The organism is Cryobacterium sp. M15 (assembly GCF_002929675.1).
Taxonomy (GTDB): Bacteria; Actinomycetota; Actinomycetes; order Actinomycetales; family Microbacteriaceae; genus Cryobacterium; species Cryobacterium lyxosi.
The window spans coordinates 115,343-197,506 of record NZ_PJJW01000035.1; the positions used below are offsets into that span (position 1 = coordinate 115,343).

78 protein-coding genes and 2 tRNA genes (1 of these 80 running past the window's edge) are annotated in these 82,164 nt (G+C 64.2%); 50 read left to right on the top strand and 30 right to left on the bottom strand.

The window, feature by feature from the left end; translation table 11 throughout:
- The 5 genes from CXY83_RS07115 to CXY83_RS07135 all read left to right on the top strand — a co-directional run.
- Positions 1-50: the 3' end of a molybdopterin oxidoreductase family protein gene (locus CXY83_RS07115; protein WP_104196749.1), read on the top strand. The gene continues 2,071 nt to the left of window position 1, outside the view; 50 of the gene's 2,121 nt are visible here — the last part of the coding sequence; its start codon lies off the left edge, out of view; it ends in the stop codon at positions 48-50.
- Entirely contained in the window at positions 43-1,683 is a 1,641-nt protein-coding gene (locus CXY83_RS07120; protein ID WP_104196681.1) for an FAD-dependent oxidoreductase, read from the top strand. The genes CXY83_RS07115 and CXY83_RS07120 overlap by 8 nt, the downstream gene beginning before the upstream one ends.
- A gap of 129 nt (positions 1,684-1,812) precedes the next feature.
- Positions 1,813-2,094: a Sec-independent protein translocase subunit TatA gene (tatA, locus tag CXY83_RS07125; protein ID WP_104196682.1), complete on the top strand. Its 282-nt coding sequence runs from the start codon at positions 1,813-1,815 to the stop codon at positions 2,092-2,094.
- A gap of 48 nt (positions 2,095-2,142) precedes the next feature.
- On the top strand, positions 2,143-2,898 hold the full coding sequence (gene tatC, locus CXY83_RS07130) for a twin-arginine translocase subunit TatC (protein ID WP_104196750.1): 756 nt from the start codon (positions 2,143-2,145) through the stop codon (positions 2,896-2,898).
- A 215-nt stretch (positions 2,899-3,113) separates the two neighbouring features.
- Positions 3,114-4,067 carry a ferritin-like domain-containing protein gene (locus CXY83_RS07135; protein WP_104196683.1) on the top strand — a complete coding sequence of 318 codons (954 nt, stop codon included), beginning with the start codon at positions 3,114-3,116 and terminating at the stop codon, positions 4,065-4,067.
- Between the two features lie 299 nt (positions 4,068-4,366).
- On the opposite strand, the gene CXY83_RS07140 is transcribed toward CXY83_RS07135, so the two are convergent.
- Positions 4,367-5,983, bottom strand: a complete 1,617-nt coding sequence (locus CXY83_RS07140) for a molybdopterin-dependent oxidoreductase (RefSeq protein WP_104196684.1) — start codon at positions 5,981-5,983, stop codon at positions 4,367-4,369.
- A gap of 347 nt (positions 5,984-6,330) precedes the next feature.
- Between CXY83_RS07140 and CXY83_RS07145 the strand changes: the two genes are divergently transcribed.
- Positions 6,331-8,829 carry an RNA helicase gene (locus CXY83_RS07145; protein ID WP_104196685.1) on the top strand — a complete coding sequence of 833 codons (2,499 nt, stop codon included), beginning with the start codon at positions 6,331-6,333 and terminating at the stop codon, positions 8,827-8,829.
- A 27-nt stretch (positions 8,830-8,856) separates the two neighbouring features.
- Here the strand turns inward: CXY83_RS07145 and CXY83_RS17375 are convergent, their stop codons facing one another.
- From CXY83_RS17375 to CXY83_RS07190, 9 genes are all read right to left on the bottom strand, one after another.
- On the bottom strand, positions 8,857-9,753 hold the full coding sequence (locus CXY83_RS17375; protein ID WP_134571613.1) for a sulfurtransferase: 897 nt from the start codon (positions 9,751-9,753) through the stop codon (positions 8,857-8,859).
- Positions 9,754-9,846: 93 nt separating this feature from the next.
- Complete coding sequence (locus tag CXY83_RS07155; RefSeq protein ID WP_104196686.1) at positions 9,847-10,239, bottom strand: LysM domain-containing protein; 393 nt, start codon at positions 10,237-10,239, stop codon at positions 9,847-9,849.
- A 213-nt stretch (positions 10,240-10,452) separates the two neighbouring features.
- Positions 10,453-11,838 carry an L-serine ammonia-lyase gene (locus CXY83_RS07160; protein WP_104196752.1) on the bottom strand — a complete coding sequence of 462 codons (1,386 nt, stop codon included), beginning with the start codon at positions 11,836-11,838 and terminating at the stop codon, positions 10,453-10,455.
- A gap of 142 nt (positions 11,839-11,980) precedes the next feature.
- Positions 11,981-12,562 carry a WxL domain-containing protein gene (locus CXY83_RS07165; RefSeq protein ID WP_104196687.1) on the bottom strand — a complete coding sequence of 194 codons (582 nt, stop codon included), beginning with the start codon at positions 12,560-12,562 and terminating at the stop codon, positions 11,981-11,983.
- 248 nt (positions 12,563-12,810) lie between these two features.
- Complete coding sequence (locus CXY83_RS07170) at positions 12,811-15,243, bottom strand: ice-binding family protein (protein WP_104196688.1); 2,433 nt, start codon at positions 15,241-15,243, stop codon at positions 12,811-12,813.
- The gene (locus CXY83_RS07175; protein WP_104196689.1) at positions 15,240-16,385 is read right to left on the bottom strand and encodes a WxL protein peptidoglycan domain-containing protein; all 1,146 of its coding nucleotides are present in this window, start codon (positions 16,383-16,385) and stop codon (positions 15,240-15,242) included. Before CXY83_RS07175 ends, CXY83_RS07170 begins: the two co-directional genes overlap by 4 nt.
- Positions 16,386-16,511: 126 nt before the next feature.
- The gene (locus CXY83_RS07180; RefSeq protein WP_146069880.1) at positions 16,512-17,117 is read right to left on the bottom strand and encodes a hypothetical protein; all 606 of its coding nucleotides are present in this window, start codon (positions 17,115-17,117) and stop codon (positions 16,512-16,514) included.
- Between the two features lie 184 nt (positions 17,118-17,301).
- Positions 17,302-18,402, bottom strand: coding sequence for an acyl-CoA desaturase (locus CXY83_RS07185; RefSeq protein ID WP_104196691.1), 1,101 nt, complete (start codon positions 18,400-18,402; stop codon positions 17,302-17,304).
- Positions 18,403-18,574: 172 nt separating this feature from the next.
- On the bottom strand, positions 18,575-20,194 hold the full coding sequence (locus CXY83_RS07190; RefSeq protein WP_233200663.1) for a dolichyl-phosphate-mannose--protein mannosyltransferase: 1,620 nt from the start codon (positions 20,192-20,194) through the stop codon (positions 18,575-18,577).
- Between CXY83_RS07190 and rsmI the strand changes: the two genes are divergently transcribed.
- From rsmI to CXY83_RS07235, 9 genes are all read left to right on the top strand, one after another.
- Complete coding sequence (gene rsmI / locus CXY83_RS07195) at positions 20,193-21,056, top strand: 16S rRNA (cytidine(1402)-2'-O)-methyltransferase (RefSeq protein ID WP_104196753.1); 864 nt, start codon at positions 20,193-20,195, stop codon at positions 21,054-21,056. The genes CXY83_RS07190 and rsmI overlap by 2 nt on opposite strands.
- Positions 21,057-21,116: 60 nt before the next feature.
- Positions 21,117-22,688, top strand: a complete 1,572-nt coding sequence (metG, locus tag CXY83_RS07200; protein ID WP_104196693.1) for a methionine--tRNA ligase — start codon at positions 21,117-21,119, stop codon at positions 22,686-22,688.
- Complete coding sequence (locus CXY83_RS07205; RefSeq protein ID WP_104196694.1) at positions 22,681-23,664, top strand: TatD family hydrolase; 984 nt, start codon at positions 22,681-22,683, stop codon at positions 23,662-23,664. The genes metG and CXY83_RS07205 overlap by 8 nt, the downstream gene beginning before the upstream one ends.
- Positions 23,661-24,536: a 16S rRNA (adenine(1518)-N(6)/adenine(1519)-N(6))-dimethyltransferase RsmA gene (rsmA, locus tag CXY83_RS07210; RefSeq protein ID WP_104196695.1), complete on the top strand. Its 876-nt coding sequence runs from the start codon at positions 23,661-23,663 to the stop codon at positions 24,534-24,536. The genes CXY83_RS07205 and rsmA overlap by 4 nt, the downstream gene beginning before the upstream one ends.
- Positions 24,537-24,716: 180 nt before the next feature.
- The gene (locus tag CXY83_RS07215) at positions 24,717-25,652 is read left to right on the top strand and encodes a 4-(cytidine 5'-diphospho)-2-C-methyl-D-erythritol kinase (protein ID WP_104196696.1); all 936 of its coding nucleotides are present in this window, start codon (positions 24,717-24,719) and stop codon (positions 25,650-25,652) included.
- A 145-nt stretch (positions 25,653-25,797) separates the two neighbouring features.
- A complete protein-coding gene (locus CXY83_RS07220) occupies positions 25,798-27,591 on the top strand; it encodes an ABC-F family ATP-binding cassette domain-containing protein (RefSeq protein ID WP_104196697.1) in 1,794 nt (597 codons plus the stop codon).
- Between the two features lie 184 nt (positions 27,592-27,775).
- Positions 27,776-28,669, top strand: coding sequence for a MetQ/NlpA family ABC transporter substrate-binding protein (locus CXY83_RS07225; protein WP_233200664.1), 894 nt, complete (start codon positions 27,776-27,778; stop codon positions 28,667-28,669).
- A gap of 111 nt (positions 28,670-28,780) precedes the next feature.
- Positions 28,781-29,809: a methionine ABC transporter ATP-binding protein gene (locus tag CXY83_RS07230; protein WP_104196699.1), complete on the top strand. Its 1,029-nt coding sequence runs from the start codon at positions 28,781-28,783 to the stop codon at positions 29,807-29,809.
- A gap of 1 nt (position 29,810) precedes the next feature.
- Positions 29,811-30,470 (top strand): methionine ABC transporter permease, encoded by a 660-nt coding sequence (locus tag CXY83_RS07235; protein ID WP_104196700.1) that lies wholly within the window; start codon positions 29,811-29,813, stop codon positions 30,468-30,470.
- 18 nt (positions 30,471-30,488) lie between these two features.
- Here CXY83_RS07235 and CXY83_RS07240 read toward each other — a convergent pair whose 3' ends face one another.
- Entirely contained in the window at positions 30,489-30,980 is a 492-nt protein-coding gene (locus tag CXY83_RS07240) for a MarR family winged helix-turn-helix transcriptional regulator (RefSeq protein ID WP_104126994.1), read from the bottom strand.
- Between the two features lie 121 nt (positions 30,981-31,101).
- Here CXY83_RS07240 and CXY83_RS07245 point away from each other — a divergent pair.
- The 3 genes from CXY83_RS07245 to CXY83_RS07255 all read left to right on the top strand — a co-directional run bounded on the left by CXY83_RS07245 (position 31,102) and on the right by CXY83_RS07255 (position 33,638).
- Positions 31,102-31,173: transfer RNA gene (locus tag CXY83_RS07245), tRNA-Gln, on the top strand.
- A 35-nt stretch (positions 31,174-31,208) separates the two neighbouring features.
- Entirely contained in the window at positions 31,209-32,660 is a 1,452-nt protein-coding gene (gene glmU / locus CXY83_RS07250; protein ID WP_104196701.1) for a bifunctional UDP-N-acetylglucosamine diphosphorylase/glucosamine-1-phosphate N-acetyltransferase GlmU, read from the top strand.
- Positions 32,661-33,638: a ribose-phosphate diphosphokinase gene (locus tag CXY83_RS07255; protein WP_104126992.1), complete on the top strand. Its 978-nt coding sequence runs from the start codon at positions 32,661-32,663 to the stop codon at positions 33,636-33,638.
- Positions 33,639-33,799: 161 nt separating this feature from the next.
- Here CXY83_RS07255 and CXY83_RS07260 read toward each other — a convergent pair whose 3' ends face one another.
- The gene (locus CXY83_RS07260; protein WP_104196702.1) at positions 33,800-34,165 is read right to left on the bottom strand and encodes a hypothetical protein; all 366 of its coding nucleotides are present in this window, start codon (positions 34,163-34,165) and stop codon (positions 33,800-33,802) included.
- Positions 34,166-34,282: 117 nt separating this feature from the next.
- Positions 34,283-35,740 (bottom strand): NADP-dependent phosphogluconate dehydrogenase, encoded by a 1,458-nt coding sequence (gene gndA, locus CXY83_RS07265; protein ID WP_104196703.1) that lies wholly within the window; start codon positions 35,738-35,740, stop codon positions 34,283-34,285.
- 196 nt (positions 35,741-35,936) lie between these two features.
- Here gndA and CXY83_RS07270 point away from each other — a divergent pair, with 196 nt between their 5' ends.
- Together CXY83_RS07270 and CXY83_RS07275 are read left to right on the top strand one after the other, a co-directional pair.
- Complete coding sequence (locus CXY83_RS07270) at positions 35,937-36,449, top strand: gluconokinase (RefSeq protein ID WP_233200666.1); 513 nt, start codon at positions 35,937-35,939, stop codon at positions 36,447-36,449.
- Positions 36,449-37,849, top strand: a complete 1,401-nt coding sequence (locus CXY83_RS07275; RefSeq protein ID WP_174722176.1) for a GntP family permease — start codon at positions 36,449-36,451, stop codon at positions 37,847-37,849. The genes CXY83_RS07270 and CXY83_RS07275 overlap by 1 nt, the downstream gene beginning before the upstream one ends.
- 25 nt (positions 37,850-37,874) lie before the next feature.
- On the opposite strand, the gene CXY83_RS07280 is transcribed toward CXY83_RS07275, so the two are convergent.
- Positions 37,875-38,588: a FadR/GntR family transcriptional regulator gene (locus tag CXY83_RS07280; RefSeq protein WP_104196705.1), complete on the bottom strand. Its 714-nt coding sequence runs from the start codon at positions 38,586-38,588 to the stop codon at positions 37,875-37,877.
- Between the two features lie 280 nt (positions 38,589-38,868).
- Here CXY83_RS07280 and CXY83_RS07285 point away from each other — a divergent pair, with 280 nt between their 5' ends.
- The 3 genes from CXY83_RS07285 to mfd are packed head-to-tail and all read left to right on the top strand — an operon-like array spanning position 38,869 to position 43,796.
- Positions 38,869-39,480, top strand: coding sequence for a 50S ribosomal protein L25/general stress protein Ctc (locus tag CXY83_RS07285; RefSeq protein WP_104196706.1), 612 nt, complete (start codon positions 38,869-38,871; stop codon positions 39,478-39,480).
- 59 nt (positions 39,481-39,539) lie between these two features.
- Positions 39,540-40,124, top strand: coding sequence for an aminoacyl-tRNA hydrolase (gene pth / locus CXY83_RS07290; protein WP_104196707.1), 585 nt, complete (start codon positions 39,540-39,542; stop codon positions 40,122-40,124).
- A gap of 42 nt (positions 40,125-40,166) precedes the next feature.
- The gene (mfd, locus tag CXY83_RS07295; RefSeq protein WP_104196708.1) at positions 40,167-43,796 is read left to right on the top strand and encodes a transcription-repair coupling factor; all 3,630 of its coding nucleotides are present in this window, start codon (positions 40,167-40,169) and stop codon (positions 43,794-43,796) included.
- Between the two features lie 92 nt (positions 43,797-43,888).
- Here mfd and nhaA read toward each other — a convergent pair whose 3' ends face one another.
- Positions 43,889-45,259 (bottom strand): Na+/H+ antiporter NhaA, encoded by a 1,371-nt coding sequence (gene nhaA / locus CXY83_RS07300; RefSeq protein WP_104196709.1) that lies wholly within the window; start codon positions 45,257-45,259, stop codon positions 43,889-43,891.
- Between the two features lie 138 nt (positions 45,260-45,397).
- On the opposite strand from nhaA, the gene CXY83_RS07305 reads away from it, so the two are divergent.
- Complete coding sequence (locus tag CXY83_RS07305; protein ID WP_104196755.1) at positions 45,398-46,219, top strand: MazG family protein; 822 nt, start codon at positions 45,398-45,400, stop codon at positions 46,217-46,219.
- A gap of 11 nt (positions 46,220-46,230) precedes the next feature.
- On the opposite strand, the gene CXY83_RS07310 is transcribed toward CXY83_RS07305, so the two are convergent.
- On the bottom strand, positions 46,231-47,322 hold the full coding sequence (locus CXY83_RS07310; protein WP_199184914.1) for an ABC transporter permease: 1,092 nt from the start codon (positions 47,320-47,322) through the stop codon (positions 46,231-46,233).
- A complete protein-coding gene (locus tag CXY83_RS07315) occupies positions 47,319-48,353 on the bottom strand; it encodes an ABC transporter ATP-binding protein (protein WP_233200668.1) in 1,035 nt (344 codons plus the stop codon). The genes CXY83_RS07310 and CXY83_RS07315 overlap by 4 nt, the downstream gene beginning before the upstream one ends.
- Before the next feature lie 95 nt (positions 48,354-48,448).
- On the opposite strand from CXY83_RS07315, the gene hisS reads away from it, so the two are divergent.
- The 11 genes from hisS (at position 48,449) to CXY83_RS07370 (ending at position 57,121) form a co-directional block, all read left to right on the top strand.
- On the top strand, positions 48,449-49,702 hold the full coding sequence (gene hisS / locus CXY83_RS07320) for a histidine--tRNA ligase (protein ID WP_104196710.1): 1,254 nt from the start codon (positions 48,449-48,451) through the stop codon (positions 49,700-49,702).
- 148 nt (positions 49,703-49,850) lie between these two features.
- Complete coding sequence (gene eno, locus CXY83_RS07325; RefSeq protein WP_104196711.1) at positions 49,851-51,131, top strand: phosphopyruvate hydratase; 1,281 nt, start codon at positions 49,851-49,853, stop codon at positions 51,129-51,131.
- A gap of 116 nt (positions 51,132-51,247) precedes the next feature.
- On the top strand, positions 51,248-51,766 hold the full coding sequence (locus CXY83_RS07330) for a septum formation initiator family protein (RefSeq protein WP_104196712.1): 519 nt from the start codon (positions 51,248-51,250) through the stop codon (positions 51,764-51,766).
- Positions 51,763-52,305, top strand: a complete 543-nt coding sequence (locus CXY83_RS07335; protein WP_104196713.1) for a DUF501 domain-containing protein — start codon at positions 51,763-51,765, stop codon at positions 52,303-52,305. Before CXY83_RS07330 ends, CXY83_RS07335 begins: the two co-directional genes overlap by 4 nt.
- Positions 52,302-53,675, top strand: a complete 1,374-nt coding sequence (locus CXY83_RS07340; protein WP_104196714.1) for a S8 family serine peptidase — start codon at positions 52,302-52,304, stop codon at positions 53,673-53,675. Before CXY83_RS07335 ends, CXY83_RS07340 begins: the two co-directional genes overlap by 4 nt.
- Positions 53,676-53,700: 25 nt before the next feature.
- A complete protein-coding gene (locus tag CXY83_RS07345) occupies positions 53,701-55,185 on the top strand; it encodes an NAD(P)/FAD-dependent oxidoreductase (protein ID WP_104196715.1) in 1,485 nt (494 codons plus the stop codon).
- A 74-nt stretch (positions 55,186-55,259) separates the two neighbouring features.
- Positions 55,260-55,336, top strand: a tRNA-Leu gene (locus CXY83_RS07350).
- Entirely contained in the window at positions 55,309-55,629 is a 321-nt protein-coding gene (locus CXY83_RS17835; RefSeq protein ID WP_199184919.1) for a GNAT family N-acetyltransferase, read from the top strand. The genes CXY83_RS07350 and CXY83_RS17835 overlap by 28 nt, the downstream gene beginning before the upstream one ends.
- A complete protein-coding gene (locus CXY83_RS17840) occupies positions 55,598-55,915 on the top strand; it encodes a putative quinol monooxygenase (protein WP_199184915.1) in 318 nt (105 codons plus the stop codon). The genes CXY83_RS17835 and CXY83_RS17840 overlap by 32 nt, the downstream gene beginning before the upstream one ends.
- Before the next feature lie 361 nt (positions 55,916-56,276).
- Complete coding sequence (locus tag CXY83_RS07365; protein WP_104196717.1) at positions 56,277-56,603, top strand: transcriptional regulator; 327 nt, start codon at positions 56,277-56,279, stop codon at positions 56,601-56,603.
- Between the two features lie 203 nt (positions 56,604-56,806).
- Positions 56,807-57,121, top strand: coding sequence for a tetratricopeptide repeat protein (locus CXY83_RS07370; protein ID WP_233200672.1), 315 nt, complete (start codon positions 56,807-56,809; stop codon positions 57,119-57,121).
- Between the two features lie 63 nt (positions 57,122-57,184).
- Here CXY83_RS07370 and CXY83_RS07375 read toward each other — a convergent pair whose 3' ends face one another.
- From CXY83_RS07375 to CXY83_RS07385, 3 genes are all read right to left on the bottom strand, one after another.
- The gene (locus tag CXY83_RS07375; protein WP_104196718.1) at positions 57,185-57,991 is read right to left on the bottom strand and encodes a hypothetical protein; all 807 of its coding nucleotides are present in this window, start codon (positions 57,989-57,991) and stop codon (positions 57,185-57,187) included.
- 3 nt (positions 57,992-57,994) lie between these two features.
- Complete coding sequence (locus tag CXY83_RS17380) at positions 57,995-58,528, bottom strand: hypothetical protein (RefSeq protein WP_146069881.1); 534 nt, start codon at positions 58,526-58,528, stop codon at positions 57,995-57,997.
- A 139-nt stretch (positions 58,529-58,667) separates the two neighbouring features.
- A complete protein-coding gene (locus CXY83_RS07385) occupies positions 58,668-58,940 on the bottom strand; it encodes a hypothetical protein (RefSeq protein ID WP_104196720.1) in 273 nt (90 codons plus the stop codon).
- A 171-nt stretch (positions 58,941-59,111) separates the two neighbouring features.
- Between CXY83_RS07385 and CXY83_RS07390 the strand changes: the two genes are divergently transcribed.
- Entirely contained in the window at positions 59,112-59,417 is a 306-nt protein-coding gene (locus CXY83_RS07390; RefSeq protein ID WP_104196721.1) for an N-acetyltransferase, read from the top strand.
- 233 nt (positions 59,418-59,650) lie between these two features.
- Positions 59,651-59,992 carry a DUF3140 domain-containing protein gene (locus tag CXY83_RS07395; protein ID WP_104196722.1) on the top strand — a complete coding sequence of 114 codons (342 nt, stop codon included), beginning with the start codon at positions 59,651-59,653 and terminating at the stop codon, positions 59,990-59,992.
- Positions 59,993-60,081: 89 nt separating this feature from the next.
- On the opposite strand, the gene CXY83_RS07400 is transcribed toward CXY83_RS07395, so the two are convergent.
- The 3 genes from CXY83_RS07400 to CXY83_RS07410 are packed head-to-tail and all read right to left on the bottom strand — an operon-like array spanning position 60,082 to position 63,900.
- The gene (locus CXY83_RS07400; protein ID WP_104196723.1) at positions 60,082-60,633 is read right to left on the bottom strand and encodes a dihydrofolate reductase family protein; all 552 of its coding nucleotides are present in this window, start codon (positions 60,631-60,633) and stop codon (positions 60,082-60,084) included.
- 37 nt (positions 60,634-60,670) lie between these two features.
- Positions 60,671-61,597 carry a Ppx/GppA phosphatase family protein gene (locus CXY83_RS07405; protein WP_104196724.1) on the bottom strand — a complete coding sequence of 309 codons (927 nt, stop codon included), beginning with the start codon at positions 61,595-61,597 and terminating at the stop codon, positions 60,671-60,673.
- A 26-nt stretch (positions 61,598-61,623) separates the two neighbouring features.
- Positions 61,624-63,900 (bottom strand): hypothetical protein, encoded by a 2,277-nt coding sequence (locus CXY83_RS07410; RefSeq protein ID WP_104196725.1) that lies wholly within the window; start codon positions 63,898-63,900, stop codon positions 61,624-61,626.
- A 175-nt stretch (positions 63,901-64,075) separates the two neighbouring features.
- On the opposite strand from CXY83_RS07410, the gene CXY83_RS07415 reads away from it, so the two are divergent.
- From CXY83_RS07415 to CXY83_RS07440, 6 genes are all read left to right on the top strand, one after another.
- Positions 64,076-65,524, top strand: coding sequence for a glycoside hydrolase family 1 protein (locus CXY83_RS07415; protein WP_104196726.1), 1,449 nt, complete (start codon positions 64,076-64,078; stop codon positions 65,522-65,524).
- A 417-nt stretch (positions 65,525-65,941) separates the two neighbouring features.
- On the top strand, positions 65,942-66,433 hold the full coding sequence (locus tag CXY83_RS07420; RefSeq protein WP_199184916.1) for a GNAT family N-acetyltransferase: 492 nt from the start codon (positions 65,942-65,944) through the stop codon (positions 66,431-66,433).
- 40 nt (positions 66,434-66,473) lie between these two features.
- A complete protein-coding gene (locus tag CXY83_RS07425) occupies positions 66,474-66,869 on the top strand; it encodes a VOC family protein (protein ID WP_199184917.1) in 396 nt (131 codons plus the stop codon).
- Between the two features lie 74 nt (positions 66,870-66,943).
- A complete protein-coding gene (locus CXY83_RS07430; protein ID WP_104196728.1) occupies positions 66,944-67,528 on the top strand; it encodes a heme-binding protein in 585 nt (194 codons plus the stop codon).
- A gap of 184 nt (positions 67,529-67,712) precedes the next feature.
- Positions 67,713-68,279 carry a LemA family protein gene (locus CXY83_RS07435; RefSeq protein WP_092108227.1) on the top strand — a complete coding sequence of 189 codons (567 nt, stop codon included), beginning with the start codon at positions 67,713-67,715 and terminating at the stop codon, positions 68,277-68,279.
- An 11-nt stretch (positions 68,280-68,290) separates the two neighbouring features.
- Positions 68,291-69,172 (top strand): M48 family metalloprotease, encoded by an 882-nt coding sequence (locus CXY83_RS07440; protein ID WP_104196729.1) that lies wholly within the window; start codon positions 68,291-68,293, stop codon positions 69,170-69,172.
- 49 nt (positions 69,173-69,221) lie between these two features.
- On the opposite strand, the gene CXY83_RS07445 is transcribed toward CXY83_RS07440, so the two are convergent.
- The 4 genes from CXY83_RS07445 to CXY83_RS07460 all read right to left on the bottom strand — a co-directional run bounded on the left by CXY83_RS07445 (position 69,222) and on the right by CXY83_RS07460 (position 72,167).
- Positions 69,222-69,479, bottom strand: a complete 258-nt coding sequence (locus CXY83_RS07445; protein ID WP_104196730.1) for a DUF6510 family protein — start codon at positions 69,477-69,479, stop codon at positions 69,222-69,224.
- Positions 69,479-70,228 (bottom strand): ferredoxin reductase, encoded by a 750-nt coding sequence (locus CXY83_RS07450; RefSeq protein WP_233200674.1) that lies wholly within the window; start codon positions 70,226-70,228, stop codon positions 69,479-69,481. Before CXY83_RS07450 ends, CXY83_RS07445 begins: the two co-directional genes overlap by 1 nt.
- Positions 70,225-70,818, bottom strand: a complete 594-nt coding sequence (locus CXY83_RS07455) for a sulfite oxidase-like oxidoreductase (protein WP_104196731.1) — start codon at positions 70,816-70,818, stop codon at positions 70,225-70,227. Before CXY83_RS07455 ends, CXY83_RS07450 begins: the two co-directional genes overlap by 4 nt.
- Positions 70,819-70,961: 143 nt before the next feature.
- Positions 70,962-72,167, bottom strand: coding sequence for a winged helix-turn-helix domain-containing protein (locus tag CXY83_RS07460; RefSeq protein WP_104196732.1), 1,206 nt, complete (start codon positions 72,165-72,167; stop codon positions 70,962-70,964).
- Positions 72,168-72,433: 266 nt separating this feature from the next.
- Between CXY83_RS07460 and CXY83_RS07465 the strand changes: the two genes are divergently transcribed.
- On the top strand, positions 72,434-73,843 hold the full coding sequence (locus tag CXY83_RS07465; protein ID WP_233200676.1) for an AI-2E family transporter: 1,410 nt from the start codon (positions 72,434-72,436) through the stop codon (positions 73,841-73,843).
- Positions 73,844-73,846: 3 nt separating this feature from the next.
- Positions 73,847-75,082 (top strand): threonine ammonia-lyase, encoded by a 1,236-nt coding sequence (gene ilvA, locus CXY83_RS07470; protein WP_104196733.1) that lies wholly within the window; start codon positions 73,847-73,849, stop codon positions 75,080-75,082.
- Between the two features lie 185 nt (positions 75,083-75,267).
- On the opposite strand, the gene greA is transcribed toward ilvA, so the two are convergent.
- Both greA and CXY83_RS07480 read right to left on the bottom strand, forming a co-directional pair.
- A complete protein-coding gene (gene greA, locus CXY83_RS07475; protein WP_104126126.1) occupies positions 75,268-75,759 on the bottom strand; it encodes a transcription elongation factor GreA in 492 nt (163 codons plus the stop codon).
- A 96-nt stretch (positions 75,760-75,855) separates the two neighbouring features.
- Positions 75,856-76,365 (bottom strand): DUF4307 domain-containing protein, encoded by a 510-nt coding sequence (locus tag CXY83_RS07480; RefSeq protein ID WP_158251857.1) that lies wholly within the window; start codon positions 76,363-76,365, stop codon positions 75,856-75,858.
- A gap of 80 nt (positions 76,366-76,445) precedes the next feature.
- Here CXY83_RS07480 and mca point away from each other — a divergent pair, with 80 nt between their 5' ends.
- Both mca and CXY83_RS07490 read left to right on the top strand, forming a co-directional pair.
- Positions 76,446-77,294 (top strand): mycothiol conjugate amidase Mca, encoded by an 849-nt coding sequence (gene mca / locus CXY83_RS07485; RefSeq protein ID WP_104196762.1) that lies wholly within the window; start codon positions 76,446-76,448, stop codon positions 77,292-77,294.
- Positions 77,291-77,557: a hypothetical protein gene (locus tag CXY83_RS07490; RefSeq protein WP_104196735.1), complete on the top strand. Its 267-nt coding sequence runs from the start codon at positions 77,291-77,293 to the stop codon at positions 77,555-77,557. Before mca ends, CXY83_RS07490 begins: the two co-directional genes overlap by 4 nt.
- Before the next feature lie 7 nt (positions 77,558-77,564).
- On the opposite strand, the gene CXY83_RS07495 is transcribed toward CXY83_RS07490, so the two are convergent.
- Positions 77,565-78,266: a hemolysin III family protein gene (locus tag CXY83_RS07495; RefSeq protein ID WP_104196736.1), complete on the bottom strand. Its 702-nt coding sequence runs from the start codon at positions 78,264-78,266 to the stop codon at positions 77,565-77,567.
- 69 nt (positions 78,267-78,335) lie between these two features.
- Between CXY83_RS07495 and CXY83_RS07500 the strand changes: the two genes are divergently transcribed.
- The 3 genes from CXY83_RS07500 to CXY83_RS07510 all read left to right on the top strand — a co-directional run bounded on the left by CXY83_RS07500 (position 78,336) and on the right by CXY83_RS07510 (position 81,866).
- Positions 78,336-79,121, top strand: coding sequence for an isoprenyl transferase (locus CXY83_RS07500; protein WP_104196737.1), 786 nt, complete (start codon positions 78,336-78,338; stop codon positions 79,119-79,121).
- Between the two features lie 57 nt (positions 79,122-79,178).
- Positions 79,179-80,300: an aminotransferase class V-fold PLP-dependent enzyme gene (locus tag CXY83_RS07505; protein WP_104196738.1), complete on the top strand. Its 1,122-nt coding sequence runs from the start codon at positions 79,179-79,181 to the stop codon at positions 80,298-80,300.
- Positions 80,301-80,516: 216 nt separating this feature from the next.
- Positions 80,517-81,866, top strand: a complete 1,350-nt coding sequence (locus CXY83_RS07510; RefSeq protein WP_369831136.1) for a PhoH family protein — start codon at positions 80,517-80,519, stop codon at positions 81,864-81,866.
- The last annotated feature ends 298 nt before the right edge of the window (positions 81,867-82,164 follow it).

An 82,164-nucleotide genomic window follows, 5' to 3' on the forward strand; every position in this document is an offset into this window, starting at 1 on the left:
AGACAACCGTTCGGGTGCGTGCACTCGTGAAAGCAGGCGCTAATGTCTGAACGAAGCACCTCACAAACGCCCAACCCTGAGCGCATCGTGCTCGTCGGTTACGGTCCGGTCGGGGCCCGCTTCGTCGAAGAACTCCTGCCGCTCGTGCGCCGGGGCGCTGCCACGTTGACCGTGGTCGGAGCCGAAAACACCGACGCCTACAACCGAGTGCTGATCGCCGAACACGCGGTCGGCAACGCCGACCGTGACAGCCTCGAGATCACCGACACCTTCGCCGCCCGCGAGGCCGGTGTCCACCTGCACCTCGGCGTGAGCGTCACCGCGATTTTGCGCAGCCGCTCTGCTGTATCGCTCAGCGACGGCACCTTGCTGACCTATGACCGGCTCGTGCTCGCCACCGGCGCCCGCGCCAACATTCCCACCCTGGATGGGATCATCCGGGTGCATCGTGACCGGCAGATGCCGGCAGCGGATGCCGCTGCCCTCGATACCGGCGGCGCCACACTTCCACGCGGGGTTACCGTGCTGCGTGACCTCGATGATGCCCAGCGGGTACTCGCGGCCGTGACCGCAGGCAAGCGCATCGTCGTGCTCGGCGCTGGCGTGCTCGGCATGGAGATCGCGCTCGCCGCGGCTTCGGCCGGGGCGCAAGCCTGCGTTGTCTACCACGGGGAAATTCCCATGAACCGTAACCTCGACCGCGGTGGCGGCAGCGTACTGGCGCAGAGCGCCCGACGGGCGGGCGTGACCATGGTCAACCATTCCCGCGCTGAGAGCCTGCTCTTTCACCAGGATGACGACGGCGTAGACCGGTTCGACGCTCTTATCTGCGCTGACGGCAAGCAGATCCACGGCGACCTGCTGCTGCTTTCGTGCGGAGTCGGCGCTCGAACCGAGCTGGCACAGCTGGCCGGGCTGCCGGTTTCGACCGGAATCCTGGTCGATTCGAACCTGCAGAGCTGGGGCGATCCGCGCGTCTACGCGATCGGCGACTGCGCCCACGTTGCACCTGCCCGCCGTGCCGGTGAGTCGACAACGCTGCCGACCGGCGGCCCGAGCGGTCTGATCGGGCCGGGCTGGCGCCAGGCCGACTGGCTCGCCCGGCGGTTCAGCAACGAGGTGCTGGGCACGGGGGAGGTCCACGCCCTGATCGGTGCGGCGTCGGCCGTGGTGATGCTCAAAGCCGAGGGCATTGAGGTTGTGTCGGTCGGCAACACCGCAGCCGACCCGTGGGATCGTGGGGTCGATGGTCATGCCGCCGCGTGTGACGCAGCGTCGTTGTACGTGTCGCAGTGGGCTGATCCCGAGCACGGCCGCTATGTGAAGATGGTCACCCGTGAGGGGATTCTCGAGGGCTTCATCTGCGTCGGTATGCCGCGCACCGCCGCCGAACTGACACTACTGTTCGAGCGCGGCAGCGAACTACCGGCTGACCGCTCAGTGCTGCTGCGCTACGACGGGCCGGACTACGAGCCCTCGGTCGGCGGCGCCTTCAACCCGGGCGCGACGGTGTGCTGGTGCAACGGCGTCACCGTGGGTGCCATTGCCGAATCAGCCGAGGTCGGCAACACGAGTGTCGCCTGTATCGGAGCAGCGACCCGAGCCGGCACCGGATGCGGCGGGTGCAAAATGCGTATCGGCGAGGTTCTCGAACGCTTCGCAACGTCCCGGGCGACGTCCTGACAGCGTGGATTCTGTGTGCAGGAGTGCGGAAATACCCGATACGGGAAGAATAAATGAGGTTTACCCGGTTTTATCTCCGCTGAGACCGTTACACTGCTGGTCGACCGACTCACTAGAGGGAGAATTCGCATGCTCAGCAACCTGACCGGATGGCATTTCCTAATAATTCTCGTCGTGATCCTGCTGTTGTTCGGAGCACCGAAACTGCCGGGGCTCGCCCGCAGTCTCGGTCAGTCCATGAAGATTTTCAAGAGTGAGATCACCCCGGAACGCACCGACGACGGCACGCCCGATAGTTCGGCCGACAGTGCTCGCGCCGACAGTGCTCGCGCCGATGGTACTCGCGCCGACAGTGCTCGCGCCGATGGTACTCGCGCCGACCCGAGCAGCACGCCGAACTCGAAAGCCTAGGCAATCGTGGTGGTGGAGGGCGTGCGCACCGCGCCCGCCAAGAAAAAGATGTCGCTTGGGCAGCACCTGCTCGAGCTGCGCAAGCGACTCTTTCTCGCCGCTGCGGGCATCCTCGTCGGTGCTATCGCCGGCTGGTTTCTTTCGGGCTTCGTCTGGGATGGTCTGCGGGAGCCGATCTACGCGATTGTGCGCGCCCAGAACCGCAACGCCCAGATCAATTACCCGGATATCACGAGTGCCTTCGACCTCAAACTGCGCATCTCTTTCTACGTCGGACTGATCGTATCGAGCCCGATGTGGCTGTATCAGGTCTTTGCTTTTCTGATGCCCGGCCTGACGCGCAAAGAGAAGCAATACACTTTCGGGTTCTTTTTTTCCGCCGTGCCGCTATTTCTGATCGGGTGCGCGTCGGGCTGGTATGTGCTGCCGCACGTGGTTGAACTCATGACGAGTTTCGCGCCGCAACAGGACGCCGCACTGATCAATGCAGGAAACTACTTTGACTTTGTGCTCAAACTGATGATCGCAATCGGGATCGCATTCGTGCTGCCGGTATTTATTGTGCTGCTGAACTTTGCCGGGGTGATCAGCGCCAGCTCTATTATCAAATCCTGGCGTCTGGCCATTCTGGTGATCATCCTGTTCACGGCCATTGCGACACCGGCAGCCGATGTCGTGTCCATGTTCCTGCTCGCCGTGCCGATGGTGGTGCTGTACTTCACCGCCTACGGAATTGCACTGCTTCACGACCGCCGGGTCGCCCGCCGAGTGCCGCGAATCGGCGCAGACGGCCTGCTGCTCTAATCTCTGATCGCTCCGACTCGGTGATTTCACCGGGACTGCGCGCTCGATGGCGCGCCTGAAAAGCTCCGAAAACCTCACATGCACAAAAGTGCAAATGATTCTTATCGTTTGCTTACGACTTTTGTCCACCCTTACATGGAAGTGATTTGCGAGGGTACGTTACCGGTGTTACTGAGGCACACCCGGAACGTTCACTTACCGTCAGGAGAACTGGAATGTTTGATCAGGGGTTTATCACTAATGCCATCAATCGCAGCGCGGAGAATTCGTCGGATCGCCGAAACTTTCTGCGAGCGGCGGGTGTGGCCGGCTTCGGTGTAGGAGCAGCGGTGCTCGCTACCGGCAGCCCGGCACTGGCTGCCGAATCCACCGGCCCGGCAGAGGCGCCGAGCGATGCGGCCATTTTGAATTTCGCCCTCAACCTCGAATACCTCGAGGCCGAGTTCTACCTGCGGGCAACAACCGGCCAAGGGCTGCCCGACAGCATGACGACGGGAACCGGAACGCGCGGCGGTGTGACCGGCGGTCGTATGGTGCACTTCAAGACCGCAATCATCAAGAAGTACGCCGATGAAATCGCCGCCGACGAGAAGGCCCACGTGGCCTTCCTGCGGTCCGCCCTGGGCAGCGCAAAGGTGTCTCGCCCCAAGATCAACCTCGACGCGAGCTTCACGGCTGCTGCCCAGGCGGCCGGTCTGGTCAAGCCCGGTCAGAAGTTCGACGTGTACGCCAATGAAGCGAACTTTCTCTTCGGGGCGTTCATCTTCGAGGATGTCGGAGTCACCGCGTACAAGGGCGCCGCGCCGCTGATCACAAACAAGACATTCCTCGAAGCGGCCGCCGGGCTGCTCGCGGTCGAGGCCTATCACGCCGGCGTCATCCGCAGCACGCTGTACGCACTCGGTATCGCGCTTCCCTCGGTGTACACGACCGCGCAGAAGATCTCCGATCTGCGCGACGCCGTCGACGGCCCGACCGACCTTGACCAGGGTATTGGTAACGCGTCGAAGGCCAACCTGGTACCGACCGACGCCAACGGCCTGGTCTACAGCCGCAGCGCAGCGCAGGTGCTCAACATCACGTACCTCAATGCGGCGCCCGTGAAGTCGGGCGGGTTCTTCCCGGCCGGTGTGAACGGTGTCATCAACACCAGCGGGGCCAACGGCTAGGCAACACCGTTCCCTGGCGCGGGAGTATCGTCACTGACCGAGAGGTACGACTCTCGCTCAGTGGCGGTACTCCCGCACACGTTTGACGGGGAGGTTCTGGCCACGCCCAAACCTCCCCGCCGTGGCGAGGCCCCCGTGCATCGAGGCCTCGGCTGGTTCTGCACGGGAGCGGGCACCGCCTCTGCCCGGCGGGATCGGCGGGGCTGCGTGAGCGCTCCGCATCCGCTCAACGGTGTTCTATCGACGCGATCATCACTGGTTTGGCGGCCGGGCACACGTTCTCGCCTGCGCCCAGCACGTCACGCCGAGACGGACACCGAGATTTCATGCAGTCCGGTGGCGCCGTCCGGGGCGACGTCGGCGGTGGCCGACGTCTGCACGAGGCCCGCGGCATCCGTTGCCCGCACCGTGATGGTGTGGTCGCCCGCGCCCGCGTTGTCCCAGGTGTAGGCCCACTGACGCCAGGTATCGACCGAGATCGCGTCCGCGAGGGTGGCGTCCTGCCAGGGCCCGTCGTCGATCTGCACGGCGACCGCGCTGATCCCCACCTGCTGCGACCAGGCCACACCGGCAATGACGACCGACCCGGCGGGTACCGAGGTCCCCTGGCGGGGCACGTCGATGCGGGAGGAGAGCTTGACCGGTCCTTGTGCTGACCAACCGCGCGGCGTCCAATAGCCCTGCTCCTGGTCGAACCGGGTGAGTTTGAGTTCGACGACCCATTTCGTCGCCGACACATAGCCGTACAAGCCGGGCACGACCATGCGCACCGGATACCCATGTTCGAGGGGGAGCGGTTCGCCGTTCATGCCGACGGCGAGAATGGCGTTGCGGCCGTCGGTAAGCGCCTCGATCGGGGTGCCGGCGGTGAAGCCGTCCTGGCTGGTCGAGAGCACCATATCGGCACCATCCGTGGGCTTGGCCCGAGCCAGCAGCGCGCGAATCGGGTAGCCGAGCCAGGTAGCGGTGCCGATCAGGTCGCCGCCGACGTAGTTCGACACGCAGGCCAACGTGGTCGTGCTCTCTTCAAGCGGCAGGGCGAGCAACTCGGCGAAATCGATCTCGACCTCGTTCTCGACCATGCCGGTGACCTTCAGCCGCCAAGTGGTCGGGTCGATGCGCGGCACGCTCAAGGCGGTGTCGATGCGGTAGAAGTCGGCGTTCGGGGTGATCAGCGGGGTGATCCCTGCTACGTCGAGGCTCGCCCCGGCCGGAATGGCGGCGGCGCGAACGGATGGCGTGGGCAGCGTGAAGAGCGCGCGCGCGGCATCCGCTGCCCGGGTGGCTGCGGCACTGAACTGTGCGCCGGCCAGGGCCAGCAGGCCGATGCCTGCGGTGATTGCGGTGTAGACGAGGAAGCGGCGACGGCCTGGGCCGCTGCCGTCGAGGCGTGCCGGCACCAGGTCCGGCGCCGATGCCGTGGCGGCGTGCCCGGTGCGGTGATCGACGGGCAGTCTGGTCGTGAGAAAGGTCAGCGCGATGGCTGCGACGCCCATGGCCACGACGGCTGGGACCGCGTCGAGGGTAGAGGCGCTCGAACGGGAGAGCGCCGCGAACAGGGCGATCGCGCCGATGAGCACCACCAGCAGGCGGCCGAATGGCGGGCGCCGACTCTCGAGAATGCCGGCCAGAGCCGCGACCAAGAGGAGCACGAGCACGATGGTCACGATCAGCACGATCTTGTCGGCCGTGCCGAACAAGCCGATGACGAGGTCCTTGACGACGGCCGGAACGATGTCGATGACAAGGATACCGACCGTCAGCACCGGGCTCGCGCCGGGGGCGATCCAGGCCGCGGTCAACTCGGCGACACCGAGACCGGCAAGGGCGGCGGCCAGACCGGCGGCCGCCGGGCGCCAAAGTGCCTGAGCACGGTGTGGCGGAGCAACCGCAGTGTCAGGAGTGACGTAGACCATGTCACCAGCCTAGAACGGGCGACTGTGAGTGCCACCCGGCCAGGGGCCTCGGCGGGTTTCGTCAGACATCCGCAATATTCTTGCGGTTCGGCTGGGTGGCCAATTCGACAAATTGCACCGGCCATCCAAATGGGCACCAGACTGGCCATTGACTGCGCATAACTCCTGCAATTTGGGGGCGAGGCTCCGGACCTGCCCGACTTTTCGCGCCGAGTGTTCAGGCGGCTCGCGAATTGCAGGAGTTATGCGCGATGGCCGAGCCGGCGTGCGGCGAACTGTGACAGTGGAAAAGACGAGAAGCGGCGGAGTCGAAGACACGGTGCGAAGTAGTGCAGTCTTGAGGGACTATGTCTCTGCTTGCGCGCCTCGAAAACGAAACCGACCCCGACGTTCTCTTCGAGGCGTTTGAAACCTGGGCGACCGAACAGGGCCTCACCCTGTACCCGGCGCAGGAGGAAGCGGTCATCGAGATCGTCTCGGGGGCCAACCTCATCCTGAGCACACCGACGGGAACCGGCAAATCGCTCGTGGCCGTCGGAGCTCATTTCGCGGCACTCTCCGCCGGTAAACGCAGCTTCTACACCGCGCCGATCAAGGCTCTCGTGAGTGAGAAGTTCTTCTCCCTGGTCGAAACTTTCGGGGCTGAGAACGTCGGCATGATGACCGGGGACTCGAGCGTCAACGCCGACGCCCCAATCATCTGCTGCACCGCCGAGATTCTCGCCAATCTCGCGCTGAGGAACGGCGAAGACACCGAGGTCGACCTCGTCGTTATGGATGAATTCCATTTCTACGGGGACCCGGAGCGCGGCTGGGCTTGGCAGGTTCCCCTGCTGCTGTTGCCACGGGTACAGTTCATCCTCATGTCGGCCACACTCGGCGACGTGAAATTCATCAGCGATGACCTGACCCGGCGAACCGGGCGGCCCACCGCGGTCGTCACCGGAGTGGAGCGCCCGGTTCCGCTCAGCTATTACTACGAGCAGACCCCGGTGCACGAAACGGTTGAAGAGCTGCTGCACACCGACAAAGCGCCGGTCTACATCGTGCACTTCTCTCAGGCGGCTGCACTGGAACGTGCTCAAGCTCTCGCGAGCGCAAAGGTGGCCTCCCGGGAGCAGCGTGACGTCATTGCCGAGCTAATCGGCGAGTTTCGGTTCACCACCAGTTTCGGCAAGACCCTGTCCCGGCTGATCCGCATGGGAATCGGTGTGCACCATGCCGGCATGCTGCCGAAATACCGCCGCCTGGTGGAGCAGCTCGCGCAGCGCGGCTACCTGCGCGTGATCTGCGGCACAGACACCCTCGGCGTCGGCATCAATGTGCCCATTCGCACCGTGCTGTTCACCGCCCTCACCAAATATGATGGTGTGAAAATGCGCCAGGTGAACGTGCGCGAGTTTCACCAGATCGCGGGCCGGGCTGGGCGGGCCGGCTATGACACCGCAGGAACGGTGGTCATTCAGGCGCCCGAGCACGAGAGTGACAATCTCAAGGCCATCGAGAAAGCCGGCGATGACCCGAAGAAGAAGCGCAAAATCGTGCGCAAGAAGGCGCCGGACGGTTTTGTGTCCTGGGGCGAACCGAGCTTCCGCCGGCTGGTCGACGCTGAACCCGAAACCCTCTCGTCGAGCATGCAGATGACCGCCGCGATGCTCATCAATGTGATCGGCCGCGGCGGCGATGCCTTCGCCCATGTGCATTCCCTCGTCTTTGACAACCACGAGCCCTGGAAGCGTCAACTGGTTTTGGCCCGGCGCGCCCTGGGTATCTACAAGACCCTGCGCGAAGCCGGAATCGTGGAGCAGGGCGCGAGCGGCAGCATCCGTTTGACCGTCGACCTGCAGGCGAACTTTGCGCTCAACCAGCCGCTGTCGCCGTTTGCGCTGGCCGCGTTCGAACTGCTCGACCCGGAAGCGCCCACCTACTCGCTCGACATGATTTCGATTCTGGAGTCAACCCTCGACGACCCGCGGCCGGTGCTCATGGGGCAGCAATTCGCCGCCCGCGGCGAGGCCGTGAACGCGATGAAGCGTGAGGGCATCGAATACGACGAGCGGATGGCGCTGCTCGAGGAGATCACGCACCCCAAGCCGCTCGAAGAATTGCTGAATTACACCTTCGACACCTATAAGGCTTCCCAGCCGTGGATCGCCGACTTTGAACTCAAGCCCAAGTCCGTCGTGCGCGATATGTATGAGAGGGCCATGTCATTTGGCGAGTTCATCGCGTTCTACAAGCTCGCCCGCAGCGAGGGCGTCGTGTTGCGCTACCTGTCGGACGCGTATCGGGCCGCCCGGCAGACCATTCCCGACGAGGCAAAGAACGAAGACCTGCTCGACCTGATCGAATGGCTCGGTGAGCTCGTTCGTCAGGTGGACTCGAGCCTGCTCGACGAGTGGGAAGAACTGCTGCACCCCGATCTTGCTGCGCACGAGGCAGAAGCGCACACGATTCTGCCTCCGCCGCCGCGTCGACTCACCACCAACGTGCGAGCTTTTCGTATCCTGGTGCGCAACGAACTGTTCCGCCGGGTGCAGCTCGCCGCCTTGGAACACTACGACGAGCTCGGCGAGCTCGACCGGGAGCACGGCTACTCGGATGATGTCTGGGCTGAAGCGATGGATGGCTACTTCGCGGAGCATGACGAGATACTCACCGGCGGTAACGCCCGCAGTTCTGACCTGCTCATCATCGAGGAGGGGGCCGAGGAATGGACCGTGCGCCAGATCATCGACGACCCGGCCGGTGACCATGACTGGGGGATCAGCGCGCGCGTGAACCTCGCCGACTCCGATGAACTCGGCGCGGCTGTCGTGCGCGTGACCGGTGTCAACCGGTTGTAGCGCTTACCGCCCCCAGAGATCGCGGCGCTACACGCCGGGCGCGCGGAGCGGAGCGGATGCATCTGCGGCCCACTCATTGAGGGAACCGTCGTAGATGGAGACGTGCTCGTTGCCGGCACGGATGAGAGCGAGGGCGCTCGCGGCTGCGGCGATTCCGCCACCGCAGTAAGTCACCAGGTGGCCCGACGCCGCAGATGCCGACGCCGCCACGGATGGGGCGACCGCTGCCTGGAGCTGGTCGCCGCGCAGGAACGTATTCGTGGCGGGGTCGACGAGCCTGCCGGCCGGTAGGTTGACGCTGCCGGGTATGTGTCCGACACGCGGGCGTGACCCGGCCGTGCCGGCGAATTCCGCCGGCGGAACGGCGCAGACCAGGGCGGCATCCGCTTTGCCGGCGACGATCGACTCGACGAAGCTCTTGTCGACCCACAGCTCGGGACGCGGGGTGGCCGTGAAGCCGCTGACGACCCGTGGTCGCGTTCCGCCGGTGGCGAACGGGCGGGTCTCGGCGTGCCACTTGGTGAGACCGCCGTCGAGCACGGCGACATCGTCGTAGCCGAAGGCGCGAAACAGCCACCAGATGCGGGCAGCCCACTGTCCCACCACGGCATCGTAAACGACGACGGTCGTGGTGTTGTCGATTCCGACGGATGCCGCGGCCGCCTCAAACAGAGCGGCGCTCGGCCGGGAGAAATCGAATTCGCCCGCTGGGTCCGAGAAGACATCGAACAGGTCAGCGAACACCGCTCCGGGAATGTGCCCCTTGGTGAGGTAGTCGTCACGCCCGCTGAGGTAGCGCGGCCCGGAATCTGAAGGTGCGAGCGCGAGCACGGTGGCGTCGAGAATGACGAGGTGGTCAGAACCGAGATGATCGGCCAGCCATTGCGTGGAGACGACGGGCGACGAGGAAACGGGAGAATTCATGACACAAGGCTAGCGCCGGCCGCCGACACGGGGCAGAACCGGTGCCCGGGCGAGTCATCCGGCGACATCCGGCGTCATCGGGCGACATAGCGGCTACCGGGTGGTGGTCCAGTCCAGGTTGATGATCTGCTTGATATAGATGTTCTCGCCGAGCCCGGGAACCGAGGGGTTCATGGTGAGCATGAGTTGAACCGGAACGTTGAATCGTTGGGCGATGTCGAAGAACGCGTCGCCCTCGACGACCGTATAGGTGAGCAGGGCCCCCGCGCCGTCAGCGGTCGTTGTGCCGCGGGCACCCGGTGTGCTGCCCTGGTCGGCGGCGGGTCCCTGCGGCAGGGGCACGGGCTCCGCGTTGGGAACGAGGTCGGGAACCGTCGGGTTGGGAATAAGTGCCGGCTCTTCGGTGGGAACCGGCGTTGGTGTCGGCGTCGGCGTGGGGCTTGGGGTGGGCTTGGGGGGCACGGTCGGGGTGATCGTCACAGTCACGGCCGGAGCAGGTTCACCGGCACAGCCAGCCACCGCCACGAGTAGGACAGCGGTAACGATGATGCCCCACGGGCGACGTACGAGTGAGCTGCGAATGGTTCAACCCTGCTTTCTAAGACACGCTGTGACCGCGTCTATGCGCGCACTCAGTCAGCTTAGGCTGAACGCGTGGTGGCTCGACCGAGTCGGTTACCCCCGTTCGGGGTGTTGCGCTCAACATTCGATGACGTTGACCGCGAGCCCGCCCTCGCTGGTTTCCTTATACTTCGTCATCATGTCGAGTCCGGTCTGCCGCATTGTCTCGATTACGGTGTCGAGTGAAACCAGGTGTGTTCCGTCGCCGTGCAGCGCCAGCCGTGCCGCCGACACCGCCGTCGACGAGGCGATCGCGTTGCGCTCGATGCAGGGAACCTGCACGAGCCCGCCGACCGGGTCGCAGGTGAGCCCGAGGTGATGTTCCATGGCGATCTCTGCCGCATTCTCGACCTGACGCGGCGTTCCGCCGAGCACGGCGCAGAGTGCGCCAGAAGCCATTGCGCACGCGGCTCCGACCTCAGCCTGGCAACCGCCCTCCGCCCCTGAGATCGAGGCGTTGGCCTTCACCAGGGAGCCGATGGCGACGGCTGTGAGCAGGTACTGACGAATACCGGCAGCATCCGCCCCCGGAACGAAACGCAGGTAGTAATGGCCGACGGCGGGAATGATGCCGGCCGCCCCGTTCGTCGGCGCGGTGACGACTCTCCCGCCTGCCGCGTTCTCCTCATTGACGGCGAGCGCGAAGGCGTGCAGCCATTCTGTTGACGTGTCATGGTCGCACAGGGCCAACCCGTCATATTCTTCCAAGCGGATACGTACCGCGGATGCCCGGCGTTTGACGTTGAGGCCGCCCGGCAGCACGCCGGTGGTGCTGAGTCCGGCCTCCACGCAGGTATGCATGGCCTTCCAGATGGCGTCGAGTCCCTCGTCGAGCACTGCGGCGCCGTGAATCGCTTCCTCGTTACAGCGGGCGACCTCGCAGATCGACAAGTTATGGGCTTCGCACAGGGCGAGCAGCTGTGCGCTGGAATCGTAGGGGAGCGGCTGGGTGACGCGGGTCTGGGCGCTCGAGCGTTCGGTGCCCCGGCGGATGAACCCGCCACCGATCGAATAGAAGGTTTCCTCGAGGAGAGGAAGGGAATCTGCCCTGCTGTCGGTCGCATAGGCGGACAGCGTGAGCGCGTTCGGGTGCCCAGGTAGGCGTGTGCGAGGCTCAAAGTGCACGTCGTCGGAATGGATAGGAATGCTGCGCCCACCGAGCAGGGTCAGGTTGGCACCGTCTTGGATACCAGACCAGGCGGCGCGCACCTGATTGGGGTCGCAGGTTTCCGGGCGCAGGCCGGTCAATCCGGCGAGCACGGCATCGGGCGTACCGTGGCCGAGACCGGTTGACCCCAGAGACCCAAACAGTGAGCAGCGGATGCGCCCCACCGCATTGAGGCGCCCGGTCGCCACGAGGTCTTCGGCGAATAGGCGCGCAGCACGCATCGGGCCCACCGTGTGGGAACTGGAAGGGCCGATTCCAATGGAAAACAGGTCCAGGGCTGAGACGTACGCTGTCACGGTCTTCATCGTACGGTACCCGGACGTGGTGGGCAGGGAACGAGACCGGGATTCACCACGGCGCTCAACCCCAAACGCCCCGCACCGTAAAGTGCGAGGCGCTACCCGAGAGGTCCAGCCGGGGACCCGGCGAGAACGGTCGCTAGGCGATGGTGAACGTGATGGTCGACACGTAGGGGTTGACGGCGGTGACGCCGACCGCGCCCGAGAAGTTGGAGCGGAAGGTGTTGGCCGGGACGCTCAGGTCGAAGGTCGGGGCGAGGGTGAAGGTGCCCTTGCCGAGGGTCGTGGTGTAGACCAGAGACTGGGCGACATTGCTGACGGTGACGGCCCCGACTGTCGGCGCCGCGTCGGAACCGGTGCCGGCGGTGATGGTGCCCGGCGTGATGACAAGGTTGGAGGCCGGCAGGGTGCGGGCGGTCGTGTCGACGGTACCTGCTGCGCTGACGAAGTCGGTAGCGCTGGCCGACAAAGACCAGGCGCTGTTCGTGCCGCGAGCGTTGGTGATGGTCCACAGGGGCGCGGTTCCGGTGGATGCCTGCGCGTTGACTCCGTCGAGAACGACAGCGCTCATCGCGTTGGGCGCGGTCGGGTCGGCGGTAAGGCTGCCGCCGCTGATGGTCGCGTTTACGGTGTCAGTGTCGGCCTGGGCCGGGGAGAGAGCCACACTGAACAGGATGCCGGTGGCGACGATGATTCCGGCGGTCTTGGTGAGAGTGCGCATGGTGTGTCCTCTGGGTTGCTACTGGTGGCGCGAGCACGCCAAATAGCGTGTCCACGAAAGTGTGGGAGAAACGGATATCGCAGGCGGTGAACCGAACTCGTTATCCGTTGTAAACGAGTTCCGGTGGCGATGAATCAATCCTCACACGGGGGCCGCGCAAATTGGTGGTTCGTCGCGCAGGGTTGAATCAGCGTTAGCTCAAGGTTGGCGCAATGCCCAGGATGGGGCTTAGCACAGGCCGCGAGGCTCTACGAAATGGTGAAAGTGAGAACCGTCACGTAGGGGTTCATCGGAGAGTTTTCGATGGCGCCCGAGTAGTTCGACCGGTACGCGTTGGAGGGAATAATCAGGCTGTACGTCGGCGTCAGCAGGTAGGTGCCCCGGTGTGGGCCGGTTGTAGCAACCAGGGTCTGCGGGCTGGTCGACAGCGCAAGCGTCGGTGCCGTGATATCGGTCGCGGCATCGGTATTGGGGCCGGTACTGATGGTGCCAGGGGCTATGCTCAGGTTGTTCACGGGAAGGACTCGGTCTTGGGTTTCGACCGTGCCGGCGGCGCTGGTCGGCGTGGTGGCGCTCACCGAGAGGGTCCACGCAGCTCCGGTGCCGCGCGCATCGATGATGGTCCACAGGCTCGAGACACCCGTGGCGAGCTGCGGTTGGGTGCCGAGAAGGGTCACCGCTGAAAGCGTCGCGCCCGCGGTGGTCGCGGTGAGGTCACCGACGGTTGGCGCGGGACTGGTGAAACTCGCCGTGCCCACGCTGACGGCGCCGTTGGCGGTTAGCGCGCGTCCGAGGTAGCTGACGCCGGGTCCGATCGAGATCGCCGCCATGCCGATGATCGTTCCGGTAAACGCGGATGCCGCCCCCAGCGACACAGCCCCGGCCACCTGCCAATAGACCCGCGACGCTTGTGCCCCGTTGGTCAGTACGACGCTGCTGCCGGCACCCGTGTTGAAGGCGGCATTCACTTGGATGATGAAGATGGCGTTCGGGTTGCCCTGTCCATCGAGGGTGAGCGTGGTACTGATGGCGAGGGCGGCAGCAGCCTTATAGACCCCGGAGGTGAGTGTGCGGCCAGCCAGATCGCCGATAATGGTGCCGCTCGCTGGCCTCGCCGCGGCATCCTTGTACGCTGCAGCGAGGTCGACCTGTGCAGCGGCCGCGGCAGCATCGCCGCCGTGGATGGTGCCGGTGACTACGTCGGGCGGAAACCCGGTGACCGACGTTCCCGGGCTTACGCCGATGTCCCCCTCGAACGACGAGTCTCCGGTGTTGGCGACCGAGGTGGTCGCGAGGATCGCGTAGGTGCTCGCGCGTCCGAGATCGACCTCCGGATCCGTCGTGAATGTGTTGCTGCCAAGCGTGACGGACCCGTTGCGGGTGAGGGCTCGGCCGGTAAAACTCGAATTGGTGCCCACGTTGATGGCGTCCTGGCCGAGAATAATGCCGGAGATCGACGACGATGAACCGATCTGCACCACGCCATCGACCTGCCAGAACACCCGGGACGGCTGCGCGCCATTGATCAGGCGTACGCTGCTACCAGCGCTCGTGGTGAGGGTGCTGTCGAGCTGGAAGATGAAGACGGCGTTCGGGTTGCCCTGCCCGTTCAGGGTCACCGACGAGCTGAGAGTCAGAGCGCCAGGTGCGGCGTAGACGCCGGCTTTGTAGGTTTGACCACCCAGATTGCCGCTCAGCGCGGTGGTGGGCTGGCGGGCGCTGGCCTCGTCGATGGCGGACTGCAGATCGAGCTGGGCTTGGGCGCTCTCGGCCGTTCCTCGTTGAGTGCTACCGGTGACCAGGCCGGGCGGGAAGCCGGTCACGCCCGTGCCCGGGCTCACTCCGAGGTTACCGCTGAGGGTCGTTCCTCCGGAATTCAGAACGGATATCCCGGCCAGTACCGAATAACTGCCGGCAGTGCGCAGGTTGAGCGGTGGTTCGGTCATGAAGATGTTTCTGGCCATCGTGATGGCACCGCTTGTGGTCAATGCTCGGCCGATGAACGTCGTGCCAGCCCCGATGGATATAGCGCCGAATCCGAGTACGTTTCCGCTGAACGAGGAGGCCGTGCCGAGTGTTACCGCGCCGACAACCTGCCAAAACACGTTCGAAGCCTGGGCGCCGTTGGCGAGCACGATGCTGCTGGCCGCCGCAGTGTCGAACGCCGCGTCGATTTGAAAGATGAACACTGCGGTGGGGTCATTCTGGGCGTCGAGGGTGAGGGTAGTACTCACGGTGAGGGCGGCGTTGGATTTATAGACGCCAGCGGTGAGAGTGCGGCCGGCGAGATCTCCGGAGAGGGTGCCGGTTGGCCCGCGGCCCGCAGCATCAGAGTAGGCCTGGGCGAGGTCGACCTGGGCTGCCATCGCGTGGCCGTCGCCCGCGTGGATGTTGCCGGCTAAGATTCCGGGCGGAAACCCGGTGATCGCTGTACCAGGGCTGGTTCCGGCATTGCCGCTCAGTGCGGTGTTGCCGGTGCTCGCAATGGCGTCGGTGGCGAGCACGGAGTAGCTGCCAGCCGTTTTGAGGTCAACCGATGCTGTGGCGGCCTGCGCCGGAGGCTGTGACTCGAGCAAGCCGGAGAGCAGCAGCAGAATCGTGAGCGCCGGGAGGGCGATGAGGTGTGTTCGGCGACCTCCGGCGCGTAGTGAGCGTCGACGGAGTGAAGGGGCGGCGGTCATCGCCGTGGTCGACGCAGGGGTGCGTCGGTGTCTGAATCTGCGGGATCGGCAGTGTTTTTCCCTGCGTGGTCTCCCAGGTCGTTCGAAGCGGCGGGCACGGCCCTTGCAACCTGGGCGAGCGCGCGACGCGCGCGTCCTACGAACAGGGTCACGCGCCAGACGGCGAACGTGATCGCCAGCACGAGCAGCAGAATGATGCCGATGATCCACCACGGCACGTAGTTGAAGGAGGCGCTGATCTGCTGGGTACCGGCGTCGGAAACCAGCTGGGCGTCGGCACTGCCGAGTTGGATGAACGCAGCCTGGGGCAGCGTCGCCTCGAGGTTGAGGGTGGAACCGGGGAGGATGCTCTCTGGCGCCCCGAATTGCAGCTCGGTCGTGGCGCCGATCACGCTGTTCAGGCTCAGTCCGGCGGTGGGATAAAGGATGGTGTTGCCGGTGTTCTGGATGGGGAGGGTGAACGTTACCGCGTCGCCGGAGCGCTCCCAGCTCAGGGCGCCGTGGTTGAGCTGGGTCGTCGCGGTACCGGCCACGGTGAGGTAAATCCGCACGCCTTGACGCTGGATCACATCCAGTCGCAGTGCCGCATCGCCGTCGGACGTAGTCGTATCACCCTGGATGGGCGGGCTCTGGATGATGATCCCGCCGGCATAGTCACCGGGCGTGGCGGTCAGGGGAACGCTTAGCCGAAACGGCACGGTGAGGTCGGAGTCCGCCGGGATGGTGATCGAATCGGCACCGAGGGTGACCCAACTGCCCACCGCCGTCTGCGCGTCGGCCTGCGCGGCAAGGGCGAAGGCGCCTTGCTCAGTGCTCTGCCCGTCGACCGCGTAGTTCAGAAGCGTGACTGGGGCATCCGTGTGGTTGCTGACGATCGCGTTGGCCTCGGTTGCGGCACCGGGTGCGAGATTGATGTGAAAGAAGTCTGATTCTAGTTCTGGGCGGATGCCGAGGGTTCCGTCGTCGATAGCGACCGCCGGCGCAGCAACGACGAGGGTTGTCAGAACCGGGGCCAGCACTGCGACGGTCACGAGGAGCGCGAGGCGGAGCAGCAGCCGGGTGCGCGCAGTCCAGAGGTTCGACGAAGATGCGGCCGGAGCGGCGTTCGTTGGGCGACGTTCTGTGGTGGAGCGGGGTGGCATGGGGTGGACCTTTTTTGGTTTCGGGCTTGACCCCTGAAAGAGGTGATACCGCCATCCTCACACGGGGACTGGCGCTAGTGGCGAGCGAGTGAGTCAGTATTGCCTCAAGATTGGCGCAGGACCGCGTCAGGCGATCGTGAAGGTCAGAATCGAGACGAAGGGATTCACCACGGATCCGTCGATCACGCCCGAAAAATTCGATCGGTAAGCGTTGGGCGGAACGCTCAGGCTGAACTCGGGCGTCAGGGTAAACGTGCCTTTGCCGAGGGTGCTGGTCCAGACCAGGGCCTGCGGCCGGCCGGAGACAGCGACGGGCTCGGTCGTGGGAGCAGCATCGGCACCCTCCCTGGAGAGGGCGGTGACGATTCCGGGCGTGATGGTCAGGTTCTCCACGGCAACGGTGCGCTCGATGGTGTCGAGCGTGCCCGGCGCGCTCGTGAAGTCAGTGGCACTCACCGACAGGCTCCACGCTGCGCTGGAGCCGCGACCGTTCGTGATGGTCCATTGGGCGGGGCTGCCGACCGAGGTGTGGCCCGAGCGCCCATCCAGAACGACGGGGGTCATCTGGGATGGTGCAGAGACGACGGCCGAGAGTGCTCCGCCGAGAATCGCCGAGCTGATCGTGTCGGAGGAGGTGTCGGCGCTCGCTGATGGCGAGAGAACGACAACCAGCCCGACGGCCAGAACGATACCCGTCAATCCGATCAGACCAAGCTCGGTGCGACCTGCCACAAAAATCCCCTTAGAGATGCCGACGGTTTCGGCACTGACTGACACCTATCGGTACCGACGACCCGAGTCGCAGGACCTTCATACTAACAACTTCACCCCGGCATGGATACCAATACCCGAATACCCACAAAATAAAAAAGGCCGCCTCTCCGAAGAGAGACGGCCCGACGATGATTGCGGCGGCCTAGTGCGTGCGGAAGCGCTGAACGATCGGGCAATCGAACGGGTCTCGAGCGGCGAGACCGACCCTGTTGAGGTAGGCGATGACGATGCCGTAGCTCTCGAAGACGCCTGTCTCGGTGTATTTCACGTCGTGGGAGAGACAGTACTCCTTGGCGATCTCCTGGGCCTTACGCAGGTGGGGACGGGCCATGTTCGGAAACAGGTGGTGCTCGATCTGGTAATTGAGACCGCCCATGTAGTGGTCGATGAAGGTGCCTCCGCGAATGTTACGGCTGGTCAGCACCTGGCGGCGCAGAAAGTCGACCTTGCTTTCGGCCGGTAGCTGCGGCATGCCCTTGTGGTTCGGAGCGAAAGACGCCCCCATGTAGACGCCGAATACCGCCATCTGCACCCCGACGAAGGCGAACGCCATGCCGAGCGGTAGGAAGTAGAAGATGACGGCGAAGTAGGCGATGATGCGCGTCACGAGCATCGTGATCTCAACCCAGCGCTCGCTGACCTTGTTCTTGCCGAAGACGGTTTTGAAGCCCTGGATGTGCAGATTGATGCCTTCGAACATCAATAGCGGGAAGAAGAAGTAGCCCTGCTTGCGAGTGATGATGGCACCGAGCCGGCTGACTTTCTTGGCGTCTTCTTCCCGGAAGACGATGAAGTCTGGTTCGATGTCGGGGTCTTTGCCAATGACGTTCGGCTGGGCGTGGTGACGGCTGTGCTTGGTCATCCACCAGGCGTAGCTGATGCCGACGAAGAGGTTGGCGAGAACGCGGCCCGCTCGGTCGTTGGCTTTGCCGGAGGTGAAGACTGCGCGGTGTGAGGCTTCGTGGGCGAGGAAAGCGAACTGGGTGAAGATGAGGCCCAGCGCGGCGGCGATGATCAACTGGTACCAGGTGTCTCCCAGCAGCACGAATCCGACGGCAGCGCCGAGGGTGGCGGCCACGAGAATAGAGAAAACCAGCCAGTAGAAACCGGTGCGGCGGCCGAGAAGGCCGAGATTGCGCACGGTGTGCAGGAGCGCTGAATATTCTGTGGTGGGGTTTTTCGTGTCTCCACCCGGCCGGGTCCTAATGATGCGGACCGAGGGTGCGGCTAGTGCTTCCGACATGAGGCCTTCCTGAGCTTAGAATTCTCAGCGTTCGGGACTTCTCAGCCGGGAAGTGAGCAATTACTCGTGGAGCAGATAGCGGCCAGTCTACGGTCGCGAACTCCCCGTTCGCTCACAATTCACACGTTTTTCTCAGTCATTATATGCCAAAAATGGAATGTATCTGACCGATCTATCGCCAACCCGGCATCCAAATGTGGAGTTGCCAAAACGCGAAGGAAGTCTGCATTCCGGTCCAAACCGGGAAGAAAAATGCCGTAACCAGCAGCGCAACGCCCAGCCCCACGGCCACCGCGGTGACGGCGCCCGCCTGCGGTTGGGGGTCATATTCCGGCACCTGCGTATGTGCTGAATGCCTGCGTCGTGACCGCGCCTGGTCGGGAATTCGCTTGAGGAGCAGCCCGATGACGAAGGTGAGGCCAAGCAGAAGGTATGGCTCGAAGGCGATCGTGTAGAACTGGAAGACCGTGCGGTTCAAATACATCAGCCACGGCAGATAACCGGCGATCATGCCCATCAGGATGAAGCCGACCCGCCACTCGCGATACCGGGCGAGTCGGTAGACGAGGTAGAACACGGCCACCGTGGCGGCCCACCAGATCAGCGGGTTGCCGACGGAGGTGATGGCCTCAGAGCAGGTCTGAAACTGACAGCCGAATTCCCCCGAGTCCACGCCTCGGTAATACATGCTGGTTGGCCGAATCATGAACAGCCAGGTGAGTGGGTTCGCCTGATACGGATGCGGTGTGGCCAGCCCCACGTGATAGGTGTAGGCAGCGGCCTGGTAGTGCCAGAAGCTTTGGAGCGTGTGCGGCACCCACGCCAGTGGTCCGGTCCAGGCGGCGCCCACCCCGTCAGCCCAATCGCGGTAGTAACCGCCCCGGGTGACAAACCAGCCGGTCCAGGAGATTAAGAACGTGGCGCCGGCGATGGGAACGAGAGTCAGAAACGTGGCGGGGGCCTGTTTGAGGATGGCAGCACTGAGCCAGAATGAGACGCCGTTGCGACGCCGGGCCAGGGCGTCGACGACGACGAGATAGATGCCGAACGCGGCGAGAAAATACAGGCCTGACCACTTCACCGAACTGGTCAGTCCAAAAGCGAGGCCGGCAGAGAGCAACCACGGCCGCCACCACAGTGCGGGACCCCAGCCGGGGTTGTTTCGACCCGCGAGCCGGGTCGCGAGACGCGTCGCGTGCCAGTCACGGTCCATCAACACGGCGCCGAAACCGAGAAGGGCGAAGAACATCACGAAATTATCGAGTAACGCCACGCGGCTCATGACGATGGCATGCCCGTCGATGGCGAGTAGAAAACCGGCGACCAATGCGAGTAATCGCGACTGGAACAGTTTCTGCGCCACGAGCATGATGAGCACAACCGCGAGTACCCCAACCACGACCGTCGCCAGTCGCCAGCCCCAGGGATTGCCCGGGCCGAGCAGATTCATGCCGAGCGCGATCAGCCACTTGCCGAGCGGCGGATGCACTACAAAAGAGGGATCCGACGTGTAGATGTCGGTCTGCCCGGCTTCAAACAGCGGGTTGGCGTCAATCGGCCACGTCGATTCGTAGCCGTTGTTGAACAGGCTCCAGGCGTCCTTCACATAGAAGGTTTCGTCGAACACGAGCGCGTGTGGCAGGCCGAGGTTCCACAAACGCAACGCAGCGGCCAGCAGTACTACGGCGAGGTGGCTGCCCCAGCGAACCCATCGACTAGTAGCGAGCACGTCACCATCGTACAGAGCGAGCGAAGAACGAATGTTCGGCTGGTGCTGCGAGAATTGCAGCATGATCATCCTTGCTGCCACCCCGATCGGAAACCTCGGCGACGCTTCCCGGCGCCTCATCGAGACCCTGAGTACGATCACCATCGTGGCGGCCGAGGACACTCGCGTCACCGTGCACCTGCTCAAGGCCCTCGGAATCGAAAATCGGCCAAGACTCATTGCCTTGCACGACCACAACGAACGCGGCAAGGCAGCCGAACTCGTCGAACTGGCCCGCGATGTCGACATTCTGGTGCTCAGCGACGCCGGCATGCCCACCGTTTCTGACCCGGGTTTTCACTTAGTGGATGCCGCGGCCGCGGCTGGCGTGCAGGTCACGGCCCTGCCGGGACCCTCGGCTGTACTGACCGCCCTTGCCGTCTCGGGGCTTCCGACGGACCGGTTCACCTTCGAGGGGTTTCTGCCGCGCAAGCACGGCGAGCGGGTCAAACTGCTGCGCGAGCTCGCTGCTGAACGTCGCACCATGGTGTTCTTTGAATCGCCCAACCGGCTCGCCGACTCACTGACCGATCTGGCCGCAACGCTCGGCGCTGACCGCCGAGTCGTGGTGTGCCGGGAATTGACCAAGTTCTTCGAAGAGGTCAAACGGGGCTCGGCGAGCGAACTGGCCGAGTGGGCGGCTGAGGGGGTGCGCGGCGAAATCTGTATCGTCGTTGCGGGCGCCGAAGTGCGGGTTTTGGACCTAGCCACGGGGGTAGCGGAGGTGCTGCAGCTGGTGGCCGGCGGCATCCGTTTGAAAGACGCTGCGGCTGACGTGTCGGCCGCCAGCGGGCTCGGCAAGCGTGAACTCTACGAGCACGCCCTGCAGGCCAGGACGGGCGCGCCGCTGCCGAAACCCGACCGTTCGGCCTTTCCGCTCGGCTGATCCGACACCCCCGGGCGTAACCGGGCCAGACCATAAGCGCTCGCCGCATAAGATGAACGCATGTCCGCAGGTTCTTTCTACATCACCACGCCCATTTTCTACGTGAATGATGTGCCGCACATCGGGCACGCCTACACGGAGGTTGCGGCCGACGTTCTCGCGCGCTGGCACCGGCAGTCGGGTGATGACGCCTGGCTGCTCACCGGCACCGACGAACACGGCCAGAAGATTCTGCGCACGGCGATCGCCAACGGCGTCACGCCCAAGGAATGGGCCGACCGTTTGGTTGAAACGGCCTGGAAGCCGCTGCTGGAGACCGTCAATATCAATAACGACGACTTCATCCGCACGACTGACGAACGCCACGAGGTGAACGCGCAGAAGTTTCTCCAGCACCTGCACGATGAGGGTCACATCTACACCGGCGAGTATGAGGGGTACTACTGCGTCGGTTGCGAAGAGTACAAGCAGGCCACCGACCTCGTCGACGGCACCGGTGAGTACGTCGGCCAGCCGGTCTGCGCGATCCACTCGAAGCCGGTCGAGCTGCTGCACGAGAAGAACTACTTCTTCAAGATGAGCGCCTTCGCTGACCGGTTGCTTGCTTTGTACGAAGAGAACCCCAATTTCGTGCAGCCGGAGGCGGCGCGAAATGAGGTCATGTCCTTTGTCAAGCGCGGCCTTTCCGACCTGTCGATCTCCCGCTCGAGCTTTGACTGGGGCATCAAGGTGCCCTGGGACCAATCACACGTCGTCTACGTCTGGTTCGACGCTCTGCTGAACTACATCACCGCGGCCGGTTACGGTCAAAACGATGAGGAGTTCGCGAGCCGCTGGCCAGCCACGCACATCGTCGGCAAGGACATTCTGCGCTTTCATGCCGTCATCTGGCCGGCCATGCTCATGGCCGCCGGCATCGAGGTGCCCAAGCAGGTCTTCGGCCACGGCTGGCTACTGGTCGGCGGCGAGAAGATGAGCAAGTCCAAGCTCACCGGAATCGCCCCGAGCCAAATCACCGACACGTTCGGCTCCGACGCCTTTCGTTATTACTTCATGCGCGCCATCAGCTTCGGCCAGGACGGCTCGTTCAGCTGGGAAGACCTCTCGGCCCGGTACCAGTCCGAGCTCGCCAACGGCTTCGGTAACCTCGCCTCCCGCGTGATCGCCATGGTGGTGCGCTACTGCGACGGCATCGTGCCCGTCGGCGGCGAGCTTTTGGCCGCCGACCTCGCGATCGCGGCCACCGAAAAGCGGGTGACGGATGCCGCTGGTGCCTTCATCGAGACCCTCGCCATCCACGACGCCCTGGCCAGCGTGTGGGAACTCGTCGATGAGCTCAACGGCTACATCACCCTGCAGGAGCCGTGGGCGCTTGCCAAGAGCTCCGAAACGCGAGCGCGACTGGAAACAGTGCTGCACACCGCCGTACGCGGCCTCGGTACCCTCACCGTGCTGCTCTCGCCGGTCATTCCCATCGCCACCGCCAAACTGTGGACCGCTCTCGGCGGCGACGGCGCCCTCGCAGACCAGCGCGTCGATCGGGCCTGGGAGTGGGCAGGCGGCACTGTGGTGAGCCCGCTCGAACCACTGTTCCCGCGCATTGAATCGATCGTGGAGCCAACCGATGGCTAACGACTCGCTGGTCGGGCTCGACGGAGGCGTCGATGGCTACGGCAGCGCTATTCGTCGCCGCGAGAACACCGCGGGCCGCGACCTGAGCTACCCGCCGCTGCCGGAGCCGCTCACGATACCCGTCTACGACAACCACACCCATCTCGAGATCGCCGACGGCGAGTATCCGCTCAGCTACCGGGAACAACTCGACCGGGCCTCGAGCGTTGGCGTTCGCGGTGTCATCCAGGTCGGCGGCGACGTCGAAACCTCACGCTGGTCGGCCGCCGCTGCACTGAACGAACCGCGCATGCTCGCCGCCGTCGCGATCCACCCCAACGAGGCGCCTGCTCTTGAAGAAGCCGGCGCCCTCGACGACGCCATCGCCGCGATCGACGAACTCGCCGGACAGCCGCGCGTGGTCGCCGTCGGCGAGACCGGGCTCGACTTCTTTCGGACTCCCGAAGCGGGTCGCGCCGCCCAGTTTCGCTCCTTTGAGGCGCATATTCGCATCGCCAAGAAGAACAACCTCGCGCTGCAGATCCACGACCGCGATGCCCACGAGGCTGTGATCGAAACGCTGCTGCGGGTCGGCGCTCCCGAACGAACCGTCTTTCACTGCTTCTCTGGCGACGCCGACATGGCCCGAATCTGTGCCGCGCGAGGCTGGTACATGTCCTTTGCCGGTAATGTCACGTTCAAAAACGCCGACAACTTGCGAGCCGCCCTGTCCGCCGCCCCGCGCAACCTGCTGCTGGTCGAAACGGATGCTCCGTTCCTCACCCCGCTGCCCTACCGCGGCCGCCCCAATGCGCCGTACCTGCTGCCCAACACGCTGCGCGGCATGGCCGCTCACCTTGAAACGGATGTCTCCCTGCTCTCCGCTCAAATCACCGCCAACACGGAGCTGGTCTACGGTCGCTGGGATGCGGAGCCGGTCACCGCGGCCCACGATGTTCCGCGCCCAGACCAGGCCCCCCCTGGACGTCTCGCATGACCGACGGAACCGCTGAGGAGGCGAAACCCGTCAAGACCCTTCTCGGACCCGCCGAGATTCGCGACCTCGCCGAGATGCTCGGCGTCAATCCGACCAAGAAGCTCGGCCAGAACTTCGTCATCGACGGCAATACTGTGCGGCGCATCGTGAAGGTCGCCGCCGTCGCACCCGGTGACACCGTCATCGAGGTCGGCCCCGGCCTCGGCTCGCTCACGCTCGGCATGCTCGAGATCGGTGCGAGCGTCGTCGCCGTCGAAATCGACGACCGCCTGGCCGAGCAGTTGCCACTGACCGTCGAACTCATGCAGCCGGACGCCCAGCTCACCGTCATTCGCGCCGACGCCCTGAAGATCACCGAGCTGCCCGGCGACCCCACCCGGCTCGTCGCCAACCTGCCCTATAACGTCTCGGTACCGGTGCTGCTCTACCTGCTCGAACACTTCTCGTCGATCCGAGCCGGTGTCGTCATGGTGCAGGCCGAGGTCGGCGAACGTCTCGCCGCCCCGCCCGGCAACAAGATCTATGGAAGCCCGAGCGTCAAAGCCGCCTGGTACGGCGACTTCCGCACCGCCGGCAAGGTGAGCCGTCAGGTATTCTGGCCGGTTCCGAACGTTGATTCGATCCTGATCGCCTTCGAACGCCGCGCGGCACCGCTGGAATCCGAAGAACTGCGCCTCAAGACCTTCGCGCTCGTCGACGCGGCTTTTCAGCAGCGACGCAAGATGCTGCGGCAATCCCTGTCGGTCGTTCTCGGGGACTCGGCGGCGGCGGCCGCCGTGATGAGCGCGGCGGGTATCGACCCGACGACGCGGGGAGAGCAGCTCACCGTTCATGACTTTCTCGCTATCGCCCGGGTCTGGCCCGAGAACTAGAAAACAGTTCTATCTTCGGCTGCCGTGTTTTCTGCGGGAAAGTCGCGCGGCGAACACCCGTTTCACTGGTGCGTCAGCGTCTGGCCTGGCCGCCGACATAGCGCGGGCTCAGGCGGCAGCACCGGCGTAGCTGGTACTGCCGCGTCGCTAGCGCCTGAGCGGCTGGGCTAAGTTAAAAGCATGACCACGTCCGCCGGTACCACCGTTGTGCACGCGCGGGCCCCCGGCAAAGTCAACGTCTTCCTCAAGGTCGGCGCCGTAATGGAAGACGGTTACCACGACCTCGCGACCGCCTACCAGGCCGTTTCGCTGTTCGAAGAGGTCAGGGCCAGCCCGGCCTCCGACTTCTCCGTCGAGTTCAGCGGCAGCATCGATACTTCCGGCCTCGCCGTCGGCGGCACCAACCTGGTTATCAAGGCAGCTCGGGCCCTCGCCCGCAAGGCCGGCTACCGCGGCGGCGTGCACCTCGAGGTTGAAAAGAACGTTCCGATCGCCGGAGGAATGGGCGGCGGCTCGGCCGATGCCGCAGCTACCCTGCTCGCCTGCGACGCCCTCTGGGGCACCAACGCCAGCAAAGACGAACTCCTCGCCATTGCCACCACGCTCGGCGCCGACGTACCGTTCTCGTTCACCGGCGGCACCGCCATCGGTACCGGCCGGGGCGACCAGCTCAGTCCGGCGCTGGCCAAGGGCAAGTTTCAGTGGGTACTCGCCCTCGCCGACTTTGGAATGTCGACTCCCGGGGTGTACCACGAGCTCGACCGGCACCGCGACCGCCACGCCCAGGACATCTTTCCGGCGGAGCACCAGCCCAGTGTCGACGCGAACGTGCTGCAGGCGTTGCGAGCAGGCGACCCGCATATGCTCGCCGACGTGCTGCACAACGATCTGCAGGCCCCCGCGCTGCACCTCGTCCCGGGCCTCGGCAAGGTGCTACAGCTTGGCGAAGAAAACGGCGCCCTCGCCGGTATCCTCTCGGGTTCAGGCCCGACCGTGGCTTTTTTGGTAGCGGATGCTGACAGCGCGCTCGAATTGCAGGTCGCGCTCTCGGCCAGCCGCTTGCGCGTCGTGCGCGCCACCGGCCCGGTGCACGGCGCCCGCCTCATCAACGACTAGCCTTCTCCGGGCATAACTCCTGCAATCTGCCGGACAGGGGCGAAACGTCCGCGTCATTCCGGGGGAGCTACGAAGCACGGTGGCAAATTGCAGGAGTTGTGCTCGCTGATCCGGGGGCTGCGGCCGTGCCGTAAACTTGGAGGCTATGGCACATCTTCTCGGGGCTGAGTCCCTGCACCTCGAATTTCCCACCCGCGTCATCTTCGACAGCGTCACTGCCGGCCTCAACGAGGGCGACCGCATCGGCGTCGTCGGCAAGAACGGCGACGGCAAGTCAACCCTCATGCGCCTGCTGGCCGGCCGTATGGAACCCGATGAGGGACGGGTCACCCGGCGTCGCGGTGTCACGATCGGCATGCTGGACCAGTCCGATGACCTCGCCTCGGGCCAGACCGTCGGCCACACCATCGTCGGCGGCATCGAGGAACACGTCTGGGCGGGCGACGCCAAGGTGCGCGACGTCATCGGCGGCCTGGTGCGCGACATTCCGTGGGACGCCCTCGTCGACGACCTCTCCGGTGGCCAGCGCCGCCGGGTGGCCTTGGCTGCCGTACTCATCGGCGACTACGACGTGATCTTTCTGGACGAGCCCACCAACCACCTCGACGTAGAGGGCATTTCCTGGCTCGCCGGCCACCTCAAGACCCGTTGGGCCGCGCAGAGCGGCGGGCTCGTGGTCGTCACCCACGACCGGTGGTTCCTCGACGAGGTCTGCAACATCACCTGGGAGGTGCACGACCGCCTCATCGAGCCCTTCGAGGGTGGCTACGCCGCCTACATCCTGCAGCGTGTGGAGCGTGACCGCATGAGTTCCGTCGTCGAATCCAAGCGCCAGAACCTCATGAAGAAGGAACTGGCCTGGCTGCGCCGCGGCGCCCCGGCCCGCACCGCGAAGCCGAAGTTCCGCATCGATGCCGCGAACGTACTGATCGAAAACGAGCCGCCGCCCCGCGACACCGTCTCGATGCAGTCCATGGCCATGCAGCGCCTCGGCAAGGACGTCGTCGACCTCATCGACATCGGCGTGAAGTTCGGTGAGAAGACCGTTCTCAATGACATCACCTGGCGCATCGCGCCAGGGGAGCGCACCGGCATCATGGGCGTCAACGGTGCCGGCAAGTCCACCCTGCTCAACCTGGTCGCCGGCACCCTGCAGCCTACGACCGGCCACGTGAAGCGCGGCAAGACCATCAAGGTCGCCGTGCTCACGCAGCAATTGTTCGAACTCGATGAGATTCGCAATGACCGCGTCAGCGACGTCATCGGCCGGCAGAAGACGAGCTACATGGCCGGTGGCAAGGAGATCACGCCGGGGCAGATGCTCGAACGTATGGGCTTTCTCAGCGCCCAGCTGACCACCCAGGTCAAGGACCTCTCGGGTGGTCAGAAGCGTCGCCTGCAGCTGCTGCTGATCGTGCTCGACGAACCCAACGTGCTCATTCTCGACGAGCCCACCAACGATCTCGACACCGACATGCTCGCCGCGATGGAAGACCTGCTCGATTCCTTTCCCGGCACCCTGCTGGTTGTCTCGCACGACCGGTATCTCATCGAGCGCGTCACCGACAACCAGTACGCGGTCATGGACGGCGGTTTTCGCCACCTGCCCGGCGGCGTCGACCAATATCTCGAGGTGCGCCGCAAGGCCGTCTCCGGCCCGGCCTCCGGAACCCCCGCGGATGCCGCCGGCGCGAACAAGAAGATCCCCACCCTCGGCGGCGCTGAACTGCGCAACGCCCAGAAGGAGCTCGGATCGATCGACCGCAAGGTGGTCAAGCTGCAGGAGCGCATCGCCCAGAAGCATGAGAAGCTCGCCGCCCAAGACCAGTCTGATTTTGCCGGTCTCAGCGAGCTCGGCGTGAAGCTGACCGAACTCGAAGAGACCATCGCCACGCTCGAAACGCGCTGGGTCGAACTTACTGAGCTGATCGAGGGCTAGCGTCGCAGAAGCTGTGACGCAGTGTGTCGGAGTCGGCCACGCGTCGCAGCTTCGGCACGTATCGTTGGGAGGGTAGCCGCGCAGCCGCGGTACCCAGCTCATGGAGAGCGCAGCCCCCTGGTTATACCGGTCGTTGTTGTGTGCCCGGGAGCGACCACACCCCAGATCGTCCGAAGGAATCATTGTGAAGAAGAAACTGCTCGCCGCCCTCGCCGTCGTACCTCTCGTGGCTTTGTTGGCCGGCTGCGCCGGAGCCGCCTCTGAGGGTCCCGCCACCGGCACCGACGGTGACGCTATCAAGATCGGCGTCGTCGGCGCCAGTGACCCGTACTGGGCCGTGTACACCGAGGCCGCCGCAGCCGAGGGCATCGAGGTCGAGATCGTTGACTTCGCGGCGTACCCGCAGGTGAACCCGGCCCTCGCCGCCGGGGAAGTCGACCTCAACCAGTTCCAGCACATCGTCTACCTGGCCGAGTACAACGAGGCAAGCGCTGAGAACCTCGCTCCGATTGGCGCCACGGCCATCTACCCAATTGCGCTGTACTCCTCCGAATACGGCAACGTCGACGACATCGTGGCGGGCGACACCGTTGCCGTGCCCGACGACGACAGCAACCAGGCCCGCGCGCTCGTGCTGCTGCAGTCCAATGGACTCATCGAGTTGACCGACGGTGGCACCATCTACTCCAGCATCGCTGACGTCGACGAGAAGGCCTCCAAGGTCACGGTCACGGCTCTCGAGGCCTCGCTGACCGCGAGCTCGCTGCCGGACGTCGCCGCCGCGGTCATCAACAACGACTTCGCCGAGAAGGCCGGACTCAAGTTCGAGGATGCCATCGCCACCGATGATGCGGCCGACCCCAAGGCCCTGCCCTACGCGAACATCTTTGCCGCACGCGACGCGGACAAGAACAACAAGACCCTTTTGAAGCTGATCGAGATTTACCAGACCACTCAGAAAGTACAGGACGGCGTCATGGCCGTCTCCGGCGACACCGCCGTCATGTTGACGACCCCGGTAGCCGACCTCGTTGAATCCCTCGCCAAAATTCAGGCCGAGATCCAGGCCGCAGAGTAAGCATCCACTGTAGAAAGATACGGAGTACGAACAGCGCAGTCCGGGGAGTACGAGCTCCGGACTGCGCTGTTGTGTCCGGCGGTACCCGAACGAAATGAGCGAGGCAAACGGATGGCTGTAGTCAGTCTGCGAAATGTGGGCAAGGTATACCCGCCCACGACCAAAGGTGGTGCGGGCGTCACGGCCATTGACGACGTCAGTCTCGACGTGGAGGCCGGAGACATCTACGGGATCATCGGATATTCCGGTGCCGGTAAGAGCACTTTGGTGCGACTCGTGAATGCTCTCGAACATTCAACGAGCGGCGAGATCATCGTGAACGGGCAGAACATCGCCGTGCTGTCGGAGCGCGCCCTGCGCAAGGTACGCCTCGGCATCGGCATGATTTTTCAGCAGTTCAACCTGCTCGGCTCTCGCACCGTGGCCCGCAACGTGGCCTACCCGCTCGAAGTAGCCGGGTATCCCAAAGAGCAGCGCGCCGCCCGGGTGGCCGAACTGCTCGACTTCGTGGGCCTCTCCGATAAGGCCGGGTCGTTTCCCGACCAGCTCTCCGGCGGCCAGAAGCAGCGAGTGGGCATCGCCCGTGCCCTCGCGACCCAGCCGAGCATCCTGCTCGCTGACGAAGCCACGAGCGCCCTCGATCCGGAAACCACGCACGAGGTCCTCGCGCTGCTGAAACGGGTGAATGCGGAATTCGGGGTCACCATCATCGTGATCACCCACGAAATGGACGTCATCCAGACCATCGCGACCAAGGTCGCCGTGATGGACCAGGGCCGCGTCATCGAGCGCGGACCGGTCTTTGACGTGTTCTCGAATCCGCAAGCCGCGGCATCCGCTCGATTCGTCGCGACCGTGGTCAAGGGGGTGCCGTCTGCGGCCGAGCTCGCCGTGCTGCGCGCACGGCATTCCGGTCGCATCGTCACGCTCGCCTTTCGCGACAGCGCCGTCGACCAGGGTGCCGTCTTCGGCGAACTGGCTCGGGCAGGCATCGCTTTCGAGGTCGTCTACGGGGGAATCAACGAGATCCAGGGGAGACCGTTCGGGCATCTCACCCTCGCCCTCACAGCCGCCGATCGGGTGATCGACACCGTACTTGCCCACATTCGAACGCTCACGACCGTCACGGAGGTGCGCTGACATGGATGCACTCATCGACCTGCTGCCCGAACTGTGGACGGCGACGTACGAGACCCTGTATATCGTCGCGATGACCCTGTTCTTCGGTGGCCTCGGCGGACTACTGGTCGGTCTCGGGCTCTACCTGACCCGAGCCGGCAGCATCCTGGAGAACAAGCCGTTGTTCTTCGTGCTCAATCTGCTGGTCAATTTCATTCGCCCGATTCCGTTCATCATCTTTCTGGCCGCGGCGCAACCGCTGGCCCGGGCCGTCACCGGCAGCGGCATCGGCAACAACGCGATCATCTTCACGATCGCTCTGGCAGCATCCTTTGCCATGGCTCGCATCGTGGAACAGAACCTGCTCACCGTGACGCCCGGCGTGATCGATGCCTCGCGCAGTGTCGGTGCAGGGCCGATTCGGATCATCTTCACGGTATTGCTGCCCGAGGCGCTCGGGCCGCTGATTCTCGGCTACACGTTCATCTTTGTCGCGCTGGTGGATATGTCGGCCGTTGCCGGTTATGTCGGTGGCGGGGGCCTCGGTAACTTCGCGCTGCTCTACGGCTACCGTCAGTTCAACCCCATCGTGACCTGGGCGGCCGTGCTGCTGATCATCGTGCTGGTGCAGTTCGTGCAGTTCTTCGGCAACTACCTCGCGCGTAAGGCTCTTCGCCGGTAGCGGTAGCGGTGGCAGTAACTAGTCGAAGTCGAGGCTGAGCTTTCGCAGCAGGCCGGCCAGCCGGTCCTGATCGGTCACCGAGAGGGTGTCGAGCAGCTCGGCTTCGGCGTCGACGAGCCGGGTGATGGCGGCATCCACGCGGGTCAGACCGGCCGGGGTCATGCCCACGAGGATGCCGCGGCCGTCGTTGGGCGCAGAGCGGCGCTTGACCAGATCGCGGTCGACGAGACGGTCGATGCGGTTCGTCATGGTGCCGCTGGAAACAAGTGTCTGCTGCAGAAGGGCTTTCGGGCTGAGCTCGTAAGGGGTGCCCGCGCGGCGCAGCGCCGAGAGCACATCGAACTCCCATGACGCGAGCTCGGAGCGGGAGAAGGCCGTGCGGCGGGCCCGGTCGAGATGCTTCGACAATCGAGCGACGCGGCTGAGGACCTGCAGCGGCGCAAAATCAAGATCGGGCCGTTCACGCAACCACGAATCGACGATTCGGTCGACTTCATCATGGCCAGGCATTGCTCCATTATCTCGCTTTTTCGGGGGTTTCTTCGCGCAGAAGCCCCGAGGGGGCGCCAGCGGCGCCGCGGACCGCCAGAATCTGGCAGACTTGACTGGTTGCTGGCTTCGGCTGGCATGGTCCGCCATAGTGTAACGGCAGCACGGCAACCTTTGGAGTTGTTCGGTCCAGGTTCGAATCCTGGTGGCGGAGCCCTCACTTTCTCTCCCGAATGCGTTAGGAAACCTGTGACAGACGCCCGCCTCGCCATCATCGTGTTGGCCGCCGGCCAGGGGACCCGCATGAAGTCCAGCCTGCCGAAGCTGCTGCATCCGCTCGCCGGAGTGCCCATCGTCAGCCACGTGCTGGCCACCGCGCGCGCCCTCGACGCCGCGCATGTCGTGACCGTTGTGCGGCACGAACGTGACCTGCTCGCCGCCGTCGTGGCCGAAGACCTGCCGGAAAGTACCATCGTCGACCAGGATGAGATCCCCGGCACCGGCCGCGCCGTCGAACAGGCCGTCGCCGCGCTTCCGGCTGATTTCGACGGTGACGTGCTCGTCATCAACGGCGACGTGCCGCTGCTGAACGCTGCGACCCTCGTTTCGTTCATCGCCTCCCACCGCAAGGGCGCAGCGGCGGGAACCGTGCTGTCCGCCTACCCGGACGACGCGACCGGCTATGGGCGCATCATCCGCTCGGTCGAGGGTGCGTTCGACCGCATCGTCGAGCAAAAAGATGCGACGGATGCCGAACTGGCCGTCACCGAGATCAACGCGGGCGTCTACCTGTTCGGCCTGGCCGCGCTGCGCGTGCAGTTGGCGCAGCTGACCACCGCGAACGCGCAGGGTGAGAAATACCTCACCGATGTGATCGAACTGCTGCGCCGGGCCGGCTCCGAAGTGAGCGCCGTTCCCGTCGCCGACGCCTGGATCGTGGCCGGCATCAACGACCGTGCCCAGCTGGGCGACACCGCCCAGAAACTCAACGCCCTGATCGTGCGCGGCTGGCAGCTCGCCGGCGTGACCGTGCAAGACCCGGCCACCACCTGGATCGACCTGAAGGCCGTTCTCGCGACCGACGTCACGGTGCTGCCCGGCACCCAGATCATCGGGGCCACAGTGGTGGCCACTGGCGCCATCATCGGACCCGACACCACCCTGCGCGACTGCGAGATCGGCGAGGGCGCCCGCGTGAATCGCACTGACGCGACCCTCGCGGTGATCGAGGCGCGGGCGTCTGTCGGGCCATTCTCGTACCTGCGCCCGAACACCATACTCGGCGCCGACGGTAAAATCGGGGCTTTCGTCGAGACCAAGAACGCGCAGATCGGCGCCGGCAGCAAGGTGCCCCATCTGAGCTACGTGGGCGATGCCACGGTTGGCGTGGGGTCGAACATTGGTGCCGGAACAATCTTCGCCAACTATGACGGCGTGGCTAAACATCACTCGGAGATCGGGTCGCACGTGCGCACCGGGTCGCACAACGTGTTCGTCGCGCCGATTACAATTGGGGACGGGGCGTACACGGGGGCTGGCACTGTCGTTCGCAAGAGCGTTCCGGCCGGCGCACTGGCCATCAACGTGGCCCCGCAACGCAACATGGACGGCTGGGTTCACGTCAACCGTCCGGGCACAGCCGCGGATACAGCGGCGGCAGCGAGCCTGCGCCCCACAAGCAGCGAAAAGACTGGAGAATAAGTGTCGGAAATTAAGTCCAGCGGCGACAAACGACTCGTACTGGTTTCGGGGCGAGCGCATCCGCAGCTCGCTCTCGACATTGCCACGGAGCTTGGTTCAGAGCTGCTCCACACCGATGCACGCACCTTCGCCAATGGCGAACTGTATGCCCGGTTCGACGAGAGCGTGCGCGGCTCGGATGCGTTCGTCATCCAGTCCCACACCGCGCCGATCAACGAGTGGCTGATGGAACAGCTCATCATGGTCGACGCGCTCAAGCGGGCTTCCGCCAAGCGCATCACCGTCGTCGCACCGTTCTACCCCTACGCCCGGCAGGACAAGAAAGGTAGGGGTCGCGAGCCGATCTCGGCCCGCCTGGTCGCCGACCTGTTCAAGGTCGCCGGCGCCGATCGCATCATGTCGATCGACTTGCACGCCGCCCAGATCCAGGGCTTCTTCGACGGTCCCGTCGACCACCTGTTCGCCATGCCGGTGCTCTTGGAGCACTTTCGCGAGAAGCTCGACCCGGCCACCCTCACCGTGGTTTCGCCCGACATGGGCCGCGTGCGCGTCGCCGACATCTGGAGTGACCGGCTCGGTGTGCCGCTCGCTATCATCCACAAGCGACGAGACCCGCTCGTTCCCAACCAGGTCTCCGTGCACGAGATCGTCGGCCAGGTGAGTGGTCGCGTCTGCCTCATTGTTGACGACATGATCGATACCGGTCGCACCATTGCCCTGGCCGCCGAGGCCCTGCGCGAGGCTGGCGCCATCGGCGTCGTCGTCGCCGCCACCCACGCCGTGTTCAGCGACCCGGCCGTAGACATGCTGCAGAACCCGGCCATCAGCGCCGTCGTCGTCACCGACACGCTACCGATCCCGCCGGAGAAGCGCTTCCCAACCCTCACCGTGCTGCCGATCGCGCCATTGCTGGCTCGCGCTATCCACGAGGTCTTTGATGAAGGTTCGGTCACCTCGATGTTCGACGGTGCCGCATAGGGCCTAGCTCACGCGGCCACGTCCGCGGCTGAATTAGGGAGGCGGTGGCTACGGCCATCGCCTCTTCTAATCTCACCGCGTCGAAAAACCGGACTGCACGACCCCGCGGTGCGGACCCGTCGAAAGCCACGGGTCGATGGCGCCGACGAGTACGGAGATCGCTACGAGGGGGTGCCCGGAGTGATTTGGCGCGGAGCGGAGGGGATGATCCCGAGCGGTGTCACGAAGGTGTCGCGCTCGTTCTGGTCGACGGCGTAGCACTGCCAGCCGAACCCGCCGGGACCGGTTAGGTCGAAGCGAGCGTCGAAGTCGACCGCAAAGGGATAATACTGGGCGACTGCGGTCGCACAGGCGTTGGCGGCAGTGTCGGAGGCGACCCGCATGGTGGTGAGTATGCCCGGCACGATCAGGGCGATCAACCCGAGCACGACGACGATCCTCAAAATGGACGCGAAATGCTTGCCGCGCAGCGGGCGGTAATTATCGTTCGGCTCGTAGCCGGAAAGCTCGGGGTGATCATCAGTCATAAGTACTGTCATTCTTCCAGACCCTCGTGTGAAGTGACTGATTAACCCAAGCCGGCCGGCGGCATCCGCTCTGCCCGACGAGGGTGAGCGGATGCTGCCGGCCGGCAACATGGATGGTCAGTGCGTGGAAGCCTCAGTGACGATCTCGGTGCGGTCGCCGGACCACAGGGTGTGGAAGGTGCCGGGCATGTCGACTCGGTGATAGGTGTGCGCTCCGAAGAAGTCGCGCTGTCCCTGCACCAAAGCGGCGGGCAGCCGCTCACTTGCAAGCGAGTCGAAGTAGCTCAGGCTGGCACCGAAGCCGGGAACCGGGATGCCCGAGAGCGCCGCGGTCGAGACGACGCGGCGCCAGGCTGCCTCGCCGGCGGCGACGGCCTCGGCGAAGTACGGGTCGACAAGCAGGCTCGAGATCGACGGGTCGTTATCGTAGGCGGTCACGATGCGGTTGAGGAACTGGGCGCGAATGATGCAACCGCCACGCCAGATGGTAGCGATGGCGCCCTTGTCGATGTTCCAGTTGTACTTGGTCGCCCCAGCGATGATCGCGTCGAAACCCTGCGCGTAAGCGACGATCTTCGACGCGTAGAGCGCCTGGCGCACGTCTTCCTGGAAGGTGTGGCCGACGACGGCGATCTCGGGTCGGGCGGTGATGCTGGCACGCACCGGTCCGCGCTGCTCGGGATGGCTTGAGACGGCGCGGGCGAAAACCGCCTCGGCGATGCCGCCGACCGGAACGCCGAGGTCGAGGGAATTCTGCACGGTCCAGACCCCGGTTCCTTTGGAGCCGGCCTCGTCGAGCACGACGTCGATGAACGGCTGGCCGGTTTTGGCGTCGACCTGGCGCAGAATCTCCGCGGTGATTTCGATCAGGTAGCTGTTGAGCTCCCCGTCGTTCCAGTCCGTGAAGATACCGGCGATGGCTTCGGGGGAGTGCCCGCCGACCTTGCGCAGCAGGTCGTAGGCTTCGGCGATGAGCTGCATGTCGGCGTATTCGATGCCGTTGTGGATCATCTTGACGAAGTGGCCGGCACCGTCGGTGCCGATGTGGGTGACGCACGGCACGCCGTCGACGACGGCGGCGATGGATTCAAGAATGGGTCCGAGGGTCTTGTACGCCTCGACCGAGCCGCCGGGCATGATGCTCGGGCCGTTGAGGGCGCCCTCTTCGCCACCGGAGATACCGGCGCCGACGAAGTTTATGCTTTTGGCGCTTTGCTCTTTTTCGCGACGGATGGTGTCGGTGAAGTCGGCGTTGCCGCCGTCGACGATGATGTCGCCGGGTTCGAACAGCTCAGAGAGCTGAGAGATGACGGCGTCGGTTCCACGTCCGGCCTGCACCATGATGATGGCGGTGCGCGGCTTGGTCAGCGAGGCGACGAAATCGGCGATGTTCTCGGAGGCGACAAAATTCGCCTCGGGGTGTTCTGTCGTGAGTAAACGGGTGCGCTCGGGGGAGCGGTTGTAGACCGCGACCGTGTTTCCTTCGCGGCCGGCGAGGTTGCGGGCCAGGTTGGAACCCATCACCGCCAGACCGACGACACCGATATTTGCCTGTGCTTGCCGTGACTCTGACACGTTTTCTCCTTCGGGGCTGCGTTGAACAGACCGTCTTCGAGTTTAGCGCATGGGCCTGAATGGTCCCACAAGGGGGGATACGCACGATTTCGAAGAAACAGATATAAATGTTAGCTTGAACGTTGTAATCAGATTTAATGCGCGCTCGTCGCGCCGTGATCCGATGTAATGAAGCAGCGGCCGTCGGAGGAACACCATGCCTGATCACTTGCACATTCCCATCGTCGTAATGGGTGTTCAGGGGTGTGGTAAGTCCACTGTCGGCCTCGCCCTGGCGCAGGCCCGCGGCGTGCGTTTTCTCGACGGTGACGACCTACACAGCGTGGCCGCGCGCACCAAGATGGCGTCCGGGCATCCGCTCACCGATGAAGATCGCCTGCCGTGGCTCACCCGCATCGCCGAGACGATAGCGAACGCCGTTGCCCAGGGTGAACCCGTTGTCGTCGCCTGCTCCGCCCTCAAGCGCAGCTACCGCGATCTTCTGCGTGTCTTCGTGCCGACGCTCGTCTTCGCCGAGCTGTACGGCAGCCGTGAGCTCATCGCTGAGCGTCTCACCCACCGCAACCACGAATACATGCCACCCGGACTGCTCGACTCGCAATTTGCGACGCTCGAACCTCTCGCGGCCGACGAAGCGGGACTCCGCGTCGATCTCATCCACACCCCCGACGAACTCGTCGGCTTGATACACAAAGGGATAGCTCACTGATGACCGATCTTGAAATGAACTGGGTGCTCGGCACCCCCGCTTTGCTCGGCGTTGCCGCCGGCGCGATCGCGGTGCTCCTCGTGCTCATCATGAAGTTCAAGGTGCACGCGTTCCTGTCGCTGATCATCGTGAGTCTGCTGACCGCGGTCGCCACCGGAATTCCAACCGCCCGTCTCATGCCCACCCTGCTTGAAGGCTTCGGCGGCACCCTGGCCGGGGTCGCCCTGCTCGTCGGCCTGGGTGCCATGCTTGGCCGAATGCTGGAAACCAGCGGTGGAGCGCAGGTACTGACGGATGCCCTGATCACCAGGTTTGGAGAACGGCGCGCGCCGATCGCCCTCGCCGTTGCGTCGCTCATGCTCGGTTTTCCGATCTTCTTCGACGCCGGCCTGGTCGTCATGCTGCCGATCATCTTCGCCGTCGCCCGTCGCCTCGGCGGATCGTTCCTCGGCTATGCGTTTCCGTCGGCCGTGGCGTTCTCGGTGATGCACATCTTCGTGCCACCGCACCCGGGGCCCGTCGCGGCGACCGGCCTGCTCGGTGCTGACGTGGGACTCGTTTTGATCTTCGGTCTTCTGGTCGCTCTGCCCACCTGGTACGTCGTCGGCCACCTGTTCGGTGGGTACGTCGGTCGCCAGTACGACATTCCGGTGCCGGCCATACTGCGCGGCAGCACCGGTGACTTCACCGAGTTCGCCTCCGCGCCTCGCGTCGGCATCATCATGACGCTGCTCCTGCTGCCGATCGGACTGATCTTTCTCAACACCGGTCTGAACATGGCGGCAACCGCCGGGCTCGTCTCCCTCGACGATGCCTGGGTGCAGGTCCTGCGTGCCATCGGCGAGACTCCGGTTGCCCTGCTCATCACAGTGGTGCTTGCCATGGCCCTGTTGGGCTGGAAAAAGCGCAAGTCGGCCACGCTCGTAGAATCCGTTGTGGACAGCGCGCTCGGCCCGGTCTCAGCCGTCATCCTCATCACCGGCGCCGGCGGAATGTTCGGCGGCGTGCTCCGCGCCAGCGGCATCGGCACCGCCTTGGCCGAATCGCTTGACGCAATCGGTCTGCCCGTCATCGTGGCCGGTTTTGTGATCGCCGCACTTGTGCGCATCGCGCAGGGGTCTGCCACGGTGGCCCTGACCACCACAGCGGCGCTTCTGCAGCCGGTCGTGATGGGCAACCCCGCGTTCAACCCGGTCGAACTCGCCGCCATCGTGCTGGCCCTCGCCGCCGGGTCGGTTTTCGCTGGGCACGTCAACGATTCCGGCTTCTGGCTGGTCAGCCGCTTCTTCGGTATGGACACTAAAACCACGCTCAAGACCTGGACGGTCGGTCAAGCCCTCGTCGGAATCGTTGGCTTCACGATCGCCGCGGCCATCTACCTCCTGGCCAGCCTGCTGTAACCTGTTCGGTTCGCGCGGTGCCCGCCTAGAAGAAAATGCGGGCAGTGTGCACCCAGGACTCTTCCACTTCGGCGATGGTGCGCCGCATGATCAGTTCCATCGACTCGCGGGCACGCACGGGGTGGCCGCCCTGAATGGCGTCTGCCACGTCGACATGCCACTGCAGCGCGGTTTCGTGCGGGTGGGCAGGCATGAGGCCGAGACCGGTGCGCCCTGAGAGTACGGCGGCGATGACCTCGTCGAGCTTGGCGAACATTTCGTTTCCTGATCCGTGCAGCACGAGGCGGTGAAAATGGATGTCCAGAGCCAGAAATCGTTCGAGGTCACCGGAACGTCCCACCGTGCGCATCTGCGCCGCCACGGTCATGAGCTCGCCCGACATCGCCTGCGGGCAGTGCTGGGCGGCCAACTCGGCGGCCATCGGCTCGACGGATGCCCGCAACTCGGTGAGCGAGCGCAACTGCGCGCCCCGGCCCGCTCCGGCCAAACGCCAGCGGATGAGTACCGGGTCGAACGCGTTCCATCCTGACTGCGGACGCACCCGAATTCCGACGCGCTTGACCGACTCGACCAGGCCCATCGCAGCGAGCACGCGTATCGCCTCGCGCACGACCGATCGACTGACTCCCTGAGCGCGCTCGATCTGCTCTGAGAGCATGACCGTTCCGGCTGGCGTGTGGCCGTCGACGATATGGGTGCCCACCGCGTCGATCACGCGGTTGTGCAGGCTCGATGACATTCTCCGACCCTAACGTCTGCCGAGTCGCAGCCGCAGCCGCAGTGCGCGACACGCCCGGGGTGCAGCACCGGCCCGAACGGTGTAAGCTTGAAGACGAACTTCGGCGAGGGACTCTGCCGGGCCAGACAATTGGACCGGCGGCATCCGTGATCGACGCGGCGGACGAGGCCTTGGGCTTTTCCTCACGCTGACATGCGTTCGAGTTGAATCAGTACCCCTCTTTCTCGGGCTTCCACCCGCGAACCACAACCTGGGCTCACGCCCCGCAAGGAGAAATACCATGGCTAGAGAAGTTACCGCTGTCGTCGCTGAACCGCGCGAAAGCTTTGGCAAGGGCGCGGCCCGTAAGCTGCGCGTGCTCGGCAAGATTCCTGCCGTCATCTACGGCCACGGCACCGAGCCGGTGCACGTGTCGCTGCCCGCCCACCGCATCGCCCTGTTGCTGCGTCGCGCCAACATGCTCCTGGAGCTCGACATTGCCGGCGCCAAGCAGCTCGTGCTGGTCAAGGACGTGCAGAAGGACCCGGTGAAGGCCATCATCGAGCACATCGACCTCGTCGTCGTGCGCAAGGGCGAAAAGGTCCAGGTTGAAGTTCAGGTGCACATGTCGGGCGAGTCCTTCGCCGGCACGGTCGCCGACTTCGATACCAAGACCCTGTTGCTCGAGGTCGAAGCAACCGACATCCCCGAGAACGTCACCGTGTCGATCGAAGGCCTCGAAGACGGCGCCCAGGTTCACGCCAAGGACGTTCCGCTGCCCTCCGGCGCCACGCTGATCTCCGACGAAGAGGCCCTCGTCGTCTACATCCACACCCCGCGCGGCGAAGATGAAGAAGACGCCGAGACCGAGGTCATCACCGCCGGAACGCCGGCCGCCACGCCTGCCGCGTAGTAGTAGCACTCATCAACTGGTTCCGTCTGGGTTTTCACCCCGGCACACGGAGGACTCCCCTGGATACGAACCAGTGGCTCGTAGTCGGGCTCGGCAACCCCGGGCCCGACTACGCCGGCAACCGGCACAACGTCGGTCAGATGGTGACGGCGCAGCTCGCCGACCGCCTCTCGTCAAACTTCAAGCGTCACAAAACGGCCGCCCTCGTGGCCGAAGGGCGCCTCGCGCCCGGTGAACCCAAACTGGTGCTGGCCAAGCCCACCACGTTCATGAACGTCTCCGGCAGCCCGGTCGCCGCGCTGCTGCGTTTCTACTCGCTGCCCGTCTCCCGTCTCATCGTCGTGCACGATGACCTCGACCTGCCCTTTGACACGCTCAAGATCAAGGTCGGCGGCGGTCACGGTGGCCACAACGGGCTGCGCGACATTATCGCTGCCACCGGAACCAACGACTTCATTCGCATTCGCATGGGCATCGGGCGCCCACCGGGTCGTCAGAATCCGGCGGACTTCGTGCTGCATGACTTCGCTGCCGCCGAGCGCACCGTTCTGCCCAATCTGATAGCGGATGCCGCCGATGCGATCGAGCTGATTGCCTCCGACGGTGTCGTGGCGGCCCAGCAGAAGTTCCACTCGCCTTCCTAAGACCAGTTCGGCGCTGTCGGTGCCAGTGCGTAGACTCATTCAGTGATCCTTCAGGGCTTAATCGCAGCGCTTGCACGCGCCTCCACGTTCGATAACGCCCTCGCCTACGCCAGCCGGGACGCTGATTTCTCGCTGACCGAGGGCCTGCGCGCCGCGCTGCTCGCCGCCTTGCTCGATCTCCGCCGTGATGATGCCCAGGCACTGTTCGTCATCACGCCGACCGGCCGCGAGTCGGAGGCGATCCGCGAAAACCTCGGCTGCTTCGCCACCAGCGCCGAAATCATCGACTTTCCGGCTTGGGAAACCCTGCCGCACGAACGCCTGAGCCCGAGCGCCGAGATCGTCGGCAAGCGTCTCTACGCCCTGCGCCGCATGCGCGAATGGCAGGAAGTAGACCCGGCCACGCGGCGTCCGCTCATCGTCGTCGCGTCGGTACGGGCCGCATTGCAGCCGGTCGCCGACAACCTCACCGACTACGAACCGATCGAGCTCACCGTTGGCGCGCGCGGCCACGACCTCGCCGCGATCGTGCTGCAGCTGGTCAACCTCGCTTACGCCCGCGTCGACATGGTCACCCGGCGCGGCGAGTTCGCCGTGCGCGGTGGCATCCTCGACGTCTTTCCGCCAGTCGCATCACACCCGTACCGAGTCGAGTTCTTCGGCGACGAGGTCGAGCAAATTCGCCTGTTCAGCGTCGCCGACCAGCGATCCCTGGCCGAGGTCGTGGACACGGTCAGTCTGCCGCCCAGCCGGGAACTGCTGCTCAGCCCCGCCGTGCGGCAACGCGCCCGCGAGATGCAGCATGAATTCCCAAGCCTGGCCGGTCTGCTCGCCAAGATCGCCGAGGGTATTCCGGTCGAGGGCATGGAAAGCCTCGCGCCAGCGCTGGTCGACCGGCTGGTGCCCGTCACCCACTACCTGCCGACCAACGCGGCCGTTGCCGTCATCTCACCGGAACGGGTCGCGAGCCGAGCGATCAGCCTCGCCGAGACCAACCGTGAGTTTCTCGGCGCGGCCTGGAGCGCCGCGACGGCTGGCGCCGACGCCCCGATCGACCTGGAATCGGGCGACTTTCTCACCCTCGGGCGCCTGCGCGACAGCGTGACGTACTCAGCGCCGGGCGCACCGGCCTCCGGTCACAACTGGTGGACCCTGAGCACGTTCCAGGCCGCCCCGACCGATGCGCCGGTTTTACCCGAACACCTCGAGATGGACGAGCTGCTCACCATTCGCATCGAAGCAGACGCCGTTCCCACCTTCGCCGGCAGCGTCGACGGAGCTGTGGGTCACGTCGCCTCCCGACTGCACGACGGTTGGGTCGTCGGCATTGTGGCCCAGGGCGCCGGCCTGGTCGAACGGGCCGCCCAGGTGCTCGCCGAACGCGAGTTGCCGGCTCGGGTAGTAGAGGTATGGCCGCTGGAACCGCAACCAGGCATCGCGTACCTGCTGAAGGCATCCGTCGATCACGGGTTTGAGCTGCCGCAGAGCAAACTCGCGCTGATCAGCGAGTCGGAGTTCTACGGGCGCACCGTCGGGTACTCCGAGCGGCAGATCAAGAAGCTCGCCAGCCGCCGCAAGAACGTCGTCGACCCGCTGCAGCTCGTGGCCGGCGATCACGTGGTGCACCAGACGCACGGCATCGGCCGTTTTCTCGAATTGACGCAGCGTGAGGTGTCCAGCGGCGGCCGCAATCCGGTCAAGACCACCCGCGAATACCTCGTGCTGGAATACGCTCCATCGAAGCGTGGGCACGCCGGCGACCGGTTGTACGTGCCGACCGACCAGCTCGACCTCGTCACCCGCTATGTCGGCGGCGAGGCACCGGCCCTGAGCAAGATGGGCGGCAGCGACTGGTCGAGCGCCAAGACCAAGGCGCGCAGAGCGGTACGCGACATTGCTGTTGAGCTCGTCAAACTGTATTCGGCCCGTATGGCCAGCAAGGGGCACGCCTTCGGGCCGGACACCCCCTGGCAGCGTGAACTCGAAGAGGCGTTTCCCTTCGTGGAGACCCCCGACCAGCTCACCACCATCGACGAGGTCAAGGCCGACATGGAGCGGCCCATCCCGATGGACCGGCTGCTCAGCGGTGACGTGGGTTTCGGCAAGACCGAGGTAGCCATTCGTGCCGCTTTCAAGGCCGTGCAGGACGGCAAGCAGGTCGCCATGCTCGTACCGACCACCCTGTTGGTCAGCCAGCACATGGAGACGTTCAAGGAACGCTTCGCCGGATTCCCGATTCACCTGCGCGCCCTGTCTCGATTCCAAACCGACAAAGAGTCGCGTGAGACGATCACGGGCATGCTCGACGGCACCGTCGACGTCGTCATCGGCACCCATCGACTATTGTCACCGTCGATCATCTTCAAAGACCTCGGCCTCGTCATCATCGACGAGGAGCAGCGTTTCGGCGTCGAGCACAAAGATGCCCTGAAGAAGCTCAAGACCAACGTCGACATCCTCGCGATGAGCGCGACACCCATCCCGCGGTCCCTCGAGATGGCGGTCACCGGCATCCGTGAAATGTCGACCCTGGCCACGCCGCCCGAAGACCGACACCCGATCCTGACCTTTGTCGGGCCGTACTCGCAGCGGCAGGTGGCCGCAGCCATCCGTCGAGAACTGCTGCGCGAAGGCCAGATCTTTTTCGTGCACAACCGGGTCACGAGCATCAACCGCATCGCCACCCAGCTCGCCGAACTGGTGCCAGAGGCGCGCATTGCGATCGCGCACGGGCAGTTGCCAGAGGCGCAGCTGGAACAGGTGGTCGGTGATTTCTGGGAGCGCAAGTTCGACATTCTGGTCTGCACCACGATCATCGAGACCGGCCTCGACATCAATAACGCCAACACCATCATCATCGACCGGGCCGACAAATTCGGCCTGAGTCAGCTGCACCAGCTGCGCGGCCGGGTCGGGCGTGGGCGCGAACGGGCCTACGCCTACTTTCTCTATGACGAGAACAAGCCGCTGTCGGAGACCGCCCACGACCGGCTCTCCACCATCGCCGCCAACAACGAACTCGGCGCCGGCATGCAGGTGGCCCTCAAGGACCTCGAGATTCGCGGCGCCGGCAACCTGCTCGGCGGCGAGCAGGCCGGGCATATCGCCGGTGTGGGCTTCGACCTGTACCTGCGCATGATCGGTGAGGCCGTGAGCACCTTCCGCGGCGACGTCGCCGAGGGACAGACCGAGTTGCGCCTCGAGCTGCCGGTCGACGCGCACATTCCGCACGACTTCGTCGACAGCGAACGGTTGCGTCTCGAGGCCTACCAGAAGCTCTCCAGCGCCAGCTCACCGACAGCGACCGATGACCAGATCGACCTCGTGCTCGACGAGCTCACCGACCGCTACGGCGAACCGCCCGTGCCGGTGCAGAACCTCGTGGCTGTGTCGCGGCTGCGCTGGCAGGCCCAGCACGCGAACCTCAGCGAGGTCGTAGCTATGGGCTCAAACCTGCGAGTGGCGCCGGCCGACCTGGCAGATTCGATTCAGGTGCGCCTGCAGCGGATGTATCCCGGCTCGCGGTACGTGTCCGCGACCGGTGCGCTCAGCGTACCGATGCCGCGCCCGAACGGTGAACCGCTCGATGACAATGCCTTGATCGAATGGACCAAGACGCTGCTGGCGGCGATCTTCCCGCCGGCCGTGCCGAGCGTGCTCCCGGCCGGCTAGCAGTCGGGCAGCACCGCGGCATTAAAGAATGCAGCACCGTCGCTGGGCAACGACGGTGCTGCGCCTAGCGGGCATGCATGTGGATGCTCCGCTTAGCCTTTCGACGCCTGTTCCGGCTGGTAGACATCCGGGATGCCGTCGTTGTCGCTGTCGATGGCCTCCTTCTCGGCGATGCGCCCATAGTGGCGGTTGCGCAAGCGCAGGATCACCGTGGCCAGGAGTGCGGCGAGGAGCGAACCGACCAGAATGGCTACCTTGGCGTGGTCGTCGTGCGGGCTTCCCTGACCGAAGGCGAGTTCGCTGATCAGCAGCGACACGGTGAAACCGACGCCGGCCAGCACGGCGACGCCGATGACGTCGATCCAGGCCAGATCGGGGTCGAGCGCCGCCTTCGTGGTCTTGGTCACGATGAAGGTCGCGAGCAACACGCCGATCGGCTTGCCAACGACGAGAGCGACAACGATGCCGACCGCAACCGGGTCGGTGAGCGCCCGGTACAGGCCATCGGCGCCGCCGATGGTGACGCCGGCGGAGAAGAAGGCGAACACCGGTATCGCGATTCCGCTGGACAGCGGACGGATTCTATGTTCGAGTGTTTCGGCCAGGCCGGGGCCTGCATCAGGCCCGCCGCCGCGCTTGCTGCGCAGCACCGGCACGGCAAAGCCGAGAAGTACACCGGCTACGGTCGCGTGCACGCCAGAACCGTGCACGAGCGCCCAGACAATGAAGCCGAGAGGCAGCAGTATCAGCCACGCGGCCCAGGCTCTGGTGCCGAAGAAGTAGGAGAATTTGTGGGTCAACATCCAGAACAACGCGATCAGGATCAGGGCCAGCACGAGTGGCAGAACGGCGATGTCGTCCGTGTAAAAGAAGGCGATGATCGTGATGGCGAGCAAATCGTCGACCACGGCGAGAGTCAGCAGAAAGATGCGCAGCGCCGGCGGAAGCTTTGACCCAATAACGGCGAGAACGGCAACGGCAAACGCAATGTCGGTCGCGGTGGGAATTGCCCAGCCGCGCAGCGTATCGGCGCCTGACTCGAGGTTGATCAGTACGTAGATGAGGGCCGGGACGATCACGCCACCGACGGCGGCGGCTACGGGAACGATGGCACGGCTCACACTGCGCAGATCGCCCGCGACGAATTCACGCTTCAGTTCGAGGCCAGCGAGAAAGAAGAAGATCGCCAGCAGGCCGTCGGCCGCCCACGCGCCGAGGCTCAGTTCCAGGTGCCACGGCTCGTAACCGATTTTGTAGTCGCGCAATGCGTAGTACGCGTCTGAGAGGCCAGAGTTAGCCATGATCAGGGCGGCCACGGTCGCAGCCAGCAAAATGGCACCGCCGACGGTTTCTTTGCGCAGAATACTGGAGATGCGCACGACTTCGCCATGGCTGCCGCGGCGCAGGATGGTGGCGGTGGGCGGGGTCGATTTGGGCGTGGGCTGGCGGAATGGTTTGGTCATAATAAGTCCTCTGGTATTTCCGGCGCGCTTGTACATTGCCGACCAGACTTCCCGGCTCACCGTCATTCAGAATACACGAGGCAGCTGACCGCCCCCAAGGGGCCGTTTACGATGGAACCGATCGAGGAGTGCACAACCATGACAGATCCGTTGTTTTCATCAGCCCGAGCCGGATCCGCGCTGCCGGAATCGAACCCGCCAGCGCCGCGGGCGGCAGATGCCGTCGCGGATCCGGCATCCGCTGTTCCGGCATCCTCAACGCAACCGGCTGCAACAGCCCTCGAGACCCTCATCGCGACCGTTGCGCGGCTGCGCGCGCCCGGCGGATGCCCGTGGGACGCCGACCAGACGCACGCCTCGCTCGTGCGCCACCTGGTCGAGGAGACTCACGAACTGATCGAGGCGATCGAAGACGGCAGCCGGGACGACCTGCTCGAAGAGCTGGGTGATGTGCTCTACCAGGTGCTGTTCCACGCCGACCTGGCTGCCCATGCCCCGGAGGAGAACTTCGATATTCAGGATGTCGCTGCCCGCCTGACCGAGAAAATGATCGGGCGGCACCCGCACGTGTTTGGTGACCTCACCCTCGAAACGGCCGAGGAGGTGTCGGCTGCCTGGGACGGTTTCAAGGCCGAGGAGAAGCCGGGGCGCACGAGTGTGCTTGACGGCATTCCGGCCGGCATGCCGGCGCTCGCCCTGGCCGACAAGGTGCTCGGCCGGGCCGAGAAGATCGGCCTGCTCGAAGCGGATGCCGGTTTCCCGCTTCCGATCGAGTCCGAGGCTGATCTCGGACCGCTGCTCTTGGCCATCGTCGCATCTGCCCGGGCCCAGGGCCTCGACGCCGAACGAGCGCTGCGAACCGCGGTGCGCGACCTGCAGTCTGAGATTCGCGGCGCCGAGCATCCGGCCTTTGATGCCGGCGATGCCTTTGACGCCGGCATTATCGCACTGCCGACCTAGCCCCCCGCTGGCTAGGCGATGCGACTGCCTGCCGGGAGGTGCGTCGCGGGGGTTCGGGTGCGGCGCCAAGCCCAGGCCAGGGCGCCCGCGCCAAGCAATACGTGAATGAAGAGGCCGATGAACCAGCTGGGCACCGCGCCGTCGTAGGTGTCCTGCGGCGTTGGACCAATGCCGGATTGCTGGTCGGCGTACCCGTTGGCGGCCTCGTCGCATCCGTTGTACTCGGTATACAGCTCTGGCGCGGCCTGCGCGCTCCGCACGCCGACGGCGATCTGGCCGAACAGGTCGGTGGGGCGGCCGCCCGCGTCGAAGCTGCCGGGCGAGGCGTCCGCCACCACCACGTACGGGTTCGCCGCGAGGATCCACCAGAAATAGTCGAAGCGCGGCACGGTATAGGTCGAGGTCTGGGCGGTGGAGCAGACGATGTCCGACTGCTTGCCGGTCTGCTCGTCGTAGGTCGACTGCACGACCTGGTAGTTCACGCTCGTCGCCTCCTGCTGCGTGGCGGTGCCGAGCAGGGCGAACGCGATAAGCGTGCCGAGGCTGAGGGCCGCGACCAGGAGGTAGGTCAGCACGATCGAAAACAGTGGCCGGTTCAGGACGCCCGACAACCCCACACCGGCCGCCGCGATCACGCCCAACTCGGCGGCGAGCACCAGCATCGACACACTGATCGTGCCGAGTGAAACTTCGCCGAGAACGACCGCGAAGATGAGAAACGGCAGCGCCGCCGCCAGAAAGGCGAGCGCGGTGATCCAGGCGGCCAGAAACTTACCGAGAACGAGCTGCCCGGTGCTGATGAGCGTGACCTGCGTCGTGGCGAGGGTACCGATATCCCGGTCGCCGTTGATGGCGTTGCCCGATAGCGCTGGCGACACCAATGTTGCCAGCAGCAGCACAAAGAAAATGATGGTCGAGAACACCCCGCCGCCGCCCGATAGCCAAGCCGAGGTAGCCAGCCAGAGCAGAAACGTGACGATTCCCACGAGCAGCATGAAGACACCCAGCAGCACATACCAGGAGACGCCGCGCACCCGCTGGCGCAGTTCCAGCGTGACGATCAACCAGAGTCCGGTCAGGAACAGGCGGTTGCGGTCGCTCATGGCGTGACCTCCGGGTTGACGACGATAGAACTATGTCGCGCCGGTCTGTCCCGCGTGAGGTCGAGAAAAGTGTGTTCGAGGTTGCCGACGGCCGGCCCGAAATCGCACACCGGCACCCCGCTCAGCACCAAGTTGTGCAGTAGGGCGGCTGCGGAAGCTTCATTTTTCACCTGCACGAGGGTGCCGAGCTGGTCCACACCGAGAACCTGCACGAGGGCGCCGACCACGCCGGGCGTAGCCAGCGCACGTTCCAACGCTGACTCATCGAGGGAGCGGATGCGCCAGGCTCTGGCGCTCGCTCCCGCAGCGGCGACCTGTTCCGGGCTGGCCGTGCGCCCGTCGGCGAGGTACACCGCGGCATCCGCCATCTCGTCGAGCTCGGCGAGAACGTGGCTGGACACGAGAATCGCGGCGCCCTCGCCGGCCAGGCGGCGCAGCAGCTGGCGCAGCGAAGCACGGGCTGCCGGGTCGAGGCCGGAGGCCGGCTCGTCGAGCAGCAGGACTCCGGGGGAGTGCACGAGCGCCCGGGCCAGACTCAGGCGTTGTTTCTGGCCGCGCGACAGCACCCGCGATGGCCGGTCGGCGAAGTCACCGAGATCGGTCAGCGCGATCAGCGCGTTGGCGCGCACGGCGGCTTGTTCGCCGCTCATGCGGTACATGCGGCCGGTGGTCTGCAGGGCAGCACGGGCGCTCAGGCTCGGCCAGGAGCCGAGGGTGTCGGGCATCCAGCCCATGACGGCGCGCACCCGTTCCGGTTCGGTGACCGGATCGTGACCGTTGATGCGAATGCTGCCCGTGTCGGGGGTGAGCAGCGTGGCGAGCATGAGCAGCAGTGTTGTTTTGCCCGAGCCGTTCGGCCCGATCAGGGCGGTGACCGACCCGGCCGGAACGGTCAATGTGGCATCGAGCAGTGCGAGCACGCTGCCAAACGATCGACTGACCCCGGTCACCGCGATGCCGCTCGGCACGATCCCGCCATGCCCGCCAGACCCGCCAGGCCCGCCAGACCCGAAAACTGTCGTCACCGACATCGACACACCCCCGCTTGTTTCCCCCGAGTCTAGGGTGCACTCCCGTTCGGGGGTGGACGGTGAATCGCGTCGACAGCACCTGAGAGAATTACCCCATGGCTATTGCAGTAACCCCGCCGCGCGGCATGCGCGATTTCCTCCCCGCCGACAAGGCCGTGCGCGAGCGTTCTCTCGGCATCATCCGCGACAGTTTTCGGGCGCATGGCTTCGACGAGATTGAAACCCCGGTCATGGAAGATTCCGACCGGCTGCACGCAGGGCTCGGCGGCGACAACGAGAAGCTCGCCTTCGCGGTGCTGAAGCGCGGCCTCAGCGCAGCGGATGTCGCGGCTGCGGCCGAGCAGGATGACCTGCTGTCCCTGGCTGACCTCGGACTGCGCTTCGACCTCACTGTTCCGCTCGCCCGGTTCTATGCCACGCACCGCGCCGCACTGCCCGCCGTGTTCAGGTCGATCCAGATCGCCCCGGTCTGGCGGGCCGAGCGCCCGCAGAAGGGGCGCTACCGCCAGTTCATGCAGTGCGATATCGACATCATCGGCGAGGCCGGCCCGCTTGCCGAGATCGAACTGATTACCGCCACGGCTGCGACGCTCGACCAGCTCGGCCTCGAGGGGTGCTCCATTCGCATCAATGACCGGCGCATCCTCAGCGCCCTGCTCGCCTATTGGAATGTCGGTGCGGAGCTGACCGAACGGGCTTTGATCGTGATCGACAAGCTCGACAAGATCGGCGTCGATGGCGTCGCCAGCGAACTGGGCACCCTCGGCATCGACGCCCCCGACCTGGCCACGCTGCTCACCGAACTCGGATCCGGTGGCTGGCCCCTCGGCGACAGCGCCCCGAAGTGGCTCGATACTGCGGCGTTCGCTGACCTCACGGACCTGCGCGCAGCCCTGCCCGGCGTCGACCTGGTCTTCGACCCGACCCTGGTGCGTGGCATGGGATATTACACCGGCACCATCTTCGAGATTTCCCACCCTGACCTGGCTTATTCCCTCGGTGGCGGCGGCCGCTACGACGGCATGATCGGCCGATTCCTCGGCACCGACGTACCCGCCTGCGGATTCTCGATCGGTTTTGAACGCATCGTCGACCTGCTGCAAGCGGATGCCGCATCCGCTCAGCATGCCGTCGTACTCGTTTACGAGAAAGATGCCGATTCGGCCCGTCTGGTTGCCCTCAAGCGTGACCTCATCGCCGGGGGATTGCGGGTGCGCCTGGAACGCCGCACCAAGAACCTCAAGGCCCTGCTCGACCGGGCCGGAGAAGCCGGTTACGGACGCTTCGCGTTCGTGAGCGCTGACACGCAGGCCGCTGTCGACCTCGACTTCAAGCCGCTCGGCGCCTGACGCCTGACGCCTGACGCCGCTTCAGCGGATCGGCGGATGCGTTTGGTTAGACTGAAACCGCCTGGATCACCCGGCACACCCTACTTTCATTCGACGAGTACCCCGGCGTCTACCCAGGCGTTCACCCCCGACAAATCAGGAGACAGTTGTGGCCCTAATTGAGGCAGTAGACGCACGCGAAATTCTCGACTCCCGCGGCAACCCGACCATCGAGGTCGAAGTTTTGCTCGGTGACGGAACCGTCAGCCGCGCTGCAGTACCGTCCGGTGCATCCACCGGGGTATTCGAGGCTTATGAGCTGCGCGACGGCGACAAGGCCCGCTACCAGGGTAAGGGCGTGCTCAAGGCCGTCGAAGCAGTGATCGACGACCTCGGCCCCGCGGTCGAAGACATCGACGCGACCGACCAGCGCATCGTCGACCTCGTGCTCATCGAAGCCGATGGCACTGATAATAAAGAGCGCCTCGGCGCCAACGCCATCCTGGGCGTCAGCCTGGCCGTGGCCAAGGCCGCCGCCAGCTCAGCCGGCCTGCCGTTGTTCCGCTACCTCGGCGGCCCGAACGCACACACCCTGCCGGTGCCCCTGATGAACATCATCAACGGCGGCTCGCACGCCGACAACGATGTCGACATCCAGGAATTCATGATCGTTCCCCTCGGTGCCGAATCGTTCAGCGAGGCGCTGCGCTGGGGCGTTGAGGTCTACCACTGCCTCAAGGCGCTGCTGCAGTCCAAGGGCCTGTCCACTGGCCTCGGCGACGAGGGCGGCTTCGCCCCCAACCTGCCGAGCAACCGGGCCGCGCTCGACCTCATCGTCGAGGCGATCACAATCGCCGGTTACGTTCCCGGCAAGGACATCGCCCTCGCCCTCGACGTCGCCGCGAGCGAATTCTTCACGGACGGCAGCTACAACTTCGAGGGCAAGAAGTTCTCGGCCGAAGAAATGAGCGCATACTACGCCGAGCTCGTCACCGACTACCCGCTGGTCTCCCTTGAAGACCCGCTCGAAGAAGACGACTGGGACGGCTACGTGCACCTCACCGCATCTCTTGGCGACAAGGTGCAGATCGTTGGCGACGACCTGTTCGTGACCAATCCCGTGCGTCTGGCCAAGGGCCTTACGCTCAAGGCTGCAAACTCCATTCTGGTCAAGGTCAACCAGATCGGTACCCTGACCGAGACGATGGACGCCGTGGCACTGGCTCAGCGCGCCGGCTACACGGCGATCATCTCGCACCGCTCAGGCGAGACCGAAGACACCTTCATCGCCGACCTCGCCGTCGCAACGGATGCCGGCCAGATCAAGACCGGCGCGCCCGCACGTAGCGAGCGCGTCGCCAAGTACAACCAGCTGCTGCGCATCGAAGAAGAACTCGGCGAGGCCGCTGTCTACGCGGGCCGCTCCGCGTTCCCCCGCTTCACCGCGTAACAGCGCTCGACTTCGCCTACGGGCCCCCGACCAACGTTCTTCGGCTGGTCGGGGGCCCACAGCCACACTTGCTACCGTTTTCACCAGCACGTTCATCGCCAGCGTAAGGAGTTGTCATGGATCAGAAACGACCAGCCCCACGGCAACCCGTTGTTTCAGAGGCCGAAACCCCCGCCGGTGGCTGGCTGCGCAGCATCCGCTTCTCCGGATTTTCGCTCGTGATGATGGTCGTGCTGATCCTCGCCGTCGTGGTGCTCGCGCCGAGCCTGCGCACCTACGCCGAGCAGCGGCAGCAGATCAGCCAGCTCAGTGCCGCTGTCGCCGACCAGAAAGCTGAGGTCGATCAGCTCACGAGCCAGCGAGAGCGCTGGAACGACCGCACCTACGTCACGACGCAGGCACGCGAGCGGTTGTCGTACGTGCTGCCCGGCGACATCAGTTTTCTCGTCATCAACGACCTGCCGGTCGTCGCTCCGCTCGAAGCGGATGCGAGCCCGGTCAGCACCAATATTCAAAGCACTACAACTGATTGGCTGGGTTCCTTGTTCGCCTCCACCATGACTGCCGGCCTCGCACCGCAAGCCGCAGCACCAGCGCCACCAGCGACGGATGCCCCACAGCCGGTGGCTCCGTGACCCGGCCGCCGTTCGATCCGTTCTCTCCAGCCGACATCGATCTCGTTTCGGCCCAGCTCGGTCGCCCTGCCCGCAACGTCGTCGGCATCGCTGCGCGCTGCGTCTGCGGCGCGCCGACCGTGGTCGCCACCGCTCCCCGGCTGGCCGACGGTACTCCGTTTCCTACCCTGTACTACCTGTGCCACCCGGCCGCGACGGCAGCGATCTCCTCGCTCGAAGCGACCCAGGTCATGAACGAATACAACGATCTGCTCGCCGACGATGACGATATGCGCGCCGCATACCAAGCCGCTCACGAGAGTTTTCTGTTCGACCGCGAGCAGCTCGGCACCGTGCCCGAGATTGCAGGGATCTCCTCCGGTGGCATGCCGAGTCGGGTCAAATGCCTGCACGCCCTCGCCGCACACTCCCTGGCCGCCGGACCCGGCGTAAATCCGATCGGTGACCTTGCGCTGGCGCGTGCGGCCTGGTCGCCGACGGTCTGTGTCTGCCTGGACTACGCCGCCGTAGCCGCGACAGGCGGGACGGTTACGGAGTGACTCCGACTGCGCAACGGGTCAGTGGGTGTCGAGACGGCGGGCGTCGGGCCAGTGGGCAACGGGCCAGCGGGCGTCGAGTCAGGGCGGGCGTCGCGGTCGCCCTCACCGCAGCGCTCTTCGGCGGCACTGTCGCGGGTTCCGTCGTGCTCGACGCACCCGCCGCCCATGCCGACCAGATTCGTGACCTGCAGTACTGGCTGAACGATTACGGGTTCACCGAAGCCTGGAATACCACGCGGGGCGCGGGCGTCACCGTGGCCGTAATCGACTCCGGGGTCAACGGCAGCGTCCCCGAGTTGAACGGCGTTGTGACCGGGGGAACGGATGTCTCCGGTCTCGGCTCCGCAAACGGCCAAACCCCGGTCGCCGGTGACGACGATGATGGCGAGCACGGCACCCTGGTGGCCTCGCTGCTGGCCGGTCGCGGCACCGGTGACGGCACGGGCCTCATCGGAGTGGCGCCGGAAGCATCCATTCTGGCGGTGTCGGTGGGGTTCGGCAGTACCCGTTCCGCAGTGAGCAACGATGACCAGATCGCGCAGGGCATCCGCTGGGCTGTGGACAACGGCGCCGACGTCATCAACATGTCGCTCACCCGGAACACGCTGTATTGGCCGGAGAGCTGGGATGAGGCCTTTCTTTACGCCTTTGAGAACGATGTCGTCGTGGTGGCCGCGGCCGGAAACCGGGGGAGCGGCACCACCGAGGTCGGTGCTCCCGCGACGATCCCCGGCGTTCTGACCGTGGCGGGTGTCGACCGCAACAAAACGGCGAGCTTCGATGCGTCCTCGCAGGGCATCACCATCGCTATCGCCGCCCCGAGTGAAAAGCTGGTCGGCGTCATGCCCGATTCCAGCTACGTTCAGTGGGACGGAACCAGCGCGGCCGCGCCGATCGTGTCCGGGCTGGTTGCCCTCGTGCGGGCGGCCTACCCAAATCTGGATGCGGCGGGCGTCATGAACCGTGTCATCGCGACCGCGAACGCCAACGGGCAGTCCGTTCCGAGCCCGATCTACGGCAATGGCCTGATCGACGCTGCCGCCGCGGTGACCCGGTATGTCGCTCCGGCGACCGGGGCCACCCCGAGCGCACTTCTGACCGAGTGGATCACACTGCATCGTCGTGCCGAAATCGAGGTGGTTCCCACCGAAGTTCCGGTCGCTGAGGCTCCGGCAGCCGCAGACGAGGACCCGCCCCTGCCCGTGCAAAATGTGCTCACGGCCTGGCTGCCGACTCAACTGACATTGACTTATATCAGTCTGCCGCTCGCTGTACTCGTGGTGTTTGGTATCCTAGTAACGCTGTTAGGCATTGGGGCCACTCGGCATATCAAGCGAATTCGGCGCAACCCCAAAGATTTCGCACAATAATAATCATGTAGGAGGCTTTCTCATCGTGCCCAAAATTCTCATTGTTGGTGGCGGCTACGCCGGATTTTACACGGCGTGGAAGCTCGAGAAATGGCTGCGATCCGGCGAAGCCGAGGTCACCATTGTTGACCCGCTGCCGTACATGACGTACCAGCCCTTCCTTCCGGAGGTCGCTGCCGGATCTATCGAGCCCCGCCACGCGGTCGTGTCTCACCGTCGTCACCTCAAAAAGACCAACGTCGTCTCTGCCAAGGTTTCTTACGTCAACCACGCGGAGAAAACCGCCACGATCACCCCGCCAATCGGCGAGCCGTACGAATTTGCCTACGACATCATTGTGGTCACCGCCGGCGCGGTGTCGCGTACCTTCCCCATCCCCGGCATCGCCGACCAGGCCATCGGCCTCAAGACCGTCGAAGAGGCCGTCGCCATTCGCGACCGTGTGCTGACCAACTTCGACCGTGCTGCCGCTCTGCCAGCCGGCCCCGAGCGTGAACGCCTGTTGACGTTCGTTGTTGTCGGTGGCGGTTTCGCCGGGATCGAGGTGTTTGCCGAGCTGCGTTCCTTCGCCACCTCGCTGCTCACCCTGTACCCGGAGATCAGCTTCGAAGAGACCAACTTTCACCTCATCGAAGCCATGGCCCGCATCATGCCCGAAGTTTCGCTCAAGACGAGCCTGTGGGTCATCGACAACCTGGCCGGCCGCGGCGCGGAGATTCACCTCGACACCCAGCTGACCAGCGCGGTCGACGGCAAGATCGAACTCTCCACCGGGGAGACCTTCGAAACCGACCTCATCGTCTGGACTGCCGGCGTCATGGCCAACCCCACGATCGTGCGTCACACCGACCTGCCGATCGAGGAGCGCGGTCGACTGCGGGTGCGCGCCGACCTGCGCGTCGGAACCGAAGACGACATCATCGCTGACGCCTGGGGCGCCGGTGACGTGAGCTGCGTTCCTGACCTGAGTGGTGGCGGTGTGGGCGGCAACTGCGTACCCAACGCCCAGCACGCTGTGCGCCAGGGCAAGCTGCTCGCCAAGAACCTGGTTGCTGTGCTGCGCGGCGAAGAGCCCGTGCAGTACCTGCACAAAAACCTGGGTGCCGTCGCCGGTCTCGGCGTCGGTGTGGGCGTGTTCCAGAGCGGCAACCTCGCCATCACCGGCCTGCCGGCCTGGTTCGCCCACCGCGGCTACCACGGCCTGGCCATGCCGAGCTGGGAGCGCAAGCTTCGCGTCGTCTGGGGCTGGAGCAACAACGTGTTCCTCGGTCGCGATGTCGTCTCGCTTCGCGCCACCCAGAACCCGCGCGCCGTGTTCGAAGAGTTCGCTTCGCGTCCGAAGCCGCCGGCACCGGCCGAAGCGCCGGCCGCCAAGGCGCCGACGGCTCCGCGCGCGCCCCGTGCGCCGCGCAAGCCCACGGTCAAGGCTGCTGCAGCAGACGCTGCTGCTCCCGCAAAGCAAGCAACCGTCGGGCAGAAGGCGGCCGCTCGGGCATCCGCTTCGAAGTAGGTTTTTCGCTGGGTACTGTCGGGCGAGATTATCGCCCGACGGTACCCGCGCTACAGCCGCCCGTCACCGGGCATGCCCCCATAGCCCAATTGGCAGAGGCAGACGACTTAAAATCGTCACAGTCTGGGTTCAAGTCCCAGTGGGGGCACCACGAATGTTGCACGACAACTGATCGGACGCGTGGAGACCCACGCGCGCTCGGTGCAGCTGACAGAACTGACCGCCGACGTCAGCATCACAGCCCGCCATTTCTTCGAGCGCCACGGATTCACCGTCGAGGCAGAACAGCACCCGGTGCTGGACGGCATGCCGCTGACCAATTACAAGATGAAAAAGAAGCTCCTCGACAGCGCGGTGTGCCTGAGCGGGCAGCTTGCCTGCCACACCCAGGACCAAGCGAAAACTGTCCGGGATGACCTACCACTTCACCTTGACCCGCGCTGAACCGGGATGCCGTTCGTTCGCGGTCACCGCGACGAGCGATCCGCTGATGTGGCAGGTCGAGGAGCGCTTCGAGGATGCAGCGGCCTGTGACACTCACCAGGAACGAGTCGCCAGCAGCGAGTGGGGCCAAGCTACCTCGGACATCGAACGCCGTTACTTAGTGATCACAACGGTTCCCGAGATGGTGTTGTCTCCCGGGGCTGTGGTTAGCTCGGCCGTGCCGATGACACCGTCAGGGATAACGACGTCGGCCGCGTCGACGGTCGGGGCCGGCGCATCCGTTTGATTAGACCGTTCATTGCCACCGGCGGTTTTGCGAGTGGCGCTCTCACGGCCGCCGTTCTCCTGCCTGAACCCTGGATATTCGTCGTTAGCGTCGGCGCGTTCCTCGCCATTGTCACCTCTGTCTGGCTGTTTCAGCGCTCTGGACCTCGCCGGCTGATCGCTCAGCCTGGTCAGCACATAGCCGGACGCATGGTTCTCGTCGGAGCTATGTTCATGTTTCCGATCGGCGGGCCTCTCATCGGGACCTATACGGATAACGTCTGGGCCGTCGTGGCGCTAGCCCTCGCACTTCCTGCCATCATGTTGGTGATTCCATGGTGGTGGGAAAGAAACCTACCCGGCACAGTGGCAGGAAAATAAGCATGCAAGCCGCATTCGATGAAGTAATTCACGCGCCTAACCGGCTTCGCATCACGGCCGCCCTCTCGGCAGTTGTGAGCGCCGACTTCTCCGTAATCAGAGACTTGTTGAGCGTTAGCGATTCCGTGCTCAGCAAGCACGTCAAGCCACTCAGTGAAGCAGGTTACGTCGACGTCGTGAAGACTGTGATTAATTCCCATGTCAGGACATCTCTCACTCTGACCGTGAAGGGCCGCACAGCCTACCGAGGCCATAATGAGGCCTTGCGAGAGCTCACCGCGAATATGGGCGAGGCGGACACAACTGTCGACCAGATTTCCAAACTATAAAAGTCGAAAAACCGCCGTGACGCTCATCCTATTTTCACGGTTGCTCTGGTCGTCCCGCACAGCGTTCCCCTTTCGAGAGGCGAAGTTTTTTCGTCGCTTTCACGGGTGAGTGTCACACTTTGACCTCGGCCGGTCATGGTCTCGTATGGGGTTCCCCGTAAGGGCAGTGCTCAAGCGGTCCTGCAGTCTGCCAAAATGAGCCCGTGACTGACTGGGAAGAACGGATCAGAATTTTTTGGAGCGAGGTCAGTGGCGCCGACCAGGAGTTCACTTTCGGCTCTATGCAGGCCCTGATCACAGAGCGACGTGACGATGATCCGGCCGCTATCTTCGAGTGGGCGTCGGTGCATGACTTTCTTGGACGGGAAGCGGAAGCGATTCCGCTTTACCGCCGTGCGCTTGTCCCCTGTGTGAGCCGGCCGGCTGGCCTCAGAACGGAGACCACGGGAACCGCGATCTGCGTCGCACATCATCTTCATCACGAACGCCTTGATCGGAAACCACTACGGGGTGAGTAGTTGGCCCAACAGAATCTTTTCACCGAAAGAAGCGATGAAATGTCCTAACCCTTCACTGCCGTTCTATCTGCCGAGGAGAACCCCGTGCACGAAGATGATCGCCGGAAATGTCGCGGTGAAGGCCCAAAAGAAAGTGTCGAGGCCAATCAGCACGGCTGTTCCGAGATGGAGCATGGCCCCGGCAAAAAGCAGCGCTACCAGAACGCCAGGGGGAGCCACAAGGGCTAGGGGAAAAATGATCTCCACGACGATAACTGACCATCCGACGAAGCCTCCAAGCCAAGGTCGTCTACGAAGTACGGCTGCGGCCGTGGAGTGTCCATAAGTAGCGGTGTTGAGAATGCTTTGCATGGCTGATCCTTGACGCCACTGTGCGTTGGATACCTTCGATATTCCCGCAGCGAAATATGCCAACAAAGCCTGCGCCGCGATGAAATACAAGCCCACGGCTTGAAAAGGACTCGACGTTGGGAGCAGGAAGGTGAATGCCAAGCCCGCAAGGATGATGAACGATATCTGATTGGAGCCATCTTTGCCATAGCGAATTTGATAGGTCAGGAAAAGACTTGATAGCAAAATGATCGTTGCGTAACTGGCATAGAGCAGGTTGCTTTGAAACGGAGTGATTAGCGCTATGGAACAGACGATTCGAGCAATCACAACGATGCGTAGCCACACTGAGCCGCTGTGCCCGACCATCCATCCACGGGACGCACCGTGTGACCTAGCGAGGATCTGCCTGCTATTCCAGTCGAACAGCCCGCTCGAGCCGAATTCTTTTAAACTGAAAAGCAATTGCAGAGAACCTTGAAGAATTCCTATGCCCACGATGATGGCGGTAATTCGTGCGGCGCTTTCGACTGTCAACATGGCTTATGACACCGGGTGAGTCAGCGAATAAAATCGAACGCGTGGCACAGAAGCTCCGCTCGGACCGCGTGTTTCAACCAAAGCAAACTGGTAGAACGCCTGCGACGACAATGAACCTCCGAGTCGCTTGCGCGCAACGTCAAGCAAGATTATGTATGGCGCGGTGAACTGAAGCCGCTCTGCAGGGCTGTTGATACTGGAAAGCGCCAGCAGCTGAAACAATTCGATCATGCCCTCTCGGTAGCGTTTTCGCGGGTTCCAAAGGGGAAAGAGAATTCCTCTCGGGGATAAATCTAACTCCAACCATGGACTGACGCTCGTTTCATCTTCGCGACTGCGGTAAACAAAGTGATAGTTACTCGCGCCGGGATCTGGCGTAAAAAATGACCATTTTGGTATGAGTGTGAACCGGTCAAACCGTGTAGTTAGCCGGCTGAGCAGATTATTTTTCTGAAATGCGATCGTCAGTAAAAACCAGACAGAGAAAACAACGATCCCAATAACGCCGAATACGGAGCTTGCAATATCAATCATCATGTGCCCTTCCTCAGATCGAATCGGTCGGCGAACGGTTTGTAGCGGAAGCGACTTGACGGACGAACTCGTGGCGGGATCGTTTAACGATGCTGGTAGCAGGCAGCTATTGATGATTTGAGAATACGAAGCAGAGTTTGGGTCATTTCAATCGGGCGGCACGCGCATCCGCTTGGTAGGCCCGAAGGGCCTCCAACGTCTGTGCCGATCGGTGCTCTACAGGGACTTCTGCAAGCTCTTCGCTCATACCTTCTATGTCGCAACGGATAGCCGAACCGCCGTCCGTGACGATCCAGTCGTCATTGGGGTCGACAGGGGTGATGACGCTGTCGAGGGTCGAGAGTTCGAGATCGGTGAGGCTGATAGCCATGTGCGTTCCGTCTTTCGGGCTCGGAGAAATCGTGTCGACGCTCACTGTGAATCCAGGATGATTTGCGGCCGCTCATAATCAAGCGGGCCGGCCCACAGTAAGGCGAGGCGTATCGGTTCAACTACCTAATGTCTATTCTGAAAATCATCTTTCGTCAACTATGAAAACGATCAGCATCATAGACATATCAGGTCGTTAGGGGAAGGCCCTGCAGCGATGTGTTCTGGGGTAGCGGAGCATCAACTGTCCGTAGCACCGGCTGATGCGCGAAAGGGCTGGGGTCGAGCGCTCGTAGAGGCCGCCAAAATTCACGCGCAAAAGCGCGGCTACCATCGCATTTCGCTTCGCACTTACGCAGATGTCCCTTGGAACGCCCCGTTCTATGCGAGCGCCGGTTTCGTGGAGGAAGAACCTGCAACGCAATTCCATCGTTCCCTTGTCGGCATCGAGGGCGAACTTGGGCTTGACCGATATGGGCGGCGGGTGCAGATGGTTGCCCACGTTCAGGCGCCGGGTCCGTAGGACGTCGCGTCGACGCGATGTCGCGTGAGAGGTGGGCAGTTGGACGCATCAATTCTCGGGCGACGCGTCACCGGCGATGTACTCGTGCACCGTCCCGTCAGATTTTGCTTGGATGCTCGATTGCGACGGTGGCTTTCTCTTCGTGCGTCCGTGCACAACGAGGTCAAAAAGATCAAACCACGAAGCCTGAAGCACCCCTTGTTGCCGTGCACCATCACCGCGATGATTGATCCATGGCAGATAAAGCGAACGATGTCGATGCGGTCTGGGATGACTGGAAAAAGGCGGTCACGATGACCGCCAGTGAGATCACGTCGTGGCTCGACACCGACGAATCCCGGGAGGTCGGCCAGAAAGACGATGGCAGTGGAGAGTCCATCGGGCATAGGTCTGGCCGCAGGATCGTGACGATTCTTGGAAAGAAGAAAGCCGATCTGACCGCGTCTGATATTGAACACATGCATAAGGTGGTCGGCTACGTGAAGCGGCACGGGGCCCAGGGACCAGAGTCCGATGTCGAGCACTCACGATGGCGCTACTCGCTCATGAACTGGGGAAACGATCCGCTGAAATAGGTCTCAGATTCCTGGTGGGAGCAGCGGTCGATTGGCGTGGGGTGGTGGTCATGATGTCGGCCCATCAGCCAGATCGGGGCAGCACCAAATCAGTCCCTGCGCGGGCCGTAGGTGAGCAGGGCGTTGCCCTTGCTCGTCATCACAGATGACTGAAGCGTCAGCCGAGTCACCGGGTCGGTCGACTCGAACAAATGACGTCCCTCTCCCGCGACTACTGGGTGTGTCATGAGGGAGAGCGAGTCGAGCAGCCCGGCAAACAAGAGCTGCCGTACCAAAGAGATACCTCCGATCAGGGAGATCTCGCCGCCCTCTGTGCGCTTCAGGTCTGTCACGAATTCGGTGAGGTCTCCGGTGACCAGCGTCGAATTCTGCCAGGCCAGGTCGCCGGTCAGTGTGCGCGAGGCGACGAATTTTTGCACCGGATTGATGAATGCTCCGAACGGGTCATCGTTCTCGGTGCCGGGCCAGTAGCCGGCCCACTCCTCATAGCCGACTCGCCCGAGCAGAACCGTGTCGACGCGGTTCATCATGGCGGTCATTTCGACACCCAACTCCTCGTCAAAGCTGTCGAACTGCCAGAGGTTCGGCGACTCGACCACGCCATCGAGAGACATGAACAGGCCGGCGGTCAGTTTTCGCATCAGAGTTCTCCCATGATCGGTGGAATGCTAGTACCGATCAGCGCAGACGGTCGAGGTAGCGCAGAATAACGCCCTCGCGCAGTGCCCACGGTGACACCTCGAGTTCCGCAGCCCCGAACGCGGCCATCGCCGCGCTGAGCACAATGCCGCCGGCCACGATCTGAAAGGTGCGATCGGCGGTGATGCCGGGCAACGCCGGGCGGGCTTCGGCGGGAATGCGGGCGAGACGCGGCACCCAGTCATCGAGTTCGGTACGGCCGAGGCGCAGCCGGTCAGCGGCTCCGACACCGTCCGAGGTCGTCCCGGCCAAGCGAGCCAGCGACCGAATCGCTTTCGACGACCCGACGATGTGGTGCGGTGCCGGCAGATGCGCGAACGCTTTGACGACATCGTGTAAAACGGATGCTGCGTGCTTGCGCAACGCAGTCACCTCTTCCGGCAGTGGAGGATCGTGGTGCAGAAATCCGACGGTGCTGCGCCCGGCACCCAGCGGCAGGGACAGGGCGACCTCGGGAAACTCAGCTCCGCCGGCGGCGATCTCCAGCGACCCGCCGCCGATGTCGAACAGAAGAATATTGCCGGCCGACCAGCCGTACCAGCGTCGCACGGCCAAAAAAGTTAACCGGGCCTCGTCTTCACCCGACAACACCTGCAGGGAGACGCCGGTTTCTTGTTCGACCCGGTCGAGCAGCTCTGGACCGTTTGTCGCCTCACGCAGGGCCGAGGTGGCGAACGGCAGCAGTTCGTCGATGTTGTGCTGTTCGGCAACATCCGCTGCATGCTGCACTGATTTTAGAACCGCAGCGACACCCTCATCGTTGATGGCACCCTCGGGCGTGATGTAGCGCATGAGGCGCAGTACGCTCTTATCGGCGGCCATCGGCACGGGCGGGGCCCCTTCGTGCGCGTCGACAACCAGCAGGTGGACGGTATTCGAACCGACATCGAGGACTCCAAGGCGCACATGTGTACGATACCGCCTGCAGCGAGCTAACGCTGTGTCGGGGCGACGAAGCGCTGCCAGACCCACGCGCTCGCGCACAGCGCCGCGAAGATGGCGGCAGCGATCCAAAGTGTCATCCCGCTGCCGTCGTTCTCGAGCTGCTCAATCACGGGGGCGAGCGCCGCGAACAGCATGCCATAGGTGATGACGGTCAGACCTGCCCACAGCGGAGGCGACCAGGCCAAGATACGTCGACCGCTGGTGTGGCCGATCGGTACCAGAATCAGCACTGCTGAGCCGATGGCAGCGAGCACGATCGTGTTGATGGTCTCCGCGGCGAGCGACGTGGTGAAATCAGTGGCGCCGGGCAGCAGCGACCCGAGGAGCCAGGCGAGAATGGCGAAGGCTGTGAGCGCACCCACCCGGACCGCGGCGAGCTGGCCGCGCTGCGCGCCCGTGGGCTGCGCGCCGGCCTGGCCCGAGGCATCCGTTGTGGCCGAGAGGGTGATGCTGCCCAGTAGCCCGAACAATAGGGCGGGATGCACGTCGAACATTCGGGAGGCGATCGCGGCGGCTGCGATGATCAGCAGGTAGCGCGGCAAAAAAGTGGCTGTTCCGTTCTGGCGCAACACGCGCGAACTCCACCACAGTGGAACCAGAATGGCCACCGCATTGACCAGGACCAGCCCGATGACCACGGCGACGAGTAGGCGCAGGTAGGCCGGCTGGTCGACGACGGGACCTGACAGCATGACAAAGGTCGCGGCGGCCAACAAAGCCGCGCCACCGCGCAGCCACCGGTTGGGGTTTATCGTCGGTGCGACCTCGAATTCTTCACGCACTCGGTTTCGTCCCGCAAATGACGGCAGCGCCCGAAGCGGTCGGCCGCCGCGGGTGCGGGAAATGGTACCCGCGAGCATTCGTAGCGGCACCGCGATCAAAAGCAGCGCGCCGACGGCGAGCAGTCCGGCCTGCAACCAGAGAAACGGAGAGTCGCTGCCGGTCGGACCGATGGCCGCAGCAAACCGGGTCGGGTCATTCCACTGGCCGGGGAAAACGGATGCCGCTTCCCCATTGCGCTTCGGCTCTGCAGCTTCCGGGTCGGGCGCGTTGGTACCCGGCGCCGCGCTGGGCGAAGGCTGTGAAGGCTGTGAAGACTGTGGAGGAGCTCCGGGCACGGCAACGGAACCGTCCGGTGGCGGCGAGGCCGCCACGCTCGGTGTCGGCGTGACCGGTGGCGTTGCCGGGGCGGACTCAGACGGCGTCGGGGCCGCTGTCGTCTCGGCGACGTAGCTGACCGACAGGGGAGCGCTGCCCGGACCGACGTTGCCGGCGTCATCTTTCTGCACGGCGATGACCGAGTAAGACCCGGCGGCCACGCCGCCGGCCGAGCAGGTCCACGTTCCGGCGGTCACGGGTGCAGAACAGACCGAGTAGGCGCCGGCGAACACCGTGACGGTGGCACCGGTTTCTCCGGTTCCGGTGTATTGGGTGCCGGCGACCGGAACCTGCGTGCCGGCGCTGGGAGCCGTGACGATCGGGGCATCCGGTGCGGTGATATCGAACACGATTGTCACCGGCGCGCTCGCGTTCGACGTTGACGGGTTGCTGAACGTTGAAGTCTGGCTGGCGGTGACGTCCTGGCTGCCGTTCGTGAGCGTGCCGGAGAACAGGCAAGCCCAGGCACCGGAACCGTCGACCTGACTGGCGCAGGTGGCATCATTTGGCAAGGATGCCGTCACGGTGGCCTGTGGGTGCCCGGTTCCGCGCACCCAGCCGTTGGATTCCAACCCGGTCAGGCCGCCGAGTACCGTTGGGGCGCCGAGTACGGCGACGGCAATGTCGTCACTCAGGCTGGGAACACCGGTCACCACTACGCGCAGGGTGATGTTGGGGCCGTTCGGCAGGTAGACGTTGCCGCAGCTCCATGAGGTCGATGAGTCGTCGACGATGCACAGGGGGTCGCCGCCGCGCGGTGACAGCAACTGAATCTCCTGGTCGGCAGCTTTCGACCCCGAAACAGTGGTGCGGTTGCTGCTGATGAATTGCCCGTTGCCCGGGCTCTCGATCCGGGGGCTCGGCGCGGAGTTGGTCGTCGTGTTTGGGATCGGTTCCGCGGTGGCCGTGGGGGTCGCGTCGGGCGTCGTTTGCTGCCCGGTGGCTGGAGCCGGGGTCTCGTCGGTCTGTGCCATCGAGGGTGCGGGTGTCGCCAGGGCCAGGGCGAAGGTGAAGGCGAGCAGGAGGGCGACGATGGCCACAACGCAGCGGAACTGGCGGGGGCGCACCGTTTTGCCCCGCACTGCGATACGAGCCGATTCGGACACAACTCACCCCCTGCCCCAATTTGAGGGGCAGACGGTGAGAAAGTCAACCTCTCCCGCCCGGAATAAGGTAACAAACCAGAGGAACGCTTCGAGGCGTTTCTACCCGGCTCTAAACGTGACAACCTTTATACGAAGCGGATGCTCCGCATCACCCGCCGAAAAGAGCCTCGCCGCCATGAATCCCACGCCTCGTACCCCGGCAGCACCATCGAATCGCGCTGTCGCTGCCCGCGATTGGGAACACCGCGCGGCTGAGCTCGGTGATCGCCTGCCGACCGGGTTCGAGGTGGCCGTGGCGACCTCAGCCTTTCAGATCGAGGGTGCCGCCCGTGATGGCGGTCGCGGTGACAGCGTCTGGGACGCCTTCAGCCAGGTTTCCGGGCGCATCCGCGACGGTTCGAACGCTTCCGTCTCGGCCGACCATGTGAAGAACTACGCCGCTGACACCGCTCTGCTGCGCGACCTCGGCGTCGATTGCTATGCGTTCTCCTTTGGCTGGACCCGGCTGCAGCCGGAGGGCCGTGGCGCCCTCAACCGAAATGGACTCGCGTTCTATGACCGTTTGCTCGACGCGTTGCTGGCCGACGGCATCCGTTCGACCGCCACGCTCTCACACTTCGACCTGCCAGCAGCCCTGCGCGGCGGCTGGCTGAACCGCGACACCGCCGGTCGCTTCGGCGACTATGCCCACGCGGTGGCGGAGGCGTTCGGCGACCGCATCGACGCCTGGGTGACCCTTGCCGAGCCGGCCACGGTCACCATGAAGGGCTACGCGCTGGGCACCCACGCGCCCGGCCGCACCCTGCTCTTCGACGCGTTGCCGACCGCGCACCATCAACTGCTCGGGCATGGACTCGCCGTGCAGGCCTTGCGCGCTGCTGACGTGCGCGGCCGTATCGGCCTCGTCAACTCCCACACCCCGGTACAGTCCGCAACCGACCGCGACCAGGATCGCTCGTACGCCGCGCTCTACGATCTGCTGACGAACCGCCTGTTCGCCGACCCCGTGCTGCTCGGCCACTACCCCGACCCACTTGAACCGTTCGCGCTCGAACTACGAACCCTGCTCGAGGCCGACCCGGACGACCTGCGCACGATCCACCAGCCGCTCGACTTCTACGGTGTCAGCTACACGGGGCCCGCCCGCGTCGCCGCCGGTGCGACGGTGCTGAAAGCGCCCGACGGCCAGCTGATTCCCACCACGTCGTGGCCATTCCACCTCGAGCCGTTTCGAGAACACCCCACCACCGCGGCCGGCGCTGTCAACGCCCCGGAGTACGTGGCCGTAGCGCTCGCCGAATTGGCCGAGCGCTACCCCGACCTACCGCCGGTCTACCTCTCGCTGGCCGGCGGCTCCTTCGCTGACCAAGCGGATGCCCGTCACAACGTGAACGACACCGCCCGCGTCGACTACCTGGCCGAGCACCTTCTGGCCGCCCTCGATGCCGCCGCGCCCATCGACCTAGCCGGCATCACGTTCTGGTCACTGCTCGACGCGTTCGAGTGGGATTTTGGCTACACCCAGCCCGCCGGCCTCGTGCACGTTGACTTCGCTAATGACCGCCGCACGCGCACTCCCAAGCTGAGCTACCGCTGGCTGCAGCATGCCCTGGCCAATCGGTAGCTCGAGCGCTGCCCGCCGGACAGCGACCCCACCAGCTGACCGCCTGACTCGTGAGATCTGTCGGGGCCAGTACCCGGTCGACGTCGCTGCGCGGAGCGCCGGGCGCCGAGCACAGCACAGCACAACCCGTGCAGCACCGGATGCTTGCCTCATCGCACATGCAGATCGGTCGCCTCGACCGCGGGGGCGGACTTGTTCACCATGAACGAACTCTTCGCCGCGGTACCAGCCCTGTCAAGCCCATAATCGGTGATTTTCAGGCCACGCCGAGCGCCCAGCAGCCGCACCGGTGGGCGCCTGTGCGGCCATCTCAGTCAATCTGTATGGCGCAGACGTCGGGCGCACGAGGTCGCATCAGCGCCGGAGCTCTCTCCACCTACCGGATACCTCGTCGGCGCGACCAGTAGTGTGGGACGCATGATGCCAGTGCTGCCGATACTTGTGTCTGCAGCGGCGCCGGCATCGGCTGAAGCCGAGAAGGTGTCACTTCGTTACTATGACGACATCGTGAGTCGTTACCACGGGCGACCTGCGCTCCAGCAGGAAATTGTCGCGGCCCAGGCCGGGTACCCAAGCGACGACCTCGTTGCACCAACCGGGCTGCTGTTGCTCGCCCGCCAGGGGCGCGCCGTGCTCGGCTGTGCCGGAATGCGCATTCGCCCTGGCGATATCGGTGAGGTGACCAGGGTCTTTGTCGAACCAGCTGCCCGAGGTCAGGGGGTGGGCCGGCTCCTCATGCAGAATCTGGAAAGTGAATCCCGCGCGCAGGGGCTCACGGCACTGCGGTTGGACACGCGAACCGACCTCATCGAGGCGCGCAGCCTCTATGCCTCGGTCGGTTTCATCGAGGGTGAAGCGCACAACACCGACCCGTACGCGAATCACTGGTTCCGAAAAGAATTGCGTTGAATCTTTGACTACCTCGCGCAGTACGCCGGAACCTAGCCTCGTGCCGGAGCTTCTCGTCACATCGCTTGCGAAGAGTTTGGATTTCTGGTGCGGTCTCGGCGGTTTCGAGGTGCAGTACGACCGCCCCGCTGACGGGTTTGCCTACATCGCGCGAGGCACGGCCCATGTGATGATCGAGCAGCGGGGCGAGGGCCGAAACTGGCTTCCGGGGGCGCTGGAGAGTCCCTTCGGCCGTGGTATCAACTTCCAGATCTCCGTGGCATCGATTGATCCGTTGGTGCGTGCCTTTCGCGAGGCCAGCTGGCCGCTCTTCATGGAGCCAGAGACGAAATGGTACCGAACGGGCGCTGGAGAGTCTGGCGTCGCTCAGTTTCTCGTGCAGGACCCGGATGGATATCTGATCCGTTTCCAGGCCTCGGTGGGCCGACGCCCGTGATCCCGGTAGTCTGCCCTGCGGTTGGCGATCACAGCGGGGAGCGGGAATCCAGCCACCTGCAGTAGCTTCGGTGCATGACCGAGCAGCAGCCCTATCAAATCGTGAAGAGTTACGACGATTTCGAGTTGCGCCGATACCCAGCGCATCTGGTGGCCGAGGTCATTACCGATGGCCCGTTCGAAGACGCTGGAAATCGTGCCTTCCGATATTTGTTCGCGTACATCACCGGAGCCAACCGCTCGCTCCAGAAAATCGCCATGACGGCGCCGGTAATACAAACGGATGCCGCAGAAAAGATCGCGATGACCGCGCCAGTGCTGCAGGAGAGCGTGGAAGATGCCTCTGGCGCAGCAGCCGGTGAACAATTCCGGGTCGCTTTTGTGCTCCCCAAAGACCTGACGGCCCAAACAGCGCCGGAACCCACGGACCCCGCCGTGCACCTGCGCACGGTACCCGCAAGCCTGGCCGGTGCACTCCGCTTCAGTGGACGCTGGAGTCAGACTCGTTATGAACAGCATCTTGACCAGTTACGCGGGGCGCTCGCCGCTGCCGGGTTCAGCGTCTTGGGGTCACCGAGATTCGCACGATTCGATCCGCCGTTCAAGCCGTGGTTTCTGCGCCGCAACGAGGTTTTGCTCGACGTCGAAGAGCCCGGCTGACCAGCGCTCGCCCTGCTGTCGCGGGATCCCTGTGCGCCTTGAGCTTGCTAGGAGTGTCATGAGAGGCGGGTGGGAGCCTCCGGGGTCGCCGTTAGTATAGGCAGGTACGCACGGGGGGTCGTTTGGCCAGTTCATGTCTCCGTGCCAACGTACACATCGTGCCAATTTGCAAGGAGACGCTGCCATGGAATGGCTCATCCCGGTTTTGATCGTTGTCGCACTCGTCGCCATTGTGGGTATCTACCTCTGGTCGACCTACAACTCCCTCGTAACGCTCAACGTGCGCGTCGACGAAGCCTGGAGCGACATCACGGTGATGCTCAAGCGCCGTGCCGACCTGTTGCCCAACCTGATCGAAACGGTCAAGGGCTACGCGGCGCACGAGAAGAGCGTATTTGAGAACGTGACCAAAGCGCGGGCCGAAACGCTCTCTGCCCAAGGCCCGGCCGACGCATCCGCTGCTGAGAACCACATGCAGACCGCGCTGAAGAGCATCTTCGCCGTCGCTGAGGCGTACCCGCAGCTGCAGGCCAGCCAGAACTACCTGCAACTGCAGGGTGCGATCGTCGACACCGAGGACAAGATCCAGGCTGCTCGCCGGTTCTACAACGGTGGCGTGCGTGAGATGAACACCAAGATCAAGGTCTTCCCCAACCACCTGTTCGCCGTCAACCTCGGGTTCACCGAACGCGAATTCTTTGAGGTGGCCGATTCCGCAGCGATTGCGGAGCCGCCCCGCGTACAGTTCTAACGGAGCACTAGATGTACAGCGCGATAGCTAAAAACAAACGCAACACTGTTTTTATTATGATTCTCTTCTTCGTGATCATCGCGGGGCTCGGCTGGCTGGCCAATGCTGTCTACGGCCGTGGCGGCTACGGCATTCTCATCGCCACGGTCGTCATCACCGCCCTGTACGTCATCATTCAGTACTACGCGGCGGGTCGCCAGGCCATCTCCATGAGCGGTGGCATCAGGGTCAACAGCCAGTCTGATCATCCCAGGCTGTGGCGTATCGTCGAGAACCTGTCGATCACGACCGGCACTCCGATGCCCGAGGTCTATATCATCAACGACCCGGCACCGAACGCGTTCGCCACCGGCCGCGACCCGAAACACGCGATCGTCGCCGCCACCACCGGACTGCTCGACATCATGGACGATTCCGAGCTTGAGGGCGTCATGGCCCACGAGATCGGCCATGTGCGCAACTACGACATTCGAGTGTCGATGGTCGTCTTCGGCCTCGTCGTGGCGATTGGTTTCATCTCCGATATGTTCCTGCGCATGGCGTTCTTCGGCCGCAATAACAACAACGGCAACCCCGTCGTCATGGTGTTCGGCCTCGTTGCCATGATCGTAGCTCCGCTCATCGCGACTGTGGTGCAGCTCGCCATCTCCCGCCAGCGCGAATACCTGGCGGATGCGACGAGCGCGTTGACGACGCGACACCCGGACGCCCTCGCCTCGGCGCTGGCCAAACTCGGCGAGTACGGTCGCCCGATGCAGAAGCAGAACAGCTCGATGGCGCACCTCTGGATCTCCGACCCGCTGAAGAAGGGTGCCATGGGCAAGCTGTTCGCGACGCACCCGCCGATCGCCGATCGCATTGAGCGCCTCACGGCCATGGGCAGCAAGTTCTGAGTCGGTGCGCAGCTGCACCGAGAGATTACGTGTGGTCTCGCGCGGAACGTTAGCGGGGGATTTTCAGCCAGGTCATGCCCCGCAGTTCGATGCAGAACCGATCGGGCGCCTGCACGATGGCCATGAGCACGTCGTCACAGTGCGCACAGCGAACGACGAGAGTGTCCGGTTCGGCGTAAACCATCGCACGCGCGAGAACCGACACGTCACCGCATCCGGAACAGCGAGCGGATGCGGTGGTCGGGTCGAACGTGAACAGGTCCGACAGGGGGCCCGCGAGGGCGTTCCCGTCGATGTGCTCGCCCATTACGCGCCTCCGAACCGTTCGGTCTTGACGCGGTCCGGTTCGTGCCCGAGGGCGACGAGCGCGGTCGCGACAGTCTCGACGAATCCGGTTGGCCCGCACACGAACACCGTCGGTGCCAGAGCGGCCGGAAAGCCATGGGCCTCCAGGTCGGCGGCGGTGATGCGCCCGGCGGGCCGGGAACATCCGTTCGGCGCGTGGCGAGTAAAGATCCAGGTCACCTCGAGGTTGGCCGACGGGGACTCGAGCTCAGCGCGGAAGAATGCGTCTAGTGGCGTGCGCACCGAGTAGAGCAGCCGGAACGGCGTCGTACTGCCGGATGCCTCGTGCGAGCGGATCATTGCCATCAGGGGAACGATCCCCGATCCGCCGCCGATGAGCTGCACGTTCTCGGCCTGCTGCGGCGTCCAGACGAACCAGCCGCCCAGGGGGCCGCGCAGCTCGAGTTCGTCGCCCTCGCGAAGCGTGTCAACCAGGTACGGTGACACCTCGCCGCTGGGCAGGCGGTCGACCGCGAGCTCGATCCGGTCACCGACACCGGCCGACGCCACGGAATAGGAGCGTACTGCGGTGTAGCCATTGGAAGCGGTCAGCCGCACATCAGTGTGCTGACCGGCGATGTTGCCGCCCCACCCGGGAACGTCGATCGTGATGCTGCGGCCCGACGCACTCTCCCGCCGGATCGAGGTCACGACGCCCACCTTCCAGTTGCCGATGCGGCCGTCGTCCCTGGCCTCACTCGTGCCCGTCACCAATAGCGCTGTTCGAGCCAGGGATCACCGTACATGTTGTAGCCGTTCTGCTCCCAGAACCCGGGTTCATCCTGGCTCTGCATTTCCAGACCCTGAATCCATTTGGCGCTTTTCCAGAAATACAGGTGGGGGATGAGCAGTCTCGCCGGACCGCCATGCTCCGGATCGAGCTTCTCACCGTCGAACTCAAGGGCAATCCAGGCCTGGCCACCCAGCAGGTCGGCGAGCGGAACATTTGTGGTGTACCCACCGTAGGAATGTGCCATCACGAACTTGTCGCTCGTTGTGACGTTCGCGAACAGGGTATCGAGAGAGACGCCCCGCCAGCTCGTACCGAGCTTAGACCAGCGAGTGACACAGTGAATATCGGTGTGGATATCCTCGATGGGCAGCGCGTGCAACTCGTCCCAGCTCCACGTGTGCAGGGTGTCTGAGTCCGTGCGGATGCTGAACTGCCAGTCGACGGTGTCGATGTGAGGGGTAGGCCCGGCGGACAGCACAGGGAAGTCTGCGGTGAGGTATTGCCCGGCCGGAAGGTCGGGGTTCGCTTCGCCACCGCGGCCGATGAAGCCACGAGAAATGACTGCCACAAGATGCTCCTTCGATTGCTGACCAGAATAACAGAGGGGGCGCAGCGGCCGCCAACTTCGCGGGCTGATCCGGGCTGGTCGACGGCACGGAGCCGGAGGCAGAAAAACGAATCCGGCCAGGCACCACGTGGACGGAAGCGAACCTAGTCCAGCTCCGCGGCGAGCCCCGCCGCGAGGTTACCGCGTGGCACCACGATGATCTCGTCGAGCCCCTGCCACGTGGCGGCCTCCCGCAGCACGAGTGCGAGCCTAGCGGCGGCATCCGCTGGTGACGATGGTTCAGCCCAGGCTGATTGCACCCGAAGCACGCCGGCCTGCCGGTCGTTTTTGAGGTCCACCCGGCCGACCACCGTGTCGCCGAGCAGAATCGGCAGCGAGTAGTAGCCGAACACACGCTTTGGCTCCGGAGTATAGATCTCGATGCGGTAATGAAAATCGAACAGGCGCAGGGCACGGGCGCGCTCCCAAACCACCGGGTCGAACGGTGACAAGACCGCCTGCGCGTCCATGCTGCGCGGCAGTCGGGCATCGCGGTGCAGCCAGGCCGCTCCCGGAGTGCGCCCCGTGCCCCAGCCGAGCACCTGTACCGGGATCAATTCGCCGGCCTCTTCGAGATCGCGGATCGCGACCAGGGTCGGTGCTGACTTCAGTCGAAAGTAATCGGCGAAATCTTTCATCGTGCCGATGCCGTGGGCCCGGGCCGATCGGCTGACCAACTCGCGATGGGCATCCGTACTCGAAATGCCCTGACCGAGTAACTCGGGGGAGAAGACCTGCTCGGGCAGGGCGTAGACCCGTTCGAAGCGGATGCGTCCGGCGCTGACCACGTCACCCCAGCGGAACAGCGTCTCCAGCCCGGTCTTCACGTCGGACCAGCCCCACCACGGCCCACGACGTTTGTTGGCATCGTGCTCGATCGCACTCGCGGGCATCGGCCCATTAGCGGCAAGCTCGGCTAGGAGCCAATCCAGCATCGGACGGTTGGCGTTCGACCAATCGTCGGTGTTTTGGGCTGAGCGGTCGCGAAAGTGCTGCATTCGCCAGTGGAACAGCGGCCACATCTCGACCGGCAGAAACGATGCCTCGTGCGCCCAATACTCTGTGAAGCGGGCCTCGCGGCCGGTGGTCAAACGGTCGAGCTGTGCCTTGTCGTAAGCGCCGAGCCGGCTGAATGCCGGCATATAGTGGCTGCGTTCGAAGACGTTGACCGAGTCGATCTGCAGCAGTTCGATCCGGTTGACGAGACCGGTGAGCTGACGGATTCCGATTGCCGTGGCGGTTCGTGAGCCGAACCCCTGAGCGGCCAATGCGATGCGGCGCGCCAGAGCGGGGGAGATGGTCTCTGGCATTGCTTCAATTCTAGCGGTCAGGGGTCTGAGCACGACGTATCCATAGTGGGTTGACCGTTGCCGCGTTCGCCGTTCCTTGACTCGTTGGCGTGTTGTTCGTCTGGAAGCTTGGGCCTGAAAGCGGCGGAGTCACCCTCCCCGTCATCGAAGCAGACACGCGCAAGCGCAGGGGCGATACCGAGTAGTAAATGTTGACAGTCAGGTGGGGCGGAAGCCGAAGCCGCGCGTAATCTGTGCGGTACGCCGGGCGGTCTTAGAATGAGCGAGTGAGCGAATCCACGGGCAGTCCAGGCGCGCGTGCGCAGCTGCGGCTGCGCCGCCGGCGTGTAGCCGTCCGAGCGCGCGAGAGCACCGATCAGTCCGGATCCGATCTCGGCGCTGCGCCGGTCGAGCTGGTGGCCGCGACGCCTGCCCTCAATGGCGTTGATGAGAACCTGCCGGCCGGCATCCGCTTGGCTGGAGCCTGGTCTTGGCGGCTGATTGTGGTCGCCGCGGCCATTGCGATTTTGATCTTTCTCGTCATTCAGCTGCGCCTCATCGTCATTCCCCTGCTCGTCGCCGTGCTCGTATCGGCCCTGCTGATTCCCTTCGTGGCCTTTCTGGTGCGGCACCACTGGCCGAAGGGTGTGGCCGTGGCCGTGGCGATGCTGGGTACGCTGGTGCTTGTCGCCGGGCTGGTCACGCTGGCATCCACGCAGATAGCCGAGGGTACTGTCGGTTTGAGCGATCGCCTTACCGCGAGTTTTGACAGTCTCAAATCGGTGCTCGCGGCGTCTCCTCTGCAATTGTCGGATACCGAGATCACCAACTATCTGCAGCAGGGCTGGATCGCGATCCAGAATGACAGCGCCGTGTTCATCAGCGGTGCCCTCTCGGTAGGGACAACCCTGGGGCACTTGCTGACCGGGCTTTTGCTCGCGCTGTTCAGTTTGCTGTTCATCCTCATCGATGGCAAGGCGATCTGGGGCTGGATTGTACGATTCTTTCCCCTGCGCGCCCGCGCTGCCGTCGATGGCGCCGGTATCGCCGGTTGGACTACGCTCGGCAACTTCGCCCGCGTGCAGATTCTGGTCGCCTCCATCGACGCGGTCGGCATTGGCGTCGGTGCCGCCCTGCTCGGCGTGCCGATGGCCATACCGATTGGAATCTTGGTGTTCCTCGGCTCGTTCATCCCCATTGTCGGTGCCGTTGCCACCGGTTCCGTCGCCGTCATCATCGCCCTCATCTTCAATAACTGGGCCGTCGCCCTCGCCATGCTCGGCGTCGTACTGCTCGTGCAGCAGGTCGAAGGACACGTTCTGCAGCCGCTCATCATGGGAACAGCCGTCAAGGTGCATCCGCTGGCCGTCGTGCTGGTCGTCGCATCCGGTGCCCTGCTCGCCGGAATCCCCGGTGCTCTGTTCGCCGTGCCCGTCGCCGCCGTGTTGAACGCGATGACCAGCTACATCGCTGGCGGCGCGTGGCGCTCCAATCCACCCGCTGCAGTGCCGACGAGAGGTTCGGTGCTGTGGCAGACGGTACCGCAAAGCCGACCGGGCTATCGCTCCGGCACTGCGCTGGCCCGCACGGCCCGGGTTCGTCCCCGGAGCATCCCGACGACCGGTGGCGGATCCCCCCGCAGCACGCCCTCAGCTTTTAGCGCACCTGGCGCCCAGCACGACAGTTCGGAGAACTAAGACATGCCCGAGACCACCCTTGTTGCACCCACCCTCGCTGAATTCGAGGCCGCGCGCGCGGTCGTCGCGAAGGTCGCCGATGTGACCCCGATGGAGAGTTCGCGGTACCTCGCCGACGTGCTGGGGGCGCCGGTATACCTCAAGTGTGAGAACCTGCAACGCACCGGCTCGTACAAAATTCGGGGCGCCTACAATCGGCTGTCCAAGCTCACCGACGAGGAGAAAGCTCGTGGCGTCGTCGCGGCCTCGGCCGGCAACCACGCCCAGGGCGTGGCCTTCGCCGCCCGGGAGCTCGGCATCAAAGCCACCATCTTCATGCCGGTCGGCGTAGCGCTGCCCAAGTTGTCGGCGACGCGTGACTACGGGGCCGAGGTGATTTTGCGCGGTACGACCGTCACCGAACCACTCCTTGCCGCGGCCGAATACGCGCGCGAGACCGGCGCGATCCTCATACCGCCGTTCGATCACGTGGATGTCGTCACCGGGCAGGGCACGCTGGGCCTGGAAATCCTCGATCAGGTTCCTGATCTCGAAACGGTCATCGTCCCCATCGGGGGCGGTGGGCTCATCTCCGGCGTGGCCAGTGCGCTCAAGCAGCGTGCCGCACGCGAGGGGCGTGTCATCCGGGTTATCGGAGTGCAGGCGGAAAATGCGGCCGCCTACCCACCCTCGCTCGAGGCCGGGGAACCCACGATGATCAGCATCCTGCCGACCATCGCTGACGGCATCGCCGTTGCCATGCCAGGATTGCTCAACTTCGAGATCGTGCGTGACGCCGTTGATGAGATCGTCACCGTCAGCGAAGACGACACCGCGCGGGCGCTGCTGGTGCTGCTCGAACGCGCCAAACTCGTCGTCGAACCCGCTGGAGCAGTGGCGGTTGCCGCGATTCTGGCCGGAAAAATCACCCCGACCGGGCCGACAGTGGCCATCCTCTCGGGTGGCAACATCGACCCGCTGCTCATGCAGCGCGTGATCAGCCACGGTCTCGCGGCGTCGGGACGGTACCTCACGCTGCGCATCATGCTGCCGGACCGCCCGGGCCAGTTGGCCCGCATCTCCGAGCTGCTCGCCGAGGCCACCGCCAACGTCATCGAGGTACTGCACACACGGCACGGGGCTGGACTGCGCATCAGCGAGGTCGAACTCGACGTCAGCGTCGAAACGCGCGGGCCCGAGCATCGCCAGCATGTCGTCGACACGCTGCGGGCCGCCGGCTACGACCCCCAGATCGACTAGCCGCCCGCTTTCGGGCGCCCGTCAACAATCGGAGCATAACTCCTGCACTTAGTGATGGTTTCCAAGCGGATGCCCAAAATTCCGGGTAACTTTTTGGCCGCGGCGGCAAATTGCAGGAGTTATGGTGCGGGGGCCGGTTGCACGGTTGCACGGGTGACGGTGCGGGTGATGGTGATGGTGGGGGGTCAGGCTCCGGTGAACGTCTCTACGTTGGTGACGTGCACGGTGATTTCCTTGCCGTTCGGCGTGGTGTAGCTCGTCTTCGCGCCAACCTTGAGTCCGATGATGGCTGCACCGAGCGGGCTTTGCTCGCTGAACACATCAAGGTCGCTGTTAGCGCCGATTTCGCGGCTGCCGATGAGAAAACGACTTTCATCACCGGCGATTGTTGCGGTAATGACCGTGCCGGGAACGACGACGCCGTTACTCTCGGGAGCATGGCCGACTTCGGCGGTGCGCAGCAGCACGGTGAGAGTGCGGATGCGCGCCTCCATCTTGCCCTGCTCTTCTTTCGCCGCGTGGTAGCCGGCGTTCTCCTTGAGGTCGCCTTCTTCGCGGGCGGACTCGATCTTCTTCGCGATGTCGCCCCGGCCGAAATTGCTCAGTGTCGCCAGTTCCGCTGCGAGGCGGTCGTGGGCCTCCTGAGTTAGCCAAGTGACCGTTGTCTCGGTACTCACGAGTGATCTCCTTTATTACGCTCGAGCGAAGAAAGGCCGGTGAGGCTGCGCGAACATAGCCGACACCCCAACGATTGCCGGGGCGAATACGTCAGTTTAGGTCAGCCAGCACTGGTAAATCAAACCCGTGTTGCTCAGGTCTGTGGTGCGCAGAATCTCGGTAAACGACCGGTTGTACAGCGTCGATGCCGGCAGATCGATGATCTTCCAGCCGACCACAGAGTAGCTCTCGTTGAGCGCCTGTACGGCGCAACTCGCTGTCCGGTTCACCGGCAGCGCCACCTCGAATGTCACGCTGACACTGTGCGCGTCGATAATGGTGTGGCCGATATCGCGCGCTTCGATTTGAGTGGATGCCCCGTCCAGACCGGTCCACACCACCCACGCCCCCAGCACCAGAACAAAAATACCGCCCAGTCCCCAGAGAATTCGGCGGTCCCGTTTCTTGCGGGTGGGCGTACGACCGTAGCGTGATTGAATCACGGCACTCTCGATGGGCGCTGGCACGCCCGAGACAGCTGATTCGTCGAGGCGGTAGGGCTCACGGCTCGACTGGACTCCGGTGGACGTGCTGTTGACGGGCACTGGTGATTTCACACTTTCCATGGAGCGATTAGGCTTGGTCTTTAGGTTATCTAGCCTAAGGTTATCCGGCATTCCTGAGGAGTATGGTGACGCTGCGACTGATGGCTGTACATGCCCATCCCGACGACGAATCGAGCAAGGGCGCGGCTACATACGCCTACTACCGCAGCCTCGGCGCTGAGGTGCTCATCGTGAGTTGCACTGGTGGCGAGCGTGGAAGCATTCTCAATCCCGCTTTTGCCGGCCATGCGATGGCCGAACGAGACATATCAGGCTTACGCCGCCTGGAGATGCAGGGCGCACAGCAGGCACTCGGCGTGCAGCACCGCTGGCTTGGCTTCGAAGACTCCGGCATGAACGAGGATAAGTCCGTGCCGCCGAACTCCTTCGCCGACATTCCGCTGGAGCATTCGGCCGAACCCCTCGTCACTCTCGTGCGTGAGTTTCGCCCCCAGGTGCTGATCACCTACGACGAAAACGGCGGCTACCCGCACCCAGACCACATCCGCTGTCACGAGGTCTCCCTGGAAGCATTTCGCGCGGCCGCCGACCCTGACCGGTACCCGGATTCGGGAGCGCCCTGGCAGATCGGCAAGCTCTATTACGACCGCATCTTCAACCTTGAGCGCATCGACGCGATGTACCTCGCGCTCAGCGTGGCCGAGCCGGATTCTCCGCTTCTGGAACCGCTCGAGGCGGCGCGGGAGCGCATGGAAGATTATCCTAAGCTCGCCACCACCCATGTTCCGGCCGGGGATTTTCTCGACGTACGCGATGCGGCCCTGCGCTCGCACGCGAGCCAGGTCTCGCCCGACAGCAGCTTCTTCTTCTGGCCCAATGATTTGGTACGCGAGGCCTGGCCGTACGAAGACTTCCAACTTGTCGAATCGAAAGTAGACACCGAAATGCCCGAATCTGATCTCTTCGCCGGAATCCAGGACGACAAATGATCGTGTCACTCAATGCCTCGATCAACGTCGTGCTCGCCGTCACACCGACCCCCGACCCCAACTTCGATCCGAACACCGTCACACCGGGTGTCATCGGGTTCGTGGTTTTCTTCCTCATCGCGGCAGCGACAGTGCTGTTGTGCTTGGACGTCGTGCGTCGCATCCGTCGCACCACGTACCGGGCTGAGATCAGAGAACGGCTCCAAGCGGAACAGGCGGAGCGCGACGCCGACGAGATCGCTCCGAACGACAAGCCCGAGTAGCAGCGCTCTACGGGTAGAGCGGATGCCTGGCGATCAGTAGAATCGCTGCGAAATGACAGAGGAACGCCACCACCGTGAGGGTGTGGAAGATCTCGTGGAAGCCGAACACGCCCGGAATCGGGTTGGGCTTCTTCAGCCCGTAGATGACCGCGCCGACCGTGTAGCAGAGTCCGCCGATCAGAATCAACGTCATCATGGGGGCGTTGGCCTGAAAGAAGTCCACGATGAACAACAGTGCACCGTAGCCGAGCACCAGGTAGAGCGGCACGTACAGCCAGCGCGGAGCGTGGATCCAGAACACCCGAAAGATAATGCCGAGTCCGGCGCCGCCCCAGACCAGCCAGAGCAGGAGCGTCGCCTTCGCTGGCGGCAGCGCGAGCACGGTGATCGGCGTGTACGAACCGGCGATCAACAGAAATATGTTGGCGTGGTCGATGCGCTTGAGCATGATGCGAGTGCGCGGCTGCCAGTTGAAGCGGTGGTAGAGCGCCGAATTGCCGAACAGCAGCATCGAGCTGAGCACGAACACGGCAGAGCTGATCTTGGCCGCTGACCCCTCGGCGAGCACGAGCAGCACGATGCCGGCCACGATCGTCACGGGAAAAGTGCCGGCGTGGATCCAGCCGCGCCAGGTCGGTTTGACGTCCTCCGGATGGGTGTCAGCCGCCTCGATCAGTGGCAGATTGGGGATATCGTGCTCGGTGGCCATGCTGCAAGGATACGACAGGGCACGGTCGAAGTGCCGCGAACGCTCGCCGGAGTGGACTAGCGTAACTGTGTGCAGAAACCCCAAGTCCCCTCAGCGCGCGGCCTCCTCTACAGGCTGTATCAGCGCCGGCTGAGGCGCGGACTCACGCCGGAGCACCTGCCCCGTCACGTCGCCATGATCATCGACGGCAACAGGCGCTGGGCCAGGCAACTGGGGTTTCAGACGGCTGCACACGGGCATCGAGCCGGTGCCGCAAAGATGCGCGAATTTTTGGAATGGTGCGACGACCTCAAAATTTCGGTCGTCACCCTGTACCTGCTCTCCTCCGACAACCTCACCCAGCGGCCGGCTGATGAACTCGCCGATCTGATCGAAATCATCGCCGATTTGGCCGAAGAGCTCTCGCACTATCGCGATTGGCGGGTGCAGCAGATGGGGTCCAAGGCTGGCCTGCCCCTTTCGCTCGTCGCAGCGCTCGATGCAGCGGACGCCCGCACCAGCGAGCATAAGGGACTGCACGTGAATCTCGCGGTCGGCTACGGCGGGCGCACTGAGATCACCGATGCGATGCGCAGCATTGTCGCCACCCACCACGCGCACGGCGGAACGTTGGAGGACCTCGCGGAGACCCTCACGCCGGAGCTGATCGGCCAGCACCTCTATACCGGTGGTCAGCCCGACCCCGACCTCGTCATCCGCACCTCGGGCGAGCAGCGGCTGAGCGACTTTATGCTGTGGCAGAGCGCGCATAGTGAATTTTACTTCGTCGAAGCCCTCGGACCCGACCTGCGTCAGATCGATTTCCTGCGTGCTCTTCGCGATTTTTCCCGGCGCCAGCGTCGGTTCGGCGGGTAGCCCGGGGCACGGGGGAGAACGGCGGGGGATATTTGTTTGACAACCGATTGGACCTGCATGAATTCGCTCCAGAACTTCACCGATGGCTTTCGTAACGAGCCCGGTTACCTCGACTTCGGTCGGGTCGGCCCACTGTCCGAGGTCGTCATGGCAGAGATCCTCGGCCAGAATGAGGTCTTGTCCCGCGCCCGATTCGGCAGCCTCGATCACCTGGCTGAGCAGGATTTGCGTGCCCGCACCGCGGTATCCGCTCTCACCGGTTTTACCCCCGACCAGGTTGTGCTGCAGCCCAACACCAGCTCGGGCCTGATGCAGGCCATGTTCGGTCTGACCGGTTCCGTGCTGCTGTCGGCTGCCGACTTTCCCAGCGTGCCGTTTGCGGCGGTCCGGGCTGCTGAGACCTTGCACGTGGTCACCCCAGTGTGGCTGGAGACCGTGCGGGGTCGCGTCACTCCCGGCCAGATCCGCGACCAGCTCACCCCCGCCGTCGCGGCTGTCGCGGTGTGTCTCGTCGATTCCCGCACGGGCTATCGCGCCGACCTCGACGGTATCCGACAGGTGATCGGCGATCGCCTGCTCATTGTTGACGCGATCCAGGGCTTCGGCGTCGTTGACGCAGCCTTTGAGGCAGCGGATGTCGTCGCTTCCGGTGGGCAGAAATGGACGCGGGCCGGTTGGGGCACCGGTTTTCTGGCCCTGAGTGAGCGGGCTCTCGAACGCCTCGTTCCGGTCTACTCCGGCTATGTCGGCACCGACACCGCTGAGCCCTGGGACGAGGTCACCCCGCCCAGCCACAGCGCCAGGGCTTTTCGGGTGACCAACGGTGACTCCGTCGCGCAGGCGCGGTTCGCGGCAGCCTTGGAGCAGACCGCTGATGTCGGCGTCGACGTCATCCAGGCGGCCATGAATGACAACGTCTCTCAAATAATTGAACTCGTCGACGAATTCGTCATCGATCTCGTCTCGCCCCGCGATGTTCGGGAGCGCGCGGGCCTCGTTGTACTCGAACCGCCGGCTGAACTGCTCACCACACTCGTGGCGAGCCTGCACAACCACGGTATTTCGGCCACCATGCGCGATACCACGGTGCGGCTGAGCGTGCACGCGGCCCTCGACCCCGACACGGTGACTATGTTGAGGGGGGCCCTCACCGCGTACGCTCTCACCGCCACGTACTAGCATTCTGCAGCGCAGACCGATCGTCTGTCCCAACGTAAGGTGAACGACAGATTTTGGTGGGCGTGTCGGGTTTCTTTTTGCGCCGGTAGGTCGTAGCGTCGCTTTCATCAGGTACGGCACCTGATCGAGACGGCCATATAAGTACGGCTCGAGAATTGCTTGATGGCCAGCTCGCCAAAGTGATCCGCGTCCGTGTGACGCAGGGTAGGAGTGGCTGTGACCGCTAATCGAACCGACCTGAACGCGACTGACCGGGTGGAGGTATCCGCTTCCCAAACCGAGCGCACCTTTGTGTTGGACACCTCGGTGCTTCTGTCAGATCCCAAAGCAATCTTTCGCTTTGCCGAGCATGCCGTTGTGTTGCCCGTGGTGGTGATCAGTGAACTGGAATCCAAGCGCAATGACCCGGAGATCGGGTATTTTGCGCGGCAGGCGTTGCGCAATCTCGATGAACTGCGGCTCAAGCATGAGCGCCTCGACTTTCCGATTCCGGTCGGCGATGGCGGTAGTTTGCGGGTGGAACTCAACCACTCCAATATGTCGGTGCTGCCATCTGGCCTGCAATTGGGTGACAACGATTCGCGCATTCTGGCCGTGGCCCTCAACCTGGCCAATGACGGAATGACCGTGACCGTCGTCTCCAAGGACCTGCCGCTGCGGGTGAAGGCAGCTTCTCTCGGCCTCGCTGCCGATGAGTACCGGCACGAACTCGCCGTTGATTCCGGCTGGACCGGCATGGACGAGATCACCCTCAGCGCCGAGCAGATGAGCGTGCTCTATGACAAAGAGATGCTGGACTCCCGCGCGGTGCAGGACATGCCAATCAACACGGGCCTGGTCATTCACTCCGACCGCGGGTCGGCCCTCGGCCGGGTGACCAGCCGGGGCACGCTCAAGCTTGTGCGCGGCGACCGTGACGTCTTTGGACTGCACGGCCGGTCAGCGGAGCAACGGCTGGCCATTGACCTGCTGCTCGACCCGGAGATCGGCATTCTCTCGCTCGGCGGGCGTGCTGGAACGGGGAAGTCCGCGCTCGCTCTCTGCGCGGGCCTGGAGGCCGTGCTGGAACGCCAGCAGTACCGCAAGATCATGGTCTTCCGTCCGCTCTACGCGGTCGGCGGCCAGGACCTCGGCTTTCTGCCCGGCGACCAGGGCGAGAAAATGGGGCCGTGGGCGCAGGCGGTATTCGACACACTCGGCGCGATCGTGTCGGAGAATGTGGTCGAGGAGGTGATGGAGCGCGGCATCCTCGAAGTGCTCCCGCTCACCCACATTCGCGGCCGTTCACTGCACGACGCCTTCGTGATCGTCGACGAGGCGCAGTCGCTCGAGCGCAACGTGCTGCTGACCGTGCTGAGTCGCATCGGTCAGAACTCGCGCGTGGTGCTCACTCACGACGTCGCCCAGCGCGACAATCTACGGGTCGGTCGCTTCGACGGCGTGGCCAGCGTGATCGAAACGCTGAAAGGCCATCCACTGTTCGCGCATATGACCCTGACCCGGTCGGAGCGCAGCGCGATCGCAGCGCTGGTGACGGAAATGTTGGAGGGTAACGAAGTTATGTAGTCGGTGGGGAGCGGATGTTTTCAGCTCGCGTGATCTCGCTAGCCGCCGCAGTGACAGATCATTCGCCCCCGCCCTTCAGGCTTTCTCCCCGCTTCGACAGTGCACCTGCCGGACACTCGTAACACTGGCGCTCAAAATGCCGGCGCCCACCGATACGAAGCGGGGCCTGCGCGGCCGGCTTCTGGCTCCGCAGGCCCCGTTCCTAGCGCTAACTCCGGTGTGCGGCGCGGTTGAGGTTTGTTGCGTCTTCGAGGGATAGTTCGGAGTCGGCGAAGGTTTGGTCGTCTGCGAATGATTT

Coding starts and splice junctions, on each gene's coding strand:
- CXY83_RS17375 (WP_134571613.1), bottom strand. CDS start 9,753: ATGAATTCTCCCGTTTCCTCGTCGCCCGTCGTCTCCACGCAATGGCTG.
- CXY83_RS07305 (WP_104196755.1), top strand. CDS start 45,398: ATGACAGATCCGTTGTTTTCATCAGCCCGAGCCGGATCCGCGCTGCCG.
- CXY83_RS07505 (WP_104196738.1), top strand. CDS start 79,179: ATGAATTCGCTCCAGAACTTCACCGATGGCTTTCGTAACGAGCCCGGT.
- CXY83_RS07480 (WP_158251857.1), bottom strand. CDS start 76,365: ATGGAAAGTGTGAAATCACCAGTGCCCGTCAACAGCACGTCCACCGGA.
- CXY83_RS07420 (WP_199184916.1), top strand. CDS start 65,942: ATGATGCCAGTGCTGCCGATACTTGTGTCTGCAGCGGCGCCGGCATCG.
- CXY83_RS07120 (WP_104196681.1), top strand. CDS start 43: ATGTCTGAACGAAGCACCTCACAAACGCCCAACCCTGAGCGCATCGTG.
- CXY83_RS07135 (WP_104196683.1), top strand. CDS start 3,114: ATGTTTGATCAGGGGTTTATCACTAATGCCATCAATCGCAGCGCGGAG.
- CXY83_RS07145 (WP_104196685.1), top strand. CDS start 6,331: ATGTCTCTGCTTGCGCGCCTCGAAAACGAAACCGACCCCGACGTTCTC.
- CXY83_RS07315 (WP_233200668.1), bottom strand. CDS start 48,353: ATGTCGGTGACGACAGTTTTCGGGTCTGGCGGGCCTGGCGGGTCTGGC.
- CXY83_RS07365 (WP_104196717.1), top strand. CDS start 56,277: ATGCAAGCCGCATTCGATGAAGTAATTCACGCGCCTAACCGGCTTCGC.
- CXY83_RS07435 (WP_092108227.1), top strand. CDS start 67,713: ATGGAATGGCTCATCCCGGTTTTGATCGTTGTCGCACTCGTCGCCATT.
- CXY83_RS07260 (WP_104196702.1), bottom strand. CDS start 34,165: ATGACTGATGATCACCCCGAGCTTTCCGGCTACGAGCCGAACGATAAT.
- CXY83_RS07280 (WP_104196705.1), bottom strand. CDS start 38,588: ATGTCATCGAGCCTGCACAACCGCGTGATCGACGCGGTGGGCACCCAT.
- CXY83_RS07415 (WP_104196726.1), top strand. CDS start 64,076: ATGAATCCCACGCCTCGTACCCCGGCAGCACCATCGAATCGCGCTGTC.
- CXY83_RS07390 (WP_104196721.1), top strand. CDS start 59,112: ATGTGTTCTGGGGTAGCGGAGCATCAACTGTCCGTAGCACCGGCTGAT.
- CXY83_RS07220 (WP_104196697.1), top strand. CDS start 25,798: ATGGCACATCTTCTCGGGGCTGAGTCCCTGCACCTCGAATTTCCCACC.
- CXY83_RS07205 (WP_104196694.1), top strand. CDS start 22,681: ATGGCTAACGACTCGCTGGTCGGGCTCGACGGAGGCGTCGATGGCTAC.
- CXY83_RS07175 (WP_104196689.1), bottom strand. CDS start 16,385: ATGCCACCCCGCTCCACCACAGAACGTCGCCCAACGAACGCCGCTCCG.
- CXY83_RS07310 (WP_199184914.1), bottom strand. CDS start 47,322: ATGAGCGACCGCAACCGCCTGTTCCTGACCGGACTCTGGTTGATCGTC.
- rsmI (WP_104196753.1), top strand. CDS start 20,193: ATGATCATCCTTGCTGCCACCCCGATCGGAAACCTCGGCGACGCTTCC.
- CXY83_RS07165 (WP_104196687.1), bottom strand. CDS start 12,562: ATGCGCACTCTCACCAAGACCGCCGGAATCATCGTCGCCACCGGCATC.
- CXY83_RS07140 (WP_104196684.1), bottom strand. CDS start 5,983: ATGGTCTACGTCACTCCTGACACTGCGGTTGCTCCGCCACACCGTGCT.
- CXY83_RS07395 (WP_104196722.1), top strand. CDS start 59,651: ATGGCAGATAAAGCGAACGATGTCGATGCGGTCTGGGATGACTGGAAA.
- tatA (WP_104196682.1), top strand. CDS start 1,813: ATGCTCAGCAACCTGACCGGATGGCATTTCCTAATAATTCTCGTCGTG.
- metG (WP_104196693.1), top strand. CDS start 21,117: ATGTCCGCAGGTTCTTTCTACATCACCACGCCCATTTTCTACGTGAAT.
- CXY83_RS07490 (WP_104196735.1), top strand. CDS start 77,291: ATGATCGTGTCACTCAATGCCTCGATCAACGTCGTGCTCGCCGTCACA.
- CXY83_RS07190 (WP_233200663.1), bottom strand. CDS start 20,194: ATGCTGCAATTCTCGCAGCACCAGCCGAACATTCGTTCTTCGCTCGCT.
- CXY83_RS17840 (WP_199184915.1), top strand. CDS start 55,598: ATGACCTACCACTTCACCTTGACCCGCGCTGAACCGGGATGCCGTTCG.
- CXY83_RS17380 (WP_146069881.1), bottom strand. CDS start 58,528: ATGATGATTGATATTGCAAGCTCCGTATTCGGCGTTATTGGGATCGTT.
- CXY83_RS07375 (WP_104196718.1), bottom strand. CDS start 57,991: ATGTTGACAGTCGAAAGCGCCGCACGAATTACCGCCATCATCGTGGGC.
- CXY83_RS07240 (WP_104126994.1), bottom strand. CDS start 30,980: ATGCCTGGCCATGATGAAGTCGACCGAATCGTCGATTCGTGGTTGCGT.
- CXY83_RS07445 (WP_104196730.1), bottom strand. CDS start 69,479: ATGGGCGAGCACATCGACGGGAACGCCCTCGCGGGCCCCCTGTCGGAC.
- tatC (WP_104196750.1), top strand. CDS start 2,143: ATGTCGCTTGGGCAGCACCTGCTCGAGCTGCGCAAGCGACTCTTTCTC.
- CXY83_RS07330 (WP_104196712.1), top strand. CDS start 51,248: ATGGATCAGAAACGACCAGCCCCACGGCAACCCGTTGTTTCAGAGGCC.
- CXY83_RS07270 (WP_233200666.1), top strand. CDS start 35,937: ATGCCTGATCACTTGCACATTCCCATCGTCGTAATGGGTGTTCAGGGG.
- CXY83_RS07185 (WP_104196691.1), bottom strand. CDS start 18,402: ATGTCGGAAGCACTAGCCGCACCCTCGGTCCGCATCATTAGGACCCGG.
- CXY83_RS07285 (WP_104196706.1), top strand. CDS start 38,869: ATGGCTAGAGAAGTTACCGCTGTCGTCGCTGAACCGCGCGAAAGCTTT.
- CXY83_RS07235 (WP_104196700.1), top strand. CDS start 29,811: ATGGATGCACTCATCGACCTGCTGCCCGAACTGTGGACGGCGACGTAC.
- CXY83_RS07400 (WP_104196723.1), bottom strand. CDS start 60,633: ATGCGAAAACTGACCGCCGGCCTGTTCATGTCTCTCGATGGCGTGGTC.
- CXY83_RS07495 (WP_104196736.1), bottom strand. CDS start 78,266: ATGGCCACCGAGCACGATATCCCCAATCTGCCACTGATCGAGGCGGCT.
- hisS (WP_104196710.1), top strand. CDS start 48,449: ATGGCTATTGCAGTAACCCCGCCGCGCGGCATGCGCGATTTCCTCCCC.
- CXY83_RS07430 (WP_104196728.1), top strand. CDS start 66,944: ATGACCGAGCAGCAGCCCTATCAAATCGTGAAGAGTTACGACGATTTC.
- rsmA (WP_104196695.1), top strand. CDS start 23,661: ATGACCGACGGAACCGCTGAGGAGGCGAAACCCGTCAAGACCCTTCTC.
- CXY83_RS07230 (WP_104196699.1), top strand. CDS start 28,781: ATGGCTGTAGTCAGTCTGCGAAATGTGGGCAAGGTATACCCGCCCACG.
- CXY83_RS07440 (WP_104196729.1), top strand. CDS start 68,291: ATGTACAGCGCGATAGCTAAAAACAAACGCAACACTGTTTTTATTATG.
- ilvA (WP_104196733.1), top strand. CDS start 73,847: ATGCCCGAGACCACCCTTGTTGCACCCACCCTCGCTGAATTCGAGGCC.
- CXY83_RS07275 (WP_174722176.1), top strand. CDS start 36,449: ATGACCGATCTTGAAATGAACTGGGTGCTCGGCACCCCCGCTTTGCTC.
- CXY83_RS07170 (WP_104196688.1), bottom strand. CDS start 15,243: ATGACCGCCGCCCCTTCACTCCGTCGACGCTCACTACGCGCCGGAGGT.
- CXY83_RS07460 (WP_104196732.1), bottom strand. CDS start 72,167: ATGCCAGAGACCATCTCCCCCGCTCTGGCGCGCCGCATCGCATTGGCC.
- CXY83_RS07215 (WP_104196696.1), top strand. CDS start 24,717: ATGACCACGTCCGCCGGTACCACCGTTGTGCACGCGCGGGCCCCCGGC.
- nhaA (WP_104196709.1), bottom strand. CDS start 45,259: ATGACCAAACCATTCCGCCAGCCCACGCCCAAATCGACCCCGCCCACC.
- mca (WP_104196762.1), top strand. CDS start 76,446: ATGGCTGTACATGCCCATCCCGACGACGAATCGAGCAAGGGCGCGGCT.